Annotated in this window: 103 protein-coding genes and 6 pseudogenes (1 of these 109 cut by a window edge); 50 read left to right on the plus strand and 59 right to left on the minus strand. The window is 60.3% G+C overall.

Annotation, left to right across the window (positions count from 1 at the left end; all coding sequences use genetic code 11):
• Positions 1-41: 41 nt before the first annotated feature.
• Positions 42-515, plus strand: a pseudogene (locus ACM6J5_RS00005) (LuxR C-terminal-related transcriptional regulator); the annotation flags it as partial.
• A gap of 96 nt (positions 516-611) precedes the next feature.
• Here the strand turns inward: ACM6J5_RS00005 and ACM6J5_RS00010 are convergent.
• Positions 612-3131, minus strand: a complete 2520-nt coding sequence (locus ACM6J5_RS00010) for a LuxR C-terminal-related transcriptional regulator (RefSeq protein WP_414927528.1) — start codon at positions 3129-3131, stop codon at positions 612-614.
• Between the two features lie 295 nt (positions 3132-3426).
• On the opposite strand from ACM6J5_RS00010, the gene ACM6J5_RS00015 reads away from it, so the two are divergent.
• Positions 3427-5334, plus strand: coding sequence for a DUF1302 domain-containing protein (locus ACM6J5_RS00015; RefSeq protein WP_414927529.1), 1908 nt, complete (start codon positions 3427-3429; stop codon positions 5332-5334).
• Between the two features lie 26 nt (positions 5335-5360).
• Positions 5361-6728 carry a DUF1329 domain-containing protein gene (locus tag ACM6J5_RS00020; protein WP_414927530.1) on the plus strand — a complete coding sequence of 456 codons (1368 nt, stop codon included), beginning with the start codon at positions 5361-5363 and terminating at the stop codon, positions 6726-6728.
• 66 nt (positions 6729-6794) lie between these two features.
• Here ACM6J5_RS00020 and ACM6J5_RS00025 read toward each other — a convergent pair whose 3' ends face one another.
• Positions 6795-7787 carry a LuxR C-terminal-related transcriptional regulator gene (locus tag ACM6J5_RS00025; protein ID WP_414927531.1) on the minus strand — a complete coding sequence of 331 codons (993 nt, stop codon included), beginning with the start codon at positions 7785-7787 and terminating at the stop codon, positions 6795-6797.
• 186 nt (positions 7788-7973) lie between these two features.
• Between ACM6J5_RS00025 and ACM6J5_RS00030 the strand changes: the two genes are divergently transcribed.
• The 6 genes from ACM6J5_RS00030 (at position 7974) to ACM6J5_RS00055 (ending at position 14396) form a co-directional block, all read left to right on the plus strand.
• The gene (locus ACM6J5_RS00030) at positions 7974-8837 is read left to right on the plus strand and encodes an MBL fold metallo-hydrolase (RefSeq protein WP_414927532.1); all 864 of its coding nucleotides are present in this window, start codon (positions 7974-7976) and stop codon (positions 8835-8837) included.
• 102 nt (positions 8838-8939) lie between these two features.
• Positions 8940-9767 (plus strand): MaoC family dehydratase N-terminal domain-containing protein, encoded by an 828-nt coding sequence (locus ACM6J5_RS00035; protein WP_414927640.1) that lies wholly within the window; start codon positions 8940-8942, stop codon positions 9765-9767.
• Between the two features lie 40 nt (positions 9768-9807).
• A complete protein-coding gene (locus tag ACM6J5_RS00040; RefSeq protein ID WP_414927533.1) occupies positions 9808-10968 on the plus strand; it encodes an acyl-CoA dehydrogenase family protein in 1161 nt (386 codons plus the stop codon).
• 12 nt (positions 10969-10980) lie between these two features.
• Positions 10981-12348 (plus strand): MmgE/PrpD family protein, encoded by a 1368-nt coding sequence (locus tag ACM6J5_RS00045; protein ID WP_414927534.1) that lies wholly within the window; start codon positions 10981-10983, stop codon positions 12346-12348.
• Positions 12338-13552: a CaiB/BaiF CoA transferase family protein gene (locus ACM6J5_RS00050; RefSeq protein ID WP_414927535.1), complete on the plus strand. Its 1215-nt coding sequence runs from the start codon at positions 12338-12340 to the stop codon at positions 13550-13552. The genes ACM6J5_RS00045 and ACM6J5_RS00050 overlap by 11 nt, the downstream gene beginning before the upstream one ends.
• Positions 13553-13565: 13 nt before the next feature.
• A complete protein-coding gene (locus ACM6J5_RS00055) occupies positions 13566-14396 on the plus strand; it encodes an HpcH/HpaI aldolase/citrate lyase family protein (protein ID WP_414927536.1) in 831 nt (276 codons plus the stop codon).
• Positions 14397-14548: 152 nt separating this feature from the next.
• On the opposite strand, the gene ACM6J5_RS00060 is transcribed toward ACM6J5_RS00055, so the two are convergent.
• Positions 14549-15403, minus strand: coding sequence for a LysR family transcriptional regulator (locus tag ACM6J5_RS00060; protein WP_414927641.1), 855 nt, complete (start codon positions 15401-15403; stop codon positions 14549-14551).
• Between ACM6J5_RS00060 and ACM6J5_RS00065 the strand changes: the two are divergent.
• Positions 15387-15974 (plus strand): annotated as a pseudogene (locus ACM6J5_RS00065) (alpha/beta hydrolase); the annotation flags it as partial. The gene ACM6J5_RS00060 and the pseudogene ACM6J5_RS00065 overlap by 17 nt on opposite strands.
• Before the next feature lie 45 nt (positions 15975-16019).
• A pseudogene (locus ACM6J5_RS00070) lies at positions 16020-16283 on the plus strand (MFS transporter); the annotation flags it as partial.
• A 10-nt stretch (positions 16284-16293) separates the two neighbouring features.
• On the opposite strand, the pseudogene ACM6J5_RS00075 reads toward ACM6J5_RS00070, so the two are convergent.
• Positions 16294-16509: pseudogene (locus ACM6J5_RS00075) on the minus strand (site-specific integrase); the annotation flags it as partial.
• 688 nt (positions 16510-17197) lie between these two features.
• Here ACM6J5_RS00075 and ltnD point away from each other — a divergent pair.
• From ltnD to otnI, 5 genes are all read left to right on the plus strand, one after another.
• Complete coding sequence (gene ltnD / locus ACM6J5_RS00080; RefSeq protein WP_414927537.1) at positions 17198-18103, plus strand: L-threonate dehydrogenase; 906 nt, start codon at positions 17198-17200, stop codon at positions 18101-18103.
• Between the two features lie 10 nt (positions 18104-18113).
• Positions 18114-19412, plus strand: a complete 1299-nt coding sequence (gene otnK, locus ACM6J5_RS00085) for a 3-oxo-tetronate kinase (protein WP_414927538.1) — start codon at positions 18114-18116, stop codon at positions 19410-19412.
• Positions 19409-20047 carry an aldolase gene (locus tag ACM6J5_RS00090; protein ID WP_095945037.1) on the plus strand — a complete coding sequence of 213 codons (639 nt, stop codon included), beginning with the start codon at positions 19409-19411 and terminating at the stop codon, positions 20045-20047. The genes otnK and ACM6J5_RS00090 overlap by 4 nt, the downstream gene beginning before the upstream one ends.
• A gap of 189 nt (positions 20048-20236) precedes the next feature.
• Positions 20237-21697 (plus strand): SLC13 family permease, encoded by a 1461-nt coding sequence (locus ACM6J5_RS00095; RefSeq protein WP_095945038.1) that lies wholly within the window; start codon positions 20237-20239, stop codon positions 21695-21697.
• Positions 21698-21718: 21 nt separating this feature from the next.
• Positions 21719-22507 (plus strand): 2-oxo-tetronate isomerase, encoded by a 789-nt coding sequence (gene otnI, locus ACM6J5_RS00100; RefSeq protein WP_414927539.1) that lies wholly within the window; start codon positions 21719-21721, stop codon positions 22505-22507.
• A gap of 44 nt (positions 22508-22551) precedes the next feature.
• On the opposite strand, the gene ACM6J5_RS00105 is transcribed toward otnI, so the two are convergent.
• Positions 22552-23373 (minus strand): DeoR/GlpR family DNA-binding transcription regulator, encoded by an 822-nt coding sequence (locus ACM6J5_RS00105; protein ID WP_095945040.1) that lies wholly within the window; start codon positions 23371-23373, stop codon positions 22552-22554.
• A gap of 262 nt (positions 23374-23635) precedes the next feature.
• On the opposite strand from ACM6J5_RS00105, the gene ACM6J5_RS00110 reads away from it, so the two are divergent.
• Entirely contained in the window at positions 23636-25183 is a 1548-nt protein-coding gene (locus tag ACM6J5_RS00110) for a phospholipase D family protein (protein WP_095945041.1), read from the plus strand.
• A gap of 164 nt (positions 25184-25347) precedes the next feature.
• Here ACM6J5_RS00110 and ACM6J5_RS00115 read toward each other — a convergent pair whose 3' ends face one another.
• Positions 25348-26937: a J domain-containing protein gene (locus tag ACM6J5_RS00115; protein WP_414927540.1), complete on the minus strand. Its 1590-nt coding sequence runs from the start codon at positions 26935-26937 to the stop codon at positions 25348-25350.
• A 3-nt stretch (positions 26938-26940) separates the two neighbouring features.
• Entirely contained in the window at positions 26941-28638 is a 1698-nt protein-coding gene (locus ACM6J5_RS00120) for a molecular chaperone HscC (protein WP_414927541.1), read from the minus strand.
• Between the two features lie 342 nt (positions 28639-28980).
• Between ACM6J5_RS00120 and ACM6J5_RS00125 the strand changes: the two genes are divergently transcribed.
• Positions 28981-30441, plus strand: coding sequence for an MFS transporter (locus tag ACM6J5_RS00125; protein WP_414927542.1), 1461 nt, complete (start codon positions 28981-28983; stop codon positions 30439-30441).
• A gap of 254 nt (positions 30442-30695) precedes the next feature.
• Positions 30696-31301, plus strand: coding sequence for a hypothetical protein (locus ACM6J5_RS00130; RefSeq protein WP_095945045.1), 606 nt, complete (start codon positions 30696-30698; stop codon positions 31299-31301).
• A gap of 274 nt (positions 31302-31575) precedes the next feature.
• Here the strand turns inward: ACM6J5_RS00130 and ACM6J5_RS00135 are convergent, their stop codons facing one another.
• The 3 genes from ACM6J5_RS00135 to ACM6J5_RS00145 form a co-directional block, all read right to left on the minus strand.
• Entirely contained in the window at positions 31576-31758 is a 183-nt protein-coding gene (locus ACM6J5_RS00135) for a hypothetical protein (RefSeq protein WP_095945046.1), read from the minus strand.
• A gap of 235 nt (positions 31759-31993) precedes the next feature.
• A complete protein-coding gene (locus ACM6J5_RS00140; protein WP_095945047.1) occupies positions 31994-32188 on the minus strand; it encodes a hypothetical protein in 195 nt (64 codons plus the stop codon).
• 92 nt (positions 32189-32280) lie between these two features.
• Positions 32281-33123 (minus strand): NAD(P)H-binding protein, encoded by an 843-nt coding sequence (locus ACM6J5_RS00145; RefSeq protein WP_150673971.1) that lies wholly within the window; start codon positions 33121-33123, stop codon positions 32281-32283.
• Between the two features lie 177 nt (positions 33124-33300).
• On the opposite strand from ACM6J5_RS00145, the gene ACM6J5_RS00150 reads away from it, so the two are divergent.
• Positions 33301-33966: a TetR family transcriptional regulator gene (locus tag ACM6J5_RS00150; RefSeq protein WP_150673970.1), complete on the plus strand. Its 666-nt coding sequence runs from the start codon at positions 33301-33303 to the stop codon at positions 33964-33966.
• A gap of 193 nt (positions 33967-34159) precedes the next feature.
• Here ACM6J5_RS00150 and ACM6J5_RS00155 read toward each other — a convergent pair whose 3' ends face one another.
• The 7 genes from ACM6J5_RS00155 to ACM6J5_RS00185 all read right to left on the minus strand — a co-directional run bounded on the left by ACM6J5_RS00155 (position 34160) and on the right by ACM6J5_RS00185 (position 39637).
• On the minus strand, positions 34160-34390 hold the full coding sequence (locus ACM6J5_RS00155; RefSeq protein ID WP_007975977.1) for a hypothetical protein: 231 nt from the start codon (positions 34388-34390) through the stop codon (positions 34160-34162).
• 130 nt (positions 34391-34520) lie between these two features.
• Complete coding sequence (locus ACM6J5_RS00160; RefSeq protein ID WP_095945050.1) at positions 34521-34742, minus strand: hypothetical protein; 222 nt, start codon at positions 34740-34742, stop codon at positions 34521-34523.
• Positions 34743-34814: 72 nt separating this feature from the next.
• Positions 34815-35840 carry a DNA topoisomerase IB gene (locus ACM6J5_RS00165; protein ID WP_371918286.1) on the minus strand — a complete coding sequence of 342 codons (1026 nt, stop codon included), beginning with the start codon at positions 35838-35840 and terminating at the stop codon, positions 34815-34817.
• 75 nt (positions 35841-35915) lie between these two features.
• Positions 35916-36995 carry a molybdenum ABC transporter ATP-binding protein gene (gene modC, locus ACM6J5_RS00170; RefSeq protein ID WP_414927543.1) on the minus strand — a complete coding sequence of 360 codons (1080 nt, stop codon included), beginning with the start codon at positions 36993-36995 and terminating at the stop codon, positions 35916-35918.
• 3 nt (positions 36996-36998) lie between these two features.
• Positions 36999-37679 carry a molybdate ABC transporter permease subunit gene (modB, locus tag ACM6J5_RS00175; protein ID WP_414927544.1) on the minus strand — a complete coding sequence of 227 codons (681 nt, stop codon included), beginning with the start codon at positions 37677-37679 and terminating at the stop codon, positions 36999-37001.
• Complete coding sequence (gene modA / locus ACM6J5_RS00180) at positions 37680-38447, minus strand: molybdate ABC transporter substrate-binding protein (RefSeq protein WP_414927545.1); 768 nt, start codon at positions 38445-38447, stop codon at positions 37680-37682.
• A gap of 122 nt (positions 38448-38569) precedes the next feature.
• Positions 38570-39637 carry an NAD(P)H-dependent flavin oxidoreductase gene (locus ACM6J5_RS00185; protein ID WP_095945054.1) on the minus strand — a complete coding sequence of 356 codons (1068 nt, stop codon included), beginning with the start codon at positions 39635-39637 and terminating at the stop codon, positions 38570-38572.
• 236 nt (positions 39638-39873) lie between these two features.
• Between ACM6J5_RS00185 and ACM6J5_RS00190 the strand changes: the two genes are divergently transcribed.
• Complete coding sequence (locus tag ACM6J5_RS00190) at positions 39874-40857, plus strand: MDR family oxidoreductase (protein WP_150673965.1); 984 nt, start codon at positions 39874-39876, stop codon at positions 40855-40857.
• Here ACM6J5_RS00190 and ada read toward each other — a convergent pair whose 3' ends face one another.
• From ada to ACM6J5_RS00215, 5 genes are all read right to left on the minus strand, one after another.
• A complete protein-coding gene (ada, locus tag ACM6J5_RS00195; RefSeq protein WP_095945056.1) occupies positions 40858-41922 on the minus strand; it encodes a bifunctional DNA-binding transcriptional regulator/O6-methylguanine-DNA methyltransferase Ada in 1065 nt (354 codons plus the stop codon).
• A gap of 87 nt (positions 41923-42009) precedes the next feature.
• The gene (gene alkB / locus ACM6J5_RS00200) at positions 42010-42690 is read right to left on the minus strand and encodes a DNA oxidative demethylase AlkB (RefSeq protein ID WP_095945057.1); all 681 of its coding nucleotides are present in this window, start codon (positions 42688-42690) and stop codon (positions 42010-42012) included.
• Positions 42680-43384 carry a 2OG-Fe(II) oxygenase gene (locus ACM6J5_RS00205; protein ID WP_095945058.1) on the minus strand — a complete coding sequence of 235 codons (705 nt, stop codon included), beginning with the start codon at positions 43382-43384 and terminating at the stop codon, positions 42680-42682. Before ACM6J5_RS00205 ends, alkB begins: the two co-directional genes overlap by 11 nt.
• Before the next feature lie 117 nt (positions 43385-43501).
• A complete protein-coding gene (locus ACM6J5_RS00210; protein WP_008053023.1) occupies positions 43502-43669 on the minus strand; it encodes a hypothetical protein in 168 nt (55 codons plus the stop codon).
• A gap of 37 nt (positions 43670-43706) precedes the next feature.
• The gene (locus ACM6J5_RS00215) at positions 43707-44009 is read right to left on the minus strand and encodes a DUF1883 domain-containing protein (protein WP_007912251.1); all 303 of its coding nucleotides are present in this window, start codon (positions 44007-44009) and stop codon (positions 43707-43709) included.
• 201 nt (positions 44010-44210) lie between these two features.
• Between ACM6J5_RS00215 and ACM6J5_RS00220 the strand changes: the two genes are divergently transcribed.
• Both ACM6J5_RS00220 and ACM6J5_RS00225 read left to right on the plus strand, forming a co-directional pair.
• Positions 44211-44567 carry a hypothetical protein gene (locus tag ACM6J5_RS00220; protein ID WP_095945059.1) on the plus strand — a complete coding sequence of 119 codons (357 nt, stop codon included), beginning with the start codon at positions 44211-44213 and terminating at the stop codon, positions 44565-44567.
• Between the two features lie 72 nt (positions 44568-44639).
• The gene (locus tag ACM6J5_RS00225) at positions 44640-44870 is read left to right on the plus strand and encodes a hypothetical protein (RefSeq protein ID WP_046038394.1); all 231 of its coding nucleotides are present in this window, start codon (positions 44640-44642) and stop codon (positions 44868-44870) included.
• 11 nt (positions 44871-44881) lie between these two features.
• Here the strand turns inward: ACM6J5_RS00225 and ACM6J5_RS00230 are convergent, their stop codons facing one another.
• Both ACM6J5_RS00230 and ACM6J5_RS00235 read right to left on the minus strand, forming a co-directional pair.
• Positions 44882-45163 (minus strand): hypothetical protein, encoded by a 282-nt coding sequence (locus ACM6J5_RS00230; RefSeq protein ID WP_095945060.1) that lies wholly within the window; start codon positions 45161-45163, stop codon positions 44882-44884.
• Between the two features lie 138 nt (positions 45164-45301).
• Entirely contained in the window at positions 45302-45490 is a 189-nt protein-coding gene (locus ACM6J5_RS00235; RefSeq protein ID WP_007985505.1) for a hypothetical protein, read from the minus strand.
• A gap of 289 nt (positions 45491-45779) precedes the next feature.
• Here ACM6J5_RS00235 and galU point away from each other — a divergent pair, with 289 nt between their 5' ends.
• The 3 genes from galU (at position 45780) to gorA (ending at position 49935) form a co-directional block, all read left to right on the plus strand.
• On the plus strand, positions 45780-46619 hold the full coding sequence (gene galU, locus ACM6J5_RS00240; protein ID WP_095945062.1) for a UTP--glucose-1-phosphate uridylyltransferase GalU: 840 nt from the start codon (positions 45780-45782) through the stop codon (positions 46617-46619).
• A gap of 335 nt (positions 46620-46954) precedes the next feature.
• Positions 46955-48469 (plus strand): MFS transporter, encoded by a 1515-nt coding sequence (locus ACM6J5_RS00245; RefSeq protein ID WP_414927546.1) that lies wholly within the window; start codon positions 46955-46957, stop codon positions 48467-48469.
• A gap of 107 nt (positions 48470-48576) precedes the next feature.
• Positions 48577-49935, plus strand: coding sequence for a glutathione-disulfide reductase (gene gorA, locus ACM6J5_RS00250; RefSeq protein WP_414927547.1), 1359 nt, complete (start codon positions 48577-48579; stop codon positions 49933-49935).
• Here gorA and ACM6J5_RS00255 read toward each other — a convergent pair.
• Positions 49932-50942, minus strand: coding sequence for a DNA-binding protein (locus tag ACM6J5_RS00255; protein ID WP_414927548.1), 1011 nt, complete (start codon positions 50940-50942; stop codon positions 49932-49934). The two genes, gorA and ACM6J5_RS00255, sit on opposite strands and share 4 nt — an antisense overlap.
• Positions 50943-51120: 178 nt before the next feature.
• Here ACM6J5_RS00255 and ACM6J5_RS00260 point away from each other — a divergent pair, with 178 nt between their 5' ends.
• The 3 genes from ACM6J5_RS00260 to ahpF all read left to right on the plus strand — a co-directional run bounded on the left by ACM6J5_RS00260 (position 51121) and on the right by ahpF (position 54451).
• The gene (locus ACM6J5_RS00260; RefSeq protein ID WP_150673958.1) at positions 51121-52059 is read left to right on the plus strand and encodes a site-specific integrase; all 939 of its coding nucleotides are present in this window, start codon (positions 51121-51123) and stop codon (positions 52057-52059) included.
• Positions 52060-52197: 138 nt separating this feature from the next.
• The gene (ahpC, locus tag ACM6J5_RS00265; protein WP_007975937.1) at positions 52198-52761 is read left to right on the plus strand and encodes an alkyl hydroperoxide reductase subunit C; all 564 of its coding nucleotides are present in this window, start codon (positions 52198-52200) and stop codon (positions 52759-52761) included.
• A 127-nt stretch (positions 52762-52888) separates the two neighbouring features.
• Positions 52889-54451: an alkyl hydroperoxide reductase subunit F gene (gene ahpF, locus ACM6J5_RS00270; protein WP_414927549.1), complete on the plus strand. Its 1563-nt coding sequence runs from the start codon at positions 52889-52891 to the stop codon at positions 54449-54451.
• Between the two features lie 183 nt (positions 54452-54634).
• Here ahpF and gloA read toward each other — a convergent pair whose 3' ends face one another.
• Positions 54635-55156: a lactoylglutathione lyase gene (gloA, locus tag ACM6J5_RS00275; protein ID WP_414927550.1), complete on the minus strand. Its 522-nt coding sequence runs from the start codon at positions 55154-55156 to the stop codon at positions 54635-54637.
• A gap of 144 nt (positions 55157-55300) precedes the next feature.
• Here gloA and ACM6J5_RS00280 point away from each other — a divergent pair, with 144 nt between their 5' ends.
• Positions 55301-55819, plus strand: a complete 519-nt coding sequence (locus ACM6J5_RS00280) for a DUF4946 domain-containing protein (protein WP_414927551.1) — start codon at positions 55301-55303, stop codon at positions 55817-55819.
• A gap of 163 nt (positions 55820-55982) precedes the next feature.
• Here ACM6J5_RS00280 and ACM6J5_RS00285 read toward each other — a convergent pair whose 3' ends face one another.
• The 3 genes from ACM6J5_RS00285 to ACM6J5_RS00295 form a co-directional block, all read right to left on the minus strand.
• A complete protein-coding gene (locus tag ACM6J5_RS00285) occupies positions 55983-56348 on the minus strand; it encodes a histone-like nucleoid-structuring protein, MvaT/MvaU family (protein WP_008051761.1) in 366 nt (121 codons plus the stop codon).
• A gap of 234 nt (positions 56349-56582) precedes the next feature.
• Positions 56583-58115 carry an EAL domain-containing protein gene (locus tag ACM6J5_RS00290; RefSeq protein WP_414927552.1) on the minus strand — a complete coding sequence of 511 codons (1533 nt, stop codon included), beginning with the start codon at positions 58113-58115 and terminating at the stop codon, positions 56583-56585.
• 113 nt (positions 58116-58228) lie between these two features.
• Positions 58229-59101: a LysR family transcriptional regulator gene (locus ACM6J5_RS00295; RefSeq protein WP_095945070.1), complete on the minus strand. Its 873-nt coding sequence runs from the start codon at positions 59099-59101 to the stop codon at positions 58229-58231.
• A 77-nt stretch (positions 59102-59178) separates the two neighbouring features.
• Here ACM6J5_RS00295 and ACM6J5_RS00300 point away from each other — a divergent pair, with 77 nt between their 5' ends.
• Both ACM6J5_RS00300 and hppD read left to right on the plus strand, forming a co-directional pair.
• Positions 59179-60123, plus strand: coding sequence for a DMT family transporter (locus ACM6J5_RS00300; RefSeq protein ID WP_414927553.1), 945 nt, complete (start codon positions 59179-59181; stop codon positions 60121-60123).
• A gap of 250 nt (positions 60124-60373) precedes the next feature.
• Positions 60374-61450, plus strand: a complete 1077-nt coding sequence (gene hppD / locus ACM6J5_RS00305; protein ID WP_057714671.1) for a 4-hydroxyphenylpyruvate dioxygenase — start codon at positions 60374-60376, stop codon at positions 61448-61450.
• Positions 61451-61576: 126 nt separating this feature from the next.
• On the opposite strand, the gene rarD is transcribed toward hppD, so the two are convergent.
• The 3 genes from rarD to ACM6J5_RS00320 form a co-directional block, all read right to left on the minus strand.
• On the minus strand, positions 61577-62458 hold the full coding sequence (rarD, locus tag ACM6J5_RS00310) for an EamA family transporter RarD (RefSeq protein ID WP_095945072.1): 882 nt from the start codon (positions 62456-62458) through the stop codon (positions 61577-61579).
• A 196-nt stretch (positions 62459-62654) separates the two neighbouring features.
• Positions 62655-63668 (minus strand): aldo/keto reductase, encoded by a 1014-nt coding sequence (locus ACM6J5_RS00315; protein ID WP_414927554.1) that lies wholly within the window; start codon positions 63666-63668, stop codon positions 62655-62657.
• Positions 63669-63875: 207 nt separating this feature from the next.
• Positions 63876-65186 carry an MFS transporter gene (locus ACM6J5_RS00320; RefSeq protein ID WP_095945074.1) on the minus strand — a complete coding sequence of 437 codons (1311 nt, stop codon included), beginning with the start codon at positions 65184-65186 and terminating at the stop codon, positions 63876-63878.
• 170 nt (positions 65187-65356) lie between these two features.
• Between ACM6J5_RS00320 and ACM6J5_RS00325 the strand changes: the two genes are divergently transcribed.
• The 3 genes from ACM6J5_RS00325 (at position 65357) to ACM6J5_RS00335 (ending at position 69100) form a co-directional block, all read left to right on the plus strand.
• A complete protein-coding gene (locus ACM6J5_RS00325; protein ID WP_414927555.1) occupies positions 65357-66478 on the plus strand; it encodes a sugar diacid recognition domain-containing protein in 1122 nt (373 codons plus the stop codon).
• A gap of 203 nt (positions 66479-66681) precedes the next feature.
• Positions 66682-67824, plus strand: coding sequence for a glycerate kinase (locus ACM6J5_RS00330; RefSeq protein ID WP_414927556.1), 1143 nt, complete (start codon positions 66682-66684; stop codon positions 67822-67824).
• Between the two features lie 88 nt (positions 67825-67912).
• Positions 67913-69100: a pyridoxal phosphate-dependent aminotransferase gene (locus ACM6J5_RS00335; protein ID WP_414927557.1), complete on the plus strand. Its 1188-nt coding sequence runs from the start codon at positions 67913-67915 to the stop codon at positions 69098-69100.
• Positions 69101-69104: 4 nt separating this feature from the next.
• On the opposite strand, the gene ACM6J5_RS00340 is transcribed toward ACM6J5_RS00335, so the two are convergent.
• The 10 genes from ACM6J5_RS00340 to ACM6J5_RS00385 all read right to left on the minus strand — a co-directional run bounded on the left by ACM6J5_RS00340 (position 69105) and on the right by ACM6J5_RS00385 (position 81275).
• Positions 69105-70082 carry a 2-hydroxyacid dehydrogenase gene (locus tag ACM6J5_RS00340; RefSeq protein WP_414927558.1) on the minus strand — a complete coding sequence of 326 codons (978 nt, stop codon included), beginning with the start codon at positions 70080-70082 and terminating at the stop codon, positions 69105-69107.
• Between the two features lie 21 nt (positions 70083-70103).
• Positions 70104-71402, minus strand: coding sequence for an MFS transporter (locus ACM6J5_RS00345; protein ID WP_095945079.1), 1299 nt, complete (start codon positions 71400-71402; stop codon positions 70104-70106).
• A gap of 103 nt (positions 71403-71505) precedes the next feature.
• Positions 71506-72492: a sugar kinase gene (locus tag ACM6J5_RS00350; protein ID WP_414927559.1), complete on the minus strand. Its 987-nt coding sequence runs from the start codon at positions 72490-72492 to the stop codon at positions 71506-71508.
• A complete protein-coding gene (locus tag ACM6J5_RS00355; RefSeq protein WP_414927560.1) occupies positions 72485-73267 on the minus strand; it encodes a sugar phosphate isomerase/epimerase family protein in 783 nt (260 codons plus the stop codon). Before ACM6J5_RS00355 ends, ACM6J5_RS00350 begins: the two co-directional genes overlap by 8 nt.
• A 152-nt stretch (positions 73268-73419) precedes the next feature.
• On the minus strand, positions 73420-74445 hold the full coding sequence (locus ACM6J5_RS00360; RefSeq protein WP_095945082.1) for a LacI family DNA-binding transcriptional regulator: 1026 nt from the start codon (positions 74443-74445) through the stop codon (positions 73420-73422).
• A gap of 140 nt (positions 74446-74585) precedes the next feature.
• The gene (locus tag ACM6J5_RS00365; RefSeq protein WP_414927561.1) at positions 74586-75194 is read right to left on the minus strand and encodes a LysE family translocator; all 609 of its coding nucleotides are present in this window, start codon (positions 75192-75194) and stop codon (positions 74586-74588) included.
• Between the two features lie 53 nt (positions 75195-75247).
• Positions 75248-76087: an AraC family transcriptional regulator gene (locus tag ACM6J5_RS00370; protein ID WP_095945084.1), complete on the minus strand. Its 840-nt coding sequence runs from the start codon at positions 76085-76087 to the stop codon at positions 75248-75250.
• Between the two features lie 76 nt (positions 76088-76163).
• Complete coding sequence (locus tag ACM6J5_RS00375; RefSeq protein WP_095945085.1) at positions 76164-76805, minus strand: DUF1345 domain-containing protein; 642 nt, start codon at positions 76803-76805, stop codon at positions 76164-76166.
• Between the two features lie 198 nt (positions 76806-77003).
• Positions 77004-80102 carry a multidrug efflux RND transporter permease subunit gene (locus ACM6J5_RS00380; RefSeq protein WP_414927562.1) on the minus strand — a complete coding sequence of 1033 codons (3099 nt, stop codon included), beginning with the start codon at positions 80100-80102 and terminating at the stop codon, positions 77004-77006.
• Between the two features lie 15 nt (positions 80103-80117).
• Positions 80118-81275 (minus strand): efflux RND transporter periplasmic adaptor subunit, encoded by a 1158-nt coding sequence (locus ACM6J5_RS00385; RefSeq protein WP_414927563.1) that lies wholly within the window; start codon positions 81273-81275, stop codon positions 80118-80120.
• Positions 81276-81542: 267 nt separating this feature from the next.
• Here ACM6J5_RS00385 and ACM6J5_RS00390 point away from each other — a divergent pair, with 267 nt between their 5' ends.
• Together ACM6J5_RS00390 and ACM6J5_RS00395 are read left to right on the plus strand one after the other, a co-directional pair.
• On the plus strand, positions 81543-82244 hold the full coding sequence (locus ACM6J5_RS00390) for a response regulator transcription factor (protein ID WP_095945088.1): 702 nt from the start codon (positions 81543-81545) through the stop codon (positions 82242-82244).
• A 4-nt stretch (positions 82245-82248) separates the two neighbouring features.
• Positions 82249-83550 (plus strand): ATP-binding protein, encoded by a 1302-nt coding sequence (locus ACM6J5_RS00395; protein ID WP_150673943.1) that lies wholly within the window; start codon positions 82249-82251, stop codon positions 83548-83550.
• Between the two features lie 47 nt (positions 83551-83597).
• Here the strand turns inward: ACM6J5_RS00395 and ACM6J5_RS00400 are convergent, their stop codons facing one another.
• From ACM6J5_RS00400 to ACM6J5_RS00430, 7 genes are all read right to left on the minus strand, one after another.
• Positions 83598-84359, minus strand: coding sequence for a transcriptional regulator (locus ACM6J5_RS00400; RefSeq protein ID WP_414927564.1), 762 nt, complete (start codon positions 84357-84359; stop codon positions 83598-83600).
• Entirely contained in the window at positions 84359-84841 is a 483-nt protein-coding gene (locus ACM6J5_RS00405) for an RNA polymerase sigma factor (RefSeq protein WP_256589181.1), read from the minus strand. The genes ACM6J5_RS00400 and ACM6J5_RS00405 overlap by 1 nt, the downstream gene beginning before the upstream one ends.
• A 66-nt stretch (positions 84842-84907) precedes the next feature.
• Positions 84908-85450 (minus strand): tetratricopeptide repeat protein, encoded by a 543-nt coding sequence (locus ACM6J5_RS00410; RefSeq protein WP_095946426.1) that lies wholly within the window; start codon positions 85448-85450, stop codon positions 84908-84910.
• A 138-nt stretch (positions 85451-85588) separates the two neighbouring features.
• A complete protein-coding gene (locus ACM6J5_RS00415; protein WP_095946091.1) occupies positions 85589-86542 on the minus strand; it encodes a D-2-hydroxyacid dehydrogenase family protein in 954 nt (317 codons plus the stop codon).
• Between the two features lie 13 nt (positions 86543-86555).
• Positions 86556-87581 carry an alpha/beta fold hydrolase gene (locus ACM6J5_RS00420; protein ID WP_095946090.1) on the minus strand — a complete coding sequence of 342 codons (1026 nt, stop codon included), beginning with the start codon at positions 87579-87581 and terminating at the stop codon, positions 86556-86558.
• A gap of 85 nt (positions 87582-87666) precedes the next feature.
• On the minus strand, positions 87667-88101 hold the full coding sequence (locus tag ACM6J5_RS00425; RefSeq protein ID WP_095946089.1) for a YqaA family protein: 435 nt from the start codon (positions 88099-88101) through the stop codon (positions 87667-87669).
• Positions 88101-88547 (minus strand): DUF411 domain-containing protein, encoded by a 447-nt coding sequence (locus ACM6J5_RS00430; protein WP_095946088.1) that lies wholly within the window; start codon positions 88545-88547, stop codon positions 88101-88103. The genes ACM6J5_RS00425 and ACM6J5_RS00430 overlap by 1 nt, the downstream gene beginning before the upstream one ends.
• A 385-nt stretch (positions 88548-88932) precedes the next feature.
• Here ACM6J5_RS00430 and ACM6J5_RS00435 point away from each other — a divergent pair, with 385 nt between their 5' ends.
• Positions 88933-89463 carry a hypothetical protein gene (locus ACM6J5_RS00435; protein ID WP_414927565.1) on the plus strand — a complete coding sequence of 177 codons (531 nt, stop codon included), beginning with the start codon at positions 88933-88935 and terminating at the stop codon, positions 89461-89463.
• 28 nt (positions 89464-89491) lie between these two features.
• On the opposite strand, the pseudogene ACM6J5_RS00440 reads toward ACM6J5_RS00435, so the two are convergent.
• Positions 89492-89578, minus strand: a pseudogene (locus tag ACM6J5_RS00440) (hypothetical protein); the annotation flags it as partial.
• Here ACM6J5_RS00440 and ACM6J5_RS00445 point away from each other — a divergent pair.
• Positions 89552-89662, plus strand: a pseudogene (locus tag ACM6J5_RS00445) (LysR family transcriptional regulator); the annotation flags it as partial. The pseudogenes ACM6J5_RS00440 and ACM6J5_RS00445 overlap by 27 nt on opposite strands.
• A gap of 7 nt (positions 89663-89669) precedes the next feature.
• Here ACM6J5_RS00445 and ACM6J5_RS00450 read toward each other — a convergent pair.
• Entirely contained in the window at positions 89670-89807 is a 138-nt protein-coding gene (locus tag ACM6J5_RS00450; protein WP_008054152.1) for a hypothetical protein, read from the minus strand.
• Positions 89808-89964: 157 nt separating this feature from the next.
• On the opposite strand from ACM6J5_RS00450, the gene ACM6J5_RS00455 reads away from it, so the two are divergent.
• Positions 89965-90153 (plus strand): hypothetical protein, encoded by a 189-nt coding sequence (locus ACM6J5_RS00455; protein ID WP_007970993.1) that lies wholly within the window; start codon positions 89965-89967, stop codon positions 90151-90153.
• A gap of 8 nt (positions 90154-90161) precedes the next feature.
• Here the strand turns inward: ACM6J5_RS00455 and ACM6J5_RS00460 are convergent, their stop codons facing one another.
• The gene (locus ACM6J5_RS00460; RefSeq protein ID WP_095946086.1) at positions 90162-90533 is read right to left on the minus strand and encodes a fe2+ zn2+ uptake regulation protein; all 372 of its coding nucleotides are present in this window, start codon (positions 90531-90533) and stop codon (positions 90162-90164) included.
• Between the two features lie 248 nt (positions 90534-90781).
• Here ACM6J5_RS00460 and ACM6J5_RS00465 point away from each other — a divergent pair, with 248 nt between their 5' ends.
• A complete protein-coding gene (locus ACM6J5_RS00465) occupies positions 90782-93130 on the plus strand; it encodes an acylase (RefSeq protein ID WP_414927566.1) in 2349 nt (782 codons plus the stop codon).
• 57 nt (positions 93131-93187) lie between these two features.
• Here ACM6J5_RS00465 and ACM6J5_RS00470 read toward each other — a convergent pair whose 3' ends face one another.
• Both ACM6J5_RS00470 and ACM6J5_RS00475 read right to left on the minus strand, forming a co-directional pair.
• Positions 93188-94189, minus strand: coding sequence for a FecR family protein (locus tag ACM6J5_RS00470; RefSeq protein WP_095946084.1), 1002 nt, complete (start codon positions 94187-94189; stop codon positions 93188-93190).
• Between the two features lie 213 nt (positions 94190-94402).
• Complete coding sequence (locus tag ACM6J5_RS00475) at positions 94403-99235, minus strand: dermonecrotic toxin domain-containing protein (protein ID WP_414927567.1); 4833 nt, start codon at positions 99233-99235, stop codon at positions 94403-94405.
• 234 nt (positions 99236-99469) lie between these two features.
• Between ACM6J5_RS00475 and ACM6J5_RS00480 the strand changes: the two genes are divergently transcribed.
• On the plus strand, positions 99470-100510 hold the full coding sequence (locus ACM6J5_RS00480; RefSeq protein WP_414927568.1) for an Ldh family oxidoreductase: 1041 nt from the start codon (positions 99470-99472) through the stop codon (positions 100508-100510).
• 141 nt (positions 100511-100651) lie between these two features.
• On the opposite strand, the gene ACM6J5_RS00485 is transcribed toward ACM6J5_RS00480, so the two are convergent.
• On the minus strand, positions 100652-100969 hold the full coding sequence (locus ACM6J5_RS00485) for a DUF883 family protein (RefSeq protein WP_095946081.1): 318 nt from the start codon (positions 100967-100969) through the stop codon (positions 100652-100654).
• Positions 100970-101133: 164 nt separating this feature from the next.
• Between ACM6J5_RS00485 and ACM6J5_RS00490 the strand changes: the two genes are divergently transcribed.
• Complete coding sequence (locus ACM6J5_RS00490; RefSeq protein WP_057400121.1) at positions 101134-101388, plus strand: hypothetical protein; 255 nt, start codon at positions 101134-101136, stop codon at positions 101386-101388.
• A 9-nt stretch (positions 101389-101397) separates the two neighbouring features.
• Here ACM6J5_RS00490 and ACM6J5_RS00495 read toward each other — a convergent pair whose 3' ends face one another.
• Entirely contained in the window at positions 101398-102306 is a 909-nt protein-coding gene (locus ACM6J5_RS00495) for a LysR family transcriptional regulator (protein ID WP_095946080.1), read from the minus strand.
• Positions 102307-102390: 84 nt separating this feature from the next.
• On the opposite strand from ACM6J5_RS00495, the gene ACM6J5_RS00500 reads away from it, so the two are divergent.
• From ACM6J5_RS00500 to ACM6J5_RS00525, 6 genes are all read left to right on the plus strand, one after another.
• Entirely contained in the window at positions 102391-103314 is a 924-nt protein-coding gene (locus tag ACM6J5_RS00500) for a carbon-nitrogen hydrolase family protein (protein WP_095946079.1), read from the plus strand.
• Positions 103315-103450: 136 nt separating this feature from the next.
• Positions 103451-105115, plus strand: a complete 1665-nt coding sequence (locus tag ACM6J5_RS00505) for an AMP-binding protein (protein WP_414927569.1) — start codon at positions 103451-103453, stop codon at positions 105113-105115.
• Between the two features lie 16 nt (positions 105116-105131).
• The gene (locus ACM6J5_RS00510) at positions 105132-105893 is read left to right on the plus strand and encodes an SDR family NAD(P)-dependent oxidoreductase (protein ID WP_095946077.1); all 762 of its coding nucleotides are present in this window, start codon (positions 105132-105134) and stop codon (positions 105891-105893) included.
• Positions 105894-105905: 12 nt separating this feature from the next.
• On the plus strand, positions 105906-107099 hold the full coding sequence (locus ACM6J5_RS00515) for an acetyl-CoA C-acyltransferase (RefSeq protein ID WP_095946076.1): 1194 nt from the start codon (positions 105906-105908) through the stop codon (positions 107097-107099).
• Between the two features lie 141 nt (positions 107100-107240).
• Positions 107241-108368 carry an acyl-CoA dehydrogenase gene (locus tag ACM6J5_RS00520; RefSeq protein WP_150673936.1) on the plus strand — a complete coding sequence of 376 codons (1128 nt, stop codon included), beginning with the start codon at positions 107241-107243 and terminating at the stop codon, positions 108366-108368.
• Positions 108369-108398: 30 nt separating this feature from the next.
• The gene (locus ACM6J5_RS00525) at positions 108399-109172 is read left to right on the plus strand and encodes an enoyl-CoA hydratase (protein ID WP_056724587.1); all 774 of its coding nucleotides are present in this window, start codon (positions 108399-108401) and stop codon (positions 109170-109172) included.
• Positions 109173-109533: 361 nt separating this feature from the next.
• Here ACM6J5_RS00525 and ACM6J5_RS00530 read toward each other — a convergent pair whose 3' ends face one another.
• From ACM6J5_RS00530 to ACM6J5_RS00540, 3 genes are all read right to left on the minus strand, one after another.
• On the minus strand, positions 109534-110685 hold the full coding sequence (locus ACM6J5_RS00530) for an acyl-CoA dehydrogenase family protein (protein WP_150672446.1): 1152 nt from the start codon (positions 110683-110685) through the stop codon (positions 109534-109536).
• A 3-nt stretch (positions 110686-110688) separates the two neighbouring features.
• Positions 110689-111795: an enoyl-CoA hydratase/isomerase family protein gene (locus tag ACM6J5_RS00535; protein ID WP_150672447.1), complete on the minus strand. Its 1107-nt coding sequence runs from the start codon at positions 111793-111795 to the stop codon at positions 110689-110691.
• A 164-nt stretch (positions 111796-111959) separates the two neighbouring features.
• On the minus strand, positions 111960-112853 hold the full coding sequence (locus tag ACM6J5_RS00540; protein ID WP_414927570.1) for a LysR family transcriptional regulator: 894 nt from the start codon (positions 112851-112853) through the stop codon (positions 111960-111962).
• Positions 112854-112954: 101 nt separating this feature from the next.
• Between ACM6J5_RS00540 and ACM6J5_RS00545 the strand changes: the two genes are divergently transcribed.
• Positions 112955-113194 carry the beginning of a polyamine ABC transporter substrate-binding protein gene (locus ACM6J5_RS00545; protein ID WP_150672449.1) on the plus strand. It continues 852 nt past the right edge of the window, so 240 of the gene's 1092 nt are visible here — the first part of the coding sequence; the start codon lies at positions 112955-112957; its stop codon lies beyond the right edge, outside the window.

A 113194-nucleotide genomic window follows, 5' to 3' on the forward strand; every position in this document is an offset into this window, starting at 1 on the left:
TCTTTTTTGCCAACGATGCGGACACACCGACCGTCGCACGTGTGCGCCTGCATATCGCCCAAGGGCGTTTTGACCAGGCGGCTCGGGCGTTGCGCCCGGCAATTGAACAAGCACAACAGCGCGGTCGTCTGCGCCGCAAGCTGAAGCTGCGCCTGCTTTACGCACTGGCCCTCGATGGCATGGGGCAGCACGCTGCGGCAATGGAGGCGCTGAGCGGGGTGTTGCCGTTCGCCAGCGAAGAAGGCTGGCGCAGCACCTTTGTCGAAGAGGGCGCCTGCCTTGCCACGCTGTTGCAGCGTTGGGCTCAGACCCGGGGATTTGCGTCGGCCATCGCGCCGGGATTTGTCGGTGATCTGCTCAAGCGTTTTGCTGTCACGGGCCACTCGCCATCCATGGCCAGCGTCGCAGCCCTTACCGAGCGCGAGCATCAGGTCCTCAGGCTGCTCGCGCAAGGCCGTCAGGTCAGCGCAATCGCCCTCGGTTTGCAGCTTTCCGGGCACACGGTCAAGGCGCATCTGCGCAATATCTATCGCAAGCTGGGCGCCCATGGTCAGGTCGAAGCCGCTGCCATCGCCAGGGCGAGAGGGCTGCTGGATGACCCTCACGAGCATTCATGCCAGAACGCCCGTCGCCCGGGCCCGCATCACCGCCTGGGCTCGCCGGGTCACCCCCAGTTTGCTGTTGATGTGCTTGATATGCGCCTTGACCGTGTTGGTCGAGATGTACAGGCGTTCGCTGATCTCCCGGTTTGAGAAGCCTTCGGCCAATAGTTCGAGTACCGCCACCTCGCGCGCCGTGAGCCTTTCATGGTTCTTGGAACAGGCCGCCGATTTGCCCGGCGGGGGAGTCCTGGCTTCGCTGACCAGCAGATTGAACGATCCGGCGTTGGGCGGCGGCAGTCGGGCGGGCAGCGGTTCTTGCACGGCCTGGGTGAGGCTTTCAAGCAGGCGCAGCGCCTTCGCTTGAAGGCCATGGAAGTTCAGGCGCCGGCATTCGCGCAGCGCCGTCTCCAGCCGCCTTGAGGCATCCCGGGTCTGTCCATTGCCGTGTTCGGCAATCGCAAGCAGCAACTGGCTGTGTACGGGCAGCGACGGCACATGAATGCTGGTCAGCCGTGCGGCGGAGCCACGCAGGTATTGCTCGATCATCTGCGCCATGAGCAGCGCCTGCTTCCAGTTTTTCTGGTGGATCAGGACACTCAGGGTTTGCAGGTTGAGTACCCCGCGATAGCTGCTTTCCTGAGCATTGGCGCACTGCATTCGACGTTCGGCGTCCTGCAGGTAAGCGAAGGCTTGCTGGAAATTGCCCCGGCTGGCAAAAACTTCCGAGAGGCCCGTCAGCGCTAGCAGCAACGACAGCCAATGATCGGGAATGAATTGCAGGGCCTGGCCCAGGACGCTCTCGCACCTGTCCAGTTCATCCCGTTGCAGATGCAACTTGCCCTGCAACACTAGCAGGCGTCCAAGTAACATCACATGTCGGTCGCCATCGGCGCGCAACAGCAGGAAGTTCTCTTGCAACAGGCGTTCGGCCAGGTCGCTTTCTCCGCAGAGAATCATCAGGCAGATGCGCTGGATGTTGGTCTGCACCTCTCTGACCAGGCTGCCCTGGCGTCGGGCCTGTTCGATTGCGTGCATCAGGACCTGCTGGGCTTGAAGGGTTTCGCCAGTGCTCATGGCCAGGCGTGCAAGCATGATGTTGCAGACGAACGCGACATGCTGATCATCCTCGCCCAGATGATCCAGCGCCGCGTGGCAGTACTCCATGGCCAGCGTGCAATGGCCCAAAAGTCCCTGGACACTGCCCCACAATGCCTGCCAGACCGCCAGCAGGCGTCGGTTCTGTTCTGCCGTGGGTTGTGGCAGGAAGCGACTCAGATGCTCCATGCAGTCCAGCGCCTCATCCAGACGTGTGTTCATCATCAAGGCACAGGCATTGAGTATCACCAGTTGTGGCGTGCTCAATTGCAACTTCGCGGGCAAGTGCCTGCGCCACTCGAGCAGGCGCGGCAAGTTGCGTTCGGCCAGCAGCCAGCCCGGATCAAGGGTGGTCATGTAGTTGGCCGCCACATCCGGTCGCTCGGCGCTGAAGGCCAGGTCGATGGCATCTTCGATGCACCCCGCCGTACTCAACCCCCGACAGGCACGCAGGCGCAGTCGATTGAGTTCGTTGAGGTCGTTCCTGCCCTGCAATGCCTGCGCCACGGCTGGCAGCATGCAATGCCACTGCCCGCTGCTGTCCAGTGGCTGGAAGAACGCCTGCGAGAGCAGCAAGCGGTGCACGGCGGTCTTGTCGTCAAGCTCCTCCCACAACTCGGCACACAGGCTTTCGCTGAACCGAGGCAGGTATGCCAGCCCCCGCAGCAAACGGCATTCCTCTGCACTCAAATGCGCCAGCAATTCACGCTCGAGGTAGTCGCACAACATTCGCGAACCGGTGTGCAGGCTGCCCGGGGACGTCAGCAGCAAACGCAGGCCGGCGCACCAGCCCCGTGTCTGCCGCCACATGGCCTCAAGGCTCGCGTCCACCGTTGCTGGCGCGATCAACCGCACCAGAGCGTCAGACTCCTCACGGGAAAGGGCCAGTGCCCGGCTATCGAGCTCCAGCAGCTCACCTTCAAGCAGCAGGCGTGGCAGGTTCCAGGTTGGGCGTTGTCGGCAACTGACCCACAGTTGAATGGGGGCAGACGAGTGCAGGAGCAGGTGATCGATCCAGGCATCGAGTTCGGTGTCGGCCCGGGCGGGATAATCGTCAAGGATCATGATGCAGGGTTCTTGCCGTCCTTCCAGCCAACCCAGCAGTGCGGGGCCGGTGTCGATCGAGGGCGGGTGATCGCCCAGTTGTTCGACGATGCGCGTGCAAAACCGTGCCAGTGACAGCGGTTGTCCCGCCAGATTGAGTTGCAGGGTCAACGGTGCCAATACGGATCGCGCCCGGCATTGCCTGACCAGTGAAGTCTTGCCATATCCCGCCGGCGCGCAGAGCAAGCGCAGGCGTTGCGGCTTTTCAAGCATCCACGACACCAGGTGTTGGCGTGCCAACAGCGGCGCGCAAGGTGTGGAAAGATCGTCGGGCATCAGGCTGACAGGTTTGCTGGCCAGCAAGGTAACGGCTGAAAGGGACTGCGACATTTCGTTCTCCCGGGACCGCATGACGATGCGCCTGCGTCGAGTCCGAAGCGGGCTGATGACTGAGCGGTTACTGCGCGAAAGAATCCGCAGTCCGGCCACCTTGGGCAATACCCTTTTCGGTTGAAAAGCGGACGATTTCAGAAAGCTCCCAAGCGGCGTTACTTCTTGTATCGATGGCAAAGTGCTAATCACCCACACGGGTAATCCCAAATTACCCCATCAGGGGATGTCCCGAGTGACGGCGCAGTCCCTACTGTTGGCGCTCCAACACATCCGTAGTATTTCGGAGAGCCGCATGACAAAAACAACAACGCGCGCAATCTTTCAGCCGCAGTTGCTGGCAGCAGCAGTCGCCCTGGGGATTAGCACGCAGGCTTGCGCAGTGAATTTTAGCGTCGGGGAGATTCAGGGCAGTTTCGACAGCTCGCTGTCGGTAGGTGCCAGTTGGGCAGCACGCGGACCGGATCCGGATTTCATTTCCAACTTCAACTCGCAAGGTGTGCGCGGCGGGTCGTCATCGCGTACCAGCGATGACAACCGGCTGAACTTCAAGAAGGGCGAAACGTTCTCGAAGATCTTCAAGGGGGTGCATGACCTGGAGTTGAAATACGGTGACAGCGGCGCATTCGTGCGTGGCAAATACTGGTATGACTTCGAGTTGATGGATGAGAGCCGTCCGTTCTATGACATCGACGATCATGGTCGCCAGCGCGCGGCCAAATCGTCCGGGGCAATGTTCCTCGACAGCTTCGTCTACCACAACTACACGCTCGACGAATTGCAAGGCAACGTGCGCCTGGGCAAGCAAGTGGTCAGCTGGGGCGAAAGCACCTTCATCGGCAACTCGATCAACAGCATCAACCCGATCGACGTCGCGGCGCTACGCCGACCCGGTGCCGAGGTCAAGGAAGGCCTGATCCCGGTGAACATGTTGTACGTGTCACAGGGACTCACCGAAAACGTCACCGCCGAAGCGTTCTACCAGATCGAATGGGCACCTTCGGTAATCGACAACTGCGGCACCTTCTTCGGTAACGACGTGACGCCGGATGGCTGCAACGACCGCGCTGTGATTGCCGGCCTCGACCTGCCGCCCGGTGTGGCGACCAATACCGGTTCAGGGCTGCAAGTGGCGGGAACACGCGCTCAAGGCGGCGGCGTGGATAACGCCTACGTAACGCGTACCAAGACCAAGGACGCTCGTGACAGCGGTCAGTTCGGCCTGGCCTTGCGCTGGTTTGCACCGGACTTCAATGACACCGAGTTTGGCGCCTATTTCCTCAACTATCACAGCCGCAACCCCAATCTCGATTTCACCCGCGCGACCGTGACCGCCAACACCGGTGCCGGTTTGGCGACGGTGCCGGGCGCGATCAACTCGATCCGCACCGCGAGCTATCACGTGGTTTACCCCGAAGACATCCGCCTCTACGGGCTTAGCTTCGCGACCAACGTGGCGGGTACTTCATTGGGTGGCGAAATCAGCTACCGACCGAACATGCCGCTGCAACTCAACGGTGCCGACCTCAATCTGGCGGCGACGGGCAACAAGAACTCGCCGTTGTTCATTGCCGGCCAGTCGCAAAACGCTGCCGGGGCAAAACTCCAGGGTTATGAGCGCATGCCGGTGCTGCAAACCCAAGTGACCGCCACGCAATTTTTCGATCAGGTCATGGGTGCCAGTCGCCTGACCCTGGTCGGCGAAGCAGGTTACAACCGCATAAACGGTCTGGGGGACTCCGACGGTACAGACCTGCGCTTTGGCCGCAGCACGATTTTTGGGGCCGGCGCGCTGGCGACCGGAGCGGGTCCAGGCGCAACCGGTCCACAAACCTGTGCCGGGACACAAAGCCAGGTGCCGGGTGCCGCAGCGGGTGTGACCCGGCCCAGCAACCCGCAGCAGGAGTGCAACAGCCACGGTTTCTACACCACCGACTCCTGGGGCTATCGCCTGCGTGGCCGACTCGACTATCCGAGCGTGTTTGCCGGCGTGAACCTGGCGCCGAACATTGCCTGGTCCCACGACGTCGAGGGCAACGGCCCGAACTTCGAGGAAGGACTGAAGGCCGTGAGCGTTGGCGTGGATGCCGACTACGCCAACCTCTACACCGCCAGCCTCAGCTACACGGATTACTTCGGCGGCCATTTCAACACCAACCGTGATCGCGACTACGTTGCACTCAGCGTCGGCGTGAACTTCTGATAGCCCAACAGCAAAGGATCGAGACCATGAAAAAATTCATTCTTGTTGCATGCGGCACCCTCGCATTGAGTCTGCTGTCGAGCAGCATCATGGCCGCCGTCTCACCTGAAGACGCGGCAAAACTGGGTACCACCCTGACGCCACTGGGGGGTGAAAAGGCCGGCAATGCCAGCGGCACCATCCCGGCCTGGAGCGGTGGCCTCAAGCCCGGCGCCGTGCCGATGACCAACGACTTTCTCGGCAACCCGTTCGAAGGTGAAAAACCGCAGTTCGTGATCACCACCACCACGGCCTCGCAATACAAGGACAAGCTGACGGCCGGGCAACTGGCGATGTTCCAGCGCTACCCCGACACCTACAGGATCCCGGTGTACAAGACCCAGCGCACGGCGTCGGCCCCGCAGGCGGTGTACGATGCGGCGAAGAAAAGCGCGCTGACCACCGAGGCGATCAATGACGGCTACGCGCTGAAGAACTTCGAGCAGTCGCACTACTACGCGTTCCCGATTCCGAAGAATGGCCTGGAGGTGGTGTGGAATCACCTGACCCGTTCACGCGGCACCAACTTCATCAACCGCCAGGCCCAGGCCACGCCGCAGGTCAACGGTGACTACACCATCGTCGACATTGAAATTGCCGCGGGATTGCCGTGGAAGATGGCGGATGCCAAGCCTGAGGAGAGTGCCAATATCCTGTTCTATGCCAAGCAGACAGTGACGGCGCCGGCGCGAATGGCCGGTAGCGTGTTGCTGATCCACGAGACGCTCGATCAGGTCAAGCAGCCGCGCATGGCCTGGGCCTACAACGCCGGGCAGCGTCGCGTACGCCGTGCGCCTCAGGTCGCGTATGACGGGCCGGGCACCGCTGCCGACGGCCTGCGTGTCGCCGACAACGCCGACATGTACAACGGCGCGCCTGACCGCTACGACTGGAAACTGATCGGCAAGAAAGAAATCTATGTCCCGTACAACAGCTATGCACTGCAATCGCCGAAGCTCAAGTACGCCGACATCATCAAGCCGGGGCACATCAACCAGGACCTGACCCGCTACGAGTTGCACCGCGTCTGGGAAGTGGAAGGCACCCTCAAGCCGGGCGAGCGGCACATCTATGCCAAACGTCACATGTACTTCGACGAGGACACCTGGGCGGCGGTGGAAATCGACCAGTACGATGGTCGCGGCCAGTTGTGGCGGGTCAGTGAAGGTCACGTGGTCAACGACTATCAGCAAGGTGTGGCGGTGTATGCCGGGATCGGCATCTATGACTTGCTGGCGGGGCGCTACGTGGTGTCCAACCTTGGCAACGAAAACAAGCGCGGCACCGACTACAGCTATCAGCCCACTATGACTGACTTCACTCCAGCGGCCTTGCGTAACGCCGGTATCCGATAGGCGGGCGCTCGGCGTTCTTGTGGACTGCGGGTCGTTCCCGCGGTCCGCAGGGCAACGTCTGCCGGGTCAATCCAGCCAGCCATGGTCACGGGCAATGGCCAGTGCCTGGGTACGGCTGCGGGCACCGAGCTTGACGTTGATTTTATGCAGATGGGTTTTTACCGTGCATTCGCTGAGGAACATTTTTTCCGCGATAACCCGATTGCGATGTCCGATCGCCAACAGGCGCAACACCTGGGTCTCCCTTGCGGTCAACGGTGTAGCCTTGTTGCCTACACTGGACGGGTCATCGGTGTGGCCTGGCGCAATACCCGCGCGCTGTAGTAAATGAGCCACGAAGCCTGGGTTGACGGCCTGATCGTTTTGCCCGCGTCGGTGGTTGACCCAGCGACGCAGCAAGGCAACCAAGGGCTCACCTTCCTCGATAAAGCCCTGCCAGAAGCCTTCATCGCCAGCCAGTCGCAATGCCTGTTCAAGTGCCAGCATGGCCAGGCGGGTACGTTTGCGAGCGTCCTGAGCCATGGCCAGCATTAGCTGCAACTTGATCTCGCGGCGGCGATGGGAACTGGCCTGTGCAATGTAGATGGCCTCAAGCAGGTCTTCGACGGCAGCGTTGCAGTTGCCCTGGGCGATGTTCAAGCGTTGGCGGGCGATCAGCAGGTTGTCGAGTTCGTCACAGGGCAACAGGCTTTCAGGAGGTTGCGGTTCGCTGACACTTTGCGCCGACTGCAAGGCCAGTTGCGCCACGTCCAGTTGCTTGCTCAACGTCGCCACGCGGGCGCGCTCGAGCCAGACTGAACGCTGGATACGCAGAGAGCCGGATTGTTGGCCGAACCGCTCAAGCTCCACCAGTAACCGCAGCCAGGTCTCCCGCTCACCACGTGCCAGCGCAAGACGCGCCATCAGCACATGGCGGGTGATCAGGGTGTCAGGCGCGCTGGCCTGACTGAGTTCGGTCGGTATGCCAGCCGGCAGTAGCCCGGCCTGATCCAGTTCATCGGGTTCATGGCTCTCAAGGGTGTCGAGCATATCGGTGACCCCGGTAAATCCAGTCACCATCCTCGGTTTTCCATGGGGCGGCGAGGAGCAAAATCGCGAGACTCAAAGTCCTTCCACCGTACGTTCTTTCGGACGTCATACGCTTGCTCCATGAGTTCATACCTTCGACCGTCGATTCATTGGCGGGCTGCTCATAGCATTGAAAAACAGTTCCGAACGTCATCTTCATTCAAGGTAAATCACGCAATGAACCGTCGTATTTCCGCATTGACTGGAACAAGTCGAAGGCTTGATGGCGGCGTCATGTTCGGCAACACACCGCGCTCGCGTTGGTCTGACTGGATCAGTCCCGATCATGAAAACCAGATCCGGCTTGCGTCGCGTGCCTTATTGGTGCAAGAGGGTCAGAAGAACATTCTGGTGCTGGCGGGCAGTGAAGCGCTCCTGGCGCCATTGCCAAGAACCTGCCGCTGCCAACAACACACCAAGGGCTTGCTTGATTCGTTGGCCCAGTACGGTTTGGGCGAGGACGATATTCACGTCGTGGTGCTCGTTCACCTGCATGCGCGGCTGTCGTCGCAACTGCGCAGTGTCATCGCGAACGGTGAAACGCCTCGCCTGTTGTTCCCCAATGCCCGTTACCTCGTGGGCGAGCGTCATTGGGATCGCGCCCGTCATCCGCATCCGCGTGACCGGGCATTGTTCATCTCGTCAATCCTCAATCGGCTGGAAGACAGTGATCGCCTGACGTTGCTCAAGGGCACCGGTAGCGATCTGCTCGGCAGTGGTTGGCAATTTCATCTCAGCGACGGTTATACCCCCGGGCAATTGCTGCCGGAAATCGTCATGCCGGGCGGGCCAGTGCTGTTCGCCGGTGACCTGATCCCGGGAAGCCATTGGTTGGAACTGGCCATGACCAGCGGCTATGACCGCAATCCCGAATGCCTGATTGGCGAGAAAGAACGCTTGCTCGACCATCTGGTGAGCGAACGTGGCCGAATTTTTTTCAGCCGCGATCCGGATGTGGCGATGGTCAAGGTCATGCGCGACAGGCAATCGCGCTATCTGGCGTTCGATCTATATCGCGCACTGAATCAATTCGATAACTGAGGCATTTCCCGTCACCCACCCGACAAGGGGAGTTCTGCGTGCGGCGCGAACACCCGAGCATGGTTCAAACGCGCCCTGACAGGATTTTTTTGTATGACGTCCATGACTGATTCGCCCTATGCCGCCTGGATCGGGCGCAGCGAGCAAACCACCGAGCAGTTGAGTGCCAGCCTGGCCAAGCGAATTGCCGCGACACTGGGTGAAAATGCTCCCGCAGCGGGGCAGGTATTACCTGCGCTGTGGCACTGGGCGTTCTTCCAGCCTGCGGTAGCGCAGGAGGACCTTGGCAAAGATGGTCACCCGGCCAGGAGCGGCATTCTGCCCCCTGGGCACAATCGCAACCGGATGTGGGCAGGGGGGCGCGTAGAGTTTCATGAAGACTTGCGAGTCGACGCTGAAGTCACCCGCACCACGACAGTCTTGAAGATCGAGGAAAAAAACGGGCGTACCGGGTCGCTGCTGTTTGCGACCCTGCGCCACGACTATGTGCAGGACGGGCGCCTGGTGATTCGTGAAGAGCAGGACATTGTCTACCGTGAGCCTTCGCCACCGATACTCGGCGGCGGCGATGCGTTGCCGCTTGCCGGTTGGCAGGAGTCGATCACGCCTACCCCGGTCTTGTTGTTTCGCTACAGCGCCGTGACCTTCAACGGCCATCGCATCCATTACGACTGGCCTTACGCCACTGAAGCGGAAGGCTACCCCGGCCTGGTGGTGCATGGCCCGCTGATTGCCACCCTCAACCTGCGCGCTTTCTGCCGGGCCAATCCACAGGCGAAGGTGCGTCGCTTTGAATACCGGGGACTGCGGCCGCTGATTTCGCCGCAGCCCTTCATCGTTGGCGGACGCCTCTACGCGCCCGGCAGGGCTGAGCTCTGGGCGGGTAACGACACCGGGGTGGCCCAGCGCGCCGAAGTGATTTTCGACTGATTTTTCCTGGCCCTCCCATAACAAGAATCGAGGACGACCGATGAACCCCAACAGTGACGAACTCAATGCTATCCGCGAAGGTGTACGGGCATTGTGCGCCGAATTCGATGTCGCTTACTGGCGTAAGGTCGACGAAGAAAAAGGCTTTCCGGAAACCTTCGTCAAGGCCTTGACCGACGCCGGCTGGCTGGCCGCGATGATTCCCGTCGAATATGGCGGCTCCGGCCTCGGGCTGGCCGAAGCCTCGGTGATCCTGGAAGAAGTCAATCGTTGCGGCGGCAACTCCGGTACTGTCCACGGGCAGATGTACAACATGTTCACCCTGCTGCGAAACGGTAGTGAGGCACAGAAAAACCATTACCTGCCGAAACTGGCCAGTGGCGAGTTGCGCCTGCAATCGATGGGTGTGACCGAGCCGACAACGGGCACCGACACCACCAAGATCAAGACCAGCGCCGTGCGCAAGGGCGACAAGTACGTGATCAACGGGCAGAAAGTGTGGATCTCGCGCATCCAGCATTCCGACCTGATGATCCTGCTGGCGCGCACGACGCCATTGGCCGACGTGAAGAAAAAATCCGAGGGCATGTCGATCTTCCTCGTCGACCTGCGCGAGGCCATTGGCAACGGCCTGACCGTGCAGCCGATTGCCAACATGGTCAATCATGAGACCAACGAGCTGTTCTTCGACAACCTGGAGATCCCCGCTGACAGCCTGATCGGCGAGGAGGGCAAGGGCTTCAAGTACATCCTTGATGGCCTGAACGCCGAGCGCACCCTGATTGCCGCCGAGTGCATCGGTGACGGGCGCTGGTTCATTGAAAAAGCCAGTGCCTATGCCCGCGACCGGGTGGTGTTCGGCCGACCCATTGGCCAGAACCAGGGTGTTCAGTTCCCGATTGCCGAGGCGCATATCGAAATTGAAGCCGCCGACCTGATGCGCTGGCGCGCCTGCGAGCAATACGACAGCGGGGTCAACGCCGGCGCCAGCGCCAACATGGCCAAGTACCTGGCCGCCAAGGCCTCCTGGGAAGCGGCCAATGCCTGCCTGCAAACCCACGGCGGTTTTGGTTTCGCCTGCGAATACGACGTGGAACGCAAATTCCGCGAGACGCGGCTGTACCAGGTCGCGCCAATCTCCACCAACCTGATCCTGTCCTATGTGGCCGAGCACCTGCTCGAGCTGCCTCGCAGTTTCTAAAGGAAAAAGTCGATGAGTCATACCCATGCACTGGCGGCATTTCTGGCCCGTCTGAGCCTTGCCGACCTGCCGGAGCCGGTACTTGCCCGCAGTGAAGATCTTTTCCTGGACTGGTTGGGTTCCGCGCTGGCCAGCCAGGGCGCGCATCCGATACCGCTGTTCGAACGCTATGCAACGACGATGGGCCCTGGCAGTGGCCCGTCGACAATGCTGGTCAATGGCCAGGGCACTTCGGCGTACTTTGCCGCGCTGGTCAATGGTGCCTCTTCGCATCTGGTCGAGCAGGACGACTTGCACAACAGCTCAGTACTGCACCCGGCCACCGTGGTGTTTCCCGCCGTGCTGGCAGCCGCGCAGGACCTGGGCAAGTCTGGCGCTGAACTGCTGCTGGCGTCGGTGGCCGGGTACGAAGCCGGCATCCGCATCGGTGAATTCCTCGGCCGTTCGCATTACCGGACTTTCCATACCACCGCAACGGTCGGCACCCTGGCCGCTGCCGTGGCGGTCGGTAAGTTGATGAACTTCGATGAAGAGCAGTTCATCAATTTGCTGGGCAGTGCCGGGACACAAGCGGCCGGACTGTGGGAATTCCTGCGCGATGCGGCAGACTCCAAACAGCTGCACACCGCCAAAGCTGCTGCCGATGGGTTGTTGGCGGCATACCTGACCGCCGACGGTTTGACCGGTGCACGCAACATCCTCGAGGGCGAGCAGGGCATGGCGGCCGGCATGTCCAGCGACGCCCGGCCACGCTGTCTGTCCGATCGCCTCGGCAGCCGATGGGCACTGTTGGAAACCTCCTTCAAGTTCCACGCTTCGTGTCGCCATACCCATCCTGCCGCCGATGCTTTGTTGGCGTTGATGCAGCGCGAGCAACTGCAGCATCAGCAGATCGCCAGTGTGATCACTCGAGTGCATCAGAGCGCAATCGATGTATTGGGACGGGTCACGGTGCCGCAGAGCATGCATCAGGCAAAGTTCTCCATGGGCACGGTACTCGGCCTCATCGCCGTGCACGGCAAGGCTGGACTGCCCGAATTTCAGCGTCTGGCCATGACCGACCCGGCTGTCGCCGAGTTTCGCGATAAGGTGTTGATGCAACTGGATGCCGAAGTCGATTGCGCCTATCCGCAGCGTTGGTTGGGCCGTATTGAAGTGCAGACCACCGACGGGCGCCTGCTGCGCGGGGCAATCGACTCGCCCAAGGGTGATCCGGACAACACGCTTTCTCGCCCTGAACTGGAGGACAAATTCCGACGGTTGCTGGCATTTTCCGGCGCCCTTGATGGCGATCAGGCCTGCGTATTGATCGAACGTGTCTGGCGTCTGCGTGATGCCGCCGACCTCAACGGTTTGATGGAGATCGACGATGCACAGTGAAAACCTGAACCTGCGCCCATTGGACGGGATTACCGTGGTCAGCCTCGAGCACGCCATCGCCGCGCCATTCTGCACGCGACAGCTGGCTGACCTGGGAGCGCGAGTGATCAAGGTCGAGCGTCCCGGCAGCGGCGACTTCGCCCGTGGGTATGACCAGCGCGTGCGCGGCATGGCGTCGCATTTCGTCTGGACCAATCGCTCCAAGGAAAGCATCGCGCTAGATCTCAAGCAGCAGGAGGCCCGGGTCATCCTCGAACAGCTATTGCAGCACGCCGACGTGCTGGTGCAAAACCTTGCACCGGGTGCCGCCGCGCGGATGGGCCTGTCGTTCGAAGCGTTGCACAAGGACTTTCCACAACTGATTGTCTGCGACATTTCCGGTTATGGCGAAGGTGGTACCTACGAAGACAAAAAGGCCTACGACCTGCTGATCCAGAGCGAAAGCGGTTTTCTGTCCGTGACCGGCAACGACGCGCAGGAGGGCATGGCGAAGGCGGGTTGTTCGATCGCCGACATCTCCGCCGGGATGTACGCCTACACCGGAATTCTCTCGGCTTTGCTGCTGCGAGACAGGACCGGGCAGGGTAGTCGTGTGGAGATTTCCATGCTGGAAAGCCTGGTTGAGTGGATGGGCTTTCCGATGTACTACGCCTTTGAGGACGCCACGCCACCGCAACGCACTGGGGCCTCTCACGCGACGATTTATCCCTATGGCCCGTTCCCGTCAGGCGACGGCGGCACCGTCATGATCGGGCTGCAAAACGAGCGTGAATGGGTGCAGTTCTGTGAACGGGTGCTGCAACGTCCCGAGTTGATCGACGACGAGCGCTTTAGCGCCAACTTCAAGCGCTCGGACAACCGTCAGGCTTTGTACGCAATCATTATCGAGGTGTTCGCACACCTGGATGCCGCGACCGTCATCGAAAGGCTGGATGCGGCGCAAATCGCCAATGCCCAGGTCAACGACATGTCTGGTGTCTGGGAGCATCCGCAGCTGAAGGCGCGAGACCGCTGGACACAAGTCACCAGCCCGGTGGGCACGTTGCCGACTCTGTTGCCGCCCGCCACCAGTAATGCTTATGCACCGCGCATGGCCGCGGTACCGGGGCTTGGCCAGCACAGCAGCAGCGTCCTCGCCGAGCTGGGTTACAGCGCTGTGGACATTCAACGCCTGAATGAAGCAGGCATCGTTCAGAACGGCTGACAGAGGCAGGAAAATGACCCATTCACTTATTCGCTCGGCGTTGTTCGTGCCGGGCAACCGCCCTGAACGTTTCGCCAAGGCGCTGGCCAGCGGCGCCGATGCAGTCATCATCGATCTTGAGGATGCCGTAGCGCCGGCAGATAAAGCGATGGCCCGTAAACATCTCACCGAGTTCATCATGTGGCAAAGGGATGTGCGGTTGCTGGTGCGCATCAATGCCGCCGACACTGCTGAGCATCAAGCCGATCTGGACCTCTGTCGCCAGCATCCCGATGTCGCCGCGATTATGTTGCCCAAGACTGAGTCTGCGGCTCAGGTAGATCACGTTGCTAGGAGTGGAAAACCCGTCTGGCCGATTATTGAAAGCGCGCAGGGAATGCTTTCGGTCGCAGAGATAGCAGCTTGCGCAGGAGTGCAAGGCCTGACCTTTGGTGCGCTTGATCTGGCGCTCGATCTGGGCATGAAAGCTGGCGGCAGTGCCGCCGACCGTATCTTCGATCAGATCCGTTTCGCCTTGCTCCTGCATTCGCGGGTCAATGGGTTGCAGTCGCCGCTGGATAGCGTTTACCCGGCCTTTACCGACGATTCGGGGCTGACCCATGCGATGCTGCGCGGGCGTGACATGGGCATGGCCGGTGCGTTGTGCATTCATCCGCGCCAGGTGTCCGTAGTTCATGCCGTGCTGGCGCCGAGCGCTGAAGAACTGGCGTGGGCGCAACGTGTATTGCAAGCGGCAGAGTGCGGGGACGCGGCGTTAAAGGTCGATGGGGAAATGGTCGACGCTCCGGTGATTGGCCGGGCGCGGCGACTGCTGGCATTCGAAACTGTCCGAACTGCCATTTAGCCGAAAATCCGACGGGACGTGGGTTTCATGCTGAATTTGTTCGCTTTTGAAGTAACCTCGGTCAGCCACTACCGACAACGTATTTGACGTTATCACCTCGCACGCCTGCTTGGCCATCAAGCAGACGTTGCAGCGAGTCGAATGCAGAACACTCAGCGTCTATATTTCAGCGCCTCGACCAATGCAGAAAAGGCGGGAGATGCCTGGCGTCTGTTGGGGTAATACAAATGGTAACCCTGATACTCAGGGCACCAGTCGGCCAGATACGGTGCGACCAATTCCTCTGGTACGTAGGCCAGACCAACGCCATCAACGGCGGCATTGAGTACATGCATGATGCTGTTGAAAACGAGTTGTCCATCTGCCTTGACCGTAAACGCCTGGCCATCTCGTTCAAACTCCCAGGCGTAAATCGCCCCTGATGGCCTGTGTCGAATATTGACGCAATCATGGGCTGTCAAATCATGGGGCGTCGCTGGTGCCGGTTTGCGTTCGAAATACGCCGCAGATCCCACCACCGCCAACCGCCAATCCGGTCCTATGCGAACCGCAATCATATCCTTGCTGATCGATTCGCCCATGCGAATGCCGGCATCGAAGCGACCCTCGACCACGTTGGTGAATCCATAGTCGACGTAGAACTCCAGTGTGATATCTGGGTAATTCTTTAAGAAGCCTGCAAGCATCGGCCGAATGCACAACTCAATCTGATCGTCAGTGCAGGAAATACGAATCGTGCCACTGGGCTTGTCCCGTAATTCGCTCAAGGCTTCAAGCTCAACAGCGATCTGATCAAAAAGCGGGGCGATCGAGCGCATCAATCTTTCTCCCGCCTCTGTTGGCGACACATTGCGTGTCGTGCGGGCCAGCAGACGTATCCCCTGTCGTTGTTCAAGTGCCCGGATCGTATGACTCAACGCAGAAGGCGTAATGCCCAGTTTCGCGGTGGCTTTGGTAAAGCTTTGATCGCGCGCCACCGCCAGGAAAGCCAGCGGTGGCTTTGCCATCAGTGCGGCCAAGATGGATCTGCGTTTGAAAGCCGTGGCCACCGTCAGCATGTACGACATGGGCGCCGTTACCCGTCATGGTCTGGGGCGCTCAGTGACTGTCGAGCAACGCCAGGCCATGCTCGCCAAAGCCGCCGAGCAACGCTACGACGAGTTTTCTACCGGGCAAATGCATTTCCTCAACTACTTGCCACTGCAGCTTGGCAAAGATGCAGACCCAGTGACTCGTGAGTTCTGGGACTTCTACCGTACGCCACGCAGCATCCATATCCCTCATGGCAGAACGTTGGAACTGACGCAAAACCGGGCCTTGAGCAGTGAAGTCAGGTTCGTGAATTTCTATCCATTCAACGATATCGAGACGATTTCCCCGCGTCCGCTGCTGTTCATCGCTGGCGATCAAACTCACTCCAGAGAGTTCAGCGAGGACGCCTACCAACGTGCCGCCGAACCTAAGGAACTGGCCTGGGTTCCCGGCGCGGGTCACGTGGATCTGTACGACCGCGTGAACTTGATTCCCTGGACCAAGCTCACCGCCTTTTTTACCCGGCACCTGACGGTGGTTGGCTAAAAGGCCAGTGTTTCAGCCAACAACTATTTGAAGAGAGGTTTTTGAATGACGGCTCAAGTATTCGACACCCCGGCAAGTGATGCCCTCGGCACGCCGGAGACTGGGGAACTGCCGGCTTATTGGAGTGGCATCTTTGCGATGACACTGTGCGTATTCACGCTGATCGCTTCGGAGTTCATGCCGGTCAGTTTGCTCACGCCGATTGCATCGGATCTGCAGATCAGTGAAGGACTGGCCGGGTATGGGATCGCCATCTCCGGCGCCTTCGCGGTGCTGACAAGCCTTTCGATTTCCAGGCTTGCGGGCTCAAGATGGCTTACCGGTGAGCGCTGCGGTTGACCACGGCGCGGATCAGCGCCCGAACATCGTGTTCGGAGACGCTGCTCACCGCGGTCTTGCCGAGTGCCGGAAAAAGGTCCTTGTTAAAGCGTCATTGCAACTCGGCATTGCCGTCTTTACGCGCCACGCCATCCAACAGCCACGCCTTGGCCAGATCCTGGACGGTCGGCGTTTTCACCTTCGTCGTTTTTAATTGTCGGTGGAAACCGGTAGCAACGCTCAATACTGAGTCTGCTCGTAGACTGAGGGTACACATAGAGGTAGAAAAATTTTCGAACTAAATATTTCCCTTTATTTTCAATAACAAAGAGAAAAGTTCGATTCCGGCTTCGGCACCATGAATATCAAGGGCTTGCGTGAGATACCTCATGCAGGCCCTTAGTTTTTTCTGCAATCAAAAAATCCTTTCCGCAATTCGCTACTGACTACCTCCCTCGCTTCATAAAACCTGTTCCTGAGCACGCCAGTGGTCATCGGCTGTCCGGTATCCATGACCACCAGGCGCGCTGATCTAATCCTGTTCCCAGTGTTTCGAGCCACTCTCACATCACGCAAGACGAGCCACTCTTTGCGGCCCGACTGCTTTTGGCTGCTTGTAATCCGTAGGGAGACCCCATCTCGTTCCTGTGCGGTGAGGCAATGTTAAAAAATGTTATTGGTAAAAAATACTTCACATAATCCGATCACTGGTAGATGATCTGCAGCATCCGGTATGACAACCTGATAACACGACAAAAAAAGGATGGCCTTGATGTTCCGTCCTGAATCACAGCGCCCTTCGGCTGGTTGGTCTGCACGGTGCTGATTCTGTCTGGCCCTATTCACAAAGCGGCCAACGTCTGTGCCTCGCAGGCGGCAGTCGCTGCTTTCCACTGGAGTACCCCATGAATAACAAGAATGTCGGTGTAGTCGGTCTGGGCGCGATGGGGCTGGGCATTGCCCGCTCGTTGTTGCGCAGCGGTTTTAATGTGCATGCCTGTGATGTGCGTACTGCCGTAACAGAGCAGTTCGCCGGGGAGGGTGGTGTGGCTTGCCTGTCACCGTCGCATATGGCCGCTGAGTGTGACGTGATCATCACTGTGGTGGTCAACGCCGAGCAGACCGAGACCGTATTGTTTGGTGAGGGTGGGGCCGTGGCCTCTCTGCGCCCGGGCAGCCTGGTGATCGGCTGCGCCACAGTCGCTCCGACCTACGCCGTGGATCTTGGCCAGCGTCTGGCCGCGCTGGGCCTGCTGTATCTGGATGCACCGATTTCCGGTGGCGCGGCCAAGGCTGCGGCTGGCGAGATGACCATGATGACCTCGGGCCCGGCCGACGCCTACGCCAAGGCTGAGTCGATCCTGGCTGGCATGGCCGGCAAGGTTTATCGCCTGGGTGACGTTCATGGCCTGGGTTCGAAGGTCAAGATCATCAACCAGCTTCTCGCCGGGGTACATATTGCCGCTTCTGCCGAAGCCATGGCGCTGGGCCTGCGTGAAGGGGTCGATGCCGATGCGCTGTATGAGGTGATCACCCACAGCGCCGGTAATTCCTGGATGTTCGAAAACCGCGTGCCGCACATTCTCAAGGCTGACTACACGCCGTTGTCCGCCGTGGATATTTTCGTCAAGGACCTGGGCCTGGTGCTGGATACCGCCCGGACCAGCAAATTCCCGTTGCCGCTGTCGGCCACCGCTCACCAGATGTTCATGCAGGCATCCAGTGCCGGCTTCGGCCGCGAGGACGACTCGGCGGTCATCAAGATTTTCCCGGGCATCGAATTGCCAACCGCCAAGCCTGAGCCTGTTTGAGGAACACCCCATGACTAACTCCACCGCACGCCCGCTGCTGGGCTGCATCGCTGACGATTTCACCGGGGCCACGGACCTTGCCAACATGCTGGTGCGCGGCGGTATGCGCACCGTGCAAAGCATTGGCATTCCGAGCGCGGAAGTGGCGGCCGGGCTTGATGCCGATGCGATCGTCATTGCCCTGAAGTCGCGTACCACGCCGGTCGCCGAAGCAGTCGAGCAGTCCCTCGCCGCGCTGGCCTGGCTGCGTGAACAAGGCTGCGAACAGATTTTTTTCAAGTATTGCTCGACGTTCGACTCCACTGCGGCCGGCAATATCGGCCAGGCCAGCGAAGCACTGCTGGCCGCACTGGGTAGCGACTTTACCCTGGCGTGCCCGGCGTTCCCGGAGAATGGCCGGACGATCTTTCGCGGCCATCTGTTTGTGCAGGATCAACTGCTCAGCGAGTCGGGCATGCAGAACCATCCGCTGACGCCAATGACCGATGCCAATCTGGTGCGCGTCCTGCAATCGCAGACCCGTCTGAATGTCGGCCTGTTGCGCTACGACACGATTGCCCGTGGCACTGAGCAGGTGCGGGCGCGAATCGCCGAGCTGAGGGCTCAAGGTGTCGGCATGGCCATCGCTGATGCCTTGTCGGACAGCGATCTGTACACCCTGGGTCGCGCCTGCGCCGATCTGCCGTTGTTGACCGGTGGCTCGGGGCTGGCCCTGGGCCTGCCGGAAAACTTCCGTCGCGCCAGCAAGTTGCGCGATCTCGACGCCTCGAAACTTCCGGCGGTGTCCGGCGGGGAAGTGGTGTTGGCCGGCAGTGCTTCGATCGCCACCAATGGGCAAGTGGCGGCCTGGCTCGAAGCCGGTCGTCCGGCTTTGCGGATTGATCCGTTGGCCTTGGCGGCGGGGGAAGCGGTGGTGGCGCAAGCCTTGGCCTTCGCCCGTGATAACGAGCAAACCGTATTGATCTACGCCACCTGCTCACCGGAGGAGGTCAAGTCGGTGCAACAGCAATTGGGCGTCGAGCAGGCTGGCAGTCTGGTGGAAAACGCCTTTGGCGAAATTGCCCAGGGTCTGCGCCAGAGCGGCGTGCGCCGCTTCGTGATTGCCGGCGGAGAAACTTCGGGCGCTGTGGTCCAGGCGTTGGGCGTGCAACTGCTGCAAATCGGCGCGCAGATCGATCCGGGTGTTCCAGCGACGGTCAGCAGTACCGACGAACCACTGGCGCTGGCACTCAAATCGGGCAACTTCGGTGGCCGGGATTTCTTCAGTAAAGCCTTGAACCAACTCGCCCAGGCCGGAGGTGTGCAATGAGCAACGAGAACGCCCTGCGCGAAGAAATCTGTGAGGTTGGCCGCAGCCTTTACCAGCGCGGATACACCGTCGGCAGCGCCGGCAATATCAGCGCACGCCTGGATGACGGCTGGTTGATCACGCCGACGGATGTCTGCCTCGGGCGCCTTGATCCGGCCACCATCGCCAAGGTCAATCTGGCGGGTGAATGGGTGTCCGGTGACAAACCTTCAAAGACTCTGGCGTTGCATCGCCAGGTCTACGACCGCAACCCGAATGTCGGCGGCGTGGTGCATACCCACTCCACCCATCTGGTGGCGTTGACGCTGGCCGGTGTCTGGCAGGCGAACGACATTCTGCCGCCGCTGACGCCGTATCAGGTCATGAAAGTCGGGCATATCCCGTTGATTGCCTACCAGCGACCCGGTTCGCCGAAGGTTGCCGAACAGGTCGCGCTGCTGGCCAACAGCGTTCGCGGCGTGATGCTCGAACGGCTGGGGCCGGTGGTCTGGGAGAGTTCGGTTTCCAGGGCCAGCTACGCCCTGGAAGAACTCGAGGAAACCGCACGGCTCTGGCTGATGAGCAATCCCAAGCCTGAACCGCTGGATCAGGTGGCGCTGGACGAACTGCGAACAACCTTTGGTGCGCACTGGTAACGCATTGTCTTAACACGACAGATCGATAACACAGGCTCTGCCCGGGAGACGCACAGGGACTCTCGACGCCCCCGGCTTGCCTTAAAAAACAATAACAACAGGAAATCCAAGCATGACTCACCTTCACTGCGGCAGCTTCAGATCCAGTGGCAGAACCCTTTCATTTACCCGGTGTGGAGGGTTTGTGAAATGAGCCCGTTAATCCTGATGATTACCGCCGGGGCAGGCATTGCGCTGTTGTTGTTCCTGGTGCTCAAGTACAAGTTCCAGCCCTTCGTGGCCTTGATGCTGGTGAGCATTCTGGTGGCACTGGTGGCCGGGGTGAAACCGGCCGATCTGGTTGCCACCATTGAAGGCGGCATGGGCAAGACCCTGGGTCATATCGCAATCATCATTGCCCTGGGCGCGATGATCGGGCGGATCATCGAGCTTTCCGGCGGTGCCGAGGCGCTGGCCAAGACGCTGATTGCCCGCTTCGGCAACCGTCGTACGCCCCTGGCGTTGACGATTGCCGGCTTCATGGTCGGGGTACCGGTATTCTTCGAAGTCGGCGTGATCATCCTCATGCCGCTGGCCTATGGTATTGCCCGGCGCGCACGCAAGCCGCTGTTGGTGTTTGCGTTGCCGATGTGCGCTGCGTTGTTGACCGTACACGCCTTCCTGCCACCGCACCCGGGTGCAGTGGCCGCTGCCAGTCAATTGGGTGCGGACCTGGGTCGCGTGCTGATGTTCGGCTTGCCGATCACCGCGTTCCTTTGCTTTGTCGGCTACCGCGTGGCCGGGCGCATGACCCGTCGGGCGTACCCGATGACTGACGATATTCGTGCCGAGGTCTATGGCCCGCATGTCACCAACGAGGATCTCGCGGCCTGGTCCAATGGCAACGACATCAGCGCTGAGCGAGCGGCTGAAGCCGTGTCACACATGGGCCTGGAAGAGTCGACCAGCAGCATCGTTTCCAAATTGCCGCCGGCACCGGCACCAGGTTTTGGCCTGATCGTCAGCCTGATCCTGCTGCCGATCATTCTGATCCTGCTGGGGACGCTGTCTACCTCGTTGCTGCCTGCCGAATCGATTCTGCGTGGCATCATGACCGTGCTCGGTGCGCCACTGGTGGCGCTGCTGATCGACACCTTGCTGTGTGCCTGGCTGCTCGGTTCGCGCCGGGGCTGGAGCCGCACTCAGGTATCGGACGTGATCGGCTCGGCGTTGCCCGGTGTGGCCATGGTGATCCTGATTGCCGGCGCCGGTGGCGTGTTCGGCAAGGTGCTGGTGGATACCGGGATCGGCGCCGTGGTCTCCGACATGCTGCGCACCACCGGTCTGCCGGTGCTGGCCCTGGGTTTTCTGCTGACCATGCTGTTGCGCGCGGTGCAGGGCTCGACCACGGTGGCGCTGGTGACCACTGCCGGCATCATCAGCCCGCTGATTGCGACCCTCGATCTCACCCCGAACCACATGGCCCTGCTGTGCCTGGCCATGGGCGGTGGCGGGTTGGCCATGTCCCATATCAATGACGCCGGTTACTGGATCTTCACCAAGCTGTCAGGCCTGAACGTGGCCGACGGTCTGCGCACCTGGACAGTGATGACCACTTTGCTTGGTACCTTGGGTTTCTGTATTACCCTGCTGATCTGGCCCTTTGTCTAACCCTTTATCTCAGGAGCTACCATGCCTCGTTTTGCTGCCAACCTCAGCATGCTCTATCCGGAACATGAGTTTCTGGATCGCTTCGCCGCCGCTGCCTCTGACGGCTTCGAGGCGGTGGAGTACCTGTTTCCCTACGACTACAGCGCAGAAGAACTCAAGCAACGCTTGAGCGACAACGGCCTGGTGCAGGCACTGTTCAACGCGCCGCCCGGTGATTGGGCCGCGGGGGAGCGGGGCACGGTGTCATTGCCGGGCAGGGAGAGTGAATTTCGTAGCGGTTTTGATCGCGCCCTGGATTACGCCAGTGTATTGGGCAACTCACGCATCCATGTCATGGCCGGGCTGTTGCCGTCAGAAAGCGATCGCCCAAGGCATCACGGCGTGTATCTGGAGAACCTCGCCTACGCCACCGCCCGGGCGGCCAAGGCAGGCGTCACCGTATTGCTCGAACCGATCAATACGCGAGACATGCCAGGCTTTTTCCTCAACCGCCAGGATCAGGCCCAGGCCATCTGCAAGGAAGTGGGCGCCAGCAACCTGAAGGTTCAGTTCGACTGCTACCACTGCCAAATCGTCGAGGGCGACCTGGCGACTAAACTGCGTCGCGACTTCGATGGTATCGGCCATGTCCAGATCGCCGGCGTGCCGGATCGGCATGAACCGGACTTGGGGGAAGTCAATTATCCCTGGCTGTTCGAGCTGATCGACCAGTTGGGTTATGACGGCTGGGTGGGGTGCGAATATCGGCCGCGAGGCAATACGTCCGCCGGCTTGCAGTGGTTGCGCGATTGGAAAGCGCGGGCGCTATAGAGGAGGGAGGCGACGGGCTCCACGGGATGCAGGAGCCCGTCCTTTCACGCCGGTGAGTTGTCAGCCGGCAGCAACAGTTCGACACCCTGCTTGCGGATGCCGTCGGCCGCGGCAGCGGTCAATGCGTCGTCGCTGAGGATGATGTCGAACTGCTCGAGTCCGGCAATCCTGTACATGCTGAAGGTGCCGTATTTCGAACTGCTGGCCACCAGCACCACTTGCGCAGCCGATTGCATCGCGGCTTGCTTGACCTCCACCTTCAGCGCCGAAGGCGTGGTGAGGCCGCGACGCAAGTCCCATGAACTGGTCGAGATGAACGCGATGTCGGTGACGACCTGACGCAAGGTGGCAACCGCCAGACCGCCCACGCACGATTGGTTGGAGTGATCCAGCTGCCCGCCGGTATGAATCACCGTGACATGGGGGGCTTCGATCAGTGCCTGGACAATCCCGAAGTCATTGGTCACCACGGTCATGCCGGACAGCGCCTTGATATAGGGGACGATTTCCAGCGTGCTGGTTCCCGCGTCCAGGTAAATCGTCATGTCGGCATGCAGTAGCCGGGCGGCGAGCCTGGCCATGGCCTGCTTCTGCGGCAACTCGACCACCGCCTTGATCTGATGGCTGGGCTCACTGTGCAGCTGGCTGGCGATCCGCACCCCACCCGTTACCGAGTAAGCACGACCTTCCTGCTCCAGCAACGCGATGTCGCGGCGTATGGTCATGTGCGAGCAGTCGAACATTTCCATCAATTGATGAACGCTCAGCACCTGATGCTTGCGCAACTGTCGCAGCATTAACTCACGGCGCTGTTCAGGGATCATCGGTGCGCCGCTTTCGGCGGCGATGTCCTTTTGACTAGGCATTCGGGCTCCAGAATGAAGTAATCCGCAGACAGGGAAGGCGGGTAAACATAGTAGCGAATCTGCCGCCGGATCAGTAGCGCGACGAGGCACCGGGGTGGTTTCATGCTCCGGGTGCAGTTGCCGGAAAATTTCGACACGTTGCATCAAAAGGGGCTTTACTGGAACAAGTCGTGCGGATTATCGAGGGCTGCGTTTTCTTGGCAGCCAGCACTGGCTGGATGCCGAGTTCAAATCTACACCCGTCCAGGTTGAGGACCAGCCCATGTCCCGGTTCCTCTGCGCCATGCTGTTCGCGCTGCTGCTCGTCGGCTGCGCCACCACGCGCTTGCCCCACGAATTCAGCGAGGCGATACCCGCCGGCGATTCGGCTTTCGGGCGCTCGATCCAGGCTCAGGCCGCCGCGCATGAGGGGCGCTCGGGGTTTCGTTTGCTGCCCAATAGCAGTGAAGCATTTCGGGCGCGCGCCGAGTTGATCCGCAATGCGCAGAAATCCGTCGATCTGCAGTACTACATCGTGCATAACGGCCTTAGCACCCGGGCACTGGTGCGTGAAATGCTGCTGGCTGCCGATCGCGGCGTACGGATACGCATTTTGCTCGATGACACGGCCAGCGACGGCCAGGCAGAAGTCATCGCTACCCTGGCGGTGCACCCGAACATCCATATCCGTGTCTTCAACCCGTTGCATCTGGGACGCAGCACCGTGGTCACCCGAACCATGGGCCGTCTGCTTGATCTTTCCCAGCAACACCGACGCATGCACAACAAACTGTGGCTGGCCGACAACAGCGCAGCCATCGTCGGCGGACGCAACCTGGGGGATGAGTATTTCGACGCCAAGCCCGATCTCAACTTCACCGACATGGACCTACTGTGCATCGGCCCGGTCGCCGAACAGTTGGGGCACAGCTTCGATCAGTACTGGAACAGCGCCTTGAGCCAGCCGATCAGCGACTTCCTGCGTAACAAGCCAACAGCACAAGACTTGCTCGAGAGCCGCCAACGCCTGGAGCAGTCGCTCCAGACCTCACGTATCGAGAGCAAGGTGCTGTACAACCATCTCATGACCTACCAGGCTCAACCGCAACTCGAGACCTGGCGCAAGCAGCTGATCTGGGCTCATAACAAGGCGATATGGGACGCTCCGAGCAAGGTTCTGGCCGACGGCGAACCGGACCGCGCGCTGTTGATGGCCACGCAGCTGCGACCTGAACTCGATGGCGTCAATAACGAGCTGATCATGATCTCGGCGTATTTCGTCCCGCAAAAGCCGGGCATGGACTATCTGCTGGGTCGTGCCGATGCCGGCGTTGATGTGCGCCTGCTGACCAATTCACTGGAAGCCACCGATGTGCCGGCGGTGCATGGCGGCTATGCACCGTATCGCAAGACTCTGCTCGAACATGGCGTGAAACTCTATGAGCTGCGGCGCCAGCCGGACGATCCCGGCCGCAGCTCTTCGTTTGGTTTCAGTGGTGGTTCGGACTCCAGCCTGCACACCAAAGCCATGATCCTGGACCAGCAGAAAGTGTTCATCGGCTCGTTTAATTTCGACCCGCGTTCAGTGTTCTGGAACACTGAAGTCGGGGTGCTGGTCGATAGTCCCGAGCTAGCCGGCCAAGTGCGCCAGCTGGCGCTTGAGGGCATGGCGCCGGCCATGAGTTACCAGGCCCGACTGGAAAACGGCGAAGTCGTCTGGCTCACCGAGGACGACGGTCGCCAGCGGACCTTGCGCAAGGAACCCGGCGGCACATGGCGTAGCTTCAAAGCCTGGCTCAGCGACAAGATCGGCCTGGAGAAAATGCTCTAGGTCGAAACCGGTTATCCATGACCCAGGGTCGATGGATAGCTGTTGCGCTGCATGGGTGATCTTTTCAACGCTGGCAGGCCGGTTTTTTTCTGTGTGGCGCAAGTTCATAAAATCTTCAAACACCTTAAACAGGTGATCCATGTCGATTCCCTGTGATGCGATTTTCAGCGCAATCGACCTTGAGTCAGCAGGGTGCCGGGCATGTGCAGTTGCACATAGCCAATGACCAGCACCATTAACAGGCAGAACAGCCATTGCAGCCGGCTGAGCCCGGCAATCCGGTAGATCGCCTGCAATGGCTTTCGCCAGCGGTACTGGCGATCCGTGGGGACTGCACTGGCGGGCTGCAGCAAGCCGATCACTCCGGTGATCACATAAGTCGCCAGCCCCAGTACCCCGAGCCAGTTCCAGATAACCAAGGCCAATGCCAGCAACGGACCGCCATTACGTATCACCAGGTAACGACGATCGGCCGTCAGTTTGTGTCGTACACACCATTCGCTGGCGCGCAGGTCGAGGTCGTACAGGTTCTCCGTCAAGGTGGTCCAATGGCTGAGCAGCCATTTGCCGACCTGCGCCGCCACCCAGCCACCCAGTGCGTAGAGTGGCAGCATGAGCAGCACAATGAGTCCGGAACTGCCCAGGTTGTTCAGTGCAAGGGCGATGGTCAAAACGCAGGCCGCGCGTTTAACGCCATAGGGCGGGTCCTTGTGACCGATGAGTGCCTTCCAGAACCACGGATCGTGGTTGGGGAACATGCCCAGCAAGTCGGGGAAACGCGTGGCAAAGGTCTCAGCCAGCTGTTCGCAGGCTTGCCAGTCCGCCTCGACGAAACCCAGGGCCAGTTCCGCCTGCTGCGCGGGTTGCGTCGACAGCAGAAACAGCGCGGCGGCGTTGGCGCACGCACTGGGGTGTTGCTGGCGTTGCTGCATCAGGGAGCGCAGTTCGCCGAGCCAGGCTTGTTGCTCGCAGCGCCTGTGCAAAGCTTGCCACTGGTCCTCGGCAATGGGCACAACCGCCGCTTCGACATCCCAGGCGAACAATTGACACACTCGTTGGAACAGTTGCGCCGACCAGTCCTCGGTATTCAGGAACAGGTTCAGAACCTGTACCTGAAGCGCCTGACGACGTGCGAAATCACCGAGCCAGGGTTGGCGGCTGTGGTGTTCCAGGAAGTCCAGGAAGTACTCTTGCTCGCCACTTGCCAGCAGATGATCAAGCTTGCGGTACAGCGCTGCGGTGAGGGCGCGGGTCAACTGCTGCTGGTGAAACTCACTGGCGGGGATCTGTTGCCAGGGCGTCAACCATTGACGTTGTTCAAGGCCCCAGCTCAGCAGGGGCCAATGTGCTTCAGGGTCGTCCACGCAACGCTGGAACAGCAGCCGTTCGAATTCGGCGTTGCAGCCCCTGGCCGATGCCTCGGTCCAGTAGCGATCAACCGCCTGATCTTCAAATCCGGATAACAGTTCAACGGCCTGTTCGTGCAGGGACCGCGTGGGTGTCAGGTTCGGGTGCGGCCGGTGCTGTGTTATGGACGCAGCGGTAACGTCAGCGGCAACCTTATGAACTTCGTCGGGGCCTTCACGCAGGATTTGCAGGGCTTGCTCATAGGCTTCACGCAGTTGCTGGAAGGCGACGGGATCCTCATCCGGACGTCTGACCTTGAGCAGCCTGGCGTATTGGCGCTTGATGCTGCGCTCGTCGGAGCGGGCGGGCAGGTCGAGGACTTCCCAGCAATCGAAAACAGGTTCCATGGCTTAGAATCCACCACCGGTTTCGAGCAGGCCGATGCGCTCGCTCAGATTGTTGCGAGCCTGGCGGATGACACGCTCGTCCTGGCTTGCCAGTGCCTGCTGAAACAGGCTTGCCCATTGGTCAATCTGCTCACGAAGCTCGCCCAGGCTTTCTTGATACAAACGCTCCAGGCGGGCTACCAGTAGGGTATTGATCTGCTGATCGCGGGGATGCACCTTGAACTCGGCCAGCGCTTTCAGGCGCTCGGCGATTTCTTCGCTACTGAGCACGCCCGGATTGTTTTCGATCACCAGGGTGCGCTGTTCACCGGTCATGGGAATGCTCACCTGACACTCCAGAATGCCGTTGTTGTCGTAGGTGAAGCGCACGTCCAGTTCGACGACGCAACCGGTATTCACCGGGACCGGAATCTCCAGCTCACCCAAGGCGATGTTGTCGCGCACCAGGCGACTCTCACCCTGGTAGATCTTCACCAGTACGCTTTCCTGCAAGTCATGAACGGTGCACACGGTTTCTACCCGGCTGACCGGGACCGTACTGTTGCGCTCAATGATCGGCAGATAGTGCCCTGGCTCATGGTGTTGACCCACCCGTTGCGAGACTGCTATGCCCAGGGTGTAGGAGCAGACGTCGGTCAACACCACTTCTTCCAGGGCGGTGCTGCGGGACTTCAGCGCCGCCTGGATCGCGGCGCCATGAGCCACGGCTTCGTCGGGGTTGATGTGGATGGACGGGAAGCGGCCAAACAGCCCCGCGGCCAGTTTGCGCACCAATGGCATGCGGGTGGTGCCGCCTACCAGCAGCACTTCGTCGAGCTCGTTGATACGGATTCTGGCATCGCGCAGGGCGCGTTCAATCGGATTGCGCAGGCGTTCGAGCAAGGGCGCGAACAAAGTGGCCATCTCGTCCTGGGTAAAAACATGCTTCCACTGCTGGCCGTCCACACGCAAGACAAACTCGCTCGCCAGTTCCTGCCCCAGCGCCTGGCGTACCCGCTCGGCTTCGCGGCGCAGCGCTTGGGCGATCGATTGCACTGGCGGAAATCCTGGCTGGTCGCACTGGGTCTGGATAAAGCGCTCGGCCAGCACCTGGTCGAAATCCTCACCGCCCAGATAGTTGTCGCCAGCGCTGGCCCGCACCTCCATGACGCCGTCGAACAGCTCAAGGATGGACACGTCGAAGGTGCCGCCGCCCAGGTCGAAGACCAGGAACGAGGTTTCCTTGCCATGCTGCGGCAAGCCGTAGGCCAGTGCGGCAGCGGTCGGTTCGTTGATGAGCTTGTCGACTTTCAGTCCGGCCAGTTCGCCGGCGATACGGGTGGCCTTGCGCTGCGCGTCACTGAAGTACGCGGGGACGCTGATGACCGCCTCGGTCACCGGTTCGCCGTAGGCACGTTCGACGTCTTCCTTGAGGCTCCCGAGCACCAGCGCCGAAAGTTCTTCAGGGCGCAACGTCTTCGTACCCAGTTGCACGGTGCGCGCGCTGCCCATATGACGCTTGAACAGCGCGGTGGTCATGCCAGGGTGGGTGTGCAGGCGCTCGCGGGCAGCCTGGCCGACCAGAATCCGGCCTTCATCGTCCAGCCCCACGACCGAAGGGGTCAGCCATTGACCCAGTGCGTTAGGTACCAGAACACTGGCATCGTTATGCCAGACAGCCACCAGGCTGTTGGTGGTACCCAGATCGATCCCGACAATCATCAGTGCTTTCCTTTTCCATGGCTTGACTTAACGAGCCTGTTCTTCCTTGACCAGCAGAGGCAGATCCTAGTCACCTGCGATCATTTTTTCCAATGAAGGTTCAATATCCGCATGCTGGATAAGTGGACCGGGCCGCAACCTGTAAGTGATGGACATGTTTGAGTTGAAGCATGGCCATGAGGTTTTTTGGCCGATTGCTGTCGGTTGAGAAGGGCTGCAAACGACGGTGGATTCAACCGGTCGATGCGACACAAGCAAATTCTGTGTGAGCGGAATTTTGAACTCCCGATCCAGAGCCCAACTCCTAACTCACAAGGCACTGCACACGACAATGATGTGGCGATGACCCACCAACAGCTGCATAGCCGCGAGCCCGGCGCGATATTCGAAACCGATCTTCCAGCACGCCTGGACCGCTTGCCGTGGGGCCGCTTTCACTCCCTGCTAGTGTTCGCGCTGGGCATCACCTGGTTGCTCGACGGTCTGGAAGTGACCCTGGCCGGCTCGGTGTCCGGCGCGCTGAAAAACAGCCCCGACCTGCGCATGAGCAACTTCGATATTGGCTTGGCCGGGGGCATCTACATCGCCGGCGCAGTGCTCGGTGCCTTGCTGTTCGGCTGGCTGACCGATCGCCTGGGGCGGCGCAAGCTGTTCTTCGTAACTTTATGGCTGTATGTAGGTGCCACGGCGGCCACGGCGTTCTCCTTCAACCTGGAAAGCTTCCTGCTGTTTCGCTTCCTCACGGGCATGGGCATCGGCGGCGAATACACGGCGATCAATTCGACCATCCAGGAATTCACCCCGGTACGCTATCGCGGCTGGGTCGACCTGAGCATCAACGGCACATTCTGGTTGGGCGCAGCGCTTGGTGCCGGCGGGGCCATCGTTCTGCTGGACCCGCACGTGGTCGGCGGCGAGCTGGGCTGGCGCCTGTGCTTTGGCATCGGTGCCGCGTTGGGTGTGTTGATTCTGGTGATGCGCCTGTGGTTGCCGGAAAGCCCGCGCTGGCTGCTGGTCCATGGTCAACACGATGTGGCGCGAGGCATCGTAGAAGGCATCGAAGCGCGTCTGCGCGAACAAGGCCATGAACTGCCGGCGGTGACCAGCAAACCACTGCGCCTGCACGCGCGGGACCACACGCCGCTGGCGGAGGTCTTCCATACCCTGTTCATCAGATTCAGCCGCCGCGCGCTGGTGGGGATGACCCTGCTGACCGCGCAGGCCTTCTTTTACAACGCGATCTTCTTCACCTATGCGCTGGTGCTCACCGATTTTTACCAGGTGCCCGCCGAGCAGGTCGGCTGGTACGTATTGCCCTTGGCACTGGGCAATTTCTGCGGGCCGTTGCTGTTGGGGCGCCTGTTTGACGTGGTCGGCCGACGCGTGATGATCAGCTTCACTTACGCGACGTCCGGGGTGTTGCTGGCGCTCAATGGCTACGCCTTCCAGCAGGGCTGGCTGGATGTCACCCAGCAAGCCGCGGCGTGGATGGTGATCTTCTTTTTCGCTTCGGCAGCGGCCAGTTCGGCTTACCTGACGGTGGCAGAAACCTTCCCACTGGAAATCCGTGCCTTGGCCATCGCTGTGTTTTACGCGTTTGGCACTGGCCTGGGCGGCATCATCGGGCCGACGCTGTTTGGCCAACTGATCCAGACCCAGCAGCGCAGCAGTCTGCTGATGGGTTATCTGGCAGGCGCTGCACTCATGTGTGTGGCAGCGGTGGTGCAAGCGGTTTGGGGGGTGGCTGCCGAGCGTCGAGCGTTGGAGCAGGTGGCCAGGCCTTTGTCGCAGGCTGGGGATTGAGTGGGGGACTACTGGCAAAAGAGCCGTTTGAGAAAACCGGATTTTTAACAGAATCGGCCGATTGTTGCCTGCCGCGACGGGCACCAACCACCCCATCCCGACCTGCCACAGCAACCGGAAATCCAGGGACGATTCACTCAAAAGGGTGACGCGGTCGAGCTGGATGTCTTCTGACGTTTTTGCCTGCACCTGCATGACTCGGGCTTCTTGCAGTAAACGGAGGGTACCTATGCCCTTACTTTTGAGGGTAATGAATGAAACAAGGACAAGTTCTGCTGTTGGCTTTGTTGTTTATGTTTTTGACCGGTTGCACGACGACACCACCAAAAGATCAAGGCAATCTCTGCAGTATTTACCGTGAGTATCCCGACTGGTATGAGGATTCGCTGCAAATGCAGAGTGAATATGGGACGCCTCTGCATGTGGCCATGGCGATCATGAAGCAGGAAAGCAGCTACGTGGCGGACGCATTGCCGCCTCGTGACTACCTGCTCTGGGTGATCCCCTGGGGGCGAGTCAGTTCCGCCTATGGTTATGCGCAGGCTCAAGACCCGGTGTGGGGTGAGTACAAGGACAATACGGGCAACGGTGGTTCGCGTGACAGTTTCGACGACGCGATCATGTTTATCGGTTGGTACACCACTGGCACCCAACGTCAGCTCGGAATCTCCAAATGGGACACCTACAATCAGTACCTGGCTTATCACGAGGGGCGCGGGGGCTTTAGCCGCAATACCTATCGCAGTAAACCGTGGCTGATGCAGGTTGCCCAGAAAGTGCAAAAGCAGTCAGAGATTTACAGCGCGCAACTAAAAGTGTGTCGCCAAGAGTTGGAAGATGATCGTAGCGGGTGGTTTTAACGTCTTTACGAAAAAATCCCCGCACCTCCTGGGGGAAGATGCGGGGCAAGGTATTACACATGGTGAGGAAGGTCGGCCTCCTCAAATGCAGACTGGCTGTATTCGAAGCGTCCGTTAAAGGTGTCACCTGTAAACCTCACCTTGGCCAACGCCCCCCCTCGACGCCTATTTAAAGTCGAGGGAGCGGGGCGAGCGAAATCAATAATTATCAAAAACAGATTAAAAAATACGGATATGACGTCGCGGATAGCTTCTCGGTGATGGCATCGCGTGGTTAAGCCAGTTCCAAAAGAAGTCTGGCGGTGCTGCCAGGCAAGGGGTGAGGTGCATTGATCCGGGCTTCCAATCTGCTCACGAACGCCAGGGCTTCTGCGTAGCTGCGAAATTCAACGCACCACGTGTTCATCCATACGTTCCAGCCTTCCGGTTTGCTCGCTTTCTCGATTTTTATCAGCATCCTGGAATCCCTCCAAGTGGTGGTTAAGCCCACATTTAAAGCCGATAGAGGGGGGTATTTGGAAATTAATAATTATCAAAAATGGATTACGGCGGCGGTGGGATTCAGACGTTTGAAGCGTGTTTGCGTTCGATTGGGCATACTCTAAACCAAGGGCTTGCAAGCGAAAGCGTTACAAACCCTCGTATGTTTCTGTTCCAGAGTTGCTAGCTTGATCGTGGTTACCGGATTCCTTTCAGGAGGCCGGTTCGGCTTTGCGTCGATCGTTGCCGGCCGGATTGCCAATATCGATCAGCGTTCTTTCCAGCAGTACGTTTTCCAACGCCTGGCGGTCAGACGGGTTCATCTGATGTTCTCGCTCCTTGAGTTCCAACAGGATCGGGGTCGACCACTGGCGGTAGGTTTGTTCAGCACTACGATTGAGTGACATGGGTTCCTCCTTGATCAGGCTCCTGCCAATAAAGGCGCCGCACTTCGATACGCCAAAAACCCTAGTCGACGAAGCGGGTTCCCGCCACTGCTTTACGTCGGACGGCCATTGCCCCAGATGCCCGTAGCGGCAGTGCGCCGTACGTAGTCGCCGAAGTCGCGGGCCGGGCGTCTCAGTGCCCGCTGTACGCCATCGGCCACGGGCGTGTTGCGCCCGTCCAGTACAGTCGTGAAGAGATACAACACCAGATCGATCAACGCCGGGGGAAGTTGTTCCTGTTCCATTGCCTGTCGATAGGCGTCCGGCGATACGGCCACGAACTCGATATTGCGACCCGTGGCGCGGGCAATCTCGGCCACGGCTTGAGCAAAGGTCAACGCTCGCGGGCCGGTCAGTTCGTAGAGCTGGTTAGTGTGTCCGGGTTGAGTCAGTGCCGCGACGGCACACTCGGCGATGTCTTGCGCATCGACGAAGGGTTCAGCGATCTGGCCGACGGGGAGTGCGAGTTCACCTTGCACAATGGGTTCAAGAAAGTGTGCCTCGCTGAAGTTCTGGCAGAACCAACTGGCCCGCAGAATCGTCCAGTCAATCCCGCTGTCCTGTACGACACGTTCGGCCTGTTGCGCTTCAACTTCGCCGCGCCCGGATAACAAGACCAGTTTTTGTACGCCGCATTTCACCGCAAGTTCGGTGAACGCCTGGATGGTTTCAGGGGCGCCTGGGACGGCAAGATCCGGTTGAAAGGAAATGTAGACCGATTGAACGCCATCGATCACGGCGTCCCAGGTTGATCGGTCTTCCCAGTCGAAGGGTGGATTGGCGTCGCGCGAGCCCCGGCGAACGGGCAGGCCGGCCGCTTCGAGTCGTTGTGTGATGCGCCGTCCGGTTTTGCCGGTGGCACCGAGGACCAGCGTGATTGGTTGAGCCGTTTTCATCGCGTTTACCTCCATCGATTAATGTGAGTAATGCTCACGTTTAAAAGATGATAGATGCTCACGTTTTTCCGTCAACCCATCGGATCTCATTCCCCGACGTGTGGCATCTGCTATTGGGCGCAGGGCTTGGCGATGCTAAGGTGAGTACATGTCATGTTTTTGATCGGGAATTCACTCGTGCGCAAAAAAACCTCTGGAACTCTCGAACAGCCTGCTGCAGAAGCGGTCCGCCGCAATCCCACGCAACAGCGCAGCCGCGATCGTCAGGAGCGGATTTTGGCGACGGCTGCCGAGTTGATCGCGGACAAGGGCAGCGACCCACTCAAGATGAGTGAAATCGCCGAGCGCTCCGAGATCTCGATCGGTTCCCTTTATCAGTATTTCCCCGACAAGAGTTCCGTGATCCGCACGCTGGCCGAGCGCTACAACGCGCAGAGCCGCCGATGCATTGCGGAGGCAATGGAGGTCGTCGAGGACGCCCGGGGTTTGCAGACCGCCTATTCGCAGTTGCTCGATCAGTACTACGAGATTGTGATGGCGACACCGGTGATGCGTGACATCTGGTCCGGCATGCAGGCCGACAAGCAGTTGTTGCAGCTTGAGTTGGGGGAGAGTCGGGTTGCCGGAGCGCTGTTGTCCCAGGCGATGCTTCGCGTTTATCCCGACTGTGACGAACAACAGGTCCAGGAGTCTGCGTTTTTGATCTGGCACCTGGGGGAGGCGACCATGCGGTTGGCGGTTACTTGTGCACCAGAGGAGGGGCGCGCACTGGTCGAGGCGTTCAAGCGCATGTCCCTGCGCGAGATCATGGAGCCCGTGCGCAGGAACATCGACTCGCCGTAAAGCCTGGCGGCTATTTCATATTCCCTAAACGAATGGACGTTCGATTGGTTTTGCGCAACAAAAAATCCCGGTTCCAGGCCGGGTTGTGAGAAAGGATGGAAATCCAGCAGGCAGCCAAAGGTTCGGAGACGTCAGTGTCACCGATCATGCTGCCCGAATCAGGCCTGTCCTCGCACCGTAAATCCGTGTCGGATCATCTGAACCGAGGCAGAGGCCGGTCGACAGGCTGCAGAGACGACAGTGTGTGCCGGATCAGCGGCGTGTCCTTTTCGATGTCGTTCAGGCGATCACGAATTCTGAGGGCGGTGGGATGTCCGCCTTGATGATCGACCCAGTCGGCGATTTCCTTGCAGGCCGCAGCCAGGCGAGCCTGACGGGAGTCCAGCAAGGTGAGCAGGGTGGTGATGGACTCTTTTTCGGACATGGGAGACACCTCCGTTCAAGAAACCTGGGTGTGGCAGCAAAAAGCCCGCGGGGGAGCGAGCTTTCTGCCGAATGGGTTACTGATCCTTCAACCATTTCAGTATAGACCCGTTAAAAAATGGTGAGAACCGTCAACTTTGTCGGGCTGTTACTTGTGATTTAGCGTTCAGCTGACGGCAAACACGCACGGCATCTTCTTCAATATCGTAGCCATCTCCGATGAAGCCTTGGGTGCGGGTATCGGCGATGCGGTACCAGACTGCGGCGTCCGGTGGCAGGTGGTCAACTTCACCCTCACGGCGGCCATGGATGATGATTTTGTTGCAACGCTTCACAACGAAAATGTCTTCCATGGCGTCTCCGTAGCGGATTCGTGTTCAGTTCAACTATAGAAGCCATTGCTGATCGTGCAAAAAATAGGCAGGTCAATTCGTCGGTTCAGGCGCTGCCAGCGTTCTCTCCAGAAAATTCGCCAGCCCGACTTCCTCGGCCGAGAGTCCCTTGCGCGCTCTCGGCCTGGGTAGTTGCGCCAACGCGCCCAGAAGGAAACCATCCAGCACCGCCGGGTGGATATAGCACTTGCGGCACACCGCCGGGGTGTTGCCCAGTTGCCTGGCAACGTCCTTGACCATTTCCACCTGATGCCGCCTGGCGTCCGTTTCAGGCTCCCAGCGCCGCTTGCGCAGTATCGACAGGGCCAGAACGCTGCCGGCCCAGGTGCGGTAGTCCTTGGCGGTGAAATCGGCACCGGTGAGCGTTTGCAGATAGCTGTTGATGTCGGATGAACTGATGGTGTGCCGGTCGCCGTTTTCATCCAGATACTGAAACAGATTCTGCCCGGGTATTTCCTGGCATCGCTTGATGATCCGGGCCAGTCGCCGGTCTTTCACGGTGATCTGGTGTTCGACGCCACTTTTGCCGCGGAACTGGAACAGGATGGCACTGCCGTTGATTTCTACATGGCGGCTGCGCAAGGTCGTCAGGCCGTAGGAGCGGTTGTCCCGGGCATATTGGCTGTTGCCGATACGGATCAGTGTCGAGTCCAGCAGGGTAATGACCGTGGCCATGACTTTGTCGCGACTGAATCCCGGTGTCGCCAATACGGCTTGCAGTCGTTGGCGCAGTTTCGGCAGGGCCAGCCCGAACTCACGCAGGCGCAAGTACTTGTCGGCGTCGCGTACCTCCCGCCAGCGGGGGTGATACCGGTATTGCTTGCGACCCCGGGCATCCCGCCCGGTGGCCTGCAGATGCCCGCTTGGATCGGCGCAGATCCACACGTCGGTATAGGCGGGTGGCACCGCGAGGGCGTTGAGGCGCTTGATGGTCTCGGGGTCGGTGATGCGCTGGCCGGCCGGGTCGAAATAGGCGAATTTCCCGCGCAGTTTCCTGCGGGTAATGCCCGGCTGAGCGTCATCGACATAATGCAGGTCAGGTGGCAGTCCATCGGACATGACAAGCGTCCTGGGCAGGGAGTCACGGAACGTTACAGCCATTGACCTCGCCCCGGTGCAGTCGTGCCTTTGGATTTACGCCAGCACGGCGACGGCCTTTATTTGCGCCCAGAGTGGCTGGCCAGGATGGACGTTCAACTGATCACGGGAATAACGCGTGATCCGCGCAAGCAGCGGCGTGCCGGCGGCGTCCAGGCGAATCAGCACGTGCGCGGCGTTATCGGCGTTCATTTCAGTGACCACGGTGACCGGCAGGCGATTGAGAATGCTGCTGTGCCCGGCATTGTCCAGGCTCAGGCTCACATCCCGCGCCTGGACTTTGCAGCGCAGTGCCTGGCCCACATCCATTGGCGTATGGGGCACACGAATGTCGAGAGTGGTGTTGGGCAGTTGCAGGCTGAGCAATTGATAGTCGGCGTCATAGGCGCTGACGCGACCCTCGATGACCACACCGGCGTCATCCCCCATTGCCAGCGGCAAGTCGAGGCGAGCCAGGGTCTGGCCGATCGGGCCGCTGGCCAGGGCCTTGCCGTTGCTGAGCAACACGATATGGTCGGCCAGTCGCGCGACTTCATCCTGGGAATGGCTGACGTACAGCACCGGGATGTCGAGTTCGTCGTGCAGGCGTTGCAAGTAGGGCAGAATTTCACTTTTGCGTTGGGCATCAAGTGCGGCCAAAGGCTCATCCATCAACAACAGTTTCGGGCTGGTGAGCAAGGCGCGGGCGATGCCGACGCGCTGACGCTCTCCGCCTGAAAGGTGTTGCGGGTGCCGGTCCAGCAAATGGCCGATGCCCAGCAACTCGGTGGCGTGGGCCATGTCGACCCGACGCTGCGGCTTGGGGATGCGCTTGAGGCCGAACGCCAGATTGTCCAGCACCGACAGATGGGGAAACAGGCTGGCTTCCTGGAACACGTAGCCCAGCGCGCGTTTGTGCGGCGCTACGAACACCTTGTTATCGCTGTCTTGCCAGACTTCATCGTTGACCTGGATAAAACCTTGATCGGCCCGTTCCAGGCCGGCGATGCAGCGCAGGCAAGTGGTCTTGCCGGAGCCTGAGTGGCCGTAAAGTGCGGTAACGCCACGGCCCGGCAGCTGCAAGTCGACGTCCAGGGCGAAGCCCGAATAACGTAGTTTCAGACGCATTTGAATCATCGATCAGCTCCAGCCCGCTTTGGTTTGACGGCTGGAATACAACGCCAGCAGGACGACGAACGAGAACACCAGCATCGCCCCGGCCAGCCAATGGGCTTGGGCATATTCCATGGCTTCGACGTGATCGTAGATCTGCACCGAGACCACGCGGGTCTTCTCGGGAATATTGCCGCCGATCATCAGCACCACGCCGAACTCGCCGACGGTGTGGGCGAAACCGAGAATGGCCGCGGTAATGAAACCGGGGCGAGCCAGGGGCAGTGTCACGCTGAAAAAAGTGTCCCAGGGATTGGCCCGCAAGGTCGCGGCCACTTCGAGCGGGCGCGTGCCAATCGCGGAAAAAGCGTTTTGCAGCGGCTGGACCACAAACGGCATCGAATACAGCACCGAACCGAAGACCAGCCCCGCAAAACTGAACGTGAGGGTGCCAAGGCCGAGTGACTGGGTGAGTTGGCCGATGTACCCATGTGGGCCGAGGGCCAGCAACAGATAAAAACCAATCACCGTCGGTGGCAGCACCAGGGGCAGGGCGACAATCGCCCCGACCGGGCCGCGCAACCAGGAGCGGGTGCGCGACAGCCATAACGCAATCGGAGTGCCGACAATCAGCAGGATGACGGTCGTCAGGGACGCCAGTTTCAGGGTCAGCCAGATGGCGGAAAAATCGGCACTCGATAGCGACATTTAGATTTCGTAACCGTAGGACTTGATGACAGCTGCCGCTTTCGACCCCTTGAGGTAGTCAACCAGCGCCTTGGCGGCCGGGTTGTCCTTGCCCTTGTTGAGAATCACCGCGTCTTGCTTGATCGGGTCGTGCAGGCTGGCAGGAACGATCCAGGCCGAACCGCTGGTGATCTTGCCGTCCCTGTAGATCTGCGACAGGGCGATAAACCCCAGCTCGGCGTTGCCGGTGGAGACGAATTGGTAGGCCTGGCTGATGTTCTGGCCTTCAACGATCTTGTCCTTGACCTTGTCGGTCAGACCTTCTTTTGCCAGTACCTGGGTCGCCGCGAGGCCATAAGGCGCGGCTTTCGGGTTGGCAATGGACAGGTGCTGGTAGGCGTTCTTTTGCAGCACATCGCCCTTGGCATCGACGTAGCCTTCCTTGGCCGACCACAGCGCCAGCGTACCGACCGCGTAGGTGAAGCGCGAACCCTTGACGGAGTCGCCTTCGGCTTCAAGTTTTTTCGGGGTGCTGTCGTCTGCCGAGAGGAACACTTCGAACGGTGCGCCGTTTTTGATCTGGGTGTAGAACTGGCCGGTGGCGCCAAAGGATGCGACCAGTTTATGCCCGGTGTCTTTTTCGAAATCAGCCGCGATGGCCTGGATGGGCGCGGTGAAGTTGGCGGCGACAGCGACCTGGACTTCGTCCGCCTGGGCTGAGCCGAAGGCGAATACGGCGAGAAGGCTCGCCAGGCAGGTCGGGGCAAAACGTGAGGCACGAATGGTCATGAAACGGCTCCGTTAAAGGCAATTGCAGCAGGTTAATCGTTATGTACAAAAATATATAGCGAATTGCCTTTGAACGGAATGCCTTGTCGTCAAATTGTATACAACTTTAACGAACCTAATGCTCAGGAGCGACCTGACAGCCTCGCTAATCCTTCTTCAGCCAGTTTTCGAGTCAGTGCCTCGGTGGTCAAATCGACGCCGAGGGTAAAGGCCTGACCGGCCCAGAGGTTGCTGAAGTCCGCTTCACCTTTGGCCCGCAACGGCATCAGCGCGCCACCGGCAAGGGGGAAGGCCGGGGCCTTGGCGCTCATGGGGCCCAGCTCACGCATCACCCGGTTGAGAATGCCCCGGGCCGGGCGACCGGTGAACACGTTGGTGACGGCCGTCTCGCTTTCCCTGGCGGTACGCAACGCTTTGTGGTGGGAAGGGCTGACCTTGGCTTCAGGGGTGAACAGGTACGCCGTACCCACCTGTACCGCCGAAGCGCCGAGCATGAAGGCCGCGGCAACGCCTCGGGCGTCAGCGATACCGCCAGCGGCAATCACCGGTACTTTCACCGCATCGACGACTTGCGGCACCAGGGCGAAAGTCCCCACCTGACTGCTCAGGTCATCGCTGAGAAACATCCCGCGATGGCCCCCGGCTTCGTAGCCCATGGCAATGATTGCATCGCAGCCATGCTGCTCCAGCCATACGGCTTCTGCGACGGTGGTGGCCGAGGACAGCACCTTCGCACCGGTGGCCTTGACCCGGTCGAGCAGGGATTTTTCCGGCAGGCCAAAGTGAAAACTCACCACTTCAGGGCGAAATTCTTCGACCACTTCGCAGGCCGCGTTATCGAACGGCGCTCGGTTGGACACCGGCGTCGGCGCATCGAAGTCGGCGCCGAGTTCCTGGTAGTAGGGTTGCAGCAGGTTTTTCCAGTCCTGTGCGCGTTGCTCATCCGCAGCAGGTGGCTGATGACAGAAGAAGTTGACGTTGATCGGGCGCCGGGTGTGTTGGCGGATGGTTTTGAGCTCTTCGCGCAGTTGATCGGTGCTGAGCATCGCCGCTGGCATCGAGCCCAGGCCGCCGGCATTGCAGGTGGCAATCACCATGGACGAGTTTGTGGCACCGGCCATCGGCCCCTGGATGATCGGCAGTTCGATCCCGAGCAGGTCAAGGATGCGGGTATCTGGCCACTGGTTCATGTGCTGTGTTCTCCGACGTTGGACCCGGGCAGGGACGGTAGAACAGGATTTGTAACGCAACGACTGGCGCAAGGCCAGTCGTCTTTTCAGCGGGTAAGGCTTTTTCAGGTTCTTCACGGAGTCTCGGGAAACGCGGAAACAAGAACGCCGATTGGCTTAAAGTCGGGTACGGCAATCCGTTGCCATGTGTTATTTCAAATGCACCACCACCAGACTGATTCCATTGAGAGGCCGTCATGTTCAAAGGCATTTTGATCGACAAAGACGACAGCGGTTATCGGGCCACACTGCAAGAGATCCAGGACGATCAGCTGCCCGAGGGTGATGTCACGGTGCGTGTTGCCTACAGCACGCTGAACTTCAAGGATGGCCTGGCGATCACCGGCAGCAGTCCGGTGGTGCGTAAATTCCCGATGGTGCCGGGCATCGACCTGGCCGGTGTCGTCGAAGTCAGCGGGCATCCGGACTACAAGGTCGGTGACCCGGTCCTGCTCAATGGCTGGGGCGTGGGCGAAGGGCATTGGGGTGGATTGGCGCAGAAGGCTCGCCTGAACGGTGACTGGCTGATTGCGCTGCCCAAGGCGTTTACCGCGGCCCAGGCGATGGCCATCGGTACGGCGGGCTACACGGCCATGCTGTGTATTCTTGCCCTTGAGCACAATGGCGTAACGCCTGAACAGGGCGAAGTTCTGGTGACCGGCGCCAACGGTGGCGTCGGCAGTTTCGCCATCGCCTTGCTGAGCAGGCTCGGCTACCGGGTGGTCGCGTCCACCGGACGCACCTCGGAGCACGATTACCTGAAGCAACTGGGGGCCAGCGAAATCATCGATCGCGCCACCTTGTCCGAGCCGGGCAAACCATTGGCCAAGGAGCGCTGGGCAGCCGTCATCGATTCGGTCGGCAGCCACACCCTGGCCAACGCGTGCGCCGGCACCAAGGCCAATGGCACCGTCGCGGCCTGCGGTCTGGCCCAGGGCATGGACTTTCCGGCCTCCGTTGCGCCGTTCATCTTGCGCGGCGTGACCCTGGCCGGCATCAATAGCGTGACCCAGCCCAAAGCCAAGCGCGTGGAGGCCTGGAATCGCCTGGCCAAGGATCTGGACTTCACCCTGTTGCCGCTGATCAGTCACGAAATCGGCTTGAGCGAAGCCATCGACGCCGCGCCGCGCTTGCTGGCCGGGCAGTTGCGTGGTCGCGTGGTGGTGGATGTGAATCGCTGATCACTGCGACTCGCGCTCCAGCAACTGCCGTTTGCGCTCGACACCCCAGCGATAGCCCGACAGATTGCCATCGCTGCGCACCACGCGATGGCAAGGGATCGCCACGGCCAGGTTGTTCGCACCGCAGGCCTGGGCCACGGCGCGAACGGCTTTTGGTTGACCGATACGCTGGGCGACATCGGCGTAGCTGGCGGTGCTGCCCACGGGAATCTCCCGCAACGCTTGCCAGACACGCTCCTGAAACGCCGTGCCGCGTACGTCCAGCGGCAAATCCAGGCCAATGGCCGGCGCCTCGATAAAGCCGACGACCCTGGCAATCAATTGCTCGAATTCATGATCGGCGCCAATCAGGTTGGCGCGGCGGAATTTGTCTTGCAGATCACAGACCAGTTGATGCGGATCATCCCCCAGCAGGATAGCGCAGACCCCGCGCTCACTCTGCGCCACCAGAATCGCACCCAGCGAACACTGGCCGACGGCAAAACGAATGTCGTTGTTTTGACCGGCCGCGCGGTAGTCCCCGGGTTTCATTCCCAACAGTTGGTCTGCCGCTTCATAAAACCGGCTGTTGGAATTGAAGCCGGCGTCATACAGGGCATCGGTCACCGAACCGCCGTCCGCCAGCCGCTCGCGTACCTTGCGTGAGCGATGGGCATCGGCGTAGCCCTTGGGCGTCAGGCCGGTGACAGCTTTGAACACGCGATGGAAGTGAAAGCTGCTCAGGCCCGCCGCCTCGGCCAATTCGCCCAGGGCGGGCAGCGTTTCGGCGCTTTCGATCTGGCGGCACGCGGCGGCCACGGTGGCGGCATGTTGCGCGGCGAGTTCGCTCTGATCCTTCGTCGCGCGCTTGCTCGGACGATAACCCGCGGCCCGGGCCTGTTCGGCGTTTTCGAAGAATTCGACATTCTGTGGATTGGGCAAGCGCGCGTGGCTGCTGGGATTGCAGTAGATGCCTGTGGTCTTCACGGCATAGACAAACTGCCCGTCAGCCTTGGGATCGCGGGCGACCACGGCGGCCCAGCGCGGATCGTTTTCGATGGTGATCTTGGTCGATTGGGTTGTCATGGCGTCACGTCCATTGAGGGGTTGCCTGCACATTAACCATGGGGCAATTCCCACACACTCCGCCGCTTGCGGTCAAATTCGAAGTCTTTATCCGGCGGTACGGAAGGTGAAGTTGATGCGTTGCTCGCCGAGTTTCGGATGATGGCCGTCCTTGATCGGTAACACACCGTGATAACGCAGGCGATCCACGCCACCCCAGACCACGATGTCACCATGGAACAGGGGAACGCGCTGACTTTTGTCGCTGCGTGCAAAGCCGCCGAACAGGAACATCGCCGGCAAGCCCAGGGATACCGAAACGATGGGGGCGGCGTAGGAATGTTCGTCCTTGTCCTGATGCAATGACATTTTTGCCCCTGGGATATAGCGGTTGATCAGGCAGGAATCCGGTGCAAAACCGGTGAAACCTGCTGCCTGCGCCGCCGCTTGCGCCATTTGGAAAAACACCTCAGGCATCATTGGCCAGGGCCGGCCGGTCTGTGGATCGTCGCGGGTGTACCGATAACCGCTGCGGTCAGTGGTCCAGCCGAATGTGCCGCAACTGCTCAGGGCGACCGACATGGTGAAACCGCCGGGTGTGACCATCTGCCGAAACGGCGCGGCCGCCAGCACTTCGTCCAGGGCAGGCAGCAAACGCTCCAGCCAGGGCAGGGCGAAGCCCCTGAGCACCCAGGACTGTTCGCCGATCTGCTCGCGCCTGGGCTGTTGCTCGGGTTCTGCATCGGCAAACAGATCGAAAGTCAGCGGATTCATGGGTTCATGACGCATCGTGAAAGATGATTCCAAGGGTATGCCGTTTGCCGCTGTGCAGGCGACTCACGCCGTGACGCAGGGTCACGCGGTAGTAACCGCGTGTCCCTTTGACCGGCCGCTGGTTGACCGCAAAGATCAACCCGTCACCTTGCTTCAGGCCGATGACCATCGGGCGTGACTGCATGCGCGGGCGCTGTTCAGTCAGGACAAATTCGCCGCCGGTGAAGTCTTGATCCGGGTCTGACAGCAGAATCGCCACTTGCAGTGGGAAAACGTGCTCACCGTATAGATCCTGATGCAAACAGTTGTAGTCCTGCGGACCGTATTGCAGCAACAAGGGTGTCGGACGGTCCTGACCAGCGGCATGGCAGCGTTCGAGGAAGGCTGGATGGGATTCAGGAAAGCGGACCAGCAAGCCCATCTGTTCATGCCAGCGATTGGCGATGGGCACCAGTCGCGGGTAGAGCGTGCTGCGCAAGCGGGCCACCAGTTCCGGCAGCGGGTAGCTGAAATACTTGTACTCGCCTCGGCCGAACCCGTGGCGAGCCATCACCACGTGGGAGCGAAACAGCTCGGTTCGAGGGTACAGGGCGCTGACCTGCTCGCAAGCCTTGTGGCTCAACAGTGACGGGATGACAGCGTAACCGTCCTGATCAAGTTGCTGCTCCAGTCGGGGCCAGTCCAGCCTGTCCAGATATTGCTCGCTCATTGCCGGGCCTCTTGTGGTTGAGGTGGCCAGTCTGCAAGGCACGGACGAAGCTGGCACTCCGCTGCTTGCGGTCGAACTGCGAGCGGGAGCCGACGTCCATTGTCGCTCCGGATCGCGTTACAGCGCTTTGCTGACGCTGATTTCGCTGATGACGTCGTCCTGTCCATGAATGGCATCCAGCGCCGCCCTGGCTTCTTCCGGGGTGCCGTTTTCAAGCTGGGCAAACTCGAAGCGGCGCTCACCGTTGAGTTTGTATTTGATGACGTACTTGGTCGTTTGGGCCACGGTTGTATCTGCCTGTCTTGTGTTTCGGGTTCGCTGATCAGCTCAGTTTCGTGCTGGAGCGGCGAATGATTTTGATCGAGTGCGTCAGGGTGGGTTTGCGCGTCACGCTGATAGCGCGGCGGTTGACGGTGTCGATCGTGATGTTCCAGAAGCCGGTGCTCGGGGCCGTGATGCGGGCCGGAAACGTGTCGAATGCACCGCCGTGATAGGTGTGACGACCGCCATTCTTGAAGCTGCGGAAGTTGGCGTCGTTCATCAAGCGGATGTTGCACATTTGGGAGCATTGAATGACGACAATGTCGTCTTCATTGAGGTGCTCGCGCTGATGGATAAATTTCATGAGGCGCCTCCAGAAGGGCTTTTTCTACAAAATCAAAACGATAGCATGGGCGATTGGCGCAGTTTATCAGCCCGAACGCCTTATTATCCGGCCGCTTCGACAATAAAAAATGCTTATTTCACATTTGATGAGCGATAAATCAGTTTGTCTCGGAGAAAAATCGCCGTTGCGCTGTCCGAGGGTCTTTATCGGAGGTTTGGTATGAAGTGGGGTTTGTGGGTGTTGCCGATGGCATTGACGATCAGTGGTTGTGCGAACGTCTCGGACATCAACGAGTCCTTGCCGACGATGAACGTGATTTCCGGCAAGAAGCCCCATGAATACGCGCAATGCCTGAGCGAAAAGCTGGCCGATAGCCGTGGCGCCTTGCAGATCCAGCCGCACAAGGATGGCTTGCGCGTGATCGTGCCGCTCAAGTTCTCCTCCGGTCCGTCCGCCGTGTTTGACATTGAAGAACGCTCCGGCGGCAGCAGCATCAAGCTGCACGAGAGCATGTCCAATGTCCCGGTAAGGCCAAAGGACGTTCAGAAAGCCGCCAACGAGTGCATTTCCGGCTGATAGACTATCGACCATCAGCACCGATGCCGCCCAAGCCCTGCTTTGGCGGCATTGTTATTTCTGGAGTCGAACATGAAGCGAGAGCAGGTCCGGGAGCGTCACGCAGAGGGTTTGATCTCTGCCACCCATGTGATTCAGAACCCGGCGGAGCTGGGGGAATGGATCGTGTTTTTCAAGAAAAGCGCCGGGCGCAGCTATTTCCTGGTGGATGACAATGATGAAGTCGAGTCCTTCAGCCGCCTTGATGATCTGATCGATACCGTGCGCGGGCTTGGAATCAAATTCGCCGAAATCCATCTGTAGGGCGTGGCGCCTTACCTGCAGATCACCACCACGTTGCGGCTCTTGTAGTTGCCGACATCGGCGCCGAGGGTCTTTTCGCTCTCTTTGAGCGCGGGGGTGCCATCGGTCCCGACAATCTTGTAGCCGGTGCCCGCGCAGGACGCATCGGCCTTTTCGTAGCACGCAGCCCAGGAGTTGGCTTCCCCGGAGCAGTCAATCGACAGGCCTTGCTCTCCGTTAGCCAGGTAGGTTGGTTCCGACGTTGCGCAGCCGCTCAGGGCCAATACCGTTAGCAAAGGCAAAACTTTATTCATGGCTTGATAACCGTCAGGGGGGGTGGGCTAAGGCTGAGACAGCGTCCCAGGCAAAAGGTTATAGCGAAAGGCCACTTCTTTTTCGGTGATCATGAAAAAGCCCTGCTCAGTGGCAGGGCTTTTCCCATCGGGTGTCGATCAGCTCTTGTCCTTGCCGCGTCGCTTGGGTTCCGGGTGCTCAAGCTCCAGCACCGAGGCCACTTCGATTGCCAGGGCTTCGGAAGGGAAAGGCCCGGCGATATTTTCACCAGCAACACTGGCCACCCACCATTGGCCGTCCTTCTCCTGATTGATCAGAAATCCGTTGACGCTTTTTACTGCCGACATCTACTTGCCTCGTTGTCTGGTTCAATCGCGCCATGATACCGCCAAACGCACTCAAGGGGTGCCGATGGGCGTATGGTGGTTGGTTCCGGGCGCTAGAAAACCGTGCATTTGCGCAGGTCTCTGCTATGCATAAGAGGCTGTGCAGCGACCTGCGCACTCTCGCAGGGAACTATCGGCAGGAATATTTCTCTATGTTGACATCGGTTAGCCAGCGCGGGGCATTGTAAGGTGCCCGCCGCCTGATTAGACTGCGCCGAAACTCGTACACACAGCCCTTTCAAGGACTTATATGATCAAGAAATGCTTGTTCCCAGCAGCCGGTTACGGTACTCGCTTCCTGCCAGCGACTAAAGCCATGCCCAAAGAAATGCTGCCGGTGGTGAACAAGCCACTGATCCAGTACGGCGTCGAAGAAGCACTGGATGCCGGTTTGACCGAAATCTCCATCGTCACCGGTCGCGGCAAGCGCGCCCTGGAAGATCACTTCGACATCAGCTACGAGCTGGAAAACCAGATCAAGGGCACCGACAAGGAGAAATACCTGGTCGGCATCCGCAAGCTGCTCGACGAGTGCTCGTTCTCCTACACCCGCCAGACCGAAATGAAAGGCCTGGGCCACGCGATCCTCACCGGCCGTCCACTGATCGGTGACGAACCGTTCGCCGTGGTACTGGCGGACGACCTGTGCGTCAACCTCGAAGGTGATGGCGTACTGACCCAGATGGTCAAGCTCTACAAGCAGTTCCGCTGCTCGATCGTCGCGATCATGGAAGTCGATCCGTCAGAGACCAGCAAGTACGGTGTAATCGCCGGCGAGATGATCCGCGACGACATCTACCGCGTACACAGCATGGTTGAAAAACCAAAGCCGGAAGACGCACCGTCGAACCTGGCCATCATCGGCCGCTACATCCTGACCCCGGACATCTTCGACCTGATCGAACAGACCGAGCCAGGCAAGGGTGGTGAAATCCAGATCACCGACGCCCTGATGAAACAGGCCCAGAACGGCTGCGTGATGGCCTACAAGTTCAAGGGCAAGCGTTTCGACTGCGGCGGCGCCGAAGGCTACATCGACGCGACCAACTTCTGCTTCGAGAACTTCTACAAGACGGGCAAGGCGTACTGATCGCCTGAGTTGCTCGTGTTGGAAATCGAACTTCGCTCTGTGTAAAAAACACAGGTGAGGGATCAAGCAAACGCCCCGACTTCGTTCGGGGCGTTTGCGTTTGTGCGGGTTCAGTTACGCAGGGGAGCGCAAGGTAGGTATCGCCTGACATCCATCGGTAGGACTTGCGAAAGAAAATCCTGATTTGTTAATTGCCGGCGCATACGATGATTGTTGCGGCTAAAAACCTCTGTGTTCAATGGGATATACCAGAACCGGTTTGCTCGGCGTGACTAATGTCGCGTCAAGGGCGCGCTTAAAGTCGCTGGGTTTTATGAGGAAATGGAGTTTCGTGAATGGTGTTAACAGGAAGCGTGACCCTAAAACGGTGGTTGGCTTTAAGCGTCCTGATGCTACCGGTACTGCTGGTAACAATTGACAATACGGTGCTTGGATTCGCGTTACCAAAAATTGCCGAGGCCCTGCGTCCTAGCGCTAGCCAGCAGTTGTGGATGATCGATGCTTATTCGCTGGTATTGGCGGGGTTGCTGGTGTCGATGGGTAGTCTGGGCGATCGAGTCGGTCATCGTAAGTTGTTGCTGGTCGGGTCCTTGGGTTTTGCGATTGTGTCGGTGCTAACCGCGTATTCCGATACCGCCGCGCAACTGATTGCCGGGCGAGCTTGTATGGGCGTTTTCGGTGCAATGCTGATGCCCTCGACATTGGCGTTGATACGTTCGGTGTTCGAGGACCGAGAAGAACGCAGGTTGGCAGTCGCGATCTGGGCAACGACATTGACAGTAGGTTCGGCACTCGGTCCTTTGGTGGGCGGTGTATTGCTGGAGTTCTTCAGTTGGGGGGCGATTTTCCTGTTGGCGGTGCCCGTGTTGGTGCCACTGCTGATATTGGGCCCAATGTTGTTGCCCGAATCCGAGCGAGATGCTTCAGGGCCGCTGGATCCGCTTAGCATCCTGCAATCGATGGTTGCCCTTGGTGCCATCGTTTATGGCATTAAACACAGCGCCAGTAATGGTATCGACTGGATGACGCTGACAGCGTTTGCAGTAGGCGCAGTTGCGGGCTGGATGTTTGTGCGTCGACAGTTACGTCTGCCAGTGCCGCTGATGGACCTGACTCTGTTCCGCAGTGGCACCTTTAGCGGCTCTGTCGCGATCAATTTGATGAGTCTCGCGTTTCTCGTCGGCTTCGTATTCTTTACCACTCAGTTCCTGCAGATCGTTCTTCAGATGTCGCCCTTGAGTGCCAGTCTCGCGTTGATTCCTGGTCAGGTCATGGCGATTGTAGTGGGGATGGCGGTCGTGCCTGTCGCACAGCGATTACAGGTGCATGTGCTGATACCGATTTTGATGGCGTTTGCTGGAGCGGCGTTTTTGCTGGTCGCCAGCATGGGCAGTAGCCTGACCGTTCTAGTGGTGGCTTTTGCCTTGCTGAACATTGGTGTGGGCGCGATCGCGACGGTGTCCAATGATGTGATTTTGTCAGCCGCACCACCGGCAAAGGCGGGCGCCGCGTCTGCCATTAGCGAAACGGCCTATGAAGTGGGTGTAGTTTTGGGGACGACAGTGCTCGGCGGAGTCGTCACCGCCTACTATCGTGGTGCATTGCAGCTTCCGGGGTTCCTGAGCGAAGTGCAGATGATGTTGGCGAGTGAGACGCTGTCTGGCGCCTATCATGTGGCGGCAGACTTGTCGGGTGATCAAGCAAGGGAATTGATGGCGCAGGCGGGAAGGGCATTCGAAGGTGGAATCGGTTTGGTTTCGTGGGTGACGTTCGGCTTGGCACTCATGGCGATTTTGATTGCTTGGCGCACTCTGCGGACATCGAAAACGCAATCTGCAGAGGAGCATTGATCGAAAACGAAGATTGGGCCGCGCATCGCACGGCCCGAGCATTTCAGCACAATGCTTGCTCAGCGGCCGTCCGCAGGTATGCTGTTGGCCTGCCGAGGAGATTGAAAATGGCCTACGATTTTGACCTTTATGTGATTGGTGCCGGTTCCGGCGGTGTGCGGGCTGCGCGGTTTGCCGCCGGGTTCGGTGCGAAAGTGGCCGTGGCCGAGAGCCGCTATCTGGGCGGGACCTGCGTGAACGTCGGCTGCGTGCCGAAAAAATTGCTGGTCTACGGTGCGCACTTCGCCGAAGACTTCGAGCAGGCTTCCGGTTTTGGCTGGAGCCTGGATGAGGCGCAGTTCGACTGGCCGACGTTGATCGCCAACAAGGACCGCGAGATCAATCGCCTCAATGGCATTTATCGCAATCTGCTGGTCAACAGCGGCGTGACCTTGCATGAAGGCCACGCGAAGATCGTCGACCCGCATCAGGTCGAGATCAATGGCGAGCGCTTTACCGCCAAAAACATCCTGATCGCCACCGGCGGCTGGCCGCAGATTCCGGAGATTCCGGGGCACGAGCATGCCATCAGTTCCAACCAGGCGTTCTTCCTCAAAGAGCTGCCCAAGCGCGTGTTGGTGGTGGGCGGTGGCTACATTGCGGTCGAGTTCGCCGGGATCTTCCACGGCTTGGGCGCCAAGACCACGCTGCTGTATCGCGGCGAATTGTTCCTGCGCGGCTTCGACGGTTCCGTGCGCAAGCATTTGCAGGAAGAGCTGACCAAGCGCGGCATGGACCTGCAATTCAATGCGGATATCGAGCGTATTGACAAGCAGGCCGATGGCAGCCTGAAGGTCACGCTCAAGGATGGTCGCCAGCTGGAAGCCGATTGCGTGTTCTACGCCACGGGTCGTCGTCCGATGCTGGACAATCTTGGGCTGGAAAACACCGGGGTCAAACTCGACGGGAAAGGCTTTGTCGAGGTCGATGAGCAGTATCAGACCGCCGAGCCGTCGATCCTGGCACTGGGCGATGTGATCGGCCGTGTTCAGCTGACACCGGTGGCCCTGGCTGAAGGCATGGCGGTGGCGCGACGCCTGTTCAAGCCGGAACAGTATCGTCCGGTGGATTACAAGATGATCCCGACGGCGGTGTTCAGCCTGCCGAACATCGGCACCGTGGGGTTGACCGAGGAGGAGGCTCGCGAAGCCGGCCACGAGGTGCAGATCTTCGAAAGCCGCTTCCGGCCGATGAAGCTGACCCTGACCGAGTGCCAGGAGCGCACGCTGATGAAACTGGTGGTGGACGCCAGGACCGACAAGGTCCTGGGTTGCCACATGGTCGGCCCGGAAGCCGGTGAAATCGTTCAGGGCCTGGCGATTGCCTTGAAGGCCGGCGCCACCAAGCGCGACTTCGACGAAACTATCGGGGTGCACCCGACGGCCGCCGAAGAGTTCGTCACCATGCGTACGCCGGTCGCCGGTTAAACGTCCTTCGCTGCGTCTGCCGCTGCCGCAAGGGTCGCGGCCAGACGCACGCGTTCTTCCAGATCCGCCCGGGTCTTGGCCAGATCCATTTCCAGTGACCTGTTGAGCTGCGACTGCTCGTCGACGTTCTGTTTGAGTGCCTGGCTTTCCAGCAGGGCGACCCGCAGGCGTTCCTGGAGGAGGGTGCGCTCGCCGTCGACGCGGGTGGCCTGTTCCAGCAACTGGTCCTGACGGGTATTGCTTTGCTTGAGCTGCTCTTGCAGCAGGCTCAGTTCTCGCAGGGTGCCGCGGTTTTCAGTTAGCAAGCGCTCATTGTCACGGTGCAATTGGGTGATTTCATCCTGGCGCACCAGCGCGCTTTGTTGTGCCTGGCGCAGTTCCATCTGTATCTGTTGCACCTGGCCTTCATGGCGACTCATTTCCTGTTCGCGCTGTTCCTTGACCGCATTGCGGTAGTGCTCCAGCGCGTCGCGAGTGTGCAGGTGCTTTTCTTCAAGGGAGCGGATCTGCTCGTCCTTGTCTTTCAAGCGCAATTCGAAATCGGCCAGTGCCTGGTTCAGCCCGGCGTTGCGGGTCTGCTCCGTTTGCAGCAGGGCGCGGGTTTCTTGCAGGGCCTCGGATTCCTGGGTCAGCGCCAGGCTTTGAAATTCGTATTGCTGGTGCAGTTCGCTGTTGGCCTCTTGCGCTTCGCTGAGCTGGTTATCCAGCGCTTTGCGTTGTTCTTCGTACTGCGCGCGCGCCTGGTCGATGGGTTCTTGCGCCTGCTCCTTGAGTCTCTGTGCGAGCCGCGCCACCAACGCCATCAGTTCGTCGTCGATCGGTTCCGACGGAGTTTCGACAGGTTCGACCCTGTCATCAAGCTCCTTGAGGTAGCGATGAATCGTGGTTTTCGAGCCGGTATTACCCATCTCGATGCGTACGGCATCGATGCTGGGGTTTTCGCCGCGGGCGAGGATCGCCAACCGAGCGGCTTGAACCACCGCTTTATTTACACCGCCGCGTGCCATGAGATCTCCCGGGTTTTGATGATGTGGTACGTACCACGTAAATACACATTGTACCATTCAATTCATAAAGTTAAATGTTGAATGTAACTGACACGGGATATACTGGTATTACCCCGCGTGATACACCCAGTACCGATTTTTGACCCGTTAAAGCAGTATGAATTCAAGAGTTGACCCCATGACTGAGCTGGATCGTTACCTGCAAGCCGCGACACGCGACAACACCCGTCGCAGCTATCGGGCAGCCATCGAACACTTCGAAGTGACGTGGGGCGGTTTTCTGCCGGCCACCGGCGATAGCGTGGCGCGCTACCTGGTGGCCCATGCCGGGGTGTTGTCGATCAATACGCTGAAGCTGCGCTTGTCGGCATTGGCCCAGTGGCACAACAGCCAGGGTTTTGCCGATCCCACCAAGGCGCCGGTGGTGCGCAAGGTGTTCAAGGGCATTCGCGCGCTGCACCCGGCCCAGGAAAAACAAGCCGAACCCTTGCAGCTTCAGCATCTGGAGCAGGTGGTCAGTTGTCTGGAGCTGGAAGTGCAAGTCGCCATGGCCGCAGGCGACCGAGCGGGTTTGCTGCGGGCCAGGCGCGACATGGCCTTGATCCTGCTGGGCTTCTGGCGCGGCTTTCGTAGCGATGAGTTGTGTCGGCTTCAGGTGGAACACGTGCAGGCCAGCGCCGGTTCCGGCATCAGTCTCTATCTGCCGCGCAGCAAGAGTGATCGCGACAACCTCGGCAAGACCTATCAGACGCCAGCCTTGCAACGCTTGTGTCCGGTGCAGGCTTATATCGACTGGATTACCGAGGCGGCACTGGTGCGGGGGCCGGTGTTCCGTGGCATCGACCGCTGGGGGCATCTGGGCGAGGAGGGATTGCACGCCAACAGTGTGATTCCGTTATTGCGTCAGGCGTTGGCCCGAGCAGGTATCGCTGGCGAGCTTTACACCAGTCACTCCTTGCGTCGCGGTTTTGCCACCTGGGCGCATCAGAGTGGCTGGGATTTGAAGTCGCTGATGAGCTATGTGGGCTGGAAAGACATGAAGTCAGCCATGCGTTACATCGAAACCAGTCCGTTCCTCGGCATGGCGCGCATCACGGAAAAGCCGGTGGAGTCCTAGATACCGGTTTCTTCTATTAATACCGCTGACTAATAGCGAAAGCCAATCAGCAGCATCAGGTTTGCCAATGAGTCAACCGTCCGTCGAGTGGGTAAAGTTCTCTCCATCAACTTCTTAACCCCTGACGGAGAGTCAACGATGCCTATCATCAACAGCCAAGTTAAACCGTTCAAAGCTGACGCATTCAAAAATGGCGACTTCGTAAAAGTCTCGGACGCTGACCTCAAAGGCAAGTGGTCTGTGGTGTTCTTCTACCCGGCCGACTTCACCTTCGTCTGCCCGACCGAGCTGGAAGACCTGGCCGACAACTACGACGCATTCCAGAAACTGGGCGTCGAGATCTACAGCGTTTCCACCGACACCCATTTCGCCCACGCTGCCTGGCACAACACTTCGCCAGCCATCGGCAAGATCCAGTACACCATGATCGGCGACCCGACCCACGCCATCTCCCGCAACTTCGACGTGCTGATCGAAGAAGCAGGCCTGGCTGACCGTGGCACCTTCGTGATCAACCCTGAAGGCCAGATCAAGATCGTTGAACTGAACGACGGCGGTGTAGGCCGTGACGCTTCCGAGCTGCTGCGCAAGATCAAGGCTGCCCAGTACGTCGCTGCTCACCCAGGTCAGGTTTGCCCAGCCAAGTGGAAAGAGGGCGAGGCCACTCTGGCGCCGTCCCTGGACCTGGTCGGCAAGATCTAAGTCTGTGACGCGCTTCATCAGGGCGCACTTGCGCACCTTCTAAGCAAGCTGCACCGCCCAATAAAAACGCCCGGGCGAGATTCGCTCGGGCGTTTTTTTGTCTCAAGAATTCAAGGAAATCGCCCGTATGTTGGACACCAATCTTAAAGCCCAGTTGAAATCGTACCTGGAACGGGTCACCCAGCCGATCGAGATCGTTGCTTCCCTCGACGACGGTGCGAAATCCCGGGAAATGCTCGAACTGTTGAAAGACGTTGCCAGTCTTTCTACCCAGATTACCTTGCTCGACAACGGCGATGATGCACGCAAGCCGTCGTTCTCGATCAATCGCCCCGGGGCCGATATCAGCCTGCGTTTCGCCGGCATCCCGATGGGCCACGAATTCACGTCCCTGGTGCTGGCCTTGCTGCAGGTCGGCGGTCACCCGTCCAAAGCCAGTGCCGAAGTGATCGAACAGATACGCTCGCTCAAGGGTGAGTTCAACTTCGAGACTTACTTCTCGCTGTCCTGCCAGAACTGCCCGGACGTGGTCCAGGCGCTGAACCTGATGGCGGTACTGAACCCGAACATTCGCCACGTCGCCATCGATGGCGCGCTGTTCCAGGCTGAAGTCGATGAGCGCCAGATCATGGCGGTCCCCAGCATCTACCTCAACGGTGTGAACTTCGGCCAGGGCCGCATGGGCCTGGAAGAAATCCTCGCCAGGATCGACACCCGCGGCGCCGAGCGTCAGGCCGAGAAGATCAGCGCCAAGGAAACCTTTGACGTGCTGGTGGTCGGCGGTGGTCCGGCCGGTGCTTCGGCGGCCATCTACGCGGCCCGCAAAGGCATCCGTACCGGCGTTGCGGCCGAGCGTTTTGGTGGGCAGGTGCTGGACACCATGGCCATCGAAAACTTCATCTCGGTGCAGGAAACCGAAGGGCCGAAACTGGCCGTGGCCCTGGAAGAGCACGTCAAGCAGTACGACGTGGATATCATGAATCTGCAACGCGCAGACAAATTGATCGCTGGCAGAGACGGTCAGGTGCACGAAGTCCACTTCGCCAGCGGCGCGAAGCTCAAGGCCAGGGCCGTGATCCTCGCAACCGGCGCGCGGTGGCGTGAAATGAACGTGCCGGGTGAGCAGCAGTACCGCAACAAGGGCGTGGCGTACTGCCCGCACTGTGACGGCCCGCTGTTCAAGGGCAAGCGCGTGGCGGTGATTGGCGGCGGCAACTCCGGCGTCGAAGCGGCCATCGACCTGGCCGGTATCGTGTCCCATGTCACGCTGCTGGAGTTCGACGTGCAGTTGCGAGCCGATGCGGTATTGCAGCGCAAGTTGCACAGCCTGCCGAACGTCACCGTGATCACCAGTGCGCAAACCACTGAAGTCACCGGCGATGGCCAGAAGGTCAACGGCCTGCGCTACAGGGATCGTCAGAGTGACGAATTGCGCAGTGTGGAACTGGAAGGGATCTTTGTGCAGATCGGTTTGTTGCCTAATACCGATTGGCTCAAGGGCACCATCGAGTTGTCGCCCCGTGGCGAGATCATCGTCGACGCTCGCGGTGAAACGTCGGTGCCGGGGGTGTTCGCCGCCGGCGACGTGACCACGGTGCCGTACAAGCAGATCGTGATCGCGGTGGGCGAGGGCGCCAAGGCTTCACTGAGTGCCTTCGATCACTTGATCCGCACTTCTGCACCGGCATAAACCCCGGCACTGAAAACACAAAACCCCATGAGCGATCATGGGGTTTTTTTGTGCCCGCCATGCGCGGTGTGCCTCTGTAGGAGCGAGCCTGCTCGCGAAAGCGGAACTGTCAGTCACATCAATTTTGTATGGACTGGCGCTATCGCGAGCAGGCTCGCTCCTACAGTGGGTTTGTGGCGGATTTTAGAGTGGTGCGGGCTGAATGATCTCGACCCAGTAGGCGTCCGGGTCCTTGATGAACGCCAGGCTCTTCATGCGGCCATCGCTCAGGCGTTTCTGGAAATTGCAGCCCAGTACTTCAAAGCGCTCGCAGGCGGCGACGATGTCCGGTACCGAAATGCAGATGTGGCCGAAACCGCGTGGGTCGGTGTTGCCATTGTGGTAGGCGAAATCCGCATCGTTCTCTGTGCCGTGGTTGTGAGTCAGTTCCAGAATGCCGGGGATCGATTTCATCCACTCGGTGCGTGCGGCGGCGTCCGCCGGGATCTGGTTCTTGTCCACCAGTGCCAGGAAATAAAGGCTGAATTCGGCTTCCGGGAAATCGCGTTTTTCCACCAGGGTAAAACCCAGGATGCGTGTGTAGAAGTCCAGAGACCTGGTGATGTCCTTGACCCGCAGCATGGTGTGGTTGAAGACAAAATTCTGTGTAGCGGCGTCCGGTTGGGCGGTGACGCCGGGGAATGTGTTCAATTCGTGCAGGCTCATGGGCCCTCCGGGAAATATGTGGGCTAACGAATGGTGACAATGATACGCAAGGGTTCGGACATCACCAAACCCAAACAGTCGGCTATTGCCTGACAGCCGGCCTGGGCCCAGACTTTACGGCTTGATCCTTGAGTGCCCGTTGCGATGATTCGACTCCCTAACCTGCTGTTCATCCTGCTAAGCGTGTTTTCGCTGGCTGGCGTTGCTCGTGCAGATGCGCCAGTAGTCACTTGGCCGGAAGGCTGGCAGGTCGAAGAAGTGCCTGAGTCGGCGTCGGGGGTCAGTCGCCAGCGGGCGGTGAAAAATGATCAGAATGGATCGCCGCTCATGGTGATGGAACTGACCATGAGTCCGGTGCAAAGCGATCACCGGGTAAACCTCGAAGGCGTATTGCTGGAGATGCGCAAGTCGGTTCAAAAAGACTTCTTTCAGGGCGGGTATCAAAGTGTCTGCACGCGCATTCATTCGACGACCTTGAGTCGATTGGCCGCGCTGGAAACAACCTGCACCATCACGCAAAACGGCAGGCATGTGCTTTCTCAAACATTGGTGGCCGCAGTGGATGCCGATAAGGCCTATGTTCTTTCCTACGCAGGGCAGGCTGAGGCTTATAAGGCGAGCCAGGGGGAAATAGACGCTGCCCGTAACAGCTTGAAACTTTAGTGCGCGACAGTGCTTTTTCGATGCATGAAGAAAATTTTAGATATCCAAATGGATTAAGCACAAAGTTGCTGGCAGTTCGATAATTGTGCGGTGTCCGCCTTCAGGTTTTAGATGGCCCATGAAAAAGCCCTGCATGAGCAGGGCTTTTTTGTCGTCGCAAGAGTTAGCCGCGCAACCAGGAATCAACGGTGGCTGCACCGTATTGTTCTTTCCAGGCTTTCAGGCCGCGGTGGTTGCCGCCCTTGGTTTCAATCAGCTCGCCGGTGTGCGGGTTCTGATAAACCTTGACCACACGGGCGCGGCGGGTTTTAGGGGCTGCTGCCTGCAACAGGCCGGATTTTGCCGGGTTAGGGTCGAGAATGGCGATGATGTCGCGCAGGCTCTTGCCATAGGTTTTCATCAAGCCCTGGAGCTTTTCTTCGAATTCGATTTCTTTCTTGAGCCCGGCATCGTTCTTCAGGGATTCCAACTGCTTGAGCTGTTCTTGAAGGGCCTTTTCGGCTGCACGAAATTCAGCGAGTCTGGACAATATCTTTACTCCAATAGTGTGTTTGGCTGAGACCAACCGCAAACAAAGCTATAAGCCAAGAGCCTTGAAGCGACTCGGTGATAGTGGCTCACCTGCCCATTTAGCGCAGGCATGAAAAATTGTAGTAGTTAATTGTCCAAGAGTAAATCCTGTCTTTTTCTTCATGTAACGTCAGTAGTGTTTTGATTCAAATTGGTGCGGGTAATCGTTTGTTTTGGCGATTGAATTTGCGATTTAATGGTTGCTTAATGCACTAATGAACTCCGCCCCGGGCATGGGTTTGCCGTAAAGGTAACCTTGCAGGAAGTTGACCTGACGAACGCTCAGGTAATCACTCTGCTCGCGGGTTTCGACACCTTCGGCCACCAGGGCAAGATCGAGTTTGGCCGCCAGTTCGATGATGCTGTCCAAGAGGTGGCTCGAGAGCGTGTCGACGCCGATCATGGCGACAAAGCTCTGGTCGATTTTCAGAAAATCGACATTGAACTGTCGCAGGTAGCCAAGGCTTGAGTGGCCCGTGCCGAAGTCGTCGATGGCGATTTTCACGCCCAGTTCGCGAAGTTGCTCGAACAGTTGCAGGGTAATGGCCGTGGGCTCGATCAGTTCACGTTCGGTCAGTTCCAGTACCAGATGGATCGAGCCCGGTTCGAACGCATCGAGAAACTCGCGGCAATCCTTGACCAGTTCCAGGTCCTGGCAATGGCTGGCGGTGATGTTGATGCCAATGTGAAACGGCTTGTTGAAGCTGGCCGAATGCGGTGCGAGCAGGGCGGTGGTTTGTCGCATCAGCGAGCGGGTCATCGGTACGATCAGCCCGGAGTGCTCGGCAAACGGAATGAACAGATCCGGACGCACCAGGCCTTCCTTCGGATGTTGCCAGCGCATCAGCACTTCAGCGCCGGACCAGCTTTTGCTGTCGCCCTGGACCACGGGCTGGAAATACGGAATGAACTCTGAAGCTTCCAGTGCCCGCTGCATTTCATAGGTGGGTGACGATGAGCGCTTTTGCAGGAAGTGACCAATTGCCCCGGCAATCACGCCGAAGAAAATCAGCAGGCTGAACAGCGGCGGATATTCGCTGCTCATGTATCGCCAGGTTTCGCCTTTGGGGAAACCGGCTTCCACGGCAAACGCATAGTGCCCGGAGGTCAAACGACTTTGCGCAACGGGCAACTCAGGCGCAGCGCCTCTGTGAACCTTGCCGTCGGCGGATATCCAGTCCGGGCCAACTTGCAGCAACAGCAAGGTCTTGCGGCCGATCAGGCGCAGGACATTGCTCAAGTGATAACCGTCGAGCGTTGTCAGCGCGCCTTTTTTGCCTTCGCTCAGGCGGTACACCAGCAAGGCGGTGTTGGGCGTTACCGGATTGCCGTTCATGAGCCATAAGGCGCCTTGGGTGTAGTCACCGGGGTTGACCGTCTCCTGGTAGTCGCCGAACAGAGAGCTGCAATAGAGGTTGTTGTCCCACACCAGATTGGTTGAGCGCACGAAGGGGCGGCGGGTGACCTGCTCGCGCAGCGCCAGTTTGACATCAGCGCAACCTTGGCCGGCCAGCGGCAGCAATTCACGCGCGGCCTGGGCGGTGTTGTCGAGCATCAGGTCGAACTGGCGAATCGCTTCTTCGGCGGTTTGTTCGGTGTCTTGTTTGAGCGCACGCCCTGCTTGCATGTAAAGAATGGCGGCCCCCAGCAGCATCGGGAGCAATCCACTGATCAGGGTGACCGCCATTCTTTTTCTGCGACTGCGGGTTTTGGCTTTCAGCGGCATTCGCGAGTCCTGTCACGAAGAAGTAAGGCTCTCAATTGATGGCGGGGCAAAAACGCCTCCCGTGAAGAGTTCGGGTATGGTCCATGATAGTTGGCCGTTGGCGGTTATGCCGCTCAATGCAAATCCAGGCTTTCGGCCAGCTTGATAAAGGCCAGCGTCGCGGGTGATGCCTGGCGTCGATCGAGCACCGCCAGGCCGACCTCGCGCAACACCACCGGTGACAGCGGTTTTTTCACCCAGCGGCGGTCAACCTGATCGGGCAATGAACCCTCGGCAACCACCGTCACTGCATCGCCACGAGCGACGACATCCAGGGTGCTGATCAACTGCGAGCAGCGATAACGGATGTTGGGCGTCAGTCGGGCCGCCGTGAACAGGCGTGAAACCAGCTCCGAAGAACCGGCTTCGGTCAGCACGAACGGGGAATCGCACAGGTCCTTCAGGCTCAGGCTGTCGTGATCCGCCAGCGGATGGCCTTGGGGCAGCAGCGCGACCATCTGGTCCTGGATCAACGAGACCGTGTCGAAACGCTCCTCGGGCAGCACCACAAAGCCGATGTCGATCCGACGTTCCTCCAGCCACTGGAGCACCTGGCGGTCGGGGCCTTCGTCGATATGCACCTCGATGCCGGGATGGGCCGCGCGGTACTGCTGCAGAATCAACGGCAGCAATTTGATCGATGAAGTCGGCCCGAAGGAGCCGATGCGCAGCGTGCCGCGTTTCATGCCCCGCGCATCGGCCGCTTCCTGGCGCAGGGTGTTGGCCAGGCCGAGCATCGCCCGGGCGCGCAGCAGCAACTGCTGGCCAATGTCGCTCAATTCGACCCGGGATTGATGGCGGCGCAACAACTCGACACCCAGCTCCAGCTCCAGGGACTTCAACGCATGGGACACCGCCGATTGGGAAATACCCAGGCGATTGGCTGCTGCCGTGAAGCCTTGGAGTTCGGCGACCAGGGAGAAAATCTCCAGTTGAGTGAGGGTCATGAGTGATTGCTCATTTTACGATGACTGGGGATTAGTCGAATGATACGGCATCTCTCTGACATCCGGACCTGGAATCCATGACCATCTGCGAGCAAGGCCTGTCAAAATCCTCGGATCTGCCGGTGTACCTGAAACTGGCGGCAGTCACCATGGTATGGGGTGGCACTTTCGTCGCCGGGCGCTATCTGGCTGGCGGCCTCAGTCCGTTACTGGCGGCCAGCCTGCGGTTTCTGCTGGCCAGCGTGGCGTTGCTGCTGTTTGTGCACATGGCGCGGACACCGCTGGTCCGGCCCAGCCCCCGGCGATGGCTGCAATTGTCATTGCTTGGCTTTTTCGGGATCTTTTTCTACAACCTGTGCTTCTTTTACGGCCTGCATTACATCAACGCTTCACGGGCGTCCTTGATCGTGGCGCTGAACCCGGCGGTGATCGGCCTGGCTTCCTGGCTGCTGTTCAAGGAGCGTTTGAACCGGGCCAAGGTCGTCGGCATTGCGGTCTGCATGGCGGGCGCGAGCATGGTGATCTTTAGTCGTGACCCGAAACTACTGGCCGGCGGTGCCGACACCTGGCTTGGGGACTTGTTGATTTTTGGCTGTGTCCTCGGCTGGGGTGTCTACTCGCTGTTCTCCAAAGAGCTGAACCACACCCTGGGACCGGTGCAAACGGTGACCTGGTCGATCTTGCTGGGCACCGTCATGCTCTGGATCACCTGCATCGTGCGCGGTGAGGTGAGTGTTGCTGCGATCGCTCAACTCGGCGTGCAGCAATGGTTGAGTCTTTTGTACCTCGGCGTGCTGGGATCGGCGCTGGCATACATTGGCTACTACGATGGCATTCGCAAGATCGGCGCAACCCGTTCCGGGGTGTTCATTGCCTTGAATCCGTTGACGGCGGTGATCCTTGGCGCGCTGCTGCTGGATGAGCCGCTGACGTTGGCCATGTGCCTGGGTGGCGGGCTGATCCTGGCGGGGATTTTCCTCTGCAACAAACCCCTTGCGCGGGCATGGAAAAAGGGGATTTGATACAGAAGGCGGACAAACTGATTTACGCTGTGTAGAATCGGTTTACGCATACAATAATAATCGTCTTCTGGCAGCAGAAGCCTCGCCCGCAAGAGCCTTGGGTCGATAATGAAGATATTCGGGTTTCAACTGATCTACGGTGACTTTCTCGCCCGCAGTGTGCGGGGCATCTCCTGTGCGCCACCCACCGGTCTCAGCATTGCTTACAACTAACCTTTGTTAATTGATAAAAAATGATGAGGCGCCGACCATGGCAGATTTATACGAAAACCCAATGGGCCTGATGGGCTTTGAATTCATCGAACTCGCATCGCCGACCCCGAACACCCTGGAGCCGATCTTCGAGATCATGGGCTTCACCAAGGTGGCGACCCACCGTTCCAAGGACGTGCACCTGTATCGCCAGGGCGCGATCAACCTGATCCTCAACAACGAACCCCACAGCGTGGCCTCATACTTCGCGGCCGAGCACGGTCCGTCGGTGTGCGGCATGGCGTTTCGCGTCAAGGATTCGCAAAAAGCCTACAAGCGTGCCCTGGAGCTCGGCGCCCAGCCGATCCACATCGAAACCGGCCCGATGGAACTGAACCTGCCGGCCATCAAAGGCATCGGTGGTGCGCCGCTGTACCTGATCGACCGTTTCGGCGAAGGCAGTTCGATCTATGACATCGACTTCGTGTTCATCGAAGGTGTCGACCGCCATCCGGTCGGTGCCGGCCTGAAGATCATCGATCACCTGACCCACAACGTGTATCGCGGTCGCATGGCCTACTGGGCCAACTTCTACGAGAAACTGTTCAACTTCCGCGAAATCCGCTACTTCGACATCAAGGGCGAATACACCGGCCTGACTTCCAAGGCCATGACCGCACCCGATGGCATGATCCGCATCCCGCTGAACGAAGAGTCGTCCAAGGGCGCCGGGCAGATCGAAGAGTTCCTGATGCAGTTCAACGGCGAGGGCATCCAGCACGTTGCGTTCCTGTCCGATGACCTGATCAAGACCTGGGACCACCTGAAAAGCATTGGCATGCGCTTCATGACCGCGCCGCCGGAAACCTACTACGAAATGCTCGAAGGCCGTTTGCCGAACCACGGCGAGCCGGTGGACCAACTGCAGGCGCGGGGCATTTTGCTGGACGGTTCGTCCGAGTCGGGCGACAAGCGTCTGCTGCTGCAGATCTTCTCGGAAACCCTGATGGGGCCGGTGTTCTTCGAGTTCATCCAGCGCAAGGGCGACGACGGTTTCGGCGAAGGCAACTTCAAGGCACTGTTCGAATCCATCGAGCGTGACCAGGTTCGTCGTGGTGTTCTCTCTACCGACTAAATCCTTGCAGATGTAGTAACCGTAGGAGCGAGCCTGCTCGCGATAGCTATCTGTCAGCCAATATCTATGTTGAGTCTGAAGACGCCATCGCGAGCAGGCTCGCTCCTACAATTGTTTTGCGTGTACTTAAGACCTGCGCTGGCGCACCAGATGCTTGAACCCTTCGAACACCAGCACCAGCACCGCCATCCAGATCGGGATGTAGGTCAGCCATTCGCCGGCCTTGATGCTTTCTCCCAGTAGCAACGCCACGCCCAGCAGCAACACCGGTTCGACATAGCTCAACAAGCCGAACAGGCTGAACGGCAGCAGGCGACTGGCAATGATGTAGATCACCAGTGCCGATGCGCTGATCACGCCGAGCATCGGGATCAACAGCGACAACCATGGATGCTGATCAAACACACCAAAACCTTGCGCGCCGCTCTGGACGAACCAGAAGGCCACCGGCAGGGTCAACGCCATGTCCAGCCATAACCCGCCGAGGTTGTCCGCCGCCAGCCGTTTGCGCAGGATGAAGTAGGTTGGATAGCCAATGCAGACCAGCAAGGTCGCCCAGGAAAAACCACCGACCTGATACACCTCGTTGACCACCCCCAGGCAGGCGAACACCACGGCGACTTTTTGTAGGTACGACAGGCGTTCACCGTAGGCCAGGCGGCCGGTCAGGACCATGGTCAGCGGCAGCAGGAAATAGCCCAGTGATACGTCGAGGCTGTAGCCGTTCAACGGCGCCCACATGAACAGCCATAACTGCACGCCGAGCAGGGCAGAGGAGGCGATCAGCGCGCCCATCAGTTTCGGATTGGACTTGGCGCGCCAAACGATCTCCAGCACGCGCTTCCATTCCCCGGACACCACCATGAACACGGTCATGCACGGGACGGTCAGCAGCATGCGCCAGCCGAAGATTTCCACACCGCTCAAGGGGGTGAGCAGCGACGTGTAGTAATACATGACGGCAAACAGCACCGAGGCTGAAACCGATAGAGCGATACCTTTAGACAAGCTGTCCTCGCGAGGTTGAAGGTGAAACGGGGGCGGAGGATACGTGGTTTTCGAGCCGAATATTGACCCATCGATCAACACGGACCAATTGTAGGAGTGAGCCTGCTCGCGATAGCGATCTGTCATCCAACATCTCTGTTGAATGTAGTACCGCTATCGCGAGCAGGCTCACTCCTACAATGGGTTTTGTGTTGTGTCAGGTACTGTGCGGTTTACGCCCTGACACAAAATGGCTCACATCATTGAACCCCGGTGTCGACGCATGCCCCGGTGTCACCAGCGAATCGATGAACGCCTCGTCCTCGGCCGTGATCTTCACCGCCTGCGCCTTAGTGTAGGCGTCCCATTGCGCTTCGGTACGCGGCCCGACAATGGCCGAGGTCACGGCGCTGTTGTTTAGCACCCAGGCAATCGCGAACTCGACGATGCCCACACCGCGCTCCTGGGTGTACTGCTGGATCTGCTGAGCGATGCGCAGGGATTCGACACGCCATTCGGTTTCCAGGATGCGTTTGTCCTGGCGTCCGGCACGGCTGTCGGCATCAGGTTTCACATCCGGCGCGTATTTGCCACTGAGCACCCCGCGCGCCAGCGGGCTGTAGGGCACCACGCCAAGACCGTAGTTTTGCGCGGCCGTGATCTGCTCCGTTTCAGCCTGGCGGTTGACGATGTTGTACAGCGGCTGGCTGATCACCGGCCGGTCAACGCCAAGCTTGTCGGCCACGCGAATGACTTCGGCGATGCGCCAGCCACGGTAATTGGACAGGCCCCAGTAACGGATTTTCCCTTGGCGGATCAAGTCGCCGATGGCCGAGACCGTGACCTCCAGCGGCGTGTTGTGGTCTTCGCGGTGCAGGTAATAGATGTCGAGGTAGTCGGTGCCCAGGCGCGTCAGGCTGGCATCGATGCCGTTGAACAGATGCTTGCGGCTCAGGCCGCTGCGGTTGGGGACGCCGTCCAGGGGACCGAAGCCGACCTTGGTCGCCAGCACCCATTCATGGCGGCGGCTGGCGATGGCCTCGCCGACGATTTCTTCGGAGCGGCCGTTGGTGTAGACGTCGGCGGTGTCGATGAAGTTGATGCCCTGGTCCCAGGCCTTGTCGATGATTCGCAGGGAATCTTCGGTGCTGGTCTGTTCGCCGAACATCATGGTACCCAGGGTCAGGGTGGACACCTGCAGACCCGATTGACCCAGCGTGCGGTAGCTCATGAGCAAATCCTTTTACCAGTGGGAAAGGTCCAATCAGATACCAGAACCATTGCCGGGAGCAAACGCAAATCTCAAGCACACTCGAATCAAACTGTAGGAGCGAGCCTGCTCGCGAAGAACTGCAGGACACCACGTTTATCCAGGATAAACGCGTTGTCGTTGACGTCCATCGCGAGCAGGCTCGCTCCTACAGTGGTCAGGTGGTGCTTAGGCGCGCAGGGTACGGGTCATGCGCAACGCCAGCAAACTGCCGCAGACGATCACACCCGCCAGCAGGTACAGCGCCGCATCGGTCGAACCAGTGCTGTCCTTGACCCAACCCACCAGGTACGGGCTGAGGAAGCCGGCCATCTGTCCCATGGAGTTGATCAGCGCCAGGCCGCCAGCCGCGGCACCCGCGCTGAGCAGGGCGGTCGGCACTGGCCAGAACATCGGCAGGCCGGTGAGGGCGCCCATGGTGGCGATGGTCAGGCCGAGAATGGCGATGGCCGGGTTGGCGGCGAAGTTCACCGCGATCAGCAGCCCCAATGCCCCCATCAGCATCGGCACTACCAAATGCCAGCGACGTTCCTGGCGCAGGTCCGCCGAGCGACCCACGACCAGCATGAACACCGCGGCCAGCAGATACGGAATCGCACTGAGCCAGCCGATCACCAGGTTATCGCTGAAGCCCAGGTTCTTGATGATCGACGGCAGCCAGAAGTTGATCGCGTACACGCCACTCTGGATGCAGAAATAGATCAGGCCGAAGGCCCAGATCGCCGGGTTCTTGAACACCGCCAGTAGCGAATCGGTGGTGGTTTTCGGCTTGTTGGCCAGGTCTTCAGCGTGGTCGGCTTCCAGCACCGAGCGCTCGAACGGGGTCAGCCACTGGGCGTTGGCATAGCTGTCGCTGAGCAGGAAATAAGCCAGCGCACCGAGGATGACGGTGGGAATGCCTTGCAGCAGGAACATCCACTGCCAGCCAGCGAGGCCGCCTTGACCTGCGGCGAAGTGGTTGAGAATCCAGCCGGAGAACGGGCTGCCGAGCAGGCCGGAGACCGGGATCGCCGACATGAACAAGGCCATGATGCGGCCACGGCGGAAGGTCGGGAACCACTGCGAGAGGTACAACACCACACCCGGGAAGAACCCGGCTTCGGCCGCGCCGGTGAACAGGCGCAGGGTATAGAACTCGGTCGGCGTGGTGACGAACAGCAGACAGGTCGACAGGGTGCCCCAAGTGATCATCATCAGTGCGATCCAGCGCCGTGGGCCGAACCTGGTCAGGGCCAGGTTGCTTGGCACGCCGCACAGTACGTAGCCGATAAAGAAAATGCCGGCGCCGAGGCCGTATACGGTTTCGCTGAACTTCAGCGCGTCGAGCATCTGCAGTTTGGCAAATCCAACGTTTACCCGGTCGAGGTAGTTGAACAGGTAGCAGATGAAAATGAAGGGGATCAAGCGCAGGGTAATGCGCTTGTAGACGGCGTTTTTGTCGTCAGCGATGGCGTCGGACGCTACGGCGCTCTGTGTCATGGCGGCTCTCTCTTTATTATGATTTTTTGCGATGCAAAGGGTAACGTTGATCGCCCAGAGAGTCTCGACCACCCTCCGGGTGGCTGTCTTTGTGCCTGAGCACAGGGTTTGCAACCAAGGCCTGTGCGGGTGAACAACCCGCTCCATCACCGTCTTCAAGGATCACTTGCATGTTCGAACTCGATCACGACCTGGCCCAGGACATCGTCGACCGGGCGATGGCCATCCTGCCGTACAACGTCAACGTCATGGACAGCCAGGGCTTGATCCTGGGCAGCGGCGAGCCGGAGCGGGTCAACACCCGGCATGAAGGCGCGCAACTGGTCCTGGCCAATGGCCGGGTGGTGGAGATCGATGCGCAGACGGCGATTCATCTCAAGGGCGTGCAGCCGGGCATCAACTTGCCGTTGATGCTCGACCAGCGCCTGATCGGCGTATTGGGCATCACCGGCGAACCCGAGCAACTGCGCACTTACGCCGAACTGGTACGCATGACCGCCGAAATGCTGGTGGGCCAGCGAAACCAGCAGGCCGAACAACAATGGCGGCGCCAGCGCTGCGATGATCTGCTGGCATTGTTGCTCAGCGAAGCCGGGGATGCTCCGCGACTGGTCGATGAAGCGCAGCAGTTGGGCCTCAAGCCCCAGATGACCCGGGTACCGTACCTGTTCGAACTGGGCCTGGAGCATGCGCCAGGGCAAACCGTCGAGGCGCTCAGCGCCTGGTTGACCACCCGCCACCCGGACAGTTGGTGCGTGAGCTCGGCCAAGACCTCGTTGCTCTGGTGCCGGCCGGCGAGCCAGTCGGTGGAGAACGAGCGCTTGCTGGACAAGCTCGACGGCCTGGGCTGGAACATCCTGCGCATTGCCGTGGGCGGGCAGGCCGATGGACTTTCCGGCTTGCGGCGCTGCTATCGCCGGGTCGGTGACTTGCTGGCCTACGGGCGCGAAGTGTTGCCGCGCTCCCGATTGCTGACGCTCAACCGCTATCGGTTGCCGGTGATGCTCTGGCGCCACCGCAACGACGACGCCCTCGATGAATTGCTCAATCCGCTGCGCAAGGTCATTGCCAAGGACAGCAACGGCCAGTTGCTGGCAACCCTGCGCAGCTGGTGCGAACACGACGGCCAGAGCCAGGCCTGCGCCGATGCACTGGGCATCCATCGCAACAGCCTGCGCTATCGCATGGAGCGGATTGCCGAGTTGAGTGGGGTTGATCCGTTGCGACTGGACGGCATGCTGGCGTTGTACCTGGGTGTGCAACTGCTGCCCGAGTCAGACTCAATTTCGTGAGCGACAAAATCCCCCTGTGGGAGCCTGCTCGCGATGGCGGCGCATCAGTCAGCATGAATGTCGCTGACACACCGCCATCGCGAGCAGGCTCGCTCCCACAGTTGTGGAAATGAACAATAATCCTCAACACCGCTTGTGCAGTGGCCCGGCGTTATTGTTCATGGCGGCTGGCAGCATGTGGGCATTGGAACTGGAGAATTCCCATGAAAATCGTGATCGCCCCCGACTCGTTCAAGGACAGCCTCAGCGCCCAAGGCGTGGCCGATGCCATTGCATTGGGATTGGCGCAGGTCTGGCCCGATGCCCAACTGATCAAATGCCCGATGGCCGACGGCGGGGAAGGGACTGTCGAGTCGATTCTTGCGGCGTGCGATGGCGAGCTGCGCCGCAATGAGGTGCGTGGGCCTCTGGGGGCTACGGTGAGTGCCGCTTGGGGCTGGTTGCCCGATAGCCACACCGCGATCATCGAAATGGCAGAGGCCAGCGGTTTGCAATTGGTCCCGGTGGCGCAACGGGATGCGTGCATCAGCAGCACCTTCGGTACCGGGCAACTGATCCGCGCCGCGCTGGATGCCGGTGCGCAACGGGTGATCCTGGCGATTGGCGGCAGTGCGACCAATGACGGCGGCGCCGGTGCCATGCAGGCCTTGGGCGTGAAATTGCTCGACGCCCAGGGGCAGACGCTGTCACCGGGAGGCCTCGCTCTGGCGCAATTGGCCCGCGTCGACCTGAGCGATATCGATCCGCGTCTGGCCCGGGTCCGCTTCGACATCGCCGCCGACGTCAACAACCCGCTGTGCGGCCCCCACGGTGCCTCGGCGATCTTCGGCCCGCAAAAAGGCGCCTCGCCCGCGCAGATCGAGCCACTGGACCGCGCCCTCGGACACTTTGCCGACCATTGCGCGAGCACCTTGAACAACGACGTGCGCGACGAACCGGGAAGCGGCGCGGCGGGTGGCCTGGGGTTTGCCGCCAAAGCGTTCCTGGGGGCGCAGTTCAAGGCCGGGGTCGAGGTGGTTGCCGAGCTCGTGGGCTTGGCGGACGCCGTTGCAGGGGCCGATCTGGTGATCACCGGGGAAGGGCGTTTCGATGCACAAACCCTGCGCGGCAAGACGCCGTTTGGTGTGGCGCGTGTCGCCAGCCAGCAAGGCGTGCCGGTCATCGTCATCGCCGGCACTCTGGGCGACGGCTATCAGGCGCTCTATGAGCATGGCATCGACGCCGCGTTCGCCCTGGCGAGCGGACCGATGACCCTGGAACAGGCCTGCGCCGAAGCCCCGCGCTTGCTGCGTGAGCGGGCGACCGATATCGCTCGCGTCTGGCGGATGGCCGTTCGCAAGCACTGACTTATCCATGTTTTGAACGCCATGGTGGCGCGTTTCGTGATTTGAGATAGGGTTGTGGCTGGGAGTACCCGCGCGACAGGAGAAAGACATGCGCTACTCAGCCTTGACCCAACGAATCGCCGGTGACGGAGCGGCGGCCTGGCAGATTCACGATCGAGCGCTGCAATTGCGCGAACAGGGCGTCGACGTCCTGCTGTTGTCAATTGGCGACCCGGACTTTGATACGCCGCAACCCATCGTCCAGGCCGCCATTGCCAGCCTGCTGGCCGGTGATACGCACTATCCTGAAGTGCGCGGCAGTCGAGGACTGCGCGACAGCATCGCCCGTCGGCACCGGCAACGCAGTGGTCAGGTGGTGGACGCCGAACATGTGATCGTCTTTCCGGGCGCGCAGTGCGCGGTGTATTCGGTGGCGCAATGCCTGCTCGATCCGGGCGATGAAGTGATTGTCGCCGAGCCGATGTACGTGACCTATGAGGGCGTGATCGGCGCTTGTGCGGCCACAGTGGTCCCGGTGCCAGTGCACCCGCAGAACGGGTTTCGCGTCGCCCCGGCGGATGTCGCGGCTCGGATCACGCCAAAGACTCGCGCCATCCTGCTCAACAGTCCGAACAATCCATCCGGCGCCAGCTTGTCACTGGCGATCTGGCAGGAGCTGGTAGCGCTGTGCATTCGTCACGATTTGTGGCTGATCAGCGATGAGGTCTACAGCGATCTGCTGTACGAGGGCGAGCACATCAGCCCCGCGAGCCTACCGGGCATGGCCGAGCGGACGGCGACGATCAACAGCCTGTCCAAGTCCCACGCCATGAGCGGTTGGCGGGTGGGCTGGGTGGTCGGGCCCAAACCCATGGCCGAGCATCTGGTGAACCTGTCGTTGAGCATGCTGTTCGGCATTCCGGATTTCGTGCAGAACGCCGCGCAACTGGCATTGGATGAAGACCTGCCCGAAGTGGCGATGATGCGCGAGGAGTATCGCCAGCGCCGTGACCTGGTGTGTGCAAGTCTGGGCCAATGCCCGGGCCTCAGGCCGATTCGCCCGGATGGCGGGATGTTCGTGATGGTCGATGTGCGCCAGACCGGTTTGTCGGCCCAGCGCTTTGCCGAGATGCTACTGGAAGGCTATGGCGTGTCGGTGCTGGCCGGAGAAGCTTTCGGGCCGAGTGCGGCGGGGCATATCCGCATCGGGTTGGTGGTGGACCAGCGCAAACTGGCCGATGCCTGTCGGCGCATTGCATTATGCGCGGCGGATTTGCTGGTCGCGCGCCGCGCCTGATCCATCAAGCCTTCCACGCTTTTGCGTTCACCAGATTGGCCGGCCGTTCACCCGCCAGCGCCGCCAACAGGTTGTCCACCGCGCATTTGGCCATGGCCTCCCGTGTTTCATGGGTGGCCGAGCCGATGTGTGGTGTCGCTACCACGTTGTTCAACTGCAACAAAGGCGAGTCCTGATCCAACGGTTCGCGTTCGAATACATCCAGCCCCGCCGCGCGAATCTGGCCTGCGCGCAAGGCTTCGATCAGCGCGGCTTCGTCCACGACCTTGCCTCGTGAAATATTGATGAAGATGGTCTCGGGACGCATCAGGGCGAACTGTTCTGCGCCGATCAGCCCTTCGGTTTGCGCGGTCAGCGGCAACGTCAGGCAAACGAAATCGGCCTGTTGCAACAGCTCCGGCAGGCTTCGATAGTGCGCATTGAAACGCTGTCCCACCGCAGGTTTCGGTGACTGGCTGTGATAGATCACCGGCATGCCAAACCCGAAATGCCCACGCTGGGCGAGGGCTTCGCCAATGCGGCCCATGCCAATGATGCCCAGGGTCTTGCCGTGCACATCGCTGCCGAAATGCATGGGGCCGATGTTGCGGGTCCACTTGCCTTCGCGAATCATGTTGGCCAATTCCACAACGCGCCGGGCCGTTGCCAGAATCAGCGCGAAACCGGTGTCGGCGGTGGTTTCTGTCAATACATCCGGCGTGTTGCTGAGCAGGATGCGCCGCTCGGTCAGGTAGTCGATGTCGTAGTTGTCGACACCCACCGAAACGCTGGCAATGGCTTGAAGGTCGGGTGCCAGATCGAGCAGTTCGGCATCCAGTTTCAGGCTGGCACCCAGCAAGCCATGGGCGTGGGGCAGGGCATCGCGCAGTTTGGCCAGACCCTCGGCACCAAGGTTTTCGATCAGCGTCACTTCGGCCTGCTCGTGCAGGCGAGCCATCAGCAGCGGCGAGAGTTTCTTGTACAGGACGACCTGCTTTTTCATCGTTGAGATCTCAAATTCAATTCAGGAATGTGCCGTGGCAGTGCGCGTTACCGTGGCCGTGGGCCGCTCCCGATCACTGGCGCCGGGCTTGAGGCAAATCGTCAGTACCACCGAGAACATCAGCGCGCCGCTCATCAACAGGTACGAGGCGCCGGGCGAGCCGGTGGAGCTGTTCAGGTACCCGACCAGGTAGGAGCCGCCAAAGGAACCGAGGGCGCCCATGCTGTTGATCAGCGCCATGGCGCCGCCGGCAACGTTGGCCGGAAGGATCTCCGGAATGATCGCGAAGAACGGCCCATAGGGCGCGTACATGCAGGCGCCGGCAATTACCAGCAGGGTGTAGGACCACCAGAAGTGTTCGGCACCCAGGGCGTAGGAACCATAAAAGGCAATCGAGGCGATCAGCAGTGGCGGCCAGACGAAACGCTTACGTTTTTGCAACTTGTCCGACCCCCAGGACACCAGCAGCATGCCGATCACCGCCGCCAGGTACGGCAGCGCCGACAGCCAGCCGGCCTGGACCATGTCCATCTGCGCGCCGGCCTTGAGGATTGACGGCAACCACAACACGAAGCCGTACACGCCAATGCTCCAGCAGAAAAACTGCAGTGCCAGGATGATCACTTTGGGTGAACGGAACGCTTCTGCGTAGTTCTTCACGGCCTTGATGCCGACCTGTTCGGCGGCCAGTGCGCTTTCCAGGTCCTGTTTTTCCTGATCATCGAGCCACTTGGCTTGTGACGGACGATCATCGGCCAGACGCCACCAGATGAATGCCCACAACACCGCTGGCAACCCTTCGACGATGAACATCCAGCGCCAGCTGTAATGCTGCACCAGATAGCCCGAGACCACCGACATCCACAGCATGGTCACCGGGTTGCCGAGGATCAGGAAAGTGTTGGCCCGGGAGCGTTCGGCACGGGTGAACCAGTGGCATAGATAAATCAGCATCGCCGGCATCACTGCCGCTTCGACCACGCCGAGCATGAAGCGGATGACGATCAGCCAATAGGCATTGGAGACAATCCCGGTCAACGTCGCCAGGCTGCCCCAGAGGATCAGGCTAACGAAAATCAGTTTCTTCACACTGTGTTTCTGCGCGTAGATCGCGCCGGGTACCTGGAAGAAAAAGTAGCCGAGGAAGAACAGCGCGCCGAGCATTGACGACAGGCCTGGTGTGATCATCAGGTCCGCGGCCATACCGGACGCGGCGGCGAACCCATAGTTGGCGCGATCCAGATACGCCAGGCTATAGGTGATGAACACGATGGGCATGATGTACCACCAGCGGCGGGTGGCGAGCGTTGCGGTTTTCATGGTGGTGCTCCTGAGCTTGTTGTTTTTGTCGCAGCAGGTAACGGTTTGAATCTTCAGTGACTGTGCTGGCCTCATCGCGAGCAGGCTCGCTCCTACATTGGATCTAGGTTCGACACAAATCCTCTGTAGGAGCGAGCTTGCTCGCGATGGCGGCCTCGAATTCGCTGACCATTTCGGATCGGGTGGGCAATCCCTCCATATCCCCCCGGCTCTGCACCGCACGGCTGCCAATCCAGTTGGCGCGTTTCACGGCCTCGACAACGCTTTGGTTTTCCAACAGCGCGCTGATCATGCCGACGGCAAAACCATCGCCGGCACCCACCGTATCGACCACTGTTTGCACCGGTACGCCGGCCACGAAACCTTGATCAAGATGTGTGCGGTAGAAAGCCCCGTGTGGGCCAAGCTTGATCGCCACGGCTTCGGCGCCCTGGTCAAGGTAGAACGCTGCGATGTCGGCCGGGTCTTCGAACCCGCTCAGCAAGCGACCTTCGCTCAACCCCGGCAGCACCCAATGGGCGAGGGCGGCGAGGCGGTTGATCTCGGTGATCATTTGTCGTTCGCTGGCCCACAGGCTCGGGCGCAGGTTCGGGTCGAAGGACACACTGCGCCCGGCCTCGCGCATGCGGGTCATCAACTCGAACGACATTTGCCGCGCCGACTCCGACAGCGCCGGGGGAATGCCGGTGGCGTGCAGGTGTCGGGCCTTGAGCAATTCGGGCACGATCGAGTGTGGCGACAGGTGACTGGCCGCCGAACCACGGCGGAAGTACTCGACCACCGGATCGCTGCCATCGTCGGTGCGGGACTTGAGTTGAAAACCGGTCGGGTGGGCGGTGTCGATGTCGACGTGACGGCAATCCAGGCCTTGTTTTCCCAGGGCGTCGACCACGAACCGGCCCAACGAATCGGCACCGACACGGCTCAGCCATGCCACGTTGAAGCCCAGACGGGAAAGGCCAATGGCGACGTTGCTGTCAGCCCCGGCAATGCGTTTGTGGAAAGCGCCGACGCTGGCCAGATCACCCACCTGTTCGGCGACGAACATCGCCATGGTCTCGCCGAAGGACAGAACATCGATCTCAGACATGGGCGCTCTCCAGTTGCGACTGGCCGAGGCGGGCGAGGGCGGCAACGTGCTCGGTGGTCAGTTGCACCAGGTCATCGCCTTGCAGCGGATATTCCGCGGCCCGCATGACGCCGTGGGCCATGTGCCGCAACAGGTGTTCCCACTGTTGCAGGTCACTGACGGCGGGCGGGATGGTGACCAGTTTGCCGTCGGCTCGGCGCGTGACCGCTTTGCAGTGCACATAACCGACGTGACGCCCGAGCAAGCGCGCGGCGCTGGCGGCGGACTGGTCCTGCCAGTGCCAGTTGCCGATGTCGAAGGTCATTTTGATCGGTAACTGGTGCTGCTCGACCTGCGCGAAAAAACGCTGGAAGGGTTCAATGCGGCCGCCGTGCAGGGTCTGGTCGTTTTCCACCAGCAACTGTACGGCGCTTTCGCCCAGCACCCGGGCGAGGGTTGGCAGATCGCTGTTGTCGGTGAAATAGCCCAGCGATACCTTCAGCCATTTGGCGCCGAACGCCCGGGCGCGTTGCAGGGCGGTGATCAGTTCGGGATTGGGTCTGGATTGCCCGGCCAGCCAGAGCTCCATGGGCGACGAATAGACGCTCTCCAGGCCCTCTGCTTGTGTGGCATCGGCCAGTTGAGCGGGGTCCTCGATGGTCAGCAGTTCTTCGCGCCACTCAATGCGCGTGGCGCCGGCGGCGGCGAGAATCTCGATGAAGCTGCCCTGGCCGCGTTGACGCACGAGGTCGGCGCCGTAGCTGGAAAGGCTGATGGAAACGGCTGGTCTGTTCATTGTTTTTCTACCTCTGAAACCGGTTTCATTTTTGTTCAAATTTTTTTGTGGTGCTAGTCAGGGCCCCATCGCGAGCAGGCTCACTCCTACAATGGGCCTATATTCACAAATCCACTGTAGGAGCGAGCCTGCTCGCGATGGCGTCTTAACATTCAACGCAAATTCCCAAGGGTCGACCCCCGCACAACCAGCCGCGCGGAAAAATCCAGCGTCCGCACCGCCCCGTCATCCCCGCGCAACCGCTTGAGCAGACACTCAAACGCACTGGCACCCATCTCGGTGGTCGGCTGCGCGAGGGCGGTAATGCCGCTGCCCACCAACGGGTACCAATCCAGGTCATCGAGGGCGATCAAGCCCACGTCATCGAACAGGTTGCACTTGAGTTCACGCAACGCATGGGTGCTGGCTAGCGCCGCAATCCCGTTCGCGCAAAACAGCGCTTTCGGGCCGGGGCCAGGCGTGTCGAGGAAGGCTTTCAATTGTGCGGTCAGTTCGTTGCCGGTTTCGATGTGCGTGCCGCGAAGCGCCGGGCGTTGCCCGATTTGCGCCTTGAAACTGCTGACCCGCTCAATCCGCGAACTGGTGCCATCAAACGGCTCAGTCACCAGCAACACATCGCAGTAACCGCGCTCTTCAAGGTGGTCAAGGGCCATGCCAACGGCCTGCGGGTTGTTCAGCCCGACCATATCGCTTTCAAGGTGCTCCACCTTGCGATCCACCAGCACCAGGGGCATTTCGCGGTGCAGTTCGTGCAATTCGTCACGATGATGCCCGAGGGTGTTCACGATCAGACCTTCGATGTTGTACGAGCGCAGCAGGGCCAGGTGCTGGCGCTCTTGCTCGTCGTCGCGGTCGGTGTTGCACACCACCAGGCTATAGCCGTGTTGACGGCAGGCGGTTTCCACCCCGTGCATCACGGCAATTGAATAAGGGTTACGGATATCCGCCACCAGCATGCCGATCAGGCGAGTGCGTCCGCGTTTCAGGCCTCGGGCCATCTGGTTCGGGCGATAGCCGAGTTCGGCGATTGCCTGTTCGATGCGTTGGGCAATGGCATCGGAGAGCAGGGCACGATCATCGCCAATGAACCGCGAAACGCTGGCCTTGGAGACCTTGGCGTGTTCGGCCACGTCGAGCATGGTCACGCGGCTGCGCTGGGCGGCGGAGAAGTCATTCACGGTCTGAAACCTTCTTATTGGATTTATACGGTTGCGTGCATCATGAGATAACACTGAAACCGGTTTCAGAAGACACCAAAAGCCATTTCGCCGTCAAGCCCCGGATGGTTGATTGTCGAACAATGAGCGACAAGTGGCGCTCAGGCCAACACGCTCAACCACGCAGAACCCAGCAACAGCAGGCCCATGCCGCGATTGAAGCGTTGCATGGCACGGGGTGAGCGCAACCAGCGGCTTGAACCGGCACCGAGCACGGCCCAGGCCGCGAGACATGGCAGGGAAACCAGAAAAAACACCAGCGCCAAATACGCCACCTGCACGGCGCGATGCTCGCCACCTCCGGCGAATACGCTGACCACCGCCAGCGCCATCATCCAGGTTTTCGGGTTGACCAGTTGCAGGCTGGCGGCGCCCACCCAGCCGAGACGTGCTTCGCTGTTGCCGGCGGCAATGGCCGAAGCCGGGGCGCTGAAAATCTGCCAGGCCAGATAACTCAGCCACGCTACACCGGCCCACTGCATGACGCTTTGTACGGTGGGCCACGCGCTGATTGATGAGCCAATCCCCATGCCCACCAGCAATACCAGGGTCGCGGCGCTGGCACAGGCACTGAGTATGATCGGTACAGCCGCACCCAACCCGTATCGAGCGCTGTTGCTCAGCACCAGGATGTTGGTCGGGCCGGGGGTGATCGAGGCCACGAAGGCAAACAGCAGGAAAGGCAGTAACGTCGGGAACGAGGGCAGCATCGTGGGCAAACTCCGGTGAAGATCAGTGAAGTCGATCTTCACAATCCCCGGGCTTATCTGTCTGGAAGATTTGAGCAGCGCTTGCGGTACAGCGCCGGCGTCAGGCCGTAGGCGCGCATGAACCAGCGTCCCAGATGGCTCTGGTCGGCAAAGCCCAGCGCCATCGCCACCGCTGCCGGTTGTTCGCCACGGGCCAGCAGGCGGCGGGCGGTGGCCAGGCGCAATTGCACCAGATACGCGTGGGGCGCCATGCCATAGGCAGCCTTGAACGCGCGGGTCAGGCGGAAGCGATCGACGCCGGTGACGGCGGCCAGTTGATCGAGGCCGATGTCGTATTGCGCGTTGGCATGCAGGTATTCCCGGGCTTTTTGTGCCACCTGCGGCAGACGCGGGTCCTGGCCATCGCGGGCGCGCCAGTGCAGGTGGCTGGTCAGACATACGAGCAAGCTGTCGAGGGCGGTCTGGCGGACGATCCTCAGTTCACCGCGATGCAGGGTCTCAAACGCCAGGCTGGTGGCCTGGGCCAGGCGCGCATCGCTGGCCAGGGTGGCGGCGAAGCTCAGCTGGCTGTTATCGGGGGCATGATCGAACACGGCGCTGAGTTCGCGTTGCAACCATTGCGGGTCGAGGTACAGCATGCGGTAGGTGAAACCGTCGGCGGTCGGTGCTTCGCCGTCATGGATGTCTCCGGGCTCCAGCAGAAACACCTTGCCCGGCGTGCTCTGGTGCCTGGCCCGTCGGCAATTGAATTGCTGGACCCCTTGCTCGGTGACGCCCACCAGATAGCTGTCATGCCAGTGCGGGTCGTAGGCGTGGCCTTCGAAATGCGCGCGCAGGGTCTCGATGCCGGTGTCGGCATCCTGGGCCAGGTCGATCCAGTTGTGAGCGCTCATGGGGCACCTGTGGGGCGGATTGCCGGACTATTTAACGCCCGCACCGTGGGTGATGCCTAGAACGTTTGTGCAGTCATCAGGCGAACAGTCCTGCGGCGATGTTGATCGAGAACCCGAGAATGGCGGTGTTGAACAGAAACCCGATCAGCGACTGGGCGAGCACGATCTTGCGCATGCCCCGGGTGGCGACACCGACATCCGAGGTTTGCACCGCCACGCCGATGGTGAACGAGAAGTACAGGAAGTCCCAGTAGTTTGGGGTCGTCAGCCCTTCGGCAAAACGCAGCGCCGGTTCCTTGCCGACCCAGGTGTAATACAACCTGGCGTAGTGCACGCTGAAAATCACCCCGATCAGCAGCCATGAGCCGATGACGGTCAGGGCGGTGAAGCCGTAGTGCAAAAGCTTGCGTGTGGTTTCCAGGTCTTTGCTGCCGGCCAGTTCGAAGGTGATGGTCGCGAGGCTGGCCAGTGCCGCAATGCACACCAGCGCCAGCACCAGCCCGGCATTTTCGTCCTCGATTTCGGCGATGCGTTTCACGTCGGTCGCTTTCGATCGCACGGTGAGCCACAGCATCAGCAACAGATAGATCCAGACGCCGGCATTCCAGCCGATGAGGATCTTGCTGATCGGCGAATCGGCCGGAGCCAGAAAGCCCGCCGCGATGCCCAGCAGGATGGCGGCGGACAGGCGAGGGTGGGTGCGTGCGAGGAAAATCATGGAGGCTCGATGGGTTGGGGCATTGCAAACACCTTAGCCCAGGTACCCCCAATCTTGAAGTCACAGAGATCCCTTGTAGGAGCGAGCCTGCTCGCGATGGCGAACTGACAGTCAACATAGTCATCGACTGACACACCGCCATCGCGAGCAGGCTCGCTCCTACAGGGACCAGTGTTTCCCACAGGGACCAATGTTTGGTCAGGTGGTTTTATGTCGCTTGCGCACCAGCTTCATCACCACCACAAAAAACACCGGCACGAACACCACGGCCAGGGTCGCGGTGATCATCCCGCCGATCACCCCGGTGCCGATGGCTTGCTGGCTCGCCGAACTGGCGCCGGTCGCGATCGCCAGCGGCACCACGCCCAGGATGAACGCAAGGGAGGTCATGACAATCGGTCGCAGCCGCAGGCGCGCGGCTTGCAGGGTGGCGTCGATCAGGTCGTGGCCTTCGTCGTACAGGCTCTTGGCGAACTCGATGATCAGGATCGCGTTTTTCGCCGACAGGCCGATGATGGTGATCAGCCCGACCTTGAAGAACACGTCGTTGGGCATCCCGCGCAAGGTCACGGCCAACACCGCGCCGAGCACGCCCAGCGGTACCACCAGCAGCACCGAGGTCGGGATCGACCAGCTCTCGTACAACGCCGCCAGGCACAGGAATACGATCAACAGCGACAGCCCGAGCAGGATCGGTGCCTGGCTGCCGGATAACCGTTCCTGCAACGACAACCCGGTCCATTCCTGGCCCAGGCCCGCCGGGCCTTGCGCCACCAGGCGCTCGATCTCGGCCATGGCCTCGCCGGTGCTGTGGCCTGGCGTCGGTTCACCGGAAATGCTGATTGCCGGGTAGCCGTTGTAGCGGGTCAACTGCGCCGGGCCCTGAGTCCATTTGGCCTGTACAAAGGCCGACAAGGGCACCATTTTTTCTTGGGTGTTGCGCACGTGAATCTTCAGCAGGTCAGCCACTTGACTGCGTTGATCGCCCTCGGCCTGCACCACCACGCGCTGCATCCGCCCCTGATTGGGGAAGTCGTTGATGTAGGCCGAGCCCACGGCCGTGGACAGCACATTGCCGACGTCGGCAAAGGACACACCCAGCGCGTTGGCCTGCTTGCGGTCGACCACCAGTTGCACCTGCGGTGCCTCGGCCAGGGCGCTTTCGCGCACGTTCATCAGGATCGGGCTTTTTTCGGCTGCTGCGAGTAACTCGGTGCGGGCTTCCATTAGCTTCTCATGACCGAGGCCACCGCGATCCTGCAGGCGGAACTCGAAGCCGCTGGACGTACCCAGGCCATCCACGGGCGGCGGCAGTACGGCAAAGGTCACCGCGTCCTTGATCTGGCTGAGGGCGACGTTGGCCCGGTCGGCAATCGATGCCGCCGAGTCGTCGCTGCTTCGCTCGGACCAGTCCTTGAGCGTGCTGAACGCCAGCGCCGCATTCTGCCCGCTGCCGGAGAAGCTGAACCCGAGAATCACCACGCTGTCGCGAATACCCGGCTCGCCGGCGTTGTGCGCTTCAACCTGCTCGGCCACCTGCACCGTGCGATTCTTGCTCGCACCCGGCGGCAACTGGATGTCGGTGATGGTGTAACCCTGGTCTTCCACCGGCAGGAACGAAGAGGGCAAGCGACTGAAGGCCAGGCCCAGACCGATCAGCAACACGCCGTAGATCAGCAGGTAGCGCCCTGTGCGTTTCAACGCGTAGGCCACCCAACCCTGATAGCGCGTGGTCAGTTGCTCGAAGCGACGGTTGAACCAGCCGAAGAATCCGGTTTTTTCATGGTGCTCGCCTTTGGCAATCGGCTTGAGCAGCGTCGCGCACAGGGCCGGGGTCAAGGTCAGGGCGAGGAAGGCCGAGAACAGGATCGAGGTGGCCATCGACAGCGAGAACTGCTGGTAAATCACCCCGACCGAGCCCTGCATGAACGCCATCGGAATGAACACTGCGACCAGCACCAGCGTGATGCCGATGATGGCCCCGGTGATCTGCTGCATGGCCTTGCGCGTGGCCTCCTTGGGCGACAAGCCCTCGGTGGTCATGATCCGCTCGACGTTCTCCACCACCACGATGGCGTCGTCCACCAGAATGCCGATGGCCAGCACCATGCCGAACATGGTCAGCACGTTGATCGAAAACCCCAGCGCCAGCATCGTCGCAAAGGTGCCCATCAACGCCACCGGTACCACCAGCGTCGGAATCAGCGTGTAGCGGATGTTCTGCAGGAACAGGAACATCACCGCGAACACCAGCAGCATGGCCTCGCCGAGGGTGTACACCACCTTGGTGATCGAGACTTTGACGAAGGGCGAGGTGTCGTACGGAATCTTGTACTCGACGTTCGCCGGGAAATAGCGCTTGAGTTCGTCCATCTTTGCCCGCACCAGGGTCGCGGTGTTCAGGGCGTTGGCGCCGGGCGACAGTTGCACGGCGACGGCGGTGGACGGCTTGCCGTTCAGACGCGTGGAAAACTGGTATTCCTGGCTGCCGATCTCGACCCGCGCCACATCGCTGATGCGCACGGTCGAGCCGTCCGGGTTGGCCTTGAGGACGATATCGGCAAACTCTTCGGGGGTCGACAACTGGCCCTTGACCAGAATGGTCGCGGTGATTTCCTGGGTGGTGCGGGTCGGCAGATCGCCGATGCTGCCCGCCGACACCTGGGCGTTTTGCGCGACGATGGCGGTGTTGACGTCCGCCGGCGTCAGGTTGAAGGCGAGTAGTTTCTGCGGGTCGATCCAGATCCGCATCGCCCGTTCGGCGCCGTAAAGCTGCGCCTTGCCGACGCCGTCCAGACGCTTGACCTCGTTCATCACGTTGCGCGCCAGGTAGTCGCTGAGCGCCACGTCGTCGAGTTTGCCGTCGCTGGAGGTCAGGGTGATCAGCAGCAGGAAGCCGGAGGAGACTTTCTCCACTTGCAAACCTTGCTGGATCACCGCTTGCGGCAGGCGTGACTCCACGGCTTTAAGGCGGTTCTGCACGTCCACCTGAGCCAGTTCCGGGTTGGTGCCCGGCTGGAACGTAGCCTTGATGGTGGCGCTGCCCAGGCTGCTCTGGGATTCGAAGTACAACAGGTGATCGGCGCCGTTGAGTTCTTCCTCGATCAGGCTGACCACGCTCTCGTCCACGGTTTGTGCCGAAGCGCCCGGGTACACGGCGTAGATTTCGATTTGTGGTGGCGCAACATCCGGGTATTGCGCCACCGGCAGTTGCGGAATGGCCAGCGCACCGGCCAGCAGGATGAACAAGGCAACCACCCAGGCGAACACCGGGCGGTCGATAAAGAACTGCGGCATAAAAAAGCGTCCTGCTTACTGACCAGTCGCCTGGGCAAGTGGAAGAGGGGTGTCGTCGATCTGCACTTTCTCGCCGGGGCGGGCGTGCTGCAGGCCCTCGATGACAATGCGGTCGCCTGCTTTCAGGCCACTGGTGACGATCCAGCGATCGTTCTGCACGGCGCCCAGTTCGACCGGTTGCTGCCCGACCCGTTGCTCGGCATCGAGCAGCAGCACCTGAGCGATGCCGGCGCTGTCACGCTGGATGGCCCGTTGCGGCACGCTGATACCCTGCTGGTTGACCGCCTGTTCCAGGCGTACGCGCACGAAGCTGCCGGGCAGCAAGTCGAGGTCGGGGTTGGGGAACTCGCTGCGCAGGATGATCTGGCCGGTGCCCGGGTCGACGGTGATGTCGCTGAACAACATCTTGCCCGGCAGCGGGTAGAGGCTGCCGTCATCCTGAATCAACGTGGCCTTGGCCTGATCCTGGCCGACCTGCTGCAACTGACCGGAACGGAAGGCGCGGCGCAGTTCGTTGAGTTCGCGGGTGGACTGGGTCAGGTCGGCATGAATCGGGTTCAGTTGCTGGATCAGCGCCAGCGGCGTGGTTTCATTCTGCCCGACCAGCGCGCCTTCGGTGACCAGCGCGCGACCGATACGCCCGGAAATCGGCGCGGTGACGGTGGCGTAACCGAGGTTCAACCGGGCGCGCTCCACCGCGGCCTTGTTGCCGGCGACGTCGGCGGCGGTCTGCCGGGCGTTGGCCCGGGCGTTGTCGTAGTCCTGACCGCTGATGGCCTTGTCGTCGATCAACCGGGCGTAGCGTTGCTCCTGCAACCTGGCCTGGAACGCGTTGGCTTCGGCCTTGCGCAACGCCGCTTCGGCGCTGTCCAGGTCAGCCTTGAACGGCGCCGGGTCGATGCGGAACAACACATCGCCCTGTTTCACGTCACTGCCTTCACGGAAGGTGCGCTGCAAGACCACGCCAGCCACGCGGGCACGCACTTCGGCCATGCGTGGCGCGGCAATCCGCCCGCTCAGTTCGCTGCTGATGGTCAGCGGCCGGGCTTCGATGGTCTCGATACGAACCGTGGCCAGCGGCGCCTGTTCCTCGGCGTTCGAGGACTTGTCACACGCGGCCAGTGTCAACGCCAGTGCAATCAGGCTGAGCCTGGCAAGCAGATTTTTCGACATGTAATACCCCAATAAAGACTCCCAGCATCCTACTGGGCGAAGGCGAGGGTAGCGGTGAAGCTTTGTTGGTGCTGTGTGAAATTGTGTAAGGGTTTTACTCAGAGACGAGTGAGGGCGTATATCCTTCAGTCCTTGATTTCTATTGCGCCTTACAGGCCGCCTTCGCGAGCAGGCTCGCTCCCACAGTTGAAATACGGTCCCCTGTGGAAGCGAGCCTGCTCGCGAAGAGGCCGGTGGGGACGTCACAGCTCTTTCTGGAAACACCCCATGCCCAACATCCTCCTGGTCGAAGACGACACCGCCCTCGCCGAACTGATTGCCAGCTACCTGGAACGCAACGGTTATTCCGTCAGTGTGATCGGTCGCGGTGACCATGTGCGCGAACGTGCGCGGCTCAATCCGCCGGACCTGGTGATCCTCGACCTGATGCTGCCCGGCCTCGACGGCCTGCAAGTCTGTCGCCTGCTGCGCGCCGATTCGGCGGCCTTGCCGATCCTGATGCTCACTGCTCGCGACGACAGCCACGACCAGGTCCTTGGCCTGGAAATGGGGGCCGACGACTACGTCACCAAACCCTGCGAGCCGCGGGTGCTGCTGGCCCGGGTGCGGACCTTGCTGCGCCGCAGCAGCCTCAGCGAGCCGCAGACCGCCAACGACCGCATTCTGATGGGCAACCTGTGCATCGACTTGTCCGAACGCACCGTGACCTGGCGCGAGCAATTGGTGGAGCTGTCCAGCGGCGAGTACAACCTGTTGGTGGTGCTGGCCCGGCACGCGGGTGAGGTGCTGAGCCGCGACCAGATCCTGCAACGCCTGCGCGGCATCGAATTCAACGGCACCGACCGTTCGGTGGACGTAGCGATTTCCAAGCTGCGGCGCAAGTTCGACGACCACGCCGGCGAGGCGCGCAAGATCAAGACCGTGTGGGGCAAGGGTTACCTGTTCAGCCGTTCTGAATGGGAATGCTGAGTCGATGTTCAGAATCCTCTTTCGTTTGTACCTGGTGACCATCGTCTCGTTCAGCGCCGCGATCTATCTGGTGCCGGATCTGGTGGTCAAGGTGTTCCACGAGCGCTTTGTCACCTATAACCTCGATTATTCCCGTGGGCTGCAAACGCTGATCGTCAAACAGTTCCACGGGGTCCCGGCCGAACAGTGGCCGACCCTGGCCGCTGAAATGGACAAGGACTTCTCTCCTCTGCACATCGTGCTCAGCAGCAATGACGACAGCAGCCTGACACCGGATGAACAGCAGCGCTTGCAACGCGGCGAGAACGTCGTGCGCGTGGGCGACTGGGGCTGGCGCACGCTGGCCGTCGCGCCGCTCAATGAGCGCACCGTGGTGCAAATGGTCGTGCCACCGGATCCGCTGGACGTCAACCTGTTGTACTGGAGCATCAACGTCCTGATCGGCGCGACCATGCTCGCGTGCCTGTTGCTGTGGCTGCGCCCGCACTGGCGTGATCTGGAACGCCTCAAGGGCGCGGCCGAACGCTTTGGCAAGGGCCACTTGGGCGAGCGCACACAAATCTCCCCGAGTTCCAACATCGGCAGCCTGGCCAGTGTGTTCGACACCATGGCCGGTGACATCGAGAGCCTGCTCAACCAGCAGCGGGACTTGCTCAATGCGGTGTCCCACGAGTTGCGCACGCCGCTGACGCGCCTGGATTTCGGCCTGGCGCTGGCCCTGTCCGACGACTTGCCGGCGGCCAGCCGCGAGCGCCTGCAGAGCCTGGTGGCGCACATTCGGGAACTCGATGAATTGGTGCTGGAGCTGCTGTCCTACAGCCGCCTGCAAAACCCGGCGCGGCTGCCGGAGCAGGTCGAGGTGTCGCTGGATGAGTTCATCGACAGCATTCTCGGCAGCGTCGACGATGAACAGGAATCCCCGGAAATCGTCATCGACGTGCTGCTCCACGGCCAGTTCGAACGCTTCAGCCTGGACCCGCGCCTGACCGCCCGCGCCTTGCAGAACCTGCTGCGCAACGCCATGCGCTACTGCGAGAAGCGTATTCAGATCGGGGTTCAGGTTTATACCGGAGGCTGTGAAATCTGGGTCGACGATGATGGCATCGGCATTCCGGACGACGAGCGCGAGCGGATCTTCGAACCCTTCTACCGCCTCGACCGCAGCCGCGACCGCGCCACGGGTGGCTTCGGGCTGGGACTGGCGATCAGCCGCCGGGCGTTGGAGGCACAGGGCGGCACGCTGACGGTGGAAGCCTCGCCGCTGGGCGGGGCGCGGTTTCGCTTGTGGTTGCCGGCGTTGGCCTGACGCGCTTTGCAGGCGCTGTCGCAGCGCCTGCGTTGAGCCAAGGTTTTTCAGGTACTGAGGCGACTACGCAACGTTTTCGCCATCTCCTCCAGATCCGCCATCGGCTGATGCCCGATCAGCATCCAGGCGTGCTCCATGTCAGCCCAATACACGATATTCAACTCGCGTCGCTGTTCCCGGGCGAAATGGCGGCTGCCGCTGTTGGAGCGGGTGACGCACAGCGCCATGGGGCCGTGCACCGGATCGAGATAGGTGATCTGGGCGATGGGCGCACCGTCGTATTCGAGGATTTGCGCGCGCTTGAACTCGGCACGGGGCAGGCTCAGTTTTGCCGGCGCGAGGTTGAGGCCCAGGCGCGCATCGATGGTGCGCAGTTGTGCCCGTTGGGCGGCTTCATCGCCGGGCAAGTGATCCAGGGTTTCCGGCACGTAGAGCGCCATGTAGTCGGCCACCAGACCGCGCCAGTTATGTGTCTGCCGGCTTGCTTGCCAGCCGAGGAACAAACGGTCCGCCAGCACGCCGCCGGCCAACAGCCCGGCCGCGGCGGCCAGGAACCAGCGTCGACTGAGCCCGGGGCGGGCGGGTGAGGGCAGCGTGGCGAGCATGGCTTGCAGGCGATCCACCGGCGCCTGCCGGGTCAGTTCATCGTAGGCGGCCTTGAACGGCAGGCTGCCGCGATCGAGCCATTGCAGGCGCAGGCCGAGCATCGGATCGGCACTGATGGCCGCGTCGATGCGCGCGCGCTGCTCGGTATCGAGGTGGTTGTCGAGGTAAGCCACCAGTTGTTCGTCCGAGGGTATCGTGTTCATCAATGTTCTCCTCGGTTAGGGGTGGGCACCGTGTGCAACGGTGGATACTCGGCCAGTTTCGCCCGGGCAGTGGCCAGGCGGCTCATGACCGTGCCGATGGGCACTTGCAGCACCTCGGCGACTTCGCGGTAGGACAAGCCTTCGACATAGGCGAGAAACACCGTTTCGCGCTGTGCTTCGGGCAGGGCATCGACGCGACGGATGACCTGTGCCGCCAACACGTGGGTCTGGGCCACGGATTCACCGTCGAACGACAAGGCCTGATCGGCGTCTACCTGGCCCTGACCCTGGCGCACCCGCCGGGCGCGGACTTCGTTGAGCCAGATCGAATGCAGAATGCTCAGCAGCCAATGGTCCATGCGTGTGCCCTGCACGTATTGCCTGGCCCGTTCCAGCGCCCGCACGCAGGTGGCTTGCACCAGGTCATCGGCGACATGCCGTTGCCGGGACAACAGCAGGCCGTAGCGCCATAAACGCGCCAGATGCTGGTTCAGTTCCGTTCGTATTGCCTGATCGCTGGCGATGGCGACCTCCGTCCGCTCGGGTTGTCAGGTTTTCGATGACCCGTCGATGGCTTCGGCCAGATCCTGGTACTCCTCGCATTGAGTACCGCCACAGATGGATTTGATCTGCTGCAGTTGCTCCTGTGCAAGATCCAGCCGGCCTTTGACCACATAGGCTTCGCCGAGGTACTCGCGGACCTGCGCGTACTGCGGGTCGAGTTTCACCGATTGCAGGTAATAGCCGATGCCTTCGTCGGTACGTCCCAGTTTACGCGTGGCGTAGCCGCGATAGTTCAATGCTTTTGCGGTATTTGGCTGTTTCAGCGTATCGAGCAGGGCCAAGGCTTCTTCGTAACGTCCGTCCTTGGCCAGTCGATAGGCATAGTTGGTGCGGTCTTCGTCCGGTACCAGGCTGCTGGTCTGGCGGACGCAACGCTTGGATTTACTATCGAACACCTGGCCTTTGGGGCAGTTGGGCCTGATGGGGGCGTCGTCGTCTCCGCCACCACCGTTGGCCAGGGCGAGGGAGCCGGACAACGCAACGCTCAGCAACACTGGCGTCATCAGAACAGCAAAACGATTATTCATGGGCTTTGCTCCACAGGTTCACGGGTTTCGGATCAGATCGCGTCCCGCCGGACGCAGCGCAAGGTTGATGTGATGAGAACACCGCAGCCTGAACAATTATTCGTTGTGGGAGCGAGCAAACTCGCACACATTGGAGTATCAACCCAGCAAACGAATCGGAGCGCCCGCCGCCCATGCCTGAATGTCCTCGATCATTTGCGAGAAAAACAGCTGGTAGTTCTGCTGGCTCACGTACCCGACATGGGGCGTCGCCAGCACATTGTCCAGGGTCCGGAACGGATGGTGGGCGGGCAGTGGCTCCTGCTCGAAGACGTCCAGGGCGGCACCGGCCAGCCGTTGTTTCTGCAGTGCCTTGATCAGCGCCGCTTCATCGACAATGGGGCCGCGAGCGGTGTTCACCAGCAATGCCGTGGGTTTCATCCAGCCCAGTGCCTGGGCGTCCACCAGCCCGCGACTGCGTTCGCTGAGTACCAGGTGCACCGACAGCACGTCGGCCTGTTCGAACAGTTCCTGCTTGCTGACGCAGGTCACACCGACCTGCGCCGCACGTTCGGCGGTGAGGTTTTCACTCCAGGCGATGACGCGCATGCCGAACACCTGACCGAACTGCGCGACACGCTGGCCGATGCTGCCCAGACCGAGGATGGCGAGTGTCTTGCCATGCAGGTCGCCGCCCAGGCCTTGTTGCCATTGGCCGGCACGCAGGGCATTGGCTTCGACCACCAGGTTGCGGGTCGCGGCCATGATCAGCGCCCAGGTCAGTTCCGGCGCGGCGTGTTTGTAGCTGTCGGTGCCGCTGACCGAAATGCCCAGCGCAGCGGCGGCTTTCAGATCCAGGGCCGCATTGCGCATGCCGCCGGTCACCAGCAGCTTGAGCGTCGGCAGGCGGCGCAGCAGGTCCTCATCGAACCGGGTGCGCTCGCGCATCACGCAGATCACTTCAAACCCGGCCAGGCGCTCTGCCAGGGTCTGGTTGTCGGCGGGGTAGTCATGGAGAAAACTCACCTGGCCAATGCTGTCCAGTGCCGACCAGTTCACCACGTCCCGCGCCACATCCTGCCAATCATCGATCACTGCAATCTGCACAGGCATCCGCCTTTCCTCTTCAACGCACGGGGTTGGTCTTGTTCAGCCAGGCGAGCAGGGCCTGGTGGAATTGTGCCGGTTCTTCCATCTGTGGCGCGTGGCCCATGCCAGGGAACTCGACCAGCGTGGACTGGGGAATCAGCTTGGCCACTTGTTTGCCGAGGACGTCGTAGTGCCCGATCTTCGCCTTGACCTCGGGTGGGGCGATGTCACTGCCGATGGCGGTGGTATCGGACGTACCGATCAACAGCAGGGTCGGCATCTTCAGGTTCTGGAATTCGTAAAACACCGGTTGGGTGAAGATCATGTCGTAGATCAGCGCCGAGTTCCACGCGACTTGCGTATGCCCGGGGCCTTTGTTCAGGCCGGCAAGCATGTCGACCCAGCGATCGAATTCCGGTTTCCAGCGACCGCCGTAGTAGGTGGTGCGTTCGTAGTTGCGGATACCCTCGGCGCTGAGCTTGAGTTCACGCTCGTACCATTGATCAACGGTACGATAGGGCACACCGAGGGCTTTCCAGTCTTCCAGGCCGATGGGGTTGACCAGTGCCAATTGCTCGACCTGTTCGGGGTATTGCAAGGCATAGCGCGTGGCGAGCATGCCGCCGGTGGAATGCCCCAGCAGGGTGGCTTTCTGGATGCCCAGGGTCTTGAGCAATTGCTGGGTGTTCGTCGCCAGTTGCTGGAAGCTGTACTGATAGTGCGCCGGCTTGCTGGAGGTACAGAAGCCGATCTGGTCCGGGGCGATGACCCTGTAGCCGGCGTCGCTGAGGGCTTTGATCGAGCTGTCCCAGGTGGCGCCGCAGAAGTTCTTGCCGTGCATCAGCACCACGCTGCGACCATTGGCCTTGCCGTGGGCAGCAACATCCATGTAACCCATTTGCAGGGATTGGCCCTGGGATTCAAAGGCGAAGTGCTTGAGCGTGTAGGGGTAGTCGAAACCTTGCAGCTCGGGGCCGTATTCCGGTTCTTCGGCGTGAGCGATGACGGGCAGGGCGGCGGTCAGTAAAAGGCTGGGCAACCAGCGGGAAAAGGGGCGCGACATGAGAGTGCTCCATGGAAATTCCGCCGATGCTGGATCGACTCGATTAGGGCGGCATTAAACACAGGCAACCGCCGCTCTGGATGGTTCAACCCATCCAGCCCAGAGTCGCCATGGCCAGCACGCCGTAGCGGGCACCTTTGGCCAGGGTGACGATCAGCAGGAAGCGCCCCAGTGGCTCGCGCATGACCCCGGCGACCAGCGTCAGCGGATCGCCAATCACCGGCAACCAACTGAGCAGCAATGACCAATGGCCGTAGCGTTGGTAATGCAGCCGGGCTTTCTCCAGGTGCCGGGGGCTCACCGGAAACCAGCGACGGTCGCGGAACCGCTCGATCCCGCGTCCCAGCCACCAGTTAAGCAGCGAGCCCAGAACGTTGCCGAACGTTGCCACCGCCAGCAGCGCCCAGAGCCAATAGCGATCGCTGAGCAGCAGTCCGACCAGCACGGCTTCCGATTGCAACGGCAGCAGCGTGGCGGCACCGAATGCCGCGAAAAACAGCCCAAGGTACGCGCCGGACATCAATGGGCGGGGTAGTCCGCAACCACCACGTCAGTGCCGTCCTTTTTCAGGCCGATGACCTGATAGGCATCGCTCATGCCGTCCATTTCCATGCCGGGCGAGCCCATCGGCATGCCGGGCGCGGCGACGCCCAGCAGATCGTCGCGCTTGCTCAGGGCCAGGACCTGATCGGCCGGGACATGACCTTCAACGAATTTGCCGTTGATCAACGCGGTGTGGCACGACGACAGGCGCGGCGGTACCCCGTGCTGCTGCTTGAACTCGCTCATGTTGGCTTCGACGTGGTCTTCGACCTTGAAACCATTGGCCTCCAGATGGCTGATCCACTTCTTGCAGCAACCACAATTGGCGTCGCGATGAACCTCGATCCCAATGAGGTCGGCAGCCTGGGCCAGGGAGGACATGAACAGAGCGCTCAGGGCGATCAGACGCAGAGGGTTTCGCATGGGATTCGTCTCGGCTAACGGGCAAAAAAACGCATTCTGACCATTTTTACTGGTCAGGCATTCAAGGAGTGTTTCGAATTGCTACAAAGCTCCGCTGTTAGATGATGATAGATCATCGCTGTCAGGCAGATGAGGGGCACATTACAAAATCGTCAGGTTGAAATGCCGAGGGTAAGTATCGGTGTTGATTAGGACCAACTAGCCGCTATGTAAGAAAAGTCTGAAGGACCATTCTTTAATGTGCCAAGACCCAATAAACAAGAAGTTTTACAGTATGTATCTTAATTGTACGAAAATTGTTAAAGCTCTGAATTAAAGTTTGGTGGCCTCAAGTGCTCCGGCCGATACTCCTGACCTCCTAACTTGGTCAAACAAGGAGTTTTCAATGACTATCGGTTATACCGGCGCCTGGACCGCGAAAACGGGCCTGTTGGTTCGAGATACCGCCAGCAGATCAAAGTCTGTTCCCCAGAACGTCAAGGTCAGGCAGATGCTTGACCTGGTGGGCAACAATCCAGTTGAGTTGGATACAGTCAAGATGGACAAGATGAAATTGCGCAAGCAGATGAAAGGTTTTGATCCTACTAATATTTCAGTCAAATCCATGGGTAGTATCAGTGTCTTTTTGAAAGAGCGTGGCCTGATCAGCGATGTCACGGCGGTCACGCTGAGCAATGCCGGTGACAAGTTCGACCGGTTTGGCATCAAGGATCCTGATGCGAAGTTCAATGCGCTGGAATATTTCGCTACTCAACTGGAGAACATTCAGCACAACAATGTGAAGGGTAATAAGTACGCCAACTATTTGGTTCCAGAGTTCAAAAAAGCGATTTACGTACTGCAAAACCTGGAAATTTACGGCAAGAACAACGGCCCCATGGTGAGGCCAGACAGTGTTCTCTCGGACGAGGCCTGAGGCCATGTTGCCCGGCCCGCCCGGTTCCTTCCAGGTACTTGCGTTGCTTGGTACCCGGAATCGGAATCAGGTAATCACCCTGAGCCAGCACCCACGCCAGCGCCAGTTGGCCCGGCGGGTGCGTGTGTTCGTCGATTGGCTGGTGGAACTGTGTGCTCAGCCCGGCAATGACTTTTACCGCAAGGATTCAGGCCGTTGAACCGCAGTTAACGATGCTGGTAGTAACCCGGTCCGCCATGGTTGTCATAGTGGTCGTGGTGCCAGCCCCCATGGGGGAAAACAATGCATCCGCTCAGGGTCAGGATGGCCAGCAGGGGAATCAGCAGTGTGATTCGACGCAACATTTGAAAGTCCTCATGGTTATCGCCGCAATGAAGCCAAAACGCTTCATCGGCTGTAATATGAGACCCCCGCTCGTAGCCGCTTATCCCCGAAACAGGGTAAGCGCTTGGCATGCGCGTCGATACAAACCGGATACATTTTCAGATTCAGGAACCCGCAATGACTCAGTCGCAACGTTTGAAATACTCGATTCTGATCTCCCTGGTGGTGCTGGGGATCATGTTTGGCCTTTCCTGGTTGCAGAACACCGGCGTCATCAGCGAAAAAATGTTCCAGTACATCGCCATTGGCGTGGCGGTGATCGTGGTAGTCATCAATGGCGTGATGCGCCGCAAGGTCAAGCCCTGATCATTCGATCATCGGTTGCGCAGGATGGCTGCAGCCTGAGGATGCAGGCTGTAGCTCTTGTCGGGATTGAGGACAATCACGCCTTCGCTGCACAAGCGCTTGAGCACTTCACGCACACTGAGAAATGACAGGGGAACATCCAGGTCCAGCAATTGGCTGTGCACGCCGCGCACCCCAAGGCTGCGATCGTTTTCGGCGGCCGTCAGCAGGGCGTCGATGACTTTCAGGCGGATCAGACTGGTTCGAAGGCCAAAGCTTTTGAGCAGGACCCGGATCCGCTCGTTGCCGTGGCGATCGGTACGCGGCTCGAATACACCGACTCCCATGGAAGTACCCTTTGGCGCATTGCTACCGTCCGTTGGCAGTTGCGAGTTGTACATTGCAAAACTCCTTTCAGAGCCTGATCAGGAAAAAATGGGCGCTCTTACAGGGTTAGACGTATGAGCACTCCGAATCATGAAGGCTCGAATGTAGAAATTTTGTCGCCATCGTGTGATCAACCTGTCAGTCCGTGGTCCGTTGCGCAGTAAATCCCTAAATTTTTGTGGTGAGCTTCGTCCCTACAGGGAGGCTCGGCGCGCATGGATATGCGCCGCTGTGGCCATCGTTTTTTCGATCAGGAGCGAGCGTGATTATTTCCAGGCAGTTAACCAGGTTGAGCCTGGCGGGTGTGACTCTGGGGTTGGGCCTGGGGCTGAGCCTTGCGGCAAGCGCGAGTGGTGCGCCTGCGCAAACGAGCGCGGACATCCGCCGAACCGGTTTCGGCGTGCCGCACATCCGCGCCGACAATGAGCGCGGGCTCGGCTACGGCATCGGCTATGCCTACGCCCAGGACAACCTGTGCCTGCTCGCCAACGAAATCACTACCGTCAACGGCGAACGTTCGCGGTACTTCGGGCCGGATCAGTTCACCGTCGAAGAGCGGGAGAACCTGATCAGCGATGTGTTTTTCACCTGGTTGAACACCCCGCAAGCCGTCGCCCGCTTCTGGCAGGCCCAGACCCCCGAAGTGCGTGAGCTGGTCGAAGGCTATGTGGCGGGGTACAACCGCTCCTTGAGCGAGCGTCGCGCCCAGGGTTTACCGCCGCAGTGCCAAGGCGAATGGGTACGCGACATCACCCCCTCGGATCTGGTCAAGCTGACCCGACGCCTGTTGGTCGAAGGTGGCGTCGGCCAGTTTGCCGAAGCCCTGGCTGGTGCCACGCCACCCAAGGCCGTGGCCCAGGCGTCGAACGCACAGGCAGCGTTCCAGGTGGCCGCCACGCGGATGCAGCGCTTTGCCCTGGACCGGGGCAGCAACGCCGTCGCGGTCGGCAGCGAGCGTTCCTTCAACGGACGCGGCATGTTGCTGGCCAATCCGCACTTTCCGTGGGTGGGCGGCATGCGCTTTTACCAGATGCACCTGACCATTCCCGGCAAACTGGACGTGATGGGCGCGGCGTTGCCCGGCCTGCCGGTGATCAACATCGGTTTCAATCAACATCTGGCCTGGACCCACACCGTGGATTCGTCCAGGCATTTCACGCTGTATCGCCTGCAACTCGACCCCGGGGATTCGACCCGTTACCTGCTCGACGGCCAGTCATTGCCGATGGACAAGCAGACCGTGACCGTCAACGTCAGGCAGGCGGACGGGCAGGTCCGGACGATTTCCCATGTGGTCTACAGTTCGAAATTCGGTCCGGTGGTGCAATGGCCGGGGAAACTGGATTGGGATCATCAGTACGCCTTCAGCCTGCGCGACGCCAATCTGGACAACGACCGGGTTCTGCAGCAGTGGTACGCGATGAACCGCGCTGAAAACCTCAAGGATTTCCAGGCTTCGGTGCACAGGATCCAGGGCATCCCGTGGGTCAACACGCTGGCGGCGGACGATCAGGGGCAGACGCTGTACATGAACCTCTCGGTGGTGCCCAACGTCAGCGTCGACAAGCTAGCGCAATGCAGCGATCCACGAGTGGGCTTGCAGATGATCGTTCTCGACGGTTCCAACAGCGCCTGTGCCTGGGACATCGATCCGCAGGCGCCACAACAGGGTATCTATGCGTCGGACAAGTTGCCGCAATTGCTGCGCAAGGATTTTGTCCAGCACTCCAACGACTCGGCATGGATGGCCAACCCGGCGCAACCGCTGACCGGCTATTCGCCGTTGATCAGCCAGGATAGCCAGCCATTGGGACTGCGCTCGCGCTTTGCCCTGGATCGTTTGAGCACACTGGCCCAGGCCGGCAAGGTCGGGGCCGCGGACTTGCAACGCATGGTCATGGACGATGAGGTGTATCAGGCGGATCAAGTGATGCCGGACCTGCTGCAGTTCTGCGCGGCGGATCTCGGTACCGATGCCAAAACCCTCGCGCCACTGTGCGCCAGCTTCAAGGCCTGGGACCGCAAGGCCAACCTGGACAGCGGCCTGGGCTTTGTGCACTTGCAGAATGTCATGGAGGCGTTGGAGCCAGTGCCGGACGTATGGCGTGTGGCATTCGATCCGCAAGATCCACAACATACTCCACGTGGAATCGCAGTCGGGCACCCGCAGGTGGCAAAGGCGCTACGGGCAGCGATGCTGGCTTCGGCTGAACAGGTCAAGGCATCAGGACTGACACCCGATAGCCGTTGGGGTGATATCCAGGTGGTCAGCAGCGGCGGACAGCAAACACCGATCCACGGCGGCCCGGGGACGCTCGGGGTCTACAACGCCATCCAGAGCGTGCCGCGCAGCGATGGCAAGCGCGAAGTGGTCAGCGGCACGAGTTACCTGCAAGTGGTGACCTTTGACGAGTACGGACCGCAGGCCAAAGGGCTTCTGGCGTTCTCGTTGTCCAGCGACCCGGCCTCGAAGTTTTCACGGGACCAGACGCTGGCCTTTTCCAGGAAGCAATGGAGCGTGCTGCCTTTCACCGAGCAACAGATCCTGTCCGATCCGGACTATCAGGTGCGGACGATTCGCCAGCAGGACGCCAAGGTGACCGCGCAGTAATGTAGTGGGGTTTTACATGAGCGCTGAAGGCCGCACCCCGCAAGGGTGGCGGTCTTTTCAGCTTTTCGGGGAGGTTTGCGGAATCGCGTTGACCACCAGGTTACCGTTCTGATTGCGGGTCAGGTAGACCGGCAGGACCCGCGGCAAAGACTTCACCAGGCCGTTGATCTCCTTGATGTTGTAGATGCCGCCGATATGGATCGAGCCGGTGCTGTTGTCAGCGACCATCAAGGGTTTGTCCAGGTAGCGGTTGATCAAGGGCAGCGCATCGCTGAGCGCCAGATCGTCGAGCACCAGCTTGCCCTGGCGCCAGGCCAGCGAGCTGTCATTGTCATAGGTCTGGCTGATGCGGGGGATGAAGTCGCCGTGTCGATAACTGGCCTGCATCGCTGGGTCCAGGCGCAAACCGTCGCCTTGCCGGTCGGCATTGCTGCTGACCAGTACCGAACCTTCGATCAGGTTGACCTTGACCTGGTCTTCATACATCCAGACGTTGAACTGGGTGCCGGTCACGCGAATCCGGCCTTCTGCGGCCTTGACCACGAAGGGGTGGCGAGTGTCATGGCTGACACTGAAGAAGGCTTCGCCTTTTTTCAGCGTGACTTGCCGCTGATCCTTGTAGTTGCTGTAGGTCAGCTCGCTGCCCAGGTTCAGTTCCACCTGACTGCCGTCTTTCAAGGTGACTGTTCGAACATTGTCGGTCGCTTCGAAGTGCTGGTACGCGTTCGGTACCCAGCCCAGGTGCCAGCCGCCATAACCCGCCAAAGGCAGCGCCAGGGCACAGACCGTCGCTGCAATGGCCAGGCGGCGCCACGGTTTTTCGGATTGGGGGCGAACCAGCGGCACGACGGGCTCGGGACGCGGCAAGTCGCCGGCCACATCCCAGATCTCCAGCATCGCTTCGTACTCGAAGGCATGGAGCGGATGCGCATTACGCCATTGCTCAAACGCCTGGCGTTCTTGCTCGGTGCAGTCATTGGCGTGCAAACGCATACACCAATGCGCGGCGGCATCGGTGATGGCATCGTATTCAGCTTCCGAGAGCGTGTGGTCGGTCATTGGCCCTTCCTGGTTTCCTGCATTCTAACCTTGGGGGGAGTCTGCGAGAACATCAGTCATGGCATTTAACTATCAAAGTGTTGTTTTTTTAACGCCAGGTCTTTGGAATTCCTGTTGTCGGGTAACAGTATCCAGGGGTGCGTGAAAAAAAGATCAAAACAGCCACCGCTGTGCAGCGCAGATCCGTGGATCTGCGCATTTATTACGTCGTGATCAGGTTTCGGAGGTTGCAGCGACCGATAGCGGGTCCAGTTGCCGGCCCATTTCGCAGATCAAGAAAGCGATCGAGTCGGCATTGTGCAAAATGACGTCGATGCGCAGCTTCGAATCCTTCACGTTAAAAAACGCTTCCCTTGCCTTATCCATCGTCTCGCTGCCCGTCAGCCGCAGAATGTCCTTGCCGATGTGGTAAGTGCTCGGTATGGAGTCCAGGCTGATCCACGATTGCAGGCCACTGTTCCAGCGCGCGAACAGTTCGTCCTTTGGCGTTTTCATCGACAAGGCTTCTCGCTGGAAGTCCACTTGAGACTGTTTCTTTGCTGCGCCATAGCCGGTGACCGCCTCTACCAGATCGCTGAACGGTAGCCTGGCCTCAAGGTAGGCGATGTCCACGGCCTTGGAAAACAAATGAGCGAACTCGTGTATCAGCGTCGCGGCCTGGCTGTGGCCGTCGACATCGAAAGGTTGGGTCAGGCTGGATTTGTACCAGTCCAGTTGTTGATCGAAGAATTTTTCCGTGAAATACACATTGCGCTGTTGATCCTTCTCCACGACAAACGCGACGAGGTTGTCCTTCGAATCCCGGCTTGAACCCACGATAAAGCGTTGCGAGTTCATCCAGTCGTCATCGGGGTCGACCAGCGCGTTGCAGATGGGAACGACGGCCTGTCTGATTTTCTCGATCAGTGCGTTGTCGACCTGGTCCACATCAAAGAACTGTTTGAGGAAGGTATCGAGCCTTGTGCCGGGGACGAGCTTCTTGAGTTGCACCAGATTGTGCAGGCTGTTGAACGCGTAAAAACGGGCCATGTCGATGGCCTGCACGATCATGCGGGCTTTTTCGGGATGTCTTGCCCGGATTTCCTCCATCCCCCGGGCCTCGATGTTCAGCACCTCCCTGGCGACATAGAAGTTGACATACTGATTGCGCATTTTCGAGACGGCTTTGCCGAAGTGAACGGTGTGGATATCCGGGTCGATCACCAGTTGCTTGTCGGATGCCGTCTGTAACACAGGGCCTTCTTCTTCGCCTTTGATTATTTTCCAGACCGCCCCGATCTTATCTACGCCGTACACCTTGCCGGCAATGGCGGCGAAGGATCTGTTGCTGGTCGCTTCAAGGTAGGTACCGTCGGTGCTGCTTTTCGTCAGGTCCTTGAGTTCGACCGTGGTTTCGAACGGTTGCAGCCGCGTGCGCAGCGGTGCTGTTGACCGGACCTGGGACCAGGGTTGCGCGGTTACTGGGGTGGCAACCGGTTCAGTCACCGCTTCGCCGGTTGCCTCGGCGGTGTCTGCCCATCCTTCGAGGGACAGCCGGCCCAAAGTCACGATTTGCGCCGCACCGGCGATGAAGGTACGCAATGCCGCTCCCCAGTGATGGTCCTGCAAGCCTTCGGCGGAGTTGAGTTCGTCTTTGTAAGCCTTCCAGAGAAACTGCACATACGCGAGTTTGCCCGGCAGAAGGCCTGAAATGCGCTCAATGCCGGAGACGAACAGGTGTTCGACGGCCTCCCAGTCAGACTGAGCGGTAGCGTCTGCCTGGCTGCCGAGCATCTTCACCAGCAGATTAGTGTTGTCATGGAACAAACGGGTGAGCAGGTTGCCGCCGATGGGGTTGGACGCGAGGGTGATTTCGCTCGACTGGCCGACGGTGGACTCGAACAGGTTGCGAAACACCGTTTGCTCATTCTCTGGCAGGCGACGAATCAACATGTCCTGCAACGGCCCCGGCGTGTTGAGCGCTGAGACAATGCTGGCCTCATTATCAAACTCAACGAACGGTGAGCCACCGGGGTGGTAGGGGGCATAGAGGATTTGCGGGCCGGCCTTGCCTTCGCCGGGACCCACCAGGTACAGGCCCAGCGCCTTGACGGCGGAGGTACCGTTTGTCTTGAGCAGTTCCAGTGGTCGGGCAATGGCGTGTGCGCCTTCTACGGCCGCCCGGGCGATGGCGTCCGGCATGTCGAATACTTGCCGAAGCAAATCGAAAGCACTGTCGGACAGTCGCTGCTGCAGTTTCAGTTCGTGGGCGTGTTGCAGCAGTTGCCAGGGCAGTTGTTTGGCGAAGCGCAACACCCTGCTTTCGACGTCGGCCGCTTGATTCGACAAGCTGTCCGTGACCTGTTTGGCGTAGTTCTGCGCTATGTCCAATGACAGCAACAGTTGGCGGACAGCCGCCTGGTCCAGACCCCGGGGCAGCGATTGAGTGGTTGCCGACCCGACCTTGAACCCGGTGCCTTGCGCAATGTTGACGTGGTGCAAGGCGAACTCGGTGAGGGTCCGGGCGGGGCCGACCAGGGCCAGGTTCGGGGTGATTTCAATATTGTCAGGGTCCAGCGCTGTGGCGGGGAAGCGGCTGGCGAGCAACGACTTCAGTGTTTCATGCACATACGACTTGAGGGGTTTGATCCCGTGTAAATAGTCTTTGTCCTCAACAACGCTGTTGCGGTATTGCTCCAGCAGTTCAAGGTGCAGTCGCTGCTCTTGCAGCGGAGCCATTCCCAGCCAGGCGGGCAGGGACTGCTGTTGGCTGATCGCCCGGGCGATCGACGTGGCTCTTCGCAGGTTGGTGTTGAGCACCGTTGTGGTCAGGGCTTTAAGGGCTTTTTTCTTCTTCGTGTCGCTCAGATCGAAAGTGCGTACGTGTTCGCAGCGAGCCAAAAAGTGCTCGATGGACGATTGCGCGACCCGCTCCAATGCAGGCCCTTCAATCAGCCGCAGCGGACCCAATGAGTAGCGCTGGTGAAAGATGCGTTGGGTCGGGGTCAGGTTTTCCAGCAACGCCAGGCGTTGTTGCGGTTCGAGCAGGCGCCGGTTCAGTTCCAGCCGTGCACGATTGATGGTGTCAAAGACTTCCAGGCCCTCGGCGGGTGTCCACAGGATCGTCCGGCCGGAATGCGAGGGGTCGAGTCCGCCACGCTCGGTCAACAGTAGGCAATGGGCCAGAGGCAGGACATCCTCCTGGCCGGAGCACTCCAGCGTCAATGAGTAGGCATCGGGTCGGAAGCCCTTGAGGGACGGACGGTTTAGCCGGTCGGTCTGGTCCGGATTGAATACCGTGTCGACAATGTCCCGATCCGCATCCCGCAGCGTCGAGTCGAGTACACGCAGGCTGGCTTCGCCACGCAGGCCAACGGACAGTGCATGGGTCAGGCGGGGTTTGATGTTTTCCAGATAGACCCGTTGCAAGGCCAGAGAAGCGACCGGTTGTGCTGCGAAATCTGCGTTGATCTGTGTTTCGATGTCGCTGAAGGTCTTGACGAAAGTCTCCGCCGTATCGGCCAGCACAGTTGAGGGATGCTGATCGCCGGATAACACGGGCCGCGTGCTCCAGCGTTCGTCGGTAGTCAGTATCAGCAGGCGCTCGCTGATCATCGAGCGGATATCCAGCGCCTTGTCGAACAGAGCATGGATGTCCACGCTGCCGTCACTGTGACGGAACACTTGCAGGGCATATTCCAGGTTCTGCAGTTGCTTGCCGATGATCCGGTCGAAGAGCTTGGGGAAGATCTCGCCGGAAATCACTTCGCCGGTCACATTCGGCCGGTCAAAACCAATGAAACACTGGCGCTCCTCCAGGCTCAGCAGGCCGTAGAACTCATCCTCGTGACCGGCTGCGCTGAACTTGCTCAGCACCGTATCGCGCAAGTCCTGATAGTCCTTGAGCACCTGCAGTCCTGCGGTGGGCGTGTAGAGAAACGCATTGCTGGCGCTGACCATCAGTGAACCGGCCAACTCCACATGGTTGGCCTGGTACTCCCACAGGCGCACGGTTTCGACGGACATCGATTCGTTCGTCCGGCTAGCCGTCGAGATCAACGCGTGCAAATCCTGGCTTTGCTCAGGGGTGATGATCCCGGCTTCACGCTTGAGCAGCAGTTGCACTCGCGCCTGGTCGGCAATGGCCTGGCCGAAGAACTGGTGACGGGATGCGCCATCGGCGCTCGGCGCAGCCCAGAAACCTTCGAGCTGCCCGACCAGCAGGCTGATCAGTTGGCGCGAGATCGTCGTGACGCCTGCCTCCCAGAGTGGCTGGTCGGTTTTTGCCGGGGACTTTTTCGGATGGGAAAACTCAGGGGAAGACCCGGCTGGCCAACGCTGATGGCGATAGTGCAGGAGGACGGCCTCACTCAGGGACAGGGAGTTGACCCAGCGTCGCGCCGCATGGTTCTCGTCAGCATTCTCTGGCGTCGTTGCCAGGTAGAAGTTCACTTGGCTTTGGCTCTGATCCAGACCTGGAAACGACGCCGCCAGCTTCTGATTCAGCAATGTGTCGAGCAGCGAGGTCAGGGACGGCAGCGCTTTCAATTCGTCGAGCAGGGCCTGGTCGTTGAGTTGCTGATGGGTGGAGAGGGTGTCGCGCTGGTCTTCGAACACGTCGCCGTCGATGGTTTGAAAGTCCAGTTCGATGTCGGCGGCGTCCACCACGGTCTTGCGTTGGGACAGCGCCATGAAGGCCAGCAGGTCGTCGTCTTCGCCGGCCGCCTTGAGTTGCGTCACCAGTTGTTTGGTCAGGGCCGTACGGTTGGCGAATTTTTTGATTCCGGCGTACGGGGTATAGAGAATCACGCCATTGTCTTCGGGCGTCGCGGTCAGTACAAAGCTGCCAGCCAGCGCCACGGGTTCCAGGTCCTGGATTTTCAGCAGGATTTTCTTCGCCAGCATGGGCGGCGTCTGCTTATCGCGAAGTGCCTGGTTGGCCAGTTCGATTTGGCTGAACCATTCGAAGTCCTTTTGCGTCAGACCGTGGGTTTTACCCAGTTCTTTCCAGAGGCCGCGCGACGTCAGCGCCTCGGGGAAAAACAGCGGAGTTACTGGTGTAGGCATCGTCGAGTCTCGTTCAAGGTGCCACTCAAAGGCGCCTGTGGATTGAGCTTCGAGACTAAAAGCCGGTGCGTTGGCGCAGGTGGTAAATAGATAACGCACGGGGCGTGGACATTCGTGACACGGATATATCTCATCGGCCCTGAGCGAAAGGTTGACAGGTCGCTCGCCGCACGTTGTTAATCGGCGGGTCTTTGTACGCTGTTGTTCCCTCCAATAATCAGTCTGGAGCTTCAGATGTCTGCGCCAAACGATCATGCCTCTACTGCGATCTCGTCACACCTGTCATTCGAAGCGCTGAGCGCTTTGCTGGAAAAGATTTTTCTGCGTCACGGCACGTCGGCCGAGGTTGCCCGGGTGCTGGCGCAAAACTGCACCGGTGCCGAGCGCGACGGCGCGCACAGTCACGGGGTATTCCGTATTCCCGGTTATGTTTCGACGCTGCAAAGCGGCTGGGTCAATGGCCAGGCCGTCCCGGTGGTCGAAGACGTGGCTTCAGGGTTTGTGCGGGTCGATGCCAATAACGGGTTTGCTCAACCGGCCCTGGCGGCGGCACGCGAGCTGCTGGTGCAGAAGGCCCGAAGTGCCGGCATCGCGGTGCTGGCGATCCGTAACTCACACCATTTCGCGGCCTTGTGGCCGGATGTCGAACCCTTCGCCGATGAAGGCCTCGTGGCATTGAGCGTGGTCAACAGCATGACCTGCGTGGTGCCCCACGGTGCCGATCGTCCGCTGTTCGGCACCAACCCGATTGCCTTCGCTGCGCCGCGGGCTGATGGCGCGCCGATTGTCTTCGACCTGGCCACCAGTGCCATTGCCCATGGCGACGTGCAAATTGCCGCTCGCGAAGGTAAGCACTTGCCGGAAGGGATGGGCGTGGACAGCCTCGGCCAGCCGACCACGGACCCGAAGGCGATTCTCGAGGGTGGCGCGTTACTGCCTTTTGGCGGGCACAAGGGCTCGGCGTTGTCGATGATGGTCGAGTTGCTCGCTGCGGCACTGACCGGCGGCAATTTTTCCTTCGAGTTCGACTGGAAAAACCACCCTGGCGCCAAGACGCCCTGGACTGGACAATTGCTGATCGTGATTGATCCGGGCAAAGCGGCGGGGCAAAGTTTTGCCGAGCGCAGCCAGGAACTGGTGCGGCAAATGCACGGTGTTGGCTTGAAGCGTTTGCCGGGGGACCGGCGTCATCATCAGCGCGCCAAATCACAGGTCAACGGCATTGAACTGGATGCCCGGACGCTGGCGAATTTGCGGGAGCTGGCTGGGGAGTGATTCTGTCAGCAGGTGCTGTAGAACCTGTGGGAGCGAGCCTGCTCGCGAAAGCGGTGTATCAATCAACATGGATATTGACTGACACGACCTCTTCACGAGCAGGCTCGCTCCCACAGGGTTTGTGGTGTTTGATTGGAATGCTTAGCGACGCCCCAACAACAACCCCACCACCAAACCAAACCCGGCGGAAATCGCCACGGTTTGCCATGGATGCCCGCCGATATAGGTTTCAGTGGCCTCGACCGCGGGCAGGGTCCGGTCGCGTACACTGGTCACCGAATCCCCTGCCTGCCGGAGTTTCAGGGCGATTTGTCCGCGAAGGGTCTCCGCTTCTTCCCCGACCAGCGAGGCACTGCTTTTCAGCAGTTTTTCCGACTCTTCGATCAGCGTTTTAAGTTCGCTGAAGGCTTGATCCTTGATTTGGTCTTCGGCGGCTTGCGCGGCGGGTTGGCGGGCCATTGAAGTACTCCTTGCAGGTAAGTGGACGGTGAACAATGGAGTCTGCCCTCGTCGGAAAAGTTGCAGCTATTTTGCCCGGTGAGGGCATCTTGCTGAAAAACCGGCGCAGGACATTTCGTCCTACAGTGTAAGATGTCGCCTATTTTACGCAGCAGGAAATTCCCATGAGCTTCAATCTGGCCGACAAACCCCTCGCCGAGCGCGCAGCGCTTGAAGACGAGAAATCCCGTCTGTTCGAACTCTGGCAAAACAACCTGGGCAAAGCCAAGGGGGAGGCCGCGCGGTTGTTCGGCGAACGGGCCAAGCGCAAAGGCAAATGGGCCGAATGGGTGCGCGCCGAGCTGGACGGCATGTCGCCGCCGGAATTCGCCAACATGGTGCGCAGTGAAGTCAATCGCCTGATGGCGGCCAACAAATAATATCGGCCGTCAGGCGAAGCTCGCGACGATCGCCTCGCGCACTTTCAATAGCACCGGGTCGAGCTGGGTGCTGGTCCGCCAGCCCAGTTCGATCGGGTAGCGCGGCAAGGCCAAGGGACAGGGCAGCAGTGCCAGCCCGCTGAGCGTTGCGATGCTTTGGGCGGCATGGGCCGGAATGGTCGCCACCGCCCGGCTGCCTTTGAGCAAATGGGGCAACGCGGCAAAATGCGTGGTCGAGGCGCACACTCTTCGACTGAGCCCCAGCGCCGCCAATCCCTCATCGGTAATCCCGATAAAACCGCCGGACGACACCAGAATGTGTTCGCGGGCCACAAACTCCTCAAGACCGATGCTTTGCTGGCCCTTGACCAAGCTCGACGGGTCCGCCAGGCACAGATAGCCACCTTCCCCCAGCACCTGACGGCTGAGCAACCGCTCGGCAAACCCGCCCGCGGTAATCGCCAGGTCAATGCTGCGCTCCAACAACGCCTGGGCGACGATCTGGCTGTGGGTCTGGCGGAAAATCAGCCTCAGCTTCGGCGCGCAACGGGCGATTTCTTCGATCAGCCGCCGGCCGTAGGCAATTTCGAAATCATCCGACATTCCCACGGTGACCGAGCGACCTTCGTACTGTTGCGCAGCTGGATCGACCATCGCCAGGCTCTGCCGGCATTTGTTCAGGGCATCGCTGACTACCGGCTTGAGCTGATTGGCCTTGAGCGAGGGAGCCAGGCCGCGCCCGGTGCGCACGAACAACTGATCGCCATACAGCTCGCGCAAGCGACGCAAGGCCGCGCTGACGGCCGATTGCGTCACGCCCAGGCGCAGTGCGGCGCGGCTGGCGCTGGACTCCTCGTGCAGTGCTTCGAAGACTTTGAGCAGATTGAGGTCAACGTTGGTGATATTCATTTTGCTCATATCATTCAGCAGTGAATCGGTCTTTATTGATGATTGCCTGACGCCGGAGAATGAGCAACACCTGATGCGAATGGAGTTTCCAAGATGCCAAAGTCAATCGTTGCTGCCCTGCAGATCGGCGCCTTGCCCGGCGGCAAGGCTGAAACCCTGGAACAGATCCTGTCCTATGAAAACGCGATCACCGAATCCGGCGCCGGGTTGGTGGTGATGCCGGAAGCGTTGTTGGGCGGTTATCCCAAAGGTGAGGGCTTTGGCACCCAATTGGGCTATCGCCTGCCGCAAGGTCGCGAAGCCTTTGCCCGCTATTTTGCCAATGCCATCGACGTCCCCGGCGTGGAAACCGAGGCACTGGCGGGGTTGTCCGCGCGCACCGGTGCGAATCTGGTGATCGGCGTGATCGAGCGCGCCGGCAGCACCTTGTACTGCACCGCGCTGCACTTCGATCCGCAGGTCGGGCTGGTGGCCAAGCACCGCAAACTGATGCCCACCGGCACCGAACGGTTGATTTGGGGCAAGGGCGATGGCTCGACCTTGCCGGTGATCGACAGCCAGGTCGGGCGCGTCGGTGCAGTGGTGTGCTGGGAAAACATGATGCCGCTGCTGCGCACGGCGATGTACGCCAAGGGCGTGGAGGTGTGGTGCGCGCCGACCGTGGACGAGCGGGAGATGTGGCAGGTCAGCATGCGCCACATTGCCCATGAAGGGCGCTGCTTCGTGGTCAGTGCCTGTCAGGTCCAGGCGTCGCCCCAGGACCTGGGCCTGGACATCGCCAACTGGCCTGCGCAGCGGCCGTTGATTGCCGGTGGCAGCGTGATTGTAGGTCCCATGGGTGACATCCTCGCCGGACCGTTGCGCGACAGCGCCGGGCTGCTTACCGCGCAAATCGACACGGACGACCTGGTACGCGCCCGCTACGACTATGACGTGGTCGGCCACTACGCCCGGCCGGATGTGTTCGAACTGACCGTGGACGAGCGCGCCAGACCCGGGGTGCGCTTCATCGCTTGATACCCGGCGGGCTTTGGCCAAAGCAGTCAGGCAACTTGATAGCTTTGACCATTGCCCGACACCCCGCGCAGAGCGAGTATTTCCCTGTTGATTACGGTTCCCCCAACCTAATAAGAAACACAGAGGGATTCTGGCAATGCGCGCTTACTTGTCTGCTACTGCTCGGTTCAATTATCAGCACACCGTCGATGCCGCGCTCGCGGGCGACCTGACGGCCCTCAATGCCTGTGTCGAATGCTGTGACCGGCACGCCTTGCCGGGTCGCATCGCGCTGTTCTGGGAAGGACGCGACGGGACCGGTGCGACGTACACCTTCACTGACTTGCAGGACAAGGCCGCGCGTTTCGCCAACTACCTGCGGGCCCAGGGCGTGAAAAAAGGCGACAAGGTCGCCGGCCTGTTGCCACGCAATATCGAACTCCTGATCACCGTGTTCGCCACCTGGCGCATCGGCGCGGTGTATCAACCGCTGTTTACCGCGTTCGGCCCCAAGGCCATTGAACACCGCCTGGGCTGCTCTGGCGCCAAGGTGGTGGTGACCGATGCGGTGAACCGGCCGAAACTTGCTGAAGTCGCCGATTGCCCGACCATCGTTACCGTCACCGGTGCCAAAGGGCAGGGCCTGGTGCATGGCGATTTCAGTTTCTGGGCCGAACTGGCCAACTATTCCGCCGACTGTGAACCGGTGCTGCTGACCGGCGAAGACCCGTTCCTGCTGATGTTCACTTCGGGCACCACCGGCCCGTCGAAAGCGCTGTCGGTGCCGCTCAAGGCCATCGTTGCGTTCCAGGGCTACACCCGCGATGCGGTGGATCTGCGCCCTGAAGACGCCTTCTGGAATGTCGCCGATCCGGGTTGGGCTTATGGCATTTATTTCGGGGTTACGGGGCCAATGTCCATGGGCCATCCGATCACCTTTTACGATGGCCCGTTCACCCTCGAAAGCACCTGCCGGGTGATCAACAAGTACGGGATCACCAACCTGACCGGTTCGCCGACGGCCTACCGTTTGCTGATTGCCGGCGGCGATGAGTTCGCCAGATCGATCAAGGGCAAGCTGCGTATCGTCAGCAGCGCTGGCGAGCCGCTGAACCCGGAAGTGATCCGCTGGTTCGCCGACAACCTCGACGTGGTCATCCACGACCACTACGGCCAGACTGAGCTGGGCATGGTGCTGTGCAACCACCACGGCCTTGATCACCCGATCCACATGGGCGCCGCCGGTTTTGCCTCGCCGGGCCACCGCATCGTGGTGCTGGATGACGAGTACAAGGAGCTCGGCGTTGGCCAGCCGGGCATCCTGGCCATCGACCGCAGCCAGTCGCCGATGTGCTGGTTCGCCGGCTACGAAGGCGGGCCGACCAAGGCCTTTGTCGGCAACTATTACCTCAGTGGCGACACCGTCGAGTGGAACCCGGACGGCAGCATCAGCTTCGTCGGTCGCAGTGATGACGTGATCACCACCTCCGGCTACCGGGTCGGCCCGTTCGACGTGGAAAGTGCACTGATCGAACACCCGGCCGTGGTCGAGGCTGCAGTGATCGGCAAGCCCGATCCGGAGCGCACCGAACTGGTCAAGGCCTTCGTCGTGCTCAGCGCGCAATACCGTGCCGCCCCCGAGTTGGCCGAAGAGCTGCGCCAACACGTGCGCAAGCGTCTGGCGGCGCACTCGTACCCCCGTGAAATCGAATTTGTCAGCGAGTTGCCGAAAACCCCCAGCGGCAAATTGCAGCGCTTTATCTTGCGCAACCAGGAAATCGCCAAGGCTCAAGAGGCTGCGGCGAAGAACGTTCCAGCTTGAATCCAGGGAAACAATGATGCAGATCGAGAACAAGATTTTTATTGTCACCGGTGGCGCTTCCGGACTTGGTGCCGCCACCGCCGAGGTGCTGGTCGCCGCTGGCGCGAAAGTGATGCTGGTGGACATGAATGCCGAAGCCGTTGCAGCCCAGGCCCAGCGCCTGGGCGCGCAGAGCGTTGTGGCGGACATCAGCCACGAAGCGGCGGCCGAAGCCGCCGTGCAGGCGACGGTCAAGGCCTTTGGCGGCCTCAATGGCCTGGTCAATTGCGCCGGCATCGTGCGTGGCGAGAAGATTCTCGGCAAGAACGGTCCACATGCATTGGCCAGTTTCAGCCAGGTGATCAACGTCAACCTGATCGGCAGCTTCAACATGCTGCGCCTGGCGGCAGCGGCGATTGCCGAGACCGAAGCGGATGCCGACGGCGAACGTGGCGTGATCATCAACACCGCGTCTGCTGCGGCCTATGACGGTCAGATCGGCCAGGCAGCCTACGCGGCGTCCAAGGGCGCGATTGTCAGCCTGACCTTGCCAGCGGCCCGCGAACTGGCGCGTTTCGGCATCCGTGTGATGACCATCGCCCCGGGTATTTTCGAAACGCCGATGATGGCCGGCATGACCCAGGAAGTCCGCGATTCCCTGGCCGCTGGCGTGCCATTCCCGCCGCGTTTGGGCAAACCGGGCGAGTATGCCGGGCTGGTCAAGCATATTATTGAAAACAGCATGCTCAACGGCGAGGTGATCCGTCTCGACGGTGCCTTGCGCATGGCCGCCAAGTAAGGAGGATTTGTCATGACAATGTCCAACGATCCAATTGTTATCGTCAGCGCCGTTCGCACCCCGATGGGCGGCTTCCAGGGCGAGCTGAAAAGCCTGACGGCGCCGCAACTCGGTGCTGCCGCCATCAAGGCCGCCGTCGAACGTGCCGGTGTTGCCAGTGATGCCGTCGATGAAGTGTTGTTCGGTTGCGTGCTGCCGGCAGGCCTTGGCCAGGCCCCAGCGCGTCAGGCGGCGCTGGGCGCGGGGCTGGATAAATCGACCCGCTGCACCACCCTGAACAAGATGTGCGGCTCCGGCATGGAAGCGGCGATTCTGGCCCATGACATGCTGGTGGCGGGCAGTGCCGATGTGGTGGTCGCCGGTGGCATGGAAAGCATGTCCAACGCGCCTTACCTGCTGGACCGCGCCCGTGCCGGCTACCGCATGGGCCATGGCCGGGTGCAGGACTCGATGTTCCTCGACGGCCTCGAAGACGCCTACGACAAGGGTCGCCTGATGGGCACCTTCGCCGAAGAATGCGCCGAAACCAACAGCTTCAGCCGTGAAGCCCAGGACGCGTTCGCCATCGCCTCGACCACCCGCGCGCAACAGGCGATCAAGGACGGCAGCTTCAAGGATGAAATCGTGCCGTTGACTGTGACAGTCGGCAAAGAGCAGGTGGTGATCAGCAATGACGAGCAGCCGCCAAAAGCCAGGCTGGACAAGATCGCTTCGTTGAAACCGGCGTTCCGCGAAGGCGGTTCGGTGACCGCGGCCAACTCCAGTTCGATCTCCGACGGCGCGGCCGCGCTGGTGCTGATGCGCCAGTCCCAGGCACAGAAGCAAGGCCTGAAACCCTTGGCGGTGATCCATGGCCACGCCGCGTTCGCCGACACCCCGGGCCTGTTCCCGGTGGCGCCAATCGGTGCAATCAAGAAACTGATGAAGAAAACCGGCTGGTCGCTCAATGACGTCGATCTGGTGGAAGTCAACGAAGCCTTCGCCGTGGTCGGCATGGCCGCGATGACTCATCTGGAAATCCCCCACGAGAAACTCAACGTGCACGGCGGTGCTTGCGCCCTCGGTCACCCGATCGGGGCGTCCGGCGCGCGGATTCTGGTGACCCTGCTTTCGGCCCTGCGCCAGAAAGGCTTGAAGCGCGGCGTTGCAGCGATTTGTATCGGCGGCGGTGAAGCGACGGCCATGGCCGTGGAATGCCTCTACTGACTACGCAATCCCTTGTAGGAGCGAGCCTGCTCGCGATGGGCGTTAACGATGACGCGGGGTGCCTGGAGGAACGCGGTGCCCTGGCGTCCATCGCGAGCAGGCTCGCTCCTACAGGGGGCAATTAAATTTCAAGGATTCACCATGATCCCCAATGACGACCAACAACAAATCCGCGACATGGCCCGGGACTTTGCCCAGGAACGCCTGAAGCCGTTCGCCGCCGAATGGGACCGCGAGCACCGCTTTCCCAAGGAAGCCATCGGCGAGATGGCCGGGCTGGGCTTCTTCGGCATGCTGGTGCCGGAGCAGTGGGGCGGATGCGACACCGGTTACCTCGCCTACGCCATGGCCCTGGAAGAAATCGCAGCCGGCGATGGCGCCTGCTCGACCATCATGAGCGTGCACAACTCCGTGGGTTGTGTGCCGATCCTCAACTACGGCACCGATGAGCAGAAGGAGCGCTTTCTCAAACCGCTGGCCAGCGGTGCGATGCTCGGCGCCTTCGCCCTGACCGAACCCCAGGCCGGTTCTGATGCCAGCGGCCTGAAAACCCGTGCCCGCCTGGAAGGTGATCATTACGTGCTCAACGGCTGCAAGCAGTTCATCACTTCCGGGCAGAATGCCGGGGTGGTGATCGTGTTTGCGGTGACTGATCCGAACGCGGGCAAACGCGGCATCAGTGCCTTTATCGTGCCGACCGATTCGCCGGGCTACACCGTCGCTCGGGTTGAAGACAAGCTCGGCCAGCACGCCTCCGACACCTGCCAGATCCTCTTCGAGGACGTGAAGGTGCCGGTGACCAACCGTTTGGGCGAGGAGGGCGAAGGCTACAGGATTGCCCTGGCCAACCTTGAAGGCGGTCGTGTCGGCATCGCTTCGCAATCGGTGGGCATGGCCCGCGCTGCGTTCGAAGCGGCGCGTGACTATTCGCGGGAACGCGAAAGCTTCGGCAAGCCGATCATCGAGCACCAGGCCGTGGCCTTCCGCCTGGCGGACATGGCCACCCAGATCGCCGTGGCGCGGCAAATGGTGCACTACGCCGCCGCCTTGCGCGACAGTGGCCAACCGGCCCTGGTCGAAGCGTCGATGGCCAAGTTGTTCGCCTCGGAAATGGCCGAGAAGGTATGTTCCTCGGCGCTGCAAACCCTGGGCGGTTACGGTTACCTCAACGACTTCCCGCTGGAGCGGATCTACCGCGACGTGCGGGTTTGCCAGATCTACGAAGGCACCAGCGATATTCAGCGCATGGTCATTTCGCGCAATTTATAAGAAGGAGTCCCCCCTGTGAGCGACAAAGAGCTGAACTACGAAACGATTTTGCTGGAAACCCACGGCCGCGTTGGCCTGATCACCCTCAACCGTCCACAAGCGCTGAACGCGTTGAACGCACAGATTGTCAGCGAACTGAACCAGGCCCTCGATGGCTTCGAGGCTGACTCGAACATCGGCTGCATCGTCCTGACCGGTTCGAAAAAAGCCTTCGCCGCCGGTGCCGACATCAAGGAAATGGCCGAGCTGACCTATCCGCAGATCTACATCGACGACCTGTTCAGCGACAGCGATCGCGTGGCCAACCGCCGCAAGCCGATCATCGCGGCGGTCAACGGTTTTGCTTTGGGCGGTGGCTGTGAACTGGCGCTGATGTGCGACTTCATCCTGGCCGGCGACAACGCCCGATTCGGCCAGCCGGAAATCAACCTCGGCGTGCTGCCGGGCATGGGCGGTACCCAGCGCCTGACCCGCGCCGTGGGCAAGGCCAAGGCCATGGAAATGTGCCTGAGCGGTCGCCTGATCGATGCCGTGGAGGCGGAGCGTTGCGGGATTGTCGCGCGGATCGTGCCGAGCGATGAGCTGCTGGACGAAGCGCTGAAAGTCGCGGCGTTGATCGCCAAGAAGTCGCTGCCGATTGCGATGATGGTCAAGGAAAGCGTCAACCGCGCCTTTGAAGTGAGCCTGGCCGAAGGCGTGCGCTTTGAGCGCCGGGTGTTCCATGCGGCGTTTGCGACGCAGGATCAGAAGGAAGGGATGGCGGCGTTTATTGCCAAGCGTGAGGCTGAGTTCCAAGGTAAGTGATGTAGCGTTCTTGCGAGCCTCATCGCGAGCAGGCTCGCTCCCACATTGGACCTCAGTGTTTATGAGATCCCTTGTAGGAGCGAGCCTGCTCGCGAAAAGCCTGAGGGCACCGGGTTGATTCAGGTGCCCCGCGTCATCGTTGACCTCCATCGCGAGCTCGCTCCTACAAGGCTTCAAACCAGGTAGTTCTTCAGTTCGCGGGCAATCACTATCCGCTGAATCTCCCACATTGGACCTCAGTGTTTATGAGATCCCTTGTAGGAGCGAGCCTGCTCGCGAAAAGCCTGAGGGCACCGGGTTGATTCAGGTGCCCCGCGTCATCGTTGACCTTCATCGCGAGCGAGCTCGCTCCTACAAGCCTTCACACCAGGTAATTCTTCAGTTCGCGGGCAATCACCATCCGCTGAATCTCGCTCGACCCTTCGTAGATCTGCGTGATCCGCGCATCCCGATAGTATTTTTCCACCGGATAGTCTTCAAGGTAGCCATAGCCGCCATGAATCTGAATGGCGGACGAGCAGACCTTTTCCGCCATTTCCGACGCAAACAGCTTGGCCTGTGACGCCTCCGACAGGCAGGGTTTACCAGCGGTGCGCAGGCGTGCGGCGTGCAGGATCATCAGTCGCGCGGCGTTCAACTGCATGTGCATGTCGGCCAGCAGATTGGCGATGCTTTGGTGTTCATTGATCGTTTTTCCAAACTGCACGCGGTCGCGGGAGTAGGCCAGTGCCGCTTCGAACGCCGCGCGGGCGATGCCCAGCGCCTGGGCGGCGATGCCGATGCGGCCGCCTTCCAGGTTGGACAAGGCGATGGCCAGGCCCTTGCCGCGTTCGCCCAGCAAATTGGCCTCAGGGATACTGCAGTTGTTCAGGGTGACGGCGCAGGTATCGGAAGCACGGATGCCCATCTTGTGTTCGGTGCGGTCGACGATAAAACCGGCAGTGTCGGTCGGCACCAGGAACGCCGAGATGCCACGTTTGCCCAGGTCCGGATCAGTTACGGCAAACACAATCGCCAGTTTGGCCCGCTTGCCGTTGCTGACGAATTGTTTGGCGCCGTTGATCACCCAATGGCCGTCGCGCAGTTCGGCGCGGGTGCGCAGGTTGTGCGCCTCGGAACCGGCCTGGGGTTCGGTCAGGCAGAAGCAGCCGATGACCTGGCCGCTGGCAAGGTCCGCCAGCCAGGTCTGTTTCTGTTCTTCGCTGCCGTAGTTCAGCACAGGCCCGCAGCCCACGGAATTGTGGATGCTCATGAAGGCGCCGGTAGCACCGTCGCCGGCGGAAATCTCTTCTACCGCCAGGGCGTAGGCCACGTAGTCGACATAGGTGCCCCCCCACTCCTCGGGGACCACCATGCCCAGCAGACCCAGTTCGCCCATCTTCGCCACCAGACCGTCGTCGATCCAACCGGCCTTTTCCCAAGCCTGGGCATGGGGCGCGATTTCGCCGCGGGCAAAATCCCGGGCCATGTCGCGGATCATGACTTGCTCTTCGCTCAATTCGATATCGTGCATGGCTCAGCTCTCGTTCTGGTCAAACTCGCTGAAGAAGCTCGCCACGTGTTCGGCGTCCAGCGCCTGGAGGGTGGGCGGGTTCCAGCGTGGTGTCTTGTCTTTGTCGATCAGCAAGGCGCGCACGCCTTCGATCAGGTCGCCGCGCTCGAACCACTGGCGGTCCAGGTGCAGCTCTAGGGCGAAACATTGTTCCAGCGGCAGCTCGCGTCCGCGACGGAGCATTTCCAGGGTCACGGCCATGGCCAGCGGCGAGCGGGTTTCCAGCAGGTCGGCGGTGGTCACGGCCCACTCATGGCTGTCGGCAACCGTTACCTGGCGCAGTTGTTCCACAATACTCGGCACGTCGACCTGGGCGAAGAAGTGGTCGATGGCCGGGCGCAAAGTCGCCAGTGGCGCATCGGGCAGTTGCTGCACGCCGAGTTTCGCCAGCAGGCTTTGCAGATCCTTGAGTGGTGTGTCGTGCCATTCGAGCTGGTCGAGTTTTTCGTCCAGCGTGCCCAGCCTGGCGCTTTCGAGGTACCAGTCGGCCAGGCCGCAATACAGCGCATCGGCGGCGCGAATCTGCACACCGCTGACCCCGAGGTAAATCCCCAGTTCACCGGGAATGCGCGGCAGGAAGTAACTGCCGCCGACGTCCGGGAAATAGCCGATACCGACTTCCGGCATGGCCAGGCGGCTTTTCTCGGTGACTACCCGCAGGTCCGCGCCTTGCACCAGGCCCATGCCGCCGCCAAGGACAAAGCCGTCCATCAGGGCCAGCACCGGTTTGCGGTAGTGATGGATCGCAAGGTCCAGGGCGTATTCCTCGACGAAGAAATCTTCGTGCAGGGTGTCGCCGCTTTTGAAGCTGTCATGCAGCGAGCGAATGTCACCACCGGCACAGAAGGCTTTTTCCCCGGCACCGCGCAGGACCACGGCATGGACTTGCGGATCCTGGGCCCAGGCGTCGAGCTGGCGGTGCAGGTTGCGCACCATGTCCAGGGTGAGGGCATTGAGGCCGGCGGGGCGGTTGAGGGTCAGGTGACCAATGTGGTTGCGAACCTCGGCCAGTACTTCGTTTTGCGTGGCATCCATGGACTGAGTCCCTGGAGAAGTAACCTGAGCAGTCATCACTAACTCCCTGCTTTTATTGTTCTTTATCGAGATGCTCGCGCGCGAGCGATGGCGGATCGTATCAGTGCAAATTTGCCTTGTACAACCCGAATAAGTGCAGGTTGTCTGTGCATTTTTGCATGCCGGTGTCCGGTATTGTTACAGCGTAGACCAAGGCGAATTCAGGCAAACGCTGCGAGCAGATCCTCTTCGAACGCCTTCTGCGCCTCACCGGCCACCTGTGCGCGGTGCCGGGCCAGATGAAACGCGACGTCGAAACTCATGTCGCCTCGGCGCACAGCCCTGAGCAAACCCTTGTCTTCCCAACCACGGGCGAAGTGGCTGGGCAAGTAACCGACATGCTTGCCGGAAAGGATGAAGGCGAGGGTGCCTTCGACTTGTTCGGAGCGCGCCGAACACAACTTGCCCTGGAAGGGTTCGTCACTGCGCAGGAAGCGGTAGGGGTGATCGACCCGGTCGCAGGCCTGCAAATCCTGATCGTCGGGGGCCGGATTGGTGAACAGCGGATGGCCGGGGGCGCAATACAGATGCTGGGTTTCAATGAACAATTGGCGGTAGTCAAACGCGCTTTGCACTTGGGAGAAATAGCCGATGGCCAGGTCCAGCCGCTGTTGCAGCAGCAAACGCTCCATTTCACCAGGCATGGCGCTGATCAGTTCGATGCGCACGGACTCGTCCCGCTCACGGAAGCGCCGGATCGCCTCGGCCACCCGTTGCAACACCGATTGATCCAGGGCTTCGGACAGGCCCAGGCGCACTTCGCCAATCAAGCGCCCGGCCACGCCGTTGGATTGATGACGGAAGGCTTCGATGGACTGGAACAGTCCACGGGTTGCGCTGAGCAGTTGTTCTCCCTTGGGCGTGACCCTGAACCCTCCCTTGCCGCGACTGCATAGCCGATAGCCCAGGCGGGTTTCAAGTTTGGCCATTTGCTGGCTGATGCTCGACTGGCTCAACCCCAGTTCGCCCTGGGCGGCGCTGAAACCGCCGCACTCCACCACGCTGACAAACAGACGCAACAATTGCAGATCCAGATCGTGGAGTTGGCCGAGCATCAAACATTACTCCGTCATAAAGTCAGGTTAATTAACTTGATATTTTACCAATGTATCCGACGACGCATCCTGCCACCACGTCCTCTGGTCAGGTGTTCGTCATGGCTCCCATGTTCAAGCTGTGTTTACCCGCGCTGTTCCTTGCCATGGCCGCATCGGCCCAGGCCGAAGACAAGGTGGTCAATCTGTACAGTTGGGCCGATTACGTGGCCCCCGAAACCCTGCAACGGTTCGAGCAGGAGACGGGTATCCATGTGCGCTATGACACCTTCGACTCTTCGGAAGTACTGGAGACCAAGTTGCTCACCGGCGGCAGCGGTTATGACGTGGTGGTGCCGTCC

Origin of the sequence: Pseudomonas sp. IT-P74, assembly GCF_949768175.1 — a bacterium.
Lineage (GTDB): Bacteria > Pseudomonadota > Gammaproteobacteria > Pseudomonadales > Pseudomonadaceae > Aquipseudomonas.

Coding starts and splice junctions, on each gene's coding strand:
- ACM6J5_RS00090 (WP_095945037.1), top strand. CDS start 19,409: ATGAGCAACGAGAACGCCCTGCGCGAAGAAATCTGTGAGGTTGGCCGC.
- ACM6J5_RS00235 (WP_007985505.1), bottom strand. CDS start 45,490: ATGTCGGCAGTAAAAAGCGTCAACGGATTTCTGATCAATCAGGAGAAG.
- ACM6J5_RS00455 (WP_007970993.1), top strand. CDS start 89,965: ATGACTCAGTCGCAACGTTTGAAATACTCGATTCTGATCTCCCTGGTG.
- ACM6J5_RS00095 (WP_095945038.1), top strand. CDS start 20,237: ATGAGCCCGTTAATCCTGATGATTACCGCCGGGGCAGGCATTGCGCTG.
- ACM6J5_RS00400 (WP_414927564.1), bottom strand. CDS start 84,359: ATGAACACGATACCCTCGGACGAACAACTGGTGGCTTACCTCGACAAC.
- ACM6J5_RS00115 (WP_414927540.1), bottom strand. CDS start 26,937: ATGGAACCTGTTTTCGATTGCTGGGAAGTCCTCGACCTGCCCGCCCGC.
- ACM6J5_RS00390 (WP_095945088.1), top strand. CDS start 81,543: ATGCCCAACATCCTCCTGGTCGAAGACGACACCGCCCTCGCCGAACTG.
- gloA (WP_414927550.1), bottom strand. CDS start 55,156: ATGAGCCTGCACGAATTGAACACATTCCCCGGCGTCACCGCCCAACCG.
- ACM6J5_RS00345 (WP_095945079.1), bottom strand. CDS start 71,402: ATGAAAACCGCAACGCTCGCCACCCGCCGCTGGTGGTACATCATGCCC.
- ACM6J5_RS00060 (WP_414927641.1), bottom strand. CDS start 15,403: ATGGCAAAGCCACCGCTGGCTTTCCTGGCGGTGGCGCGCGATCAAAGC.
- hppD (WP_057714671.1), top strand. CDS start 60,374: ATGGCAGATTTATACGAAAACCCAATGGGCCTGATGGGCTTTGAATTC.
- modC (WP_414927543.1), bottom strand. CDS start 36,995: ATGATTCAAATGCGTCTGAAACTACGTTATTCGGGCTTCGCCCTGGAC.
- ACM6J5_RS00010 (WP_414927528.1), bottom strand. CDS start 3,131: ATGTCGCAGTCCCTTTCAGCCGTTACCTTGCTGGCCAGCAAACCTGTC.
- gorA (WP_414927547.1), top strand. CDS start 48,577: ATGGCCTACGATTTTGACCTTTATGTGATTGGTGCCGGTTCCGGCGGT.
- ACM6J5_RS00185 (WP_095945054.1), bottom strand. CDS start 39,637: ATGAACCAGTGGCCAGATACCCGCATCCTTGACCTGCTCGGGATCGAA.
- ACM6J5_RS00535 (WP_150672447.1), bottom strand. CDS start 111,795: ATGACTGCTCAGGTTACTTCTCCAGGGACTCAGTCCATGGATGCCACG.
- ACM6J5_RS00415 (WP_095946091.1), bottom strand. CDS start 86,542: ATGCCTGTGCAGATTGCAGTGATCGATGATTGGCAGGATGTGGCGCGG.
- ahpC (WP_007975937.1), top strand. CDS start 52,198: ATGCCTATCATCAACAGCCAAGTTAAACCGTTCAAAGCTGACGCATTC.
- ACM6J5_RS00490 (WP_057400121.1), top strand. CDS start 101,134: ATGAGCTTCAATCTGGCCGACAAACCCCTCGCCGAGCGCGCAGCGCTT.
- ACM6J5_RS00050 (WP_414927535.1), top strand. CDS start 12,338: ATGCACAGTGAAAACCTGAACCTGCGCCCATTGGACGGGATTACCGTG.
- ACM6J5_RS00335 (WP_414927557.1), top strand. CDS start 67,913: ATGCGCTACTCAGCCTTGACCCAACGAATCGCCGGTGACGGAGCGGCG.
- ACM6J5_RS00255 (WP_414927548.1), bottom strand. CDS start 50,942: ATGGCACGCGGCGGTGTAAATAAAGCGGTGGTTCAAGCCGCTCGGTTG.
- ACM6J5_RS00325 (WP_414927555.1), top strand. CDS start 65,357: ATGTTCGAACTCGATCACGACCTGGCCCAGGACATCGTCGACCGGGCG.
- modB (WP_414927544.1), bottom strand. CDS start 37,679: ATGTCGCTATCGAGTGCCGATTTTTCCGCCATCTGGCTGACCCTGAAA.
- ACM6J5_RS00500 (WP_095946079.1), top strand. CDS start 102,391: ATGCCAAAGTCAATCGTTGCTGCCCTGCAGATCGGCGCCTTGCCCGGC.
- ACM6J5_RS00290 (WP_414927552.1), bottom strand. CDS start 58,115: ATGCCGCTGAAAGCCAAAACCCGCAGTCGCAGAAAAAGAATGGCGGTC.
- ACM6J5_RS00365 (WP_414927561.1), bottom strand. CDS start 75,194: ATGCTGCCCTCGTTCCCGACGTTACTGCCTTTCCTGCTGTTTGCCTTC.
- ACM6J5_RS00055 (WP_414927536.1), top strand. CDS start 13,566: ATGACCCATTCACTTATTCGCTCGGCGTTGTTCGTGCCGGGCAACCGC.
- ACM6J5_RS00340 (WP_414927558.1), bottom strand. CDS start 70,082: ATGAAAAAGCAGGTCGTCCTGTACAAGAAACTCTCGCCGCTGCTGATG.
- ACM6J5_RS00280 (WP_414927551.1), top strand. CDS start 55,301: ATGATTCGACTCCCTAACCTGCTGTTCATCCTGCTAAGCGTGTTTTCG.
- ACM6J5_RS00430 (WP_095946088.1), bottom strand. CDS start 88,547: ATGCGAAACCCTCTGCGTCTGATCGCCCTGAGCGCTCTGTTCATGTCC.
- ada (WP_095945056.1), bottom strand. CDS start 41,922: ATGACAACCCAATCGACCAAGATCACCATCGAAAACGATCCGCGCTGG.
- ACM6J5_RS00110 (WP_095945041.1), top strand. CDS start 23,636: ATGTCCCGGTTCCTCTGCGCCATGCTGTTCGCGCTGCTGCTCGTCGGC.
- ACM6J5_RS00375 (WP_095945085.1), bottom strand. CDS start 76,805: ATGATTTTCCTCGCACGCACCCACCCTCGCCTGTCCGCCGCCATCCTG.
- ACM6J5_RS00315 (WP_414927554.1), bottom strand. CDS start 63,668: ATGAGCTACCGCACGCTGGGTCAATCGGGTCTGCAGGTGTCCACCCTG.
- modA (WP_414927545.1), bottom strand. CDS start 38,447: ATGACCATTCGTGCCTCACGTTTTGCCCCGACCTGCCTGGCGAGCCTT.
- otnK (WP_414927538.1), top strand. CDS start 18,114: ATGACTAACTCCACCGCACGCCCGCTGCTGGGCTGCATCGCTGACGAT.
- ACM6J5_RS00020 (WP_414927530.1), top strand. CDS start 5,361: ATGAAAAAATTCATTCTTGTTGCATGCGGCACCCTCGCATTGAGTCTG.
- ACM6J5_RS00120 (WP_414927541.1), bottom strand. CDS start 28,638: ATGATTGTCGGGATCGATCTGGGTACCACCAACAGCCTGGTGGCTGTC.
- ACM6J5_RS00495 (WP_095946080.1), bottom strand. CDS start 102,306: ATGAGCAAAATGAATATCACCAACGTTGACCTCAATCTGCTCAAAGTC.
- ACM6J5_RS00425 (WP_095946089.1), bottom strand. CDS start 88,101: ATGTCCGGCGCGTACCTTGGGCTGTTTTTCGCGGCATTCGGTGCCGCC.
- ACM6J5_RS00435 (WP_414927565.1), top strand. CDS start 88,933: ATGACTATCGGTTATACCGGCGCCTGGACCGCGAAAACGGGCCTGTTG.
- ACM6J5_RS00040 (WP_414927533.1), top strand. CDS start 9,808: ATGAACCCCAACAGTGACGAACTCAATGCTATCCGCGAAGGTGTACGG.
- ACM6J5_RS00355 (WP_414927560.1), bottom strand. CDS start 73,267: ATGAACAGACCAGCCGTTTCCATCAGCCTTTCCAGCTACGGCGCCGAC.
- ACM6J5_RS00480 (WP_414927568.1), top strand. CDS start 99,470: ATGTCTGCGCCAAACGATCATGCCTCTACTGCGATCTCGTCACACCTG.
- ahpF (WP_414927549.1), top strand. CDS start 52,889: ATGTTGGACACCAATCTTAAAGCCCAGTTGAAATCGTACCTGGAACGG.
- ACM6J5_RS00260 (WP_150673958.1), top strand. CDS start 51,121: ATGACTGAGCTGGATCGTTACCTGCAAGCCGCGACACGCGACAACACC.
- ACM6J5_RS00450 (WP_008054152.1), bottom strand. CDS start 89,807: ATGTTGCGTCGAATCACACTGCTGATTCCCCTGCTGGCCATCCTGACC.
- ACM6J5_RS00540 (WP_414927570.1), bottom strand. CDS start 112,853: ATGCTCGGCCAACTCCACGATCTGGATCTGCAATTGTTGCGTCTGTTT.
- ACM6J5_RS00485 (WP_095946081.1), bottom strand. CDS start 100,969: ATGGCCCGCCAACCCGCCGCGCAAGCCGCCGAAGACCAAATCAAGGAT.
- ACM6J5_RS00460 (WP_095946086.1), bottom strand. CDS start 90,533: ATGTACAACTCGCAACTGCCAACGGACGGTAGCAATGCGCCAAAGGGT.
- ACM6J5_RS00300 (WP_414927553.1), top strand. CDS start 59,179: ATGACCATCTGCGAGCAAGGCCTGTCAAAATCCTCGGATCTGCCGGTG.
- ACM6J5_RS00015 (WP_414927529.1), top strand. CDS start 3,427: ATGACAAAAACAACAACGCGCGCAATCTTTCAGCCGCAGTTGCTGGCA.
- alkB (WP_095945057.1), bottom strand. CDS start 42,690: ATGCGTCATGAACCCATGAATCCGCTGACTTTCGATCTGTTTGCCGAT.
- ACM6J5_RS00145 (WP_150673971.1), bottom strand. CDS start 33,123: ATGAAAACGGCTCAACCAATCACGCTGGTCCTCGGTGCCACCGGCAAA.
- ACM6J5_RS00140 (WP_095945047.1), bottom strand. CDS start 32,188: ATGTCACTCAATCGTAGTGCTGAACAAACCTACCGCCAGTGGTCGACC.
- ACM6J5_RS00320 (WP_095945074.1), bottom strand. CDS start 65,186: ATGACACAGAGCGCCGTAGCGTCCGACGCCATCGCTGACGACAAAAAC.
- ACM6J5_RS00515 (WP_095946076.1), top strand. CDS start 105,906: ATGACAATGTCCAACGATCCAATTGTTATCGTCAGCGCCGTTCGCACC.
- ACM6J5_RS00380 (WP_414927562.1), bottom strand. CDS start 80,102: ATGCCGCAGTTCTTTATCGACCGCCCGGTGTTCGCCTGGGTGGTTGCC.
- ACM6J5_RS00160 (WP_095945050.1), bottom strand. CDS start 34,742: ATGGAAGACATTTTCGTTGTGAAGCGTTGCAACAAAATCATCATCCAT.
- ACM6J5_RS00155 (WP_007975977.1), bottom strand. CDS start 34,390: ATGTCCGAAAAAGAGTCCATCACCACCCTGCTCACCTTGCTGGACTCC.
- ACM6J5_RS00130 (WP_095945045.1), top strand. CDS start 30,696: ATGAAACAAGGACAAGTTCTGCTGTTGGCTTTGTTGTTTATGTTTTTG.
- ACM6J5_RS00395 (WP_150673943.1), top strand. CDS start 82,249: ATGTTCAGAATCCTCTTTCGTTTGTACCTGGTGACCATCGTCTCGTTC.
- ACM6J5_RS00245 (WP_414927546.1), top strand. CDS start 46,955: ATGGTGTTAACAGGAAGCGTGACCCTAAAACGGTGGTTGGCTTTAAGC.
- ACM6J5_RS00125 (WP_414927542.1), top strand. CDS start 28,981: ATGACCCACCAACAGCTGCATAGCCGCGAGCCCGGCGCGATATTCGAA.
- ACM6J5_RS00505 (WP_414927569.1), top strand. CDS start 103,451: ATGCGCGCTTACTTGTCTGCTACTGCTCGGTTCAATTATCAGCACACC.
- ACM6J5_RS00295 (WP_095945070.1), bottom strand. CDS start 59,101: ATGACCCTCACTCAACTGGAGATTTTCTCCCTGGTCGCCGAACTCCAA.
- ACM6J5_RS00350 (WP_414927559.1), bottom strand. CDS start 72,492: ATGTCTGAGATCGATGTTCTGTCCTTCGGCGAGACCATGGCGATGTTC.
- ACM6J5_RS00045 (WP_414927534.1), top strand. CDS start 10,981: ATGAGTCATACCCATGCACTGGCGGCATTTCTGGCCCGTCTGAGCCTT.
- ACM6J5_RS00025 (WP_414927531.1), bottom strand. CDS start 7,787: ATGGTGACTGGATTTACCGGGGTCACCGATATGCTCGACACCCTTGAG.
- ltnD (WP_414927537.1), top strand. CDS start 17,198: ATGAATAACAAGAATGTCGGTGTAGTCGGTCTGGGCGCGATGGGGCTG.
- ACM6J5_RS00230 (WP_095945060.1), bottom strand. CDS start 45,163: ATGAATAAAGTTTTGCCTTTGCTAACGGTATTGGCCCTGAGCGGCTGC.
- ACM6J5_RS00205 (WP_095945058.1), bottom strand. CDS start 43,384: ATGAGCGAGCAATATCTGGACAGGCTGGACTGGCCCCGACTGGAGCAG.
- ACM6J5_RS00030 (WP_414927532.1), top strand. CDS start 7,974: ATGAACCGTCGTATTTCCGCATTGACTGGAACAAGTCGAAGGCTTGAT.
- ACM6J5_RS00410 (WP_095946426.1), bottom strand. CDS start 85,450: ATGAATAATCGTTTTGCTGTTCTGATGACGCCAGTGTTGCTGAGCGTT.
- ACM6J5_RS00215 (WP_007912251.1), bottom strand. CDS start 44,009: ATGAAATTTATCCATCAGCGCGAGCACCTCAATGAAGACGACATTGTC.
- ACM6J5_RS00370 (WP_095945084.1), bottom strand. CDS start 76,087: ATGAGCGCTCACAACTGGATCGACCTGGCCCAGGATGCCGACACCGGC.
- ACM6J5_RS00330 (WP_414927556.1), top strand. CDS start 66,682: ATGAAAATCGTGATCGCCCCCGACTCGTTCAAGGACAGCCTCAGCGCC.
- otnI (WP_414927539.1), top strand. CDS start 21,719: ATGCCTCGTTTTGCTGCCAACCTCAGCATGCTCTATCCGGAACATGAG.
- ACM6J5_RS00135 (WP_095945046.1), bottom strand. CDS start 31,758: ATGCTGATAAAAATCGAGAAAGCGAGCAAACCGGAAGGCTGGAACGTA.
- ACM6J5_RS00220 (WP_095945059.1), top strand. CDS start 44,211: ATGAAGTGGGGTTTGTGGGTGTTGCCGATGGCATTGACGATCAGTGGT.
- ACM6J5_RS00105 (WP_095945040.1), bottom strand. CDS start 23,373: ATGCCTAGTCAAAAGGACATCGCCGCCGAAAGCGGCGCACCGATGATC.
- ACM6J5_RS00225 (WP_046038394.1), top strand. CDS start 44,640: ATGAAGCGAGAGCAGGTCCGGGAGCGTCACGCAGAGGGTTTGATCTCT.
- galU (WP_095945062.1), top strand. CDS start 45,780: ATGATCAAGAAATGCTTGTTCCCAGCAGCCGGTTACGGTACTCGCTTC.
- ACM6J5_RS00475 (WP_414927567.1), bottom strand. CDS start 99,235: ATGCCTACACCAGTAACTCCGCTGTTTTTCCCCGAGGCGCTGACGTCG.
- ACM6J5_RS00420 (WP_095946090.1), bottom strand. CDS start 87,581: ATGTCGCGCCCCTTTTCCCGCTGGTTGCCCAGCCTTTTACTGACCGCC.
- ACM6J5_RS00385 (WP_414927563.1), bottom strand. CDS start 81,275: ATGTCGAAAAATCTGCTTGCCAGGCTCAGCCTGATTGCACTGGCGTTG.
- ACM6J5_RS00190 (WP_150673965.1), top strand. CDS start 39,874: ATGTTCAAAGGCATTTTGATCGACAAAGACGACAGCGGTTATCGGGCC.
- ACM6J5_RS00470 (WP_095946084.1), bottom strand. CDS start 94,189: ATGACCGACCACACGCTCTCGGAAGCTGAATACGATGCCATCACCGAT.
- ACM6J5_RS00510 (WP_095946077.1), top strand. CDS start 105,132: ATGCAGATCGAGAACAAGATTTTTATTGTCACCGGTGGCGCTTCCGGA.
- ACM6J5_RS00035 (WP_414927640.1), top strand. CDS start 8,940: ATGACTGATTCGCCCTATGCCGCCTGGATCGGGCGCAGCGAGCAAACC.
- ACM6J5_RS00165 (WP_371918286.1), bottom strand. CDS start 35,840: ATGTCCGATGGACTGCCACCTGACCTGCATTATGTCGATGACGCTCAG.
- ACM6J5_RS00520 (WP_150673936.1), top strand. CDS start 107,241: ATGATCCCCAATGACGACCAACAACAAATCCGCGACATGGCCCGGGAC.
- ACM6J5_RS00530 (WP_150672446.1), bottom strand. CDS start 110,685: ATGCACGATATCGAATTGAGCGAAGAGCAAGTCATGATCCGCGACATG.